This is a genomic window from uncultured Cellulomonas sp. (assembly GCF_947494015.1).
Classification (GTDB): Bacteria; Actinomycetota; Actinomycetes; order Actinomycetales; family Cellulomonadaceae; genus Pengzhenrongella.
Genome location: NZ_CANLTL010000006.1, coordinates 1 through 112,899, shown reverse-complemented (window position 1 = coordinate 112,899; position 112,899 = coordinate 1). Strand labels below are relative to the sequence as shown.

The window sequence follows — 112,899 nt, the reverse complement described above, 5'->3', positions numbered from 1 at the left end:
CGACCTGCCGGTGCGGGACGCCACCGTGCTGCGCGGGCACGCCGTGCGCGCCACCTACCTGTCGGCCGGCGCCGTGGACCTCGCGTCCGAGACCGGCGACGGGGACCTGCTCGACGCCGTCAGCCACCAGCTCGACACCACGGTGGCCCGGCGCACCTACCTCACCGGCGGGATGGGGTCACGGCACCAGGACGAGGCGTTCGGCCCGGACTACGTGCTGCCCCCCGACCGCGCCTACTCCGAGACGTGCGCCGGGATCGGGTCGGTCATGCTCAGCTGGCGGCTGCTGCTCGCCGACGGGTCGCCCGCCCGCGGTGACCTCATCGAGCGGACCCTGTACAACGTCGTCGCGACGTCGCCGTCCCCCGAGGGCACCGCGTTCTACTACACGAACACCCTGCACCAGCGGGAGCTGGCCACGGTGCCCGAGGAGGACGTGGCCAGTCCACGCGCCGCCTCGTCCCTGCGGGCGCCGTGGTTCGGCGTCTCCTGCTGCCCCACCAACGTCGCCCGCACCTTCGCGAGCCTGGCCGCCTACCTGGCCACGGTGGACGATGACGGCCTCCAGCTCCACCAGTACGCCCCGGCGGAGATCCGCACCGCCCTGCCGGACGGCCGCGCCGTCGCGGTCGACGTCGTGACGGACTACCCCCGCACGGGGGAGGTCCGCGTGCGGGTCGCCGGCGTCGACACGCACCGGTGGACGCTGACCCTGCGGGTCCCCGCCTGGGCGACCGGGGCGACCCTGGAGGTCGCCGGCGAGCGCCGGGTGGTCGAGCCCGGTGCCGTGCGGGTCACCTGCGACTTCGCGCCGGGTGACGAGGTCGTCCTGGGGCTGCCCCTCGAGCCGCGGTTCGTCCGGGCCGACCCACGGATCGACGCGGTCCGTGGCTGCGTGGCGGTCGAGCGGGGACCGGAGGTGCTGTGCGTGGAGTCCGTCGACCTGCCGGGGACGGCGCACGTCGACGTCGTGCGGATCGATCCCGGGGTGGCGCCGCAGGACCGCGGTGACCACGTCGTCGCGCGGGGCGCCCTGGTGGACCTGGCCGAGCACGCCTGGCCGTACGGGGACGGCATCGACCGGGAGGTCGCGGACCAGGGCGCCGCGGGCACCGAGATCGTGCTGCGGCCGTACCACGACTGGGCGACGCGTGGCCCGTCCACCATGCGCGTGTGGGTGCCCACCTGACGCCGTGACGACGCCCGAGCCCCGGGCGGCAGGTACCGGGCGACCGAATCGACGTCGTCGTCGACGAGGACCTCGAGGTCGTGCTCCCGGCCGACCGCCCGGTGCTCCTCGAGCAGCGCCACCGGGTCGGGGTCGTCCGGCGGGGCGAACGCCTGCGCCAGCACCTCCACGGTGCCGGTCAGGCCCGTGGGCAGCGCGCGCACCTTCGTGCCGAGCGCGCCACCGACCGGGTGACGCCGGGTGCACCGGTCGGGTGAGTAGAGCACCCGGATGGCCCCCGGCCGGGGCCGCCGCGCTCGTGCCGGTGCCCGGGGGCGTCGATGGCGAGGAGGGAGGACGTCGTCATCGAGAGGAACCACCATGCGCAGAGCCCGGATGATCGGCGCGGCGCTGCTGCTGCCGGCTCTCCTGTCCCAGGCGGGGACCACGCACGCGGCCACCGCGCCGGTCACGTCGCGGGCCGTCGTCGCGGACGGGCCGCTGCCGGCCGCGACCGGGTCAGCGGTCGCCGGCGGTGCAGCGCCCGCGGTCACGTCTCACTCGCAGCATGCCGCCGTCGTCGCGGTGGCGTGGCCGGGTGAGGTGACCATGACGGCCAGGACCACGGCCTCGACGCCGTCCGGGCAGGGCAAGGGCGGCGGGGGCGGCAAGGGCGGGACGACGGCGCCCGCGGAGCCGGTGCCCGTGCCGGTCGCGCCGCTGCCGCTCCCCGGGGAGCCTGCGCCGCCCGCGCCCGTCCCCGAGCCGCCGACCGGGAGCACCACCCCGGCGCCGGCCGCGGACGACGTCGCCCGCCGCACGGTGCCGCTGGGTGTCACGGTCCCCTGGGGACCGCTGGACGCGCAGGCACTCGCCGCCACGGCCGCGACCGTCGGCGTCGGCCCCTCGTACCTGCAGTGGTACACGGGCTGGGGCGAGGCGCCCGACGTCGCCAAGCTGCAGGCCGTCGTGGACGCCGGCGCCGTGCCGGTCGTCACCTGGGAACCGTGGGTGTGGACCGACGGCGTGACCCAGCCGCGGTTCGCGATGTCGACCGTGGTCGCCGGCGACCACGACGCCTACCTGACCGCGTGGGCCGACGCGCTCGCGGCCTGGGGCGGTCCGGTCATGCTGCGGTTCGCGCACGAGGCGAACGGGGACTGGTACCCCTGGTCGGCCGGGGTGAACGGGACCACCGCGGCGGACCACGTCGCCGCCTGGCGCCACGTGCACGACCTGTTCGCCGCCCGCGGCGCGCACGCCGTGCAGTGGGTGTGGGCGCCGAACGTGGTCTACCCGGGCTCGACGCCGCTGACCGCGCTGTACCCCGGCGGCGACTACGTCGACGTCGTCGGGGTGGACGGCTACAACTGGGGCACCTCGGTGGCCTGGGAGCGCTGGCGCACCCCGGCCGAGGTCTTCGACCCGACCCTGGCCGAGCTCCGCGCGCTCGCGCCGGGCAAGCCGCTGCTGGTGACCGAGACGGCGTCGACCGAGCTCGGCGGCGACAAGGCGGCCTGGGTGGCGGCTCTGGGCACGTGGGCGGCGGCCCAGCCCGACCTGGGCGGGGTGATCTGGTTCGACGAGAACAAGGAGACCGACTGGCGCCTCAGCAGCTCGCCGACGTCGGCCGCCGCCTTCCGGGCCGCGTTCGCCCCGGAGCGCTGACCGGTCAGATCGCGGCCAGCGCCGCCCGCACCCGCTTCTCCGACACCGGCACGGCCGTGCCCAGCCCCTGCGCGAACAGGCTCACCCGCAGCTCCTCGAGCAGCCACCGGACGTCGGCCAGCGCGGCGGTCCGGGCGGGGTCGGGCGGGCCGGCCGCGACCCGCTCCCGGGCGGCGTCGAGCAGGGTCTGCAGGTCGTGCACCTTCCAGGCGAGCTCGGCGTCGCGGTTGGGGTTGTCCGGCGCCTTGGCGAGCCGGTGCCGGGCCGCGCGCAGGTAGCGCACCAGGTTCGGCAGGCGCGTGGCGCCGGTCTCGAGCACGAAGCCGTCGTGGACGAGGTCGGCCAGCTGCTCGCGCACGTCCTGCAGCGTGTTGAGCAGGGCCAGGCTGGTGCCGGCCCGCACGTCGGCGTCGAGCTCGCGGGCGGCCCCGAGCACGGCGACGAGGTCCGTGATGATGCGGTGCACGGTGTCCTCGAGCCGCGGCCGGACCGCGTCCCGCAGCGCGCGGTAGGCGGCGGCGTCGCGGACCGGGGCGGCGTCCCCCAGGAGCTGGTCCACCGCGGCGAGCTGCACGTCGGCGACGAGCGCGTCGGTGGTGCGGTACGGGCTCGCCGCGAGGGTCAGCGCCTGGGTGCCGCTCCAGCGGGTGGTGACCCGGGACGTCGCCAGGGCGACCTCGGACGTGAGCAGCCTGCGCACCCCGCGCCGGTGCTCCGCGGCCTGCCGTCGGGCGTCGGCGAGCACCCGCAGCGCGACCGTCGGCTCGTGCCGCGGGCCGGGCTCCTCCACCAGTGCGGGATAGCCGCGGATCACCAGGCCGCCGGGTCCGGACGTCTCGACGACCTCGGGCAATTGACCGTCCGGCAGGTCGTCCGGCCACGTCCGCAGCCCGGTGCGCTCGGCGACGGGCGAGGGGAGCGCGACAACGGACGCCCCGCTGCCCGCCGTGCCGTGGTCGGCGGGCGCCCCGTCGTCGGCGGCAGGCACGGACCGGGTGGTCGAGGTCGCCCCGGTGGCCGCGGCGCCGGAGTCCATCGGGCCCGTGCGCGCCTCGCGTGCGGCGTCGCGCATCGCGTCGCGGACGGCGGAGCGCACCGCGACCCGGACGGCGTCCTGGGTGCGCGCGGCCAGCCGGCGCTGCAGCACGACGAGGTCCTTGCCCTCGTCGAGCACGACGGCGCCGCCGCCCCGCTCCTCCTCGACCCGGAAGGTCATCCGCAGGTGCGGCGGCAGGCGTTCGTCGTCCCAGGCGTCGTCGGGCACGACGACGTCGCGCAGGGCACGCACCGCGGCCGCGACGGCCTCGTGGAAGGAGCCGGCCATGTCGGCGGCGCGGACCGTGTCCGTCCACGCCGGCAGGTTCGCGTCGATCCAGGCGACCACCTCGCGGGCGACGTCCGGGGCCGGCACGAGCTGCACCCGGACCGGCTTGGGCAGGGACCGGACGAGCGCGACGACGAGCTCCTCGCGCAGACCGGGGACCATCCAGTCGAAGCCCTCGGGTCGCACCCGGTCCAGCACGACGAGCGGGACGTGCACCGTGACGCCGTCGGCGTCGGTGCCGGGCTGGAACTGGTAGGTCAGCGGCAGCTCGAGGTCGCCCTGCGGCCACACCGACGGGAAGTCGGCCTCGGAGACCTCGGCGTCGTCGGCGACGAGCATCGCGAGGGTGAACGTGAGGCTGTCCGGGTCCTGGCGGCGGGCGGACTTCCACCAGGTGTCGAAGTGGCGCGAGGAGACGACGTCGGCGGGGATGCGCTCGTCGTAGAAGGCGTACAGCGCGTCGTCGTCGACCACGAGGTCGCGGCGCCGCGCGCGGTGCTCGAGGCTCTCGGCCTGGGCCAGGAGTGCCCGGTTGTCGTGGAAGAACGCGTGGTGCGTGGTCCACTCGCCCTCGACCAAGGCGTGCCGGATGAACAGCTCGCGGGCGTGCTCGGGGTCGACCTTGGCGTACAGCACCCGGCGCTGGGCGACGATCGGCACGCCGTAGAGCAGCACCCGCTCGAACGCCATCGCCGCACCCTGCTTGGTGGACCAGGTCGGCTCGGAGTAGGTGCGCTTGACCAGGTGGGCGGCCAGGTCCTCGGCCCACTCGGGCTGGATGCGGGCGGCGTCGCGGGCCCACAGCCGCGAGGTCTCGACGAGCTCGCCGGCCATGATCCAGGCCGGCGGCTTCCGGGACAGCGGCGAGCCGGGGAAGATCGCGAACCGCGCGCCGCGGGCGCCGACGTACTCGTTGCGGCCCCCCTTGCGCGGCTTGGGCGGCGGCGCGCCCTTCCCTGCCTTCGCGGTGGCGCGGACCTCGGTGACCTCCTGCATGCCGATCTGGCTGAGCAGGCCGGACAGCACCGAGACGTGGATGCGGTCGGCGTCCCAGTCCAGCCGAAGGGAGGTGGCGTCGCCGCCGGCGTCCGAGGCGAGCGTGTCCTGCGCGGCGCCGGGGGCGGTGCGGCGCCGCGGGGGCGTCGCGGCCGGCGAGGACGACGCGGCGGAGGACGGCGTGCTCGACGACGGCGTGCTGGACGACGACGTGGACGTGCCCGGCGGGTGCCGCGGCGGCTCGACCCGGATGTCGAGCGGCTTCGCCATCTCCCGCAGCTGGGTCACCACGTCCTGCCACTCGCGCAGCCGCAGGTAGTTCAGGTGCTCGGCGCGGCACAGCCGCCGGAACGCCGACCCGGACAGCTCGCGCTGGGAGTCCTTCACGTACTGCCACAGGTTCAGGTAGGTGAGGAAGTCCGACGACGGGTCCGCGAACCGCGCGTGCAGCTGGTCGGCCTGCGGCCGCTGCTCAGCGGGTCGCTCGCGCGGGTCCTGGATGGACAGCGCCGCCGCGATCACCATCACCTCGCGCGCGACGCCGCGCCGCCCGCCCTCGACGATCATCCGGGCCAGCCGGGGGTCCATCGGCAGCTGCGCGAGCGCCCGGCCGGTGTCGGTGAGCCGCTGCGCCGGGGTGGTGCCGTCCGCGGCGGTGCCGCGGGCCTCGAGCGCACCGAGCTCGGTGAGCAGCTGGACGCCGTCGCGGATCGAGCGCACGTCCGGCGGCTCGACGAAGGGGAACCGGGCGACGTCGTCGGGCGTGGCGGCGACGCCGACGGCGACCATCTGCAGGATCACCGAGGCGAGCGAGGTGCGCAGGATCTCCGGCTCGGTGAACTCCGGCCGGGACGCGAAGTCCTCGTCCGAGTACAGCCGGATCGCGATGCCCTCGGCGACGCGGCCGCACCGCCCCGAGCGCTGGTTGGCGCTGGCCTGCGAGATCGGCTCGATCGGCAGGCGCTGCACCTTGGTGGCCTTGGAGAACCGCGAGATGCGGGCGGTCCCGGGGTCGATCACGTACCGGATCCCCGGCACGGTCAGCGAGGTCTCGGCGACGTTGGTGGCCAGCACGACCCGTCGGGTGGAGTGCCGCTCGAACACGCGGTGCTGCTCGGCGGACGACAGCCGGGCGTACAGCGGGACGATCTCGACCGCGTCCGGGTGCCGGGGGTCGGTCACGCGCGGGCCCAGCGCGCCGGTGAGGGCGTCCTCGGCGTCGCGGATCTCCCGCTCGCCGGACAGGAACACCAGGATGTCGCCGGGCCCCTCGGCGCACAGCTCGTCGACGGCGTCGGTGATCGCCGTCATGAGGTCGCGGTCCTCGCCGCGCTTGCCCGACGGGGTGGACGGCGCGCCCGCCGGCTTGCGCAGCGGGGTGCCGAGCTCGAGCTCCTCGTCGTCACCGGTGCCGACGTCGTCCGGCGACAGCGGCCGGTAGCGGATCTCGACGGGGTAGGTGCGTCCGCTGACCTCGACCACCGGGGCGGGGACGCCGTCGGGGTGCTCGGGCGTGGCCGGCCCGGCGAAGTGCCGGGCGAACCGCTCGGAGTCGATGGTCGCCGACGTGATGACGACCTTGAGGTCCGGGCGCTGCGGCAGCAGCCGGGTCAGGTAGCCGAGGATGAAGTCGATGTTGAGCGACCGCTCGTGCGCCTCGTCGATGATCAGCGTGTCGTAGCCGCGCAGCATCGGGTCGCGCTGGATCTGGGCGAGCAGGATGCCGTCGGTCATGACCCGCACGAGCGTCTCGTCGGACGACGTGTCCGTGAACCGCACCTGGTAGCCGACGATCTGGCCCAGCTCCGTGCCGACCTCCTCGGCGATCCGCTCGGCGACGGTGCGCGCGGCGATCCGGCGCGGCTGGGTGTGGCCGATCTGCCCGTCCCGGCCCCGGCCCAGGTCGAGCAGGATCTTGGGCAGCTGGGTCGTCTTCCCCGACCCGGTGGCGCCGGAGACGATGACGACCTGGTGGTCGCGGATCGCGGCGGCGATGTCGTCCCGGCGCCCGGACACGGGCAGCTCGGGCGGGTAGGTGACCGGCGGGACGACGACCCGGTGCCGGATCTCGGCCTTGCGGGCCACCCGGGCGACCTGGCGGGCGTCGGCCTCGGCGGGGTCGAGCGGGCCGCGCCCGTCCCGGGGCCCCCGGTGCTGGCCGTCGGCCTGACCCGACCCGCCGCGACGTCGACGGGGCCGGCTGCCGCGGCGAGCCCCCTGCCGCGGTGTGCCGCCGGCGTCGGGCGCCTCGGGACGGCGGTCCCGGTCGGTGGTGCTCTCGACGTCGCTCACGACGGACCATTCTCCCCGACGCGTGACGGGTGGGCGCGCGCACGGCGGTCGGCGGGTGCGCGCGCGGAGTCGTGCCGAGCGCGAGCGAGCCGTGCCGGCGCACCGGGGGGCGCCCGACGCCGCGGCGCCTCAGCGGGGTCCGTGCCCGCCGACCCGCAGCTTGGTGCACAGCCGGGCGAGCTCGGCCTGCTCGTCGTCGGTCAGCGCGCCGGTCACCCGGGTGACGATGGAGCGGGCGTGCACCCGGCCGACGGCTCGCTGCACGTGGAGCCCGCGGGGCGTCAGCGTCACCACGGTGCCGCGTCCGTCCAGGGGGTCGCGCTCGCGGGTCACCAGGTCGTCGGCCTCCATCCGCTCCACGAGCCGGCTCAGGCCCGGCTGGCTGAGCCGGGTGTTGTCGGCGAGGTCGCGCAGCCGGCTGCGCCCGTCCGTGCACCGGGTCAGCGTGTACAGGACGTCGTACTCCTGCATGGTCACCGGGGCGGCGCGGAAGTCCTCGCTGAACTCCTTCATCAGGGTCACCTGGGCGCGCAGCAGCGACTCCCAGGCGTCGACGGCGCGGTGTGCCACGGTCCCGGCTCCTCTCCCTGCCTCGCGGGGCCCGCCGCCGTCACGCGCCCTCGGGGTCCGTGACATCGGCCACCTGTGCGCCGAGCACCCGGACCAGGTCGTCGCCGTCGACGGTGGCCGCGGTGCCGTGGGCGCCCGCGCCGATGGACGCCGGACGCCCGGGCACCCGTGCGTCGGCGATCACCGGCCACGCGCGCGTCGAGCCGAACGGCGTGATCGTGCCGCGCTCGTACCCGGTGACCGACTGGGCCGTGGCGGCGTCGGGCATGGACAGGCGGCTGACGCCGAGCAGCTCGCGGAGCTTGGGCCAGGAGATGGTGCGGTCGCCGGGGACCAGCACGAGCAGGTAGTCGTCGTCCCCGCGCCGCACCACGAGGGTCTTGACGATCCCCGACGGCTCGATGCCGCGGACCTGCGCCGCCTCGGCGAGCGACCGCACCCGACCGTGCCGGGTGAGGGTGTAGGCCAGACCGGAGTGGTCCAGCGCGGCCACGGCACGACGCTCGCCCTCGGTGGTCTGCACGGCCGACGGGTTGTCGTGGCCCTCGGCGCTCGCGGGTCCGCTGGACGGGTGCTCGGTCATGGGCGTCAGCGTACGGACGCCCGTCACGTCCCGACCTCGACATGTCGCCCACGGCCTTCGCAGGTACCGTCGAGCCGCCCGGGCCCGCACAGCGGTCCTGCCCGCGGCAGCCAGCAGAACAGAGGAGCGATGGACCAGAGTGACGGGGCGGGGTCGCCTCACGGGATCACCGTCGAGCAGCGTGACGGGACCACGACGGTCATCCTGCGGGGGGAGGTCGACGCGGGCCAGCGCGAGGCGGCGAGCCAGTGCATGGTCGCGGTCCTCGAGGCCGACGGGCCGGTGGTGCTCGACACGTCGGCGGTGACGTTCATCGACTCGTCCGGTCTGGCGTTCCTCCTCCAGCTGCACGGGGTGGCGTCCGACGCCGCGCGGCCCGTCCTCCTGCGTGACCCGTCCGGCGCGGTGGTCGAGCTGCTGGCCCTGGTCGGGCTCGACACCCTCTTCCCGCGGGCGGAGCCGCAGGGCGTCTGACCGCCACGGGCGACGTCGCACGGCGACGCGCGACCACGGGGCGTCCACGGGGCGACCACGGGGCGTCCACCGGCCGACCGCCTCCCCGAGTGCGCATGTCCTCGCCTCGCGGGAGCATCGCCGCATGACCACCCCCGTACCGGTTGCCCCGCCCGAGGAGTCCACGCGGCTGCGGCGCAGCGTCACCGGCCCGCTCCTGTTCCTGTTCATCCTCGGCGACGTCCTGGGTGCCGGCGTGTACGCGCTGGTCGGGGTGATGTCCGATGCGGCCGGCGGGATGATCTGGCTGCCGCTGCTGGTGGCGCTGGGGATGGCGCTGCTGACCGCCGCCTCGTACGCCGAGCTCGTCACGAAGTACCCCCGCGCCGGCGGCTCCGCGGTGTTCGCCGAGCGCGCGTACCGCAAGCCGCTGCTGTCCTTCCTCGTGGGTTTCGCGATGCTGTCCGCCGGGGTCACCAGCGCCGCCGCGCTGTCCCTGGCGTTCGCCGGGGACTACCTCGGCCAGTTCATCGACGTCCCGCCGGTGGCTGCCGCCGTGGTGTTCCTCGCGCTCATCGGACTGCTCAACGCCCGGGGGATCAAGGAGTCGCTGCGGGCCAACATCGTGATGACGACGGTCGAGGTGTCCGGACTGCTGCTGGTCGTCGTGCTGGGTGCGGTGGTCCTGGGCCGCGGGGACGGCGACCTCGGCCGCCTGACGGAGCTGCCCGACGGCGTCGGCGTCGGCGGCGCCGTCCTGGCCGGCGCGCTGATCGCGTTCTACTCGTTCGTCGGCTTCGAGACGTCGGCGAACATCGCCGAGGAGGTCCGCGACGTGCGCCGGGTGTACCCCACGGCGCTGTTCGGGTCGCTGCTGGTCGCGGGCGTCGTCTACCTGCTCATCGCGGTGGTCGCCCCCGCCGTCGTGCCCCTGGACCAGCTCTCCGGCTCCACCGGTCCCCTCCTCGAGGTGGTCCGGGTCGCCGGGGGCGTGCCGCTGGAGCTGTTCGCGGTCGTGGCGCTCATCGCGGTGGCGAACGGTGCGCTGCTGACCATGATCATGGCGAGCCGGCTCACCTACGGCATGGCCGAGCAGGGCCTGCTGCCCGGCGGGCTCAGCCGGGTCCTGCCGGAGCGCCGGACGCCGTGGGTCGCCATCGCCGTGACCACGGCGGTCGCGATGCTCATCACGGTCACCGGGACCCTGGAGGAGCTGGCCTCCACCGTGGTCCTCCTGCTGCTGTTCGTGTTCCTCAGCACCAACGTCGCGGTGCTCGTGCTGCGCAAGGACCGGGTGGAGCACGGCCACTTCCGTGCGTGGACGCCGCTGCCGGTGCTGGCGATCGCGTCCTGCCTGGTGCTGTTCACCCAGCAGGAGGCGTCGAACTGGCTGCGGGCCGGTGTGCTGCTCGCGGTCGGTGCGGTCCTGTACGCGGTCACCCGGCTCCGCCCGGGGCGCCGGGCCGCCTGAGGTCGGCCCGCCCGGCCCGGCCCGGCCCGGCCCTGCCCTGCCCGGCCCGGCCCGCCGCGGCACGGCGGGCGGGGCGTGTCGGTGGCTCGGGTTACGGTCGCGACATGCGGCTGCTGCACACCTCCGACTGGCACCTGGGTCGCACCCTGCACGGCGTCGATCTGCTCGAGCACCAGGCCGCGTACCTCGACCACCTCGTGGACGTGGTGCGTGACCGGTCGGTCGACGCGGTGCTCGTCGCCGGTGACGTCTACGACCGCGCCGTCCCGCCCGTCGAGGCCGTCACCCTGCTGTCCGACACGCTGGCCCGGCTGGCCGAGCTGTGCACGGTCGTGGTGACGCCGGGCAACCACGACTCGGCGGCCCGCCTCGGCTTCGGCGCCGCCCTCCTGCGCGACGGCGTCCACCTGCGCACCCGCGTGGCCGACGTCGGCGCCCCCGTCCGGCTGCGCCCCCGTGCCGGGGGGGACGGCGGGAACGGCGCGGCGGCCGCGGACGTGCTCGTCTACGGACTGCCCTACCTGGACCCGGACGCGTCCCGGCGCGCGCTGTCCCCGGACGCCGAGCAGCCGCTGGCCCGCTCGCACGAGGCCGTCATGCGGGCCGCCATGGACCGCGTCCGCGCCGACGTCGCCGCGCGGCGCCGGCCGGGCTCGCCGCCGCCCCGGACGGTCGTGCTCGCCCACGCCTTCGTGCTGGGCGGTGCCGCATCGGAGTCCGAGCGCGACATCCGGGTCGGCGGCGTCGACCACGTCCCCGCGGACGTCTTCACCGGTGTCGACTACGTCGGGCTCGGCCACCTGCACGGGCCGCAGCGGGTGGCCGGCCCGCCCGGGGTGGTGCTGCGCTACTCCGGCTCCCCGCTCGCGTACTCGTTCTCCGAGCGGCACCACACCAAGTCCAGCGTCCTGGTCGACCTGGGTCCCGACGGCGTGACGGGTGAGGTCGAGCTCGTGCCGGCGCCCGTGCCGCGCCGCCTGTCGGACGTGACCGGGACGCTCGAGGAGCTCCTCGGTGCGGGCGGTGAGCCCTTCGTCGACGACTGGGTCCGGGTGGTGGTCACGGACGCCGCGCGTCCGGCCGAGCTGTTCGCCCGGGTGCGGGGGCGGTTCCGGCACGCGCTGGTCGTCCAGCACCGACCACCCGGGCTCGCCGAGCGGACCGCCGTGGCCGTCACCGCGGCTCACGACCCGCTCGAGGTCGCGGCGCAGTTCGTCGAGCACATCACCGGCGGTCCGCCGTCCGGCGACGAGGTGGGTGTGCTGCGTGCCGCGCTGGAGCACGTGACCGCGGCCGAGCGGAGCGCCTGATGCACCTGCGCACGATGACCCTGCAGGCGCTGGGACCCTTCGCCGGGACGCACACGATCGACTTCGCCGAGCTGGGTGCGTCGGGGCTGTACCTGCTCGAGGGGCCGACCGGAGCCGGCAAGTCGACCCTGATCGACGCGGTCGTGTTCGCTCTGTACGGCAAGGTGGCGGCCGCCGCGACGAGCGACGACCGGCTGCGGTCCGGCTTCGCCCGGGACGACGTCGACACGGTCGTGGACCTGGTGTTCGAGACCGGTGCCGGGGTGTACCGGGTGCGCCGCACCCCCGAGCGGCTGCGCGCGAAGAAGCGGGGCGCCGGGACCACCAGGCAGCCCGCGACCATCAAGCTGTGGCGGTTGACCGACCCGGACGATCCCGACGGCGGGGAGCTGCTGTCCACCCGGCTGGACGAGGCCGGGCCGGAGATCCAGCGCGTGATCGGGCTGGACCGGACTCAGTTCGTCCAGACGATCGTGCTCCCGCAGGGCGAGTTCGCCAGCTTCCTGCGCGCCGACCCCGAGCAGCGCCGCGGCCTGCTGCAGAAGGTCTTCGGGACCGAGGTGTACGAGCGGGTCCAGGACCGGCTGGTGGTCATGCGCCGGGAGGCGCAGGCCACGGTCGAGTCGGCGCGATCGGTCGTCGCGACGGCGGCCGCACACTTCGTCGGGGCGGCGTCGGTCACCGACGACGTCCGGTTCGCGGTCGGTCGTGCGTGGTCCGCCGCGGGTCTGCCGGAGGTCGACGCGGTCCCGGGACGGTCGGACGGCGCAGCCGGCGAGGAGACCGACCGGCTGGCCACCGCCGCCGAGCTGCGGGCGCTCGGCGACCACGCCGACCCCGACCTGCTGCCGGCCGCGCAGGCGCACGCGACGGCGCTGGCCCACGAGGCCGAGCGGGACGCCGGACGGCTCCGGGCGGCCCAGAGCGCGCTGACGTCCGCCCGGGAGGGGCTCGACGCCGAGCGTGCGCTCGCCGACTCGGTCGCGCGCCGGGACCGGCTGCGCCGGGAGCACGCCGAGCTGATCTCCGCCCGCGACGTGCAGGCCGAGGCGGTCGAGCGCCGTGACCTCGCCCGCCGAGCGGCGGTGGTGGGGTCGCTGCTCGCCGGAGCCGATGCCGCCCGGGCGGAGGCGCACGCCGCGCACGGGTCCGTCGAGCGGCTGCGCGCCGCCCACCCGGACCTGGCCGAGCTGGACGGCGAGGGCCTGGCTGCGGCGCGCGAGTCCCTCGCAGCGGAGGCGGTGCGGCTCGCCCGGCTCGGGGAGATCGAACGTGGGCTGCCCGCGCGGCGGCGGGCGCTGGCCGCACAGGAGGGCGCCCTCGCCGCCGACGTCGCCGAGCAGGCGGCCCTCACCCGGGAGCTGGGCGGGCGCCCGGCGCTGCGGACCGCCCTGGAGGAGTCCGTCGCCGACCTCGGTGCCGTCGCGGCGCAGGCCAATGCCCTGCGGGCCGAGCACGCGGCGGTGACCGGTCGGCGGGACGCGGCGGTGCGCGCCGCAGGCCTCGAGGACGAGCTGGCCACCGCCCGGACCGCGGTGACCGCCGCGGTGTCGGCGGCCCGGCGGGCGGTCGACACGGAGGCCGATCTGCGGGCCCGGCGGCTCGCCGGGATGGCCGGTGAGCTGGCCGCGTCGCTCGTCCCGGGTGACCCGTGCCCCGTGTGCGGGGGAGCCGACCACCCCCGGGTCGCCGCGCTGGCCGACGACCATCCCGATGCCGAGGCGGTCACGGCGGCCGAGCGCGCCCGCACCCGTGCCGAGACCTCGGCGGCCGACGCGGTCGCCCAGGTCACCCGGCTGTCCGAGCTGCTCGCGTCGCTGCGGGCCGTGGCCGGTGACGCCGGGCCCGACGAGCAGGACGCGCTGCTGTCCACGCTCGCGTCCCAGGTCGCGCAGTGCGACGCCGCGCAGCAGCAGCTCGTCGCCACCCGACGGCGGCTGGCGGCCCACGACGCGGAGACCGACGTGCTGCTGGACCGCGCGCGCACCCTCGACGTCGCGGTCGCGCACCGCCGGGCCACGCTCGACTCCCTGGTCACGGCCCTCGAGGCGGACGCCAAGGAGGTCGACGCGGCTCGGGCCGGCGCCGCCAGCGTGGCCGCGCGGCTGGCGGAGATCGAGGCGACGACCCGCTCGCTGACGGACCTCACGCGGGCCCAGTCCGCCGCCGTGACCGCCGACGAGGCGCTGCGCCGACGGACCGGTGAGCTCGAGCAGGGCCTGGCCGAGCACGGCTTCCCGGACGCCGACGCCGCCCGCTCGGCGCTGCTGCCGGCCGCGGACCTGCGTCGGCTCGAGGACGCGATCGGCGCCTACGCGGCGGCCCTGTCCCGGGTCGAGGCGGGGCTGGCCGAGCCGGCGGTCGCCGGGCTCGGCGAGGACGTCGTCGTCGACGTCGACGCGGCACGTCGGGCGTGCGCCGCCGCGGAGGAGCAGGCACAGGAGGCGGCCCGGCAGGCGACCCTGTCGGCGCGCTGCGCGGCCGCGGCCGCGGCGGGCGTGCGCGAGGTCGCCGCCGCGCTGACCGCGCACGGGCAGGCGCGCCGAGCCGCCGAGCCGGTCGCCCGGATGGCAGACCTCGCGTCCGCCGCGGGCGGTGACAACGCCAAGCGCCTCACCCTGGCGACGTACGTCCTGACGCGTCGATTCGAGGACGTCGTCGCGGCCGCCAACGACCGGCTCGCGGGGATGTCCGACGGGCGGTTCGAGCTGGTGCGCAGCGAGGACCGCGAGGACGTCGGCTCCCGCAAGCGGGGACTCGCGATGAAGGTCGTCGACCACCGCCTGGAGTCGGAGCGTGACCCGCGGACCCTGTCCGGCGGGGAGACCTTCTACGTCTCCCTGTGCCTGGCCTTGGGCATGGCCGACGTCGTCACCGCCGAGGCGGGCGGCATCGACCTGGGGACGCTGTTCGTCGACGAGGGGTTCGGCACGCTGGACCCCGAGACCCTCGAGGCGGTGCTCACCGAGCTCGGTCGCCTGCGGGCCGGGGGGCGCGTGGTGGGAGTCGTCTCCCACGTGGAGGCGCTCAAGCAGTCCATCGCGGACCGGATCGAGGTGCGCCGGCTGCCCGACGGCTCCAGCACGCTCACGGTGCGGGCCGGGTAGGCCCCGGCCCGCACCGTCCTCAGACCAGCCGGCGGCTGCCCGGCTGCACCACCCGCAGCCAGCGGTAGCCGTACCCCTCCATGGGCACGCGCACGGTGCCGTCGTCGTCGCACCGGACCCGCCCCTCCTGGAGCAGGTCGACGAGCTGCGTGTCGGGGCCCACGTCGTCGAGCTCCAGGGGGACGACGCACGGCTCCGACGAGAGGTTGTGCACCGCCACCAGCGAGCTGTCGTCCCAGGTGCAGCGGTGGGCGAGCACACCGTGATGCGGCTGGTCCAGCACCTCCCCGCGGGACCACCCCAGCTCCGGGCACTCGCGGTAGCGCCGCGCGAGGTGGCCGATGAAGTTCAGCAGCGAGTCGGGGTCGTTGCGCTGGCTGGCCACGTTGACGTGCTCGGGGGAGAACCCGCCGGTCACCACCGGCGCCACGAGGTCGTCGGGGTCGGCGTGCGAGAACCCCCCGTTCGCCTGGGCCGTCCACTGCATCGGGGTCCGCACCGCGAGCCGGCCGGGGATGTCGAGGTTCTCGCCCATCCCGATCTCCTCGCCGTAGAACAGCACCGGCGTGCCCGGGACGGAGAACAGCAGCGAGTACACCATGCGGATCCGGCGCGGATCCCCGTCGAGCATGGGGGGCAGGCGCCGGCGCAGGCCCCGGCCGAACAGCTGCATCGACTCCTGCGGCCCGAAGGCGTCGAAGACCTCCTGCCGCTCGGAGTCGGTGAGCTTGTCCAGGGTCAGCTCGTCGTGGTTGCGCACGAACGTGGCCCACTGCGCGTCGACGGGGATCTCGGGCCGGTCCCGCAGCGCCTGCGCCGCCGGGCGGGCGTCCTCGCGCGCCAGCGCGAGGTAGAACTGCTGCATCCCGACGAAGTCGAACATCATCGTGAGCTCGTCGCCGGCGCCGTCCCCGAAGAAGCGCATCTGCTCCTCGTAGGGGAGGTTGACCTCACCGAGCAAGATGGCGTCCCCCGACCGTCGGCCCAGGAAGGACCGCAGCGACCGCAGGAAGTCGTGCGGGTCGCCCCCCGGGTCGCCCGCCTCGCCGTCCGTCGACCCGCCGCTCGCCGCGTCGCCGCCGGCCGCGCCCTCGAGCAGGTACGGCACGGCGTCCACCCGGAAGCCCGACAGGCCCAGCTCGAGCCAGAAGCCCATCACCTTGGCGATCTCGTCGCGGACCTTGGGGTTGGCGATGTTGAGGTCCGGCTGGTGGGAGTAGAAGCGGTGCAGGTACCACTCGCCGGTGGTCTCGTCGAGCTCCCAGATGCTGTCCTCCTCGTCCGGGAACACCACCTGGTCGCTGGTGTCCGGCGGCTCGTCGGCCCGCCACACGTAGAAGTCCCGGAACGGGTTGTCCGTGGAGGACCGCGACTGCACGAACCACGGGTGCTGGTCGGAGGTGTGGTTGACCACGAGGTCCGCGATCACCCGGATCCCGCGGTCGCGGGCGGTGCGGATGAGCTCGACCAGGTCACCGTGCGACCCGAGCCGGGAGTCGACGCCGTAGAAGTCGATGATGTCGTAGCCGTCGTCGCGCTCCGCCGACGTGTAGAACGGCATCAGCCACAGGCACGTCACCCCCAGCTCGGCGAGGTGGTCCAGTCGCTGCGCGAGCCCGGGGAAGTCGCCGACGCCGTCGTCGTCCCAGTCCATGAACGTCTCGGCGTCGAGGCAGTACACGACAGCGTTCTTCCACCACAGGTCGCCGGTGTCGGTGATCTTCATCGCGCACCCGCCGTGGTGACGGTCCGCAGCTCGGGCAGCACGTGCTCGCCGAAGGCGTCCACGAACGCGTCCTGCTGCTGACCCACGTGGTGCAGGTACACCCGGTCGAACCCGACGTCGATCAGGTCGGCGAGGTACCGGGTGTGCCGGGCCAGGTCCGCGGAGACCATCACCACGCCGCGCACCATGTCCTCGGTCACGCCGTCGCCGACGACGTCGAAGTGGCCCGGGGTCGCGAGGTCCCAGCAGACCGGGGGCGGGTAGACGTTCGTGCGCCACTGGTCGTGCGCGACGGCGTACGCCTCGTCCTCGGTGGGCGCCCAGGACAGGTGGACCTGGACCGCGAGCTCCCCGCGCCCACCGGCGTCCCGGTAGGTCGCGACCATCTCGCGGAGCTTGTCCAGCGACTGGTTGGTGGTCACCAGGCCGTCCGCCCAGTCGGCGTGCGCCCGCGCGGTCGCGACCGTCACGGCGGGCCCGATCAGCAGCGGCGGCTCCTCGGGCAGCGACCACAGCCGGGCCCGGTCGACCACCACGTGGCCGCGGTGGCTGACCTCCTCCCCGGCGTGCAGCGCCCGGATGATCTCCACGCACTCGCGCAGCCGCTCGTCCCGCTCGGCCTTGGACGGCCAGCGGTCACCGGTGATGTGCTCGTTGGCGTTCTCCCCGGAGCCGAGCGCGACCCACAGCCGCCCGGGGTACATCGCGGCGAGCGTCGCGCTGGCCTGCGCCAGGACCGCTGGGTGGTACCGCTGTCCCGGTGCGCTCACGGTGCCGTAGGACAGGTCGGTGGTCGCCAGCGCCGAGCCCAGCCAGGACCAGGCGAAGCCCGAGTGGCCCTGTCGTTCGCTCCACGGGGCGATGTGGTCCGAGCACATGCCCGCGTCGAAGCCGGCGTCCTGCGCGCGTCGCACCACGCGCAGCAGCTCGGCCGGGTGGATCTGCTCATGGGAGGCGTGGATGCCGATCATGGTCATTCGACGTGTCTACCGTGACCATCGCCGATGCGCCCGGTGCAGCCGTCGACGTCGCCCGCGCCCACCTGCGCCCACCCGCGCTCGCCCGGCGCTCGCCCGGCGCTCGCCCGGCTCAGGACGCCGGGGCCGGCTCCGTCACCGCGGCCGGGGCACGCTCCGCCGGCGTCACGTCCGACGCCGCCGCGGGGGCCCGGCCGGACGCGCGCCGCCAGCCGCGGGACACCCCTACGAGCAGGACCGCGCTGGTCAGGATGCACACGGCCATCACGGTGGCCATGGCGGTGGCCGGGTCACCGCCGATCAGGCCGGTGATGGGCGCGATCGCCGCACCGGCGCCGAACTGCAGCGCACCCAGCAGCGCGGCCGCGCTGCCGGCCCGGTGCGGGTTGGCGTTCAGGGCGATCGCGGGGGCGGACGGCATCACCAGGCCGACCGTGCTGAGCGTCAGCACGAGCAGCACCAGGACCGGGACCAGTCCACCGCCGGCCAGGGTCACCGCGAGCAGCGCGAGCGACAGGACGACGCCCGCGGCGACCGCCACGGTGAGCATCTGCTCCGGGCGGAACCGCCCCACCGCCGCGCCGTACACCTGGCTCGCGATCGTGATCGCGACGGCGCCGCCCGCGAACACGTACCCGAACTGCTGGGCGTCCAGGCCGAAGCCGTCCTGGAAGACGAAGGTCGACCCGGACACGTACGTGAACAGGGCGCCCATGTAGGTCGCGGACAGCAGCGCGAGCCCGAGGAAGCCGCGGTCGGTGATGAGCTCGCGGTAGGTGCGCAGGGCGGCCGCCGTTCCGCCGGTCCGCCGGCGCTCGACCGGGAGCGTCTCGCGCAGCCGGACCGCGGCGAGCACGACGAGCAGCACGCCGGCGACGGTGAGGAAGCCGAAGATGGTGCGCCACGACCCGACCCGCAGCAGCTGGGCGCCCAGGGTCGGCGCGAGCACCGGGGCCACCCCGACGACGAGCATGAGCCGCGCCATCGCCTTGGAGACGGCGATGCCGTCGAAGCTGTCCCGCAGGATGGCCATCGACAGCACCATGCCCGCCGCGGCGCTGAACCCCTGGACCAGGCGCAGCGCGGTGAACACGGCCATGGAGTCGGCCACCATCAGTGCCGCCGACGTCACCACGTACACCGCCAGGCCGCCCAGCAGCGGACGCCGTCGGCCGAAGGTGTCCGAGAGCGACCCGATGAGCACCTGGCCGAGCGCGAGGCCGGCGAGCGAGGCGGTGAGGGTCAGCTGGACGGTGGCCGGCGTCGCGTCCAGGTCCGCCGCGATCTGCGGGAACGCCGCCAGGTAGGTGTCGAAGGTCAACGGCCCGACCGCCGTGAGCGCGGACAGCAGGAGGATGAGGCCGGCGCTGATCCGGGCGCGCGGGGCAGCGGTGGGGCGGGACCGCGAAGGCGCGGGAGCGTCAGGCATGTCGGCCGGAACGGTGCCCCGCGGCCCGCTCTTCCCGACCCGGCCACCTGTCCGCATGCTGGACCACGCGCGGGGCCGGGCGCCCGCGGCTCGGCTCACCACGACCAGCCGCGTGCCGCGAGCTCGACCTCCTCGCGGAAGCGCTCGTGACGGTCCTGCACCACCGTGGACAGCCGCCCGGGCGGCCCCTGGGTGGGCACGCCCGCCAGCCGGCACGCCTCGACGAGCATCGCGTCGTAGGCGGCCTCGGTCGCGCGCAGGTGGTGCACGCGCGCGTAGACCTCGGCGCTGCGCTCGAGCGCGCGCACCTCGTCGGCGAGGACGGCAAGTCGCATCTGGACCCGCAGCACCTCGAAAGGGTCCGGAGGCGGCGTCGGTCGCCGCAGCCGGAGAACGAGCCACCTCATCGCTGACCACCTCGTCGGCTCAGGTGCTCAGGCTAAGCCGCGCGCCTGCGCCCCGCCATGGGCCCGGCGGTACCGTTTCGGCCGCGGCGTAGAGTCCTGCCGATGGGACACCGAGCCGTCGTGGTCAGCGTGGTCGCCGTCGCGGTGCTTGCCGCGGGTGCGGTGGTCGGCGACCGGGTGGCACTGGGCGTCACCGAGCGCCGGGTCGCGGAGGCGATCGCTGACGGCGTCGAGGACGTGTCCGGGGAGCCCGACGTCGACATCGCGGGGTTCCCGTTCCTCACCCAGCTCGCCGCCGGGTCCTTCGACGACCTCACGGTGACCGCGGACGGCGCGACGCTGGACGGCGTCCCCCTCGAGGAGGTCCAGGTGCGCGCCGGCGACGTCAGCACCGCCGAGCCGTACACGGCGGGCACGGCCGAGCTCACCGGCACCCTGACCACGGCGAACCTGACCGAGCTCGTGGCCGAGTACACCGGACTGGGTGTGGTCGAGCTGGCGGTGGAGGAGGGCCTGGTCATCGCAACCACGAGCGTGCTGGGCGTGGACGTCGTCGCCGGACTCCTGCCGCGGGCGGCAGGTCGCGCGATCGAGGCCGACCTCGAGCGGCTCGACGTCGCGGGGTCGCGGGTCGAGGTGGGCGAGCTCCCCCAGCGCCTGATCGACCGGCTCGACGCCCTGAGCATCCCCGTCGACGGCCTGCCCGAGGGTGTGGAGCTGACCGACGTGACCGTCACCGCCGACGGCGTCCGGCTCGTCGCCGTCGGCACCGACGTCACCGTCCCCCAGGGCTGACGGCGCGGCGGCCGCCCGGCTCGCGCCGCCGACGGGCTCGCGCCGTGGTCCGGCTCACGCCGCCGGCTCGCGCCGTGGTCCGGTCCACAGCGGCGACCGGCTCATGGGGCCGCCGGCTCGACCACCTCGCACCGGTCCAGCTCGCGCTCCACGGCGTCCCGCTCGGCCGCCGTCACCCACAGCCCGTACGCCGCCTTCACCTCGGCCTGGCGCATCACGTACCGGCACCGGAACGGCCGGTGCGGCGGCAGCCAGGTGGCCGCGTCGCCCGCACCCTTGGCCTGGTTGAGGCCGCCGTCGACCGCGAGCAGGTTGCGCGGGTCGTTCGCGAACGCGGTCCGGGTCGCGTCGTCCCAGCCCTGCGCACCCTTCTGCCAGGCGTCCGAGAGCGCGACGACGTGGTCGATCTGCACCTCGGCGCTGGTGTCGACGCCGCGGACGAAGTCGACGGGTCGCCCGCTGTACGGGTCCTGCAGCGTCCCGGTCAGCACGACGCAGCCGCCGGTGCCGTCCTTGACGGTCCGCACCGCGAGATCACGGCCGAGCACGTCGTTGCGCGTGTCGCAGCCGTTGCGGTCCACGTCGACCCAGGCCTGGCCGAACAGGTCCCGGTCGTACCCGGTCCGCGGCGCACGGCCCTTCACCTCCAGCGACGCCAGCGCCGCGCGGGCGGACGCCAGCTCGTCAGGGGTGACGGGGTAGCGGAGTCCGGTCCCGGTCGACGTGAGCCCGGGCGCCGCGAGCAGCGCGCCGGCCGCCACGGCCACCGCGGACAGGAGGTAGACGACGAGCGGCACCAGACGCCGTCGGGCACGGCGGGGCAGGACGGACGGCATGCGCACGAGGGTGCCATCCCGCGCCCACACTCCGGCCGAAGCGCGACCCCGTCGGTGGTGCGACGCCGGTCACGCGGCCCGGGGGTCGGCCGTGGCGGCGGACCGTCAGTCCTGCTGGCCGGGCTCACCCGGGCGGGCCTCGTGCCCCCGTCGCCCGTGCGTGCGGTTGGCCTCCTTCATGGTCGACTCGTACACGTGCCGCCGGCCGCCCACGAGGCGCTCGCGGACCACGCGCTCGGACTCGCGGAACGTCGTCCAGTAGCCGTCGTCGAAGTCCTCCACCACCTGGAACGACCAGCGCCCCTCCAGCACGTTGCGGCCCACGAGCTCGGCGCGGACGGCGTCGGCGAGGTCGGCGTGCCCGGCGTCCTCGAGCTCGTCCAGGGCGTCCTGCAGCTCGTTGTCCGCCCGCCCGATGAGGCGGTGGAAGGCGTAGAGCATCCCGCGCGCGTGGTCGGCGACCTCCAGTGCCGCGGTCACCTTGCCGACCGCCCGGACCGTCGCGTCGTCGACGCCGTCGGGGGCCTGGTGCGCGGGGTCGGGCCGGTCGGGGTCGGTCGGCAGGGCGGGGGCGCCGCCCGGGACGTCGTCGGCGGTGGGCTCGGGCTGGCTCATGCGGACATCGTCCGACGGCGGACCGCCCCACGCACCCGGGACCTGCCGCCGACGGGGCGGTCGCCGGTCGACGGTCGGGGTTAGGCTGCCGCCGCGTGGCCGATCGGCTCTGCGTGACCCGACCTCTGGGGAGCAGTCATGGCTGTCCTGTCCGAGATCTTCGCGACCAAGCACAAGGGCGCGCTGGCGCGGGCCGAGGCGCTGGACGCCGGCGACGACGCCCCCGACGACGTCCCGCACCTGGAGCTGAGCGACGTCACGACGCTCGAGCTGGAGGTGCTGGGCGAGATCGCCGCCGGGACGCTGCGGTTCGGCACCGGTGACCTCGAGCTCGAGGAGGTCGACCTCGACCACGAGTCGCTGTTCGAGCTGCCGCCGTTCCTGTGCGAGGTGCTCGTCGAGCTGGGCAAGGCCGAGGACCCCGACGCGTTGTCCGAGGTGGCGGCCGCGTGGGCGGCGTCCGACGAGATGGACGTCGACGCCTCGGTGACCCAGCCCGTCGTCGCGGACCTCGTCGAGCTGGTGACCGGTGCCGCGCGCGAGGGCCTGAACGTCTACCTGTGGGTGCAGCCCGCCTGACCGGGGCTGCCGCCGCCGGACGGTCCCGCGCGCGGCGGTCCTCAGCCGCCCAGCCGGCTCAGGCTGAACGCGGCCAGGAACCCCAGCGTCGTGATGAACCCGGTCAGGATGTGGGTGCGCTCGAACGCCTCGGGGATCATCGTGTCGGCGACCATCGTCAGGATGGCGCCGGCGGCGACCGCCGTGATCACCGCGACGACGGCGGGGCTGGCGGCGCCGAGGGTCGCGTACCCCACCGCGGCGGATGCGGCGCTGGCCAGGGCGATCACCGTCCACACGCCGAAGACGTACCGAGCGCTGCGGCCGGCGCGGCGCATGCCGGCGGCGCTGGACAGCCCCTCGGGCACGTTGGAGATGACGACGGCCGCGACCACGGCGACGCTCACGCCGCCCCCGCCGAGCAGGCTGACGCCGAGGACGACCGACTCGGGCACGCCGTCGAGCAGGGCACCGATGGCGATCGCCGAGCCGCTGCCGGACTGCTCGTCCTCACCGGGCTGCTGGTCGCCCGACCGCTTGCGGTGCCGTGCGCCCCGGCGGGCCAGCGCGACGTTCGCCGCGACGTAGACCGCCGCGCCGGCGAGGAACCCGGCCACGGTGGACGCCAGGCCCCCGGTGTCCGCGGCCTCGGCGGTGAGGTCGAACGCGAGCGCGGAGATCAGCACCCCGGACCCGAACGCCATCACCGCCGCGATCACCGCCTGCGGGACGCGCACGAACCACGCGATCGCGGCGCCCACGACCAGCGCGGCCCCGCCCAGCAGTCCCCACGCCCCGGCCTCGACCCATCCCGTCACCGGGCGATGGTGGGGTCCGGTCACGGGGCCCGCAACCGCTGACGACGGGCAGCGGTGCACGCGTTCAGCGGGTCTGCGGCTGGCTGCCGGCGTCGTCCGGCCGGTCGAGCAGGCTCAGGACGAGCTGGACCGCGCCGAGCGCCGCCCCGAGGGCCACGGCCGGGCGGCGCACTCCCCGGCGGCCCAGGGCGCCGATCGCGGCAGCCTCGAGCCGGTGCGACCCGACGACCGTGAGCGTGCCGAGCCCGGCCAGCGCCGCGGCGACGGCCCAGGCGGTCGTCCGCCGCGCGAGCCGGGACCGCCCGTCGGGGGACGGCTGGTCCGCGGCGGTGTGGTCGTCGGCGGGGGCGCCGGTGTCTGCCGCGGGCGTGGCGGCGGTTGCGGGGTCGACCGTCGCGTCGTCGTGCGTGGCGTCCCCGCGCTGGCCGCCCCCGGTGACGTCGCCGTCCGGGTCGGTGCGGTCCTCGGCCATCGCGGCGCGGGCGGCCCGGAGCGCACCGATCACGCGGGGGACGACCGCCGCCAGCAGGCCGGCACGGACGAGCCGGCGCCGGGCGGGCCGGTCGTCCAGCTCGCGGGCGGCGGTCCACAGCGCGGTGAGCACGGCGTCGAAGCCGGCCCACAGCAGCGTCGCCCGGGTGGGGGCCGGCCGGTCGGGGCGAGGGCCGGCCGCGTCGTCAGGTCCCATCGCGCCACGCTAGCCGCGCCTCTCCGTGCCCCACCAGGACCGGCGCGGCCGGCGCACCGGTCAGCGCACCGGCGCCCGCACCGGTCGGCGCAGGGCGTCGGCCAGCACGTCGATCGTGCGGTCCACCTCGGGCAGCTCGGGCGTGGGCTCGCGGTTCAGGTGCCCGTGCAGCATCCCGGCGGCGAGGTAGGTCGTCGCCTCCCCGCCGCTGTCGAGGAGCTGGCGGGCGAACAGCTCGCCGGACGGTCGCAGGTCGTCGTGCTCGGCGACGACGACGAGCGCGGGCGGCAGGCCGGTCAGGTCCGCGTGCCCGGGCATCGCCTCGTGCGGCACGTCGGTGAGGCGGCCGACGTAGGTACGCACGATCGATTCCCACCGGTCGGTGAAGCGGTGCAGCACCGGGACCTCGCGCATCTGCGCCAGGACGGCGTCCGGCAGGGCGGGGGTGGGGAAGTGCAGGGCGGGATAGGCGAGCAGCATGCGCGCCGGCCGGGCGGTGCCCCGGTCCCGGGCGCGCAGGCACGCGGCCGCCGCGAGGTTGCCGCCCGCGCTCGTCCCGCCGATCGACATGCGGGTCGGGTCGATGCCGAGGTCCCCCGCCGCGGCGACCAGCCAGTCCCAGGCGGCGGCGACGTCGTCGAGCGGGACGGGGTGACGCACGCCGCCGACGGCGAGCCGGTAGCCGACGGTCAGCACCACGGCCCCGGCCCGGCGCGCGAGCTCGGCGCCGACCACGTGCGCCTCCGGGGCGTCGAGGGAGCCGCCGGCGAACCCGCCGCCGTGCAGCCACAGCACCCCGGGCCCCCGGGCGTGCGCGGTGGCCTCGGACGGTGCTGCGTCGCGCGGGCGCAGCAGCCGCGCCGCGACGGGCCCGTGCGGTCCGGGGATGGTCAGCGGCGAGACCGCGACGGTGTCCGGCACCGTGTAGGGGTGGGGGTGCGACCGGTACGCGGCGAGCCGGGCGTCCTGCTCGGGGCTGCGCGCGGCGTCGGTCGCGAGGTCGATGCCGTCGAGCATCGGGAAGCGGCGCACGAAGAACGGGTCGATGGGCATGACGTCAGCCTCCCGCAGCGCGCCGGCGCACGGGGCCCGCAGGCCCCGGCGTCGGCGCGCGGGGGCCAGGACCGGGGGTCACCCCCGCCGGGTCACCGCCTCCCGGCGGGCGGCGAGGAGGGCCGCCGCGGTCAGCACCACGGCGGAGCCGACCACCCACGCCACGTGCACGGTGGCCGGCCCGGTCGCCGCACCGGTGAACGCCTCGACGTCCTGCGCGGGGAGCAGGGCGCGGTACACGAGCTGGCCGAAGTGGTACGTCGGCAGGTAGCGCGCGAGGTCGCCCATGACGTCCGGGAGCTCGGACAGCGGGATGAAGAACCCGGAGGCGAACGCCAGCGGGAGGAACACGACGTTCGCGACCACGGCGGCCGTCCGTGGCCGGGCCAGGTAGGCGATCGCGAACCCGAGCGGCGCGAACAGCACGACGCCGGCCAGCATGAGCGCGGCGTAGGCCGCCCACTGCGGGGCGGCCAGGTGCACCCCGCCCGCGGTCGCCGCCAGCACCGCCATGGTCAGCGCGATGAGCAGGGTGTGCACGAGCGCCGCCCCGAGCTTGCCGGCCAGGTAGGCCCAGGTGGGGAACGGCGTCGCGCGCAGCGTGCGCAGCCAGCCCCGGCCGCGGTCCTTGGCGACGTCCTCCCCGAACACCACGATCGCCAGCGTGACCACTCCGTAGCAGGACAGCGACAGCAGCATCGCCAGGCCGATCCGGGTGCCCCCCGGCAGCAGGCTCGCGGCGTTGGTCAGCCCGAACATCGCGTAGAGGATCACCGGGATGACCACGGCCCCGACGGCGAACTCGGGGCTGCGCAGGCTGGCCCGCACCTCGGTGACCACCTGCAGCGCGAGCAGGCCGGTGCCGCCACCGGTGGGCCGGGCGTGCACGACGTCGTCCGGTGCGGACCTGGCCGACGGGGCGGTGGTAGGGGCCGGGACGCGGCGGTCCGGGACGGCGTGGGTGCTCATCGGACTGCTCCTTCGGGATGCGCTGCGGAGGTCTCCTCGGTGAGGGCGAGGAACACGTCCTCGAGGTCGTCCTCGCCCATGAGCTCGGCCGGCGTGCCGTCCGCGAGCAGGCGCCCCCGCGCGACGACCAGGACCCGGTCGGCCACCTGGGCGGCCTCGGTCATGTCGTGCGTCGCGAACAGGACGGTCGCCCCGTGCCCGACGGCGGCGCGGGCTTGGGCCCAGAACGAGCGGCGGGAGACGACGTCCATGGCGGCCGTCGGCTCGTCGAGCAGCAGCAGCTCCGGCTCCCCGACCAGGGCCAGGGCGAGGAGCAGCCGCTGACGCTCCCCGCCGGAGAGCGTCGTCACGGTGCGACCGGCGCGGTCGGTCAGCGCGACGCGCGCCAGGACGTCGTCCACCGGGACGGCGCGGGGGAAGGCCCGGCCGACGAGCCGGACGAGCTCGCGGACCGTCACCTGCTCCGGCAGCCCGGCGGACTGGAGCATCGCGCCGACCCGACCGCGCGCGGCCGCGGGTGGCCCGCCGAGCACCTCGACCCGTCCGGAGGTGGGACGGGCCAGGTCCAGCAGGAGCTCGAAGGTCGTCGTCTTGCCGGCTCCGTTCGGCCCGAGCAGCGCGACGATCCCGCCGCGCTCCACGGTCAGGTCCACGCCGTCCAGCGCATGGACGGAGCCGTACCTCTTGGTGACGTCGGACAACGCGATGGCGGTCATCGGATCTCCCTCTCTCGCCGTCGACGCTAGGGAGCGGCGGGCGCTCCGGGCCCGTGCCGGAGGTCATCGATCGGGACCATGACCTCCGGCACGGGTCACCGTGCCGGGGCGCTCGTAGAGTCGGTGGGTGGCCTCCCGCACGGACGACCGGCTCGCGGCCGGGACCGGCATCGCCGCGACCCTGGTGGTCGGCGTCGCCGGGCTGGTGGGGGTGTGGACCGGCGGCTCGGGCGCCGACCTGCCCGGGGTGTGGTGGACGGCCTACGTCGTCTTCGTCGCCGCCTTCCTGGCGGACTCCGACCTGGCGCCGGGCGCCGCCACCGGCGCACGACCGGCGTGGTTGCGGTCGCAGGTCCTGGTGGCGGTGGAGGTCGTCGCAGCCCTGGTGGTGTGGTTCGCCGATCCGTACGGCGGGTTCAGCGCGGTGCTGTTCGTGGTCAACGCGGCGTCCGCCGCGTTCGCGCTGTCACGCAGCGCGACCGCGGCGGTCGTCGCGCTGCAGACGCTCGCGGTGGCCGTCGGCACGGCCGTGCAGGGTCGCCCACCGCCGACGTCGTGCTGTCCACGCTGATCTACGCCTCGTTCCAGGGCTTCGCCGGGCTGGTGGTGCACTCCGCGCGGCGCGAGTCGGACAGCCGGGCGGCGCTCGCGGCTGCGCACGCGGACCTGCGCGCGGCGTCGACCCTGCTCGCCGCCTCGAGCCGGGACGCCGAGCGGCTGCGCATCTCACGCGACCTGCACGACGTCGTCGGCCACCAGCTCACGGCGCTCGCGCTCGAGCTCGAGGTCGCCGCGCACCGCGTGGACGGGGACGCCGCCGAGCACGTGGTCCGGGCCCGGGGCATCGCCAAGGACCTGCTGGCCGACGTCCGGGCGACCGTCGGCGACCTGCGCGGTCGTCCGCAGGGGCTGGAGTCGGCGCTGCGGGACGTCGTCGAGGACGTGCCCGGGCTGACCGTCGACCTCTGCGTGACCCAGAGGGTGCCGGTGAGCCAGGAGGACGCGCTCGTGGTGGTGCGGTGCGTGCAGGAGCTCGTCACGAACGCCGTCCGGCACGCCGGTGCGCGGCGGCTGGTGGTCCGGGTGGTCGGGGATGGGCACGGGGTCACGATCGAGGCGCGCGACGACGGCCACGGGGTGGACCGGCTCGTCCCGGGCAACGGGCTGACCGGCATGACCGAGCGGGTGCAGCACCGCGGTGGCGTGATCCGGTTCGACCCGGCGCCCGGTCGCGGGTTCGCCGTCACCGCGCGCATCCCGGCGCCCTGACGCCCGTGCCCCCCGTGCCGCCGATGCCGCCCGTGCCGCCGGTGACTCCCGGTCGGCCTGGCTCGCCCGGGGCGCCGGTCACGCCGGTCACCCGGGTGGCGATCGTGGACGACCAGACGCTGGTGCGCCAGGGGATCCGGAGCCTGCTGGCGCTGAGCCCCGACGTGCTGGTGGTGGCGGAGGGTGCCGACGGGGACGACGCGCTCGAGATCGTCGCGGGCACCGAGGTCGACGTGCTGCTGCTCGACCTGCGGATGCCGCGCCGTGACGGCATCGCGACCCTCGAGGCGCTCGCGGACCGCGGGCTGACGGTGCCGGTCCTGGTGCTGACCACCTTCGACGACGACGAGCTCGTGCTCCGTGCCGTCCGGGCCGGCGCCCGCGGCTACCTGCTCAAGGACGTCACGCTCGAGCAGCTGCTCGGGGCGGTCCGCACGCTGGCGTCGGGCGGCACGCTGCTGCAGCCGGCGCTCACGGACCGGCTGCTGCGTGCGGTGTCCGCGGGCCGGTCCGGGCCGGTGGAGGGCTTCGACCGGCCCGACCCGTTGACCACGCGCGAGCTCGACGTCCTGCGGCTGGTCGCCGCGGGACTGTCCAACAACGAGATCGGCTCCGCCCTGCACCTCGCTCCCGGGACGGTGAAGAACCACGTCACCGCGGTGCTGCTCAAGCTCGGGGTCCGGGACCGCACCCGCGCGGTGCTGCGGGCCCTCGACCTCGGCCTGCTGCACGGTCCACCATCGTGACGGGGTGGCGCCGGGCCGTGACGACCGGGCGGCCGTGACGGCGACGGCCCCCTGACGACGGCCCCCTGACGACGGGTCCATGAGGGCCAGTTCATGACGAGGAGGACGACGATGTCCGGTGGAGCAGCCCCTCCCACGCCTGGCGCAGGCCCGGCCGGCCCGAGTGCGGGTCCGCAGGACGACCCGGTCGCCCTCGAGCGTGCGGGCTGGCGGGCGCTGACGAGCGGCGCCGACGCGGCGACCGCGCACTACGACGCGGTCCTCGCCGACCGGGTGGTGATGCTGCTGCCGGGTGGCACGGTGCTCACCGATCGGGCGCAGGTGGTGGCCTCCATGGGCGGGCCGGCGTGGGACTGGTACGACCTCGAGGACCTCGCCGTGCTGGAGCCGGCCCCGGGGACGGCGCTGGTGCACTACGGCGGCCGAGCGCGTCGCGGCGAGCACACCTATTCCGCCCTGTTCGCCAGCCTCTACGTCCGCACCGACGACGGCTGGCGGATGGCCTCCCACCAGCAGACGCCGCGCTGAGGCCGACCGGGCGTGCCGCCGGGATCACGGCCCGGTGAGCGGGTCCTGCAGCCCGCTCGCGCGCCGCACCGGACGGGCGATCGCCGCGCGGACCGCCGCCTCGGAGCCCACCACGCGCACGTGCTCGCGGGCGCGGGTCACCGCCGTGTACAGCAGCTCCCGGGTGAGCAGCGGTGAGGACTCCGGCGGCAGGAGCACGCAGACCCGGCGGAACTGGCTGCCCTGGCCGCGGTGGACCGTCATGGCGTGCACCGGCTGCACGGCCGGGAGCCGGTGCGGCCGCACGAGGTGCGGCTCGGCAGGGTTGCCGAACGCCACCACGCTGCCGCCGGCGCCGTCCGCGACCACCACGCCGGTGTCGCCGTTGTACAGACCCGTGTCCCGGTCGTTCGCGGTGACCAGCAGCGGCAGTCCCGGTGGCCACGCCTGGTCGTCCGGCCCGCCGACCGCCTCGGACACCCACCCCCGGGCGAGCGCCGCCCAGCGTCCGACGCCGGCCGGACCGTGCCGGTGCGCCAGCAGCAGCCGATGGTCCTCGAGCGCGTGCAGCGCGCCGGCGGCGTCGCCGGCCCGGGCCGCGGCCGTGAGCCGGGTACCCGCCGCGACGACGTCCGCACGCACGCCCGCGACGTCGGCCTCGGTGAGCCGGTCCCCGGTCTGGACCAGCTCGACCGTGGCCGACCCGGCGCGCAGGACGTCCACGGCGGCGTCGGGGTCGCCGCGCCGGATCGCCTCGGCGAGCGCGCCGAGCTCCATGCCGTACCGGTACGTCTCGGTGAGCCGGACGACGCCGTTGCGCAGGGCCCGCACCGCCTCGGGGTCGTGCGGGACGTCGGCGCCGAGCACGGCGCGGAGCCGGTCGGGCAGACCGTCGGCGGCCGGGGGTCGGCGCACCAGGCCGCCGAGCACGGCCCCCGCCTCGACCGACGCGAGCTGGTCGGGGTCGCCGACCAGGACCAGCCGGGCGTCGGGGCGCAGCGCCTCGAGCAGCCGTGCCATGAGCGGCAGCGACACCATCGACGTCTCGTCGACCACGACCACGTCGTGCGGCAGCCGATGGTCGGCGTCGTGCCGGAACCTCGTGGACGACCCGGGTCGCCAGCCGAGCAGCCGGTGCAGCGTGGTCGCCGACGGTGTCCCCACGCGTCGGTGGTCGGTCGGCTCCATGGCGTCGACCACCTCGCCGACCGCCTCCTGCAGCCGGGCCGCCGCCTTGCCGGTGGGCGCGGCGAGCGCCACCCGCAGCGGCGCGTCGGTGACGTCGTGCAGCACCGCCAGCAGCCGCGCGATCGTCGTGGTCTTGCCGGTGCCGGGACCGCCGGTGAGCACGGTGACCCGGCTGAGCGCCGCGGTCGTCGCAGCCAGCCGCTGCCGGCTGCCGTCGGCGCCGGGTGCACCCGGGAAGAGGCGGCGTGCCGCCTCGGCGAGCCGGTCGGGCGGGACCGCGAGTGGCGCGGCCCGGAGCCGGCCGTCGACCTCCCGACGGACCACCTGCTCGTGGCGCCAGTAGCGGTCCAGGTACAGCCGGTCGCCCACCCATCGCGCGGGCCGGTCGTCGGGCCCGTCCATACCGACGGCGACCAGGGGGCTGGCGGCGACCGCGGCGCGCCACGCGGTGGGGGCCGGCCACGGCAGATCCTGGTCGGCGGGCCCCACCGGTCCGGACGGCGCCGTGTCCCCGGCGTCCTCGGCGTCGGCGACCGCGAGCTGCTCCACCTCGTCGAGGTCCAGGCACACCGAGCCGGCGCGGACGGCCCGCACGGTCAGGGCCACGGCGAGCAGCACGCGGTCGTCGTCCTCGCCGGTCAGGCGCCCCAGCCGCTGGGCCACGTGCACGTCGGCGGAGTCGAGCACGCCGGCCCGGTTGAAGGTCGCCAGCAGCCCGCCGGCCCGGGTCGCCAGACGGGCGTCGACCGCTCCCGGCCCCGGTGCCGTGCCGCTCACGGCGTGCCCCCGTCGATCAGCGCCGACAGCTCGACCACGAGCGCGGTCGGTGGCCGCCAGCCCAGGACCCCGCACGGCAGGCCGTCGACGACGGGGGTCGTCGGTCCGGCCATCCCGCGGACGAACAGGTACAGGCCGCCGCCCAGGTGGCGGTCCGGGTCGTACCCGGGCTGCCGCCACCGCAGGAACCGGTGCAGCGCCACGGAGTAGAGCAGGAGCTGCAGCGGGTAGTGCGCGTCGATCATGGCCGCCACCATGGCCTGCGGTCGGTAGTGCCAGGCGGTGACGGGCTCGGCGACCGGCGCCAGCCGGTTCGTCTTGTAGTCCACGACGACGTACCGGACGTCACCGTCGTGGTCGGGTCGGATCCGCAGGACGGCGTCGATCGACCCGGTGAGGTACCCGCGCAGCGGCTCGGTGGGCATGCCGGGACCGGTGAGGCGGTCGGCGTACGCCGCGAACGGGTCGTCGGCCGGGAGGTGCCGGCGCAGCAGGTCGCCGACCGCGCGCAGCGTCGCGGCGCCGGCGCGCGGCTCGTCCCCGCCCGCGAGCGGCAGCTCGAAGACGAGCTCCGCGAGCCGGTCGGCCGGTGAGATCTCGCCCAGGGTCCGCCCGTCGGCGGCCGGGCCCAGCGGCGTCGACATGACCGGCAGCAGCGCGGCGGCCAGGGCGTCGGGCTGCACACCCAGGCCCCGGGTCAGCGACGCCTCACGGCAGTGCCGCCCGAGCTCGGCAGCGAGGTCGCCCGTGCCGGTGTCGACGTGCTCGAGCACCTCGTGCACGAGCGTCCCGAACGTCGTGCCGCCGGGCAGGTCGCTCATCGGCGACGGCACCCCGCGCAGGCGTGCCTCCTGCGCCGCACCGTCCGAGGCTGCACCGTCCTCGGCGGTCCCGTACTCCGCCGCGCCGTCCGTCCCGGGCAGCGGCACGACCGACCCCGGACCGGCATCGGACCCCGGCTCGTCCCGGACCCCGGTCACCTCCGGCTCGGTGGACACCGACGCGTCGTGCGCGGCCGCGGTCAGCCCCGAGTACGACGTGCGGCGCCACGTCGGGTCGAGCCCCCGGGTCAGGCTGCCGACGGCCAGCGTCGGTCGGTCGGCCGTCGGGGGGTCCCAGTGCGCGGGCGGGACCGGTACCTCGACGACCTCGTGCCGGACCGACCCCGCGGAGCGCGCCGCGACGGCCCCCAGCGCGGTCGCCACGGCGTCGTCGTCGGGGAGCCTGACGGCGTGCGGCGGCTCCGCCCCCGGGCCGTGCCCACCGAGCAGCAGCCGGGTCAGCGGAGCGGAGGCGCTGTTGGTCGACGGCGCCCACCAGACGACGACCTGCGAGGCGGCGCGGGTCAGCGCGACGTAGGCGATGCGCAGGTCCTCGCCGAACTCCTCGGCGACGTGCCGGCTGCGGGCGTCGTCGTAGCCCGGGGACCCCGGCCCGCCCAGGTGCAGCAGCCGGGTGCCGTCGTGGTCGTGGTACCTCAGCTGGGCCGGGTTCTTGTCGACGTAGCGGTCCCACGCGAACGGCACGTGGACCACCGGGAACTCCAGGCCCTTGCTGGCGTGGACCGTGACCACCTGCACCGCGGCGGCATCGGTGTCCAGACGTCGGCTGCGTTCCTCGGCGTAGTCCGTCTCCGCCTCGGCCACGCGGGTCCGGAGCCACTCGGTCAACGCGACGGTACCCATCCGACCGGCGATCGCCGCCTCGTGCAGCGCCTGCCCGATGTGGCGCAGGTCGGTGAGCATCCGCTCACCCGTCGTCGTGCGCAGCAGCCGCTCGGTCAGCCCCTCGGCGCTCGACCGCTCCAGCAGCGCGGCGACGCCCTGCTCGTCGAGGACGTGCGCCCAGGTCCGCAGCCGGTCGGCCAGCACGTCCCGGTCGGCGTCGGAGGCCTGGGCGAGGTCCCGCGCCGTCCAGCCGACGAACACGGTGAGCGCCGCGGCGGCGACCCGGCCCGAGTGGCCAGGCTGGCTCAGGGCCGTCAGCACCGCCAGCCAGTGCCGCGCCGCGGGCGCGGTGAACACGCTGGACACCCCGGACTCGACGGCGGGCACCCCGGCGTCGGCCAGCGCGGCGCGGATGGCGGACGCGTCGGCGTTGCGGCGGGCGAGCACGGCGACGTCGCCCGGGCGCAGCGGTCGCCAGCCGTCGCCGTCGCGCAGCCGGGTCGTGCTCAGCGACGCCACGACCTGCGCCGCGACGTCCGCGTAGATCAGGTCGCGGACGGCGCCGACCTTGGGGTTGCGCACGCCCGTGACACCGAGGGAGGCCCGGGTCACCTGCCGCAGCCGCACCGGCGGCCCGCCGTCGAGCCGGCGCTCGCGGTGCTCGGCGTCCACCGGCCGCACCACGATCCGCGGGTCGCCCAGAGCCGTCGGCCCCAGCACGGCCGCGAGCCCGTCCAGCACGGCCTCGTCGCTGCGCCAGTTGCGGCCCAGCGTCTGGACGGTGTCGGCCTCGCCGAGCGCGCGCAGGTAGGTCACCACGTCCGCGCCCCGGAAGGCGTAGATGGCCTGCTTGGGGTCGCCGATGAGCACCAGGGTTCGGTGCCCGTGGAAGGCGGCGCGCAGGATCTCCCACTGGACCGGGTCGGTGTCCTGGAACTCGTCCACCATGACCACGCGGTAGCGGGACCGCACGCGCTCCACCGCGGCGGGCCCGGTCACCGGGTGCACCAGCGCGTCGCGCAGCAGGACGAGCAGGTCGTCGTAGTCGAGCACCCGCCGGGCCCGCTTGCGCCGCGCCAGCTCGGCCCGCACGGCCCCGGCCAGCCGGACCCGGTGCGAGGCCTCGGACGCCGGCTCGGCGTCCGGCGGGCGCAGCTCGGCGTCGTGGTCGGAGACCGCCGTGCGGGCGGTCCGACGGGCGTCGTCGACCGTGAGCGCCGGCCGGCTCGCCGCGTACGCGCGCACGTACAGGTCGTCGACGACCTCGTCCACGAGGTCGGCGATGTCGGGCACCAGGACCGCGTCGGCATCCACGTCACCCGCGGTACCCAGCGCCCCGAGCATCTGCTGGCAGAACCCGTGCGTGGTCGCGATCGTGGCGGCGTCGAACTGGGCCAGCGCGGTGGTCAGGCGGCGCCGGCGCCGCACGCGCTGGTCGTCGCCTCCGGCCGCGAGGTGGCGCACGAGGGCGTCGGACGACCGTGCGGCGTCGGGGTCACGCAGGGCCCGTTCGGTGGTGACCAGCCGGTCGCGGACCCGGTCACGCAGCTCCGACGTCGCCGCGCGCCCGAAGGTGACCAGCATGAGGTCGGAGAGCTCGGCGTGGCCCTCGGCGACGTACCGGGTCGCCAGCGCCGCGATGGTGAAGGTCTTGCCCGTGCCGGCGCTCGCCTCGAGCACCGTGGTGCCGGACGGCAGCGGCCCGCACACGTCGAAGACGGACGTCGCGATCGCGGCGCCGGCCGGGGCGGTGCTCACACCGTCTCCGTGGTCTCGTGGGTGACGACGGGCTGCCACAGCCGCCGTGCCAGCGCTCCGAACCGGGTGCCCTCGTCGGGCCACCAGGAGTGCTCGGTGGCGGTGGGCCGGGCACCGAGCAGGTCGTCCAGCCGCACCCGGTCACCCCACACGTACGCGTGGTGGTCGTCGAGGTGCTCGTAGGCGTCGACGAACTGACGCGCGGCACCCAGCAGCGCCTGCTCCTCGAGGTCGCCACCGGCACGGTCACGCGCGTAGGTGTAGCTCGCCGCGACCGGCAGCGGCAGCGGCTCGTCGAGGGCGGCGTCCCGCAGCGCGACCAGCCCCGCGAGCAGCACGCGCGCCTGCTCGGGCGGGGGCGCGGTCATGGTCGCGACGGTCGCCCGCGAGCTGGTCGTGGCCGACTGGCCGACGGTCACCGCACGGAAGCCCTCCGAGCCGCTGCCCGCGCTCAGCGCCAGCAGCTGCACCCAAGCCCGCAGCCGGTACCTCGGGCGCAGCCTGGAGAACACCGGCCGCAGCAGGACGTCGCCCCGCACGCCGGGGACCGACCCGTTCACCTCCCGCCCGTCGGCGAGGGTGATCGTCACGTCCACGACCCGCGCCGGCGTGCCGAGGTGGTGGCGGGCCACGTCGGCGATCGGGTCGACGTGGTGGCGCACGTCGTCCAGCACGGCGCCGCCCAGGCGACGGGGCGGCAGCTCGCCGCGGCGCAGCTCCGCCTCCCGCGCGCGGTCGGGGTCCACCCCGGCCAGCGCCGCCGTCAGCAGCCGGTCCCCGATGCCCCAGCGCGTCAGCGGGTCCACCGCGAGCGGCAACCGGTCGTCGACGTCGTCCGCCTCGGCCGGCAGCGACAGGCCGAGCCGGCGCCGCAGGAACGCGCGGACCGGGTGCTCGAGGTCCCGCACGAGGTCGTCCAGGTCCAGGTCGGCCCGCAGGTCCTGGTCCGGGGCCAGCGGGGCGTCGAGGAACGGGCCCGGTGCAGCTCGCGCCGCGCGTGCGGCGCGCGCGGCGCGGTGCGCGACGGCGTCGTAGCTGAACGGTCTCGGCGCCCCGAGCGCTCCGGGCGTGAAGTTGCGCTCGTCCACGGTCTGCAGCGGGTGACGCACCAGCACCCGGTCCCGGACCGAACCTCCACCGGGCACCTCCGCGGCGAGGTCGAGCGCGTCCAGCAGCTCACCGACCGGGACGGCCGGGGGCCGCAGCGCGCCGGTCCGCTCGTCGGCCCCCGAGTACAGGACCACCAGGTGACCGGTCGCCGCGGCGACCGCGTCGAGGAACAGCTGGCGGTCCTCGCCGCGCCGGTCCCGCTCACCCGCCAGGGGGTCGCGCAGCAGGAGGTCGTCGCCGTCGACGCGGGTGCCGCGCGGGAAGGCGCCGTCGTCCATGCCGAGCAGCACCACGACCCGGTGCGGCACCGCACGCATGGGCTCCATCGAGCACATGGTCAGCGCCCCGGTGCGGAAGCCGGCCCGGGTGGGGCGGCCCTGCAGTCGGCGGGCCAGCAGGGCGCGCACGTCCGGCAACCGCAGCGCGGGGTCGCCGGAGGCTCCCGCGGCCCGCCGGACGTCGTCGAGCACGGCGCGGGCCTCCACCGCCTGCCACAGGTCCGCGGGCGCGGTGCCACCGAGCAGGTCCAGCGCCCGGTCCAGGGTGTCGAGCCACCGTGCGGCCGGCTGGGCGCCGTCGAGCTCGGCGAGCACCTCGGCGAGCCGGTCGACCAGCTCGGCGAGGCGCCCGGCCAGCTCGACGTCGGTGCTGTCGACGTCGTCGAGCGGGAGGGCCGAGGCGACGTAGCGCTGGTCCTCGTCCGCCATCGCGGCGCCCAGCAGGATGCGGTCGAGCGCGGTCTGCCAGGTGCCCTGCGCGACGGCGCCGAGGCCGAACCGCTCGCGCCGCGCGCGGTCCTCGCCCCACCGTGCCCCGGCCTCGACCGCCCACTCGCGGATCCGGTCGACGGCCTCGTCGCCGAACCGGAAGCGGCCACGAACCGGGTCGCTGCCGGCGAGGTCGACCACGTCGGACGCGGTCACCCGGCCGTCGGCCATCTCCAGCAGGCGGCTCAGCAGCGACAGCAGCGGGTTCGTCTGGCGCAGGGACCGGTCGGCGAGCCGCACCCGTAGCCGGTGCCCCGGGTGCACGTCGTCGCCGGACGGGTCGTCGGGGACGACGCCGAACGTCGCCGCGACCAGGGGGGCGACCGCCTCGATGTCGGGCGACAGGACGATGACGTCGCGGGGCTCGAGTGACGGGTCGGCGTCGAACAGCCCGATGAGCGCCTCGCGGAGCACCTCCACCTGGCGCGAGCGACCGTGGCAGGCGTGCACCTGCACGCTGCGGTCGGCCGGGTCCAGGACGTGCGGGTCGGCGTCCGGCGTGTCGTCGCGCAGCCGGCGCTGCAGGGCGCCGAGCAGGGTGGCGGGCGGCTCGGGCGGCGCGTGGTGGGTGTCGCCCGCCGCGCCCGTCGTGCCTGCCCCGGCCGCCGCGCCCGTCGTGCCGACCGGGCTACCCGCCGTGCCGGCTGTCGCCAGCCGCAGCTCCAGCTCGGTGACGTCCCGGGCCATCGAGGCCAGCAGCGGGTGCCGGGCCACGGCGGGCAGCGCGCCGCGCCGCAGGCCGGCACCGGGGGGCGGTGCCGACCGCCGCACCGCGTCCCACAGCGCGGGGGACGGGTGCGGCAACCACAGGTGCACGTCACGGTGCCCGCCGAGCGCGACCAGCACGCGCAGCCGTGCCTCCGCGAGCCGGGTGGCGCCGAACACCGAGACGCGGTCGGGCAGGTCCACGGCGCCCGGGTCGTCGTGCAGGCGTCGGACGACCTCGTCCAGGCGCTCGGCGGGACTCGCGGTGCCGATCCTGGACCGCACCCGCCGCCACAGCTCGGCCTGCCAGGCGAGGTCCCCGGGCACCGGCCGGCCGGTGCCGTCCTCGTCGCGGCCGCCCGCCCACGCGGTGAGCAGCTCGGGGCGCTGGGTCGCGTACGAGGTGAACAGGCCGGCGAGGTGCGCGGCCGCCTGCAGGCGCCGGCCCCGGCGGACGTCGTCGGGGGCCCCGTCCACGCCCAGGTGCCGGCCCAGGGGACGGCACCACGGCTCGCCCGCGCAGGCGTCGACCACGTCGAGCAGGTGCCAGGTGAGCCGGTCACGGGACCACGGGTCGTCGTCGGCGGTGTGCCCGGTGCCGAGCGCCGCGTTGACCACGTCGTCGAGCAGGCGGCCGGGGGAGTCGAACCGGATCGCGGCCGCGATGCCGCCCTCGGGGCGCGCACCGGTCCCGGGGCCGGCACCCAGGCGGTGCGACAGCCGTTGGGCCAGCCAGCGCTCGACGCCACGGGTGGGCACCGCGACGACGTCCACCGCGAACGGGTCGGCGGGGGCGTGCGCCAGGACGTCGGCCAGCGGCGTCACCAGTGCGTCCGCACGCTCCGAACGGTGCAGCCTGAGCACGGTGCCCCCCTCCAGCGGTGTCGTCGACGCCTCGCGGGCACGCTACCTGGGGCGTCCGACATGGCCGGCCCTCGGTGACCGCAGCCCGGGTCACGCGTCGGCGCGCTCGCCCTTCGGCATGAGCAGCCCAGCGAGCACCACCGCCAGCGCCACCCCGACCACCGACACGAACACCCCCGTGACGGCGTCGCCGAACAGCTCCGGCTCCGTCATGGCCTCCGCGCCGTCGAGCCGGGCGTTGACGATCGCCCCGAGGACGGCGACCCCGACGGCGCTGCCGACCGAGCGGGCGAACATGTTCGCCCCGGTGACGATGCCGCGCTCGCCCCACCCGACGCTCGACTGCGCCGCGATGAGGCTGGGGGAGGCGACCAGACCCATGCCGAGCCCGATCGCGAAGCAGCACACCCCCACGGAGACGACCGACGGGGACCCCGAGATCAGCGCGAGCGCACCCGTGGCGACCACGACGAGGGACGCGCCGATCAGCACGGTCGAGCGGAACCCGATGCGCAGGTAGATGCGGCCGGACAACGTCGCGGCGATGGGCCAGCCGATCGTCAGCATGGCCAGCGTGAGCCCCGAGACGAGCGGCGAGACGCCGAGCAGCGCCTCGAGGAACGTCGGCACGTACGACGTCAGCCCGATGAGCACCACGCCGACGCCGATGCTGATCATCGCGGTCGCGACCAGCAGCCGGCGGCGCAGCACCCACAGCGGCAGGACCGGCTCGACCGCACGTCGCTCGACCAGCACGAACACGGTCAGCAGCGCGACGGCGGTCACCAGCGCCCCGATGCTGATCGGCGAGTCCCATGCCCACGCGGTGCCGCCCTCGAGCAGCGCCAGGATGAGCAGGCTGACCCCCACGGTGAGCAGGGACCCGCCGAGCCAGTCGATGCGGTGCTTCTCCCGCTCGACCGTCTCATGCAGGTGCTTGACCAGCAGCCATGCCGCGAGCAGGCACAGCGGGATGTTGACGAAGAAGATCCAGTTCCAGGTCAGGAACTCCGAGAAGAACCCGCCGAGGGTCGGCCCGACCACCGCGGAGATCGCCCACACGCTGGCCATGTAGCCCTGCGCCTTGGCGCGTTCGGCCACCGTGTAGATGTCCCCGGCGATGGTGATCGCCATCGGCTGCACCGCGCCGGCGCCCAGCCCCTGCACGGCGCGGAACGCGATCAGCGCCGGCATCGACCACGCGAACCCGCACAGCACCGAGCCGAGCAGGAACAGCCCGACGCCGAACAGGATCACCGGCTTGCGGCCGACGGTGTCCGCGAGCTTGGAGTAGATCGGGACCGAGACGGCCTGGGTGAGCAGGTAGATGGAGAACAGCCACGGGAAGCTCGTGAACCCGCCGAGGTCCGCGACGATCGTGGGGACCGCGGTGGCCAGGATCGTGGAGTCGATGGCGACCAGGCTGGTGGTCATCATGATCGCGATGAGGATCGGGCCACGGGTCGAGCGGAAGCCGACGCCGTCGGCTGCCGTCGTGGTGTCGGCGGTGCTCAGGGGAGTGCCTTCTCTCGGTGCTCAGGGCCGCACGGACGGGGCGTGCACGTCCGGGCCGGCGCACCACACGGTACGACGGCGTCACGATCCGCACCCCCTGAGGGTGCAAGGACGTGCCCGGTGGGGACACGTACGAGGTGGGCGCGCGCCACGGCACTCGCCGGCGGCGCCCGGCAGCAGACGGCCCACCACACGGCCCACCGGACCGGCGGACGTCCGGTGGCGAGACGAGGAGGACGCGATGCACGCGCGACGGATCCACGGCACGCAGGCCCGGCGAGGCGCCGCGGTCCAGGGTCGACGGCGGCCACGACGGCTGGGTGCGGCTTCCGCCGTGGCGGCCGCTGTGGTCCTGGCGGGGTGCGCCGACGTCGACGGGGTCGGGTCCCCGACGACGCCGGACCCGAGCGGTGACCCGGCCGGCGAGGTGGTGGCCGCCGACCTCCCGCTGCTGCAGATCGAGCGCAGCGGGGGCTTCGTCCTGATGGGCACCGACTTCGCGAGCGTCCCCGAGCTGACGGTGTACGCCGACGGCGAGGCGATCGCGCACGGGCCGCAGATCCTCATCTACCCGCCCCCGGCGCTGCCCAACCTCGTGCGGCACGACCTCTCCGACGCCGACGTCGAGGCCCTGATCGCTGCGGCCCGCGAGGCCGGTCTGCTCGACGCCGCCGGCGACTACGGGCAGCCGCCGGTCGCGGACGCCCCGACGACGTTCGTGACCCTGCGGGTCGACGGGCGCGAGTTCGTGCACTCCGCCGAGGCGCTCGGCATCGGCGACGGCGCGGCGCCGGCCGAGCCGGTGCCCGCCACGACCGAGGGCACGACCGAGGGCACCGACGAGGGCGCCGATGCGGGCACCGACGACGCCCTGCCGGACGAGCCGCGGCCCGGCGACGAGCTGCTCCCGGGCCTCACCGAGGACGAGCGGTCGGCCCGCGCCGAGCTCGCTGCCTTCATTGCACGCGCGCACGAGCTGGTCGGGACGTCCGGCGAGGGTGAGCCGTACCCCCTGGACGCCTTCGCGGTCATGGCCCGACCTGCGCCCACCCCGGAGCCCGGTGACGCCCCGCCCGAGACGCCGTCCGCCGAGGACCAGGACGCCGCCGGCACGGTGCCGGCTCCCGACGACGGGCTGCAGCGCGAGGTGCTGCCGTGGCCGCTCGACCTGCCGCTGGCCGACGCCGAGCAGTGCGTGCTCGTCGACGGCGACGACGCCGGCACCCTGCGCGAGGCGGTGGCCGGGACGAGCTCGGCGACGCTGTACGAGCAGGGCGGCGTCCGCTACGACGTGTGGCTGCGCCCCCTGCTGCCGCACGAGGACGGCTGCGACGACGTCGTGTGAGGCGCCGCCCGCGAGGCCGTCCACGCGAAGGCTCAGCACCCGGTCCCGGCTGCCGATGACAGGGACGGACTGGACGCCGGAGGGAGGCAACGCGTGGACGGCATCGCCGCGATCGAGAACCGGATCTCGATGATCCAGAGCACCCTGGCGTCGCTGCGCCCGCAGCCGGTCGCCTCGGCGGCCGTCCTGCGGTCCACCACGGCGCCGAGCACGACCTCGGCCGCCACGTCCGGGTCGCAGTTCGCCGCCGCCCTCGCCACCGAGGTGTCCCGCCCCACGTCGTCGGCTCCCGTCGGCGGGTACAGCGGCGCCCAGCTCGACAACGCGGCGGCGATCCTGGCTGCCGGCGCGCGGCTGGGGCTGTCCCTGCGCGACCAGACCATCGGCGTGATGACCGCGATGGGTGAGTCGTCGCTGAAGGTGCTCGACCACGGCGACAAGGCCGGCCCGGACAGCCGCGGCCTGTTCCAGCAGCGGGACAACGGCGCCTGGGGGACGCTCGCCCAGCGGATGGACCCGACGGCGAGCGCGACGAGCTTCTTCACCGCGCTCCAGCGGGTCGGTGACCGCGACGCCATGTCACCGACCCAGGTGGCGCACGCCGTCCAGCGCAACGCCGACCCCCACCACTACACGAGGTACTGGGACGACGCCGTCGCCGTCGTCTCCCGTCTGACCGGCGCCTCGGCGGCGCAGATCACCGGCGGCTGAGCCGCGCCCGGCGCGGCCCCACCGGCGGCGCCGCCCACAGATTCCGGTGGCCCGCGGTGAACGGATCCCGCGGGCCACTGGAAGGACCGACCGCCGCGTCCAGCGGCGTCAGTCCACCCGGATGACGACCTTGCCCTGCACGTGCCCGGTCGCGCTGAGCTCGTGCGCCGCGGCGGCGTCCTCCAGCCCGAACACCTGCGCCACCTGGACCGTCACCCGGCCCTGGTCGATGAGCTCGCCGAGCGCCGCGAGGTCGGCCGAGTCCGGTCGCACCCAGAAGTTCGTGCCACCGAGCCGGGACACCTCCGCATCGGCGACCGACCCGAGCCGCACGTCGGCCGTCCCGACCTCGGGCGTCGTCTGCGCGACGCCGCCGCCGACGAAGTCCGCGACGACCTCGACCCCCTCGGGGGCGAGCGCGCGGACGGCGTCGACCATGCCGTCGCCGTACGGGACGGGCTCGGCGCCGAGCTCGCGCACGAAGTCGTGCCGGGCCGGGGACGCGGTCCCGATGACCCGGGCCCCCCAGGCGCGGGCGATCTGGACGGCGAACGTGCCGACGCCGCCCGCCGCGTTGTGGACCAGCACCGTGTCGCCCTCACCCACGTCCAGGCGCCGCAGCGCCTGGTACGCGGTCAGCCCGGCGAGCGGCACCGCGGCGGCCTCCTCGAACGACAGCGACCGCGGCTTGGGTGCGAGCGTGCGCACCGGCGCGGCGACCAGCTCGGCCGTCGTCCCGCCGCCGACGACGTCCTTGCGGACGTACCCGTAGACCTCGTCGCCGACGGCGAGCTCGGGGGTGTCCAGCCCGACCCGCTCGACGACGCCGGCCACGTCCCAGCCGGGGACGACCGGGAAGACGGCGTCCATCAGGCCGTCGAGGTAGCCCTCGCGGACCTTCCAGTCGACCGGGTTGACGGACGTCGCGCGGACCCGGACGAGGACCGAGTCGGGGCCCACCTTGGGGTCGGGCAGCTCCATGAGCTCGAGGACGTCGGGGCCGCCGTAGCGGGAGTAGGCGATGGCTCTCATGCCGGTGGGCAACCCCAGCCGGCGTCCCGCTCTTCCCGCCGCCTCGTGCCGCCCCGCCCCGGAGCGTGCCGTGGTACGCCTGACCGATGACCATCGACGACGCGCTGGACTTCGTCCGCAGCAACGGCCACGCGGTCCTGGCCACCCGCCGCCGCACCGGCGACGCCCAGCAGTCCCCGGTCCTCGTCGTGGCCGACGACGCCGGCCGGCTGCTGATCAGCACGCGGGAGACCGCCGTCAAGACCCGCAACGTCCGGCGGCACCCGCGGGCGTCGGTGTGCGTGCTCTCCGGGCGCTTCTTCGGACCGTGGGTCCAGCTGACCGGCACCGTCGAGGTCGTGTCGCTGCCCCACGCCATGGACCTGCTCGTGGAGTACTACCGGCGAGCGGCCGGCGAGCACGACGACTGGGACGAGTACCGGGCCGCGATGCGACGTGAGCGGCGGTGCGTGCTCGTGCTGACGCCCGAGGAGGCGGGGCCGAGCGTCAGCGGCTGACCGCCGCCGTAGGCTCACCCGGTGCCGTCCTACCGCGTCCTGCTGGTGCCGGGGACGCTGCACCGCGGCACCGACCCGGCCACCGTCCTGCCGGCGGCCACCGACGCGGCGGCCGAGCACACCACCGTGGAGGCCGGCACCGTCGAGGTCGTGCGCGGTCAGCCCCGGATCACCGTCCGCTACGAGGCGCCGGACGACCTCACGGCCGCCCACGTCGGCCGGGCCGTCGTCGCGCGGGTCGGGGAGCTCGTCGTGGTCGAGACGAGCCGGGTCACCCGGCGCTGGGGCAACCGCTGGCACCCGATGCGCTGACCGCGGTGCGCTGACCGCCGAGGCGGCGGCGGCAGGGCCATCCGGGTGACGCGCACCCGCGGCGGCGGCCCGCGGGTGGACGCCGGGTGCGTGCCGGGTTTGACTCCTGCGACCCGGACAGGAGGCGCCGATGGACGACGGACCGCAGTACAGCGACCACGACGCCGCCATCTGGCACACCCGCGCGATGCTGCAGTCGCTGGCGGACGGCCGCCCCGAGACGCTCCCGCACGTGCCGACCACCTTCCCGCCCGGGCTCGGCGCCGTCGACGGCGGCGAGCGGGTCCTCGCGCGCGGCCCGTTCCAGCTGCTCACCTTCCGCCCGATCGGCGACGGCACCGTCCAGTCGGGCGGACGGGGGTTCTTCTTCGCCGCCGGCCGCGGCGGCCTGGCCGCGACCGCGGCGGTCGCCGGCTACCGGGCGCTGGCCGACCGCAACCGGCGGCAGGCCGCCGCCGAGGACGCGGTGCCACGCTGGGTCGTCGACGCGGCGGGGACCGCCTTCGTCTCCACCCACGGCGTCTACCTCGACACGGGCCACGCCCTGCTGCCGTGGGCCTGGCCGCACGTGGACAGCATGGAGCTGGCCGCTCCCGGCGCGGTGCACCTGCGGGGCCGCTCCGAGCAGGGACCGGTGAGCTGGATCATCCGGTCGGACTGGGCCGAGCTCGCCTTCGTGCTGTGGTGCCTCGCGCGGCACCCGGCCCACCCGCAGCTGGCGTCCGGCGGGTGGATCCCGGCCGGCTGGCCCGAGCGTGAGGCCCGGCGTCTCGGGGCGCCGCCCCGGCCCCGGCTCGGCCCGGGGTCGTCCGACGACGCCTGACCTCGCCCGACGACGCGCCCGCCGACGCCCCACCCCGGGCGCCGCCGCCCGGGGCAGCCGCCGCCGGCTACCGCGGGGCGACGACCGCGTGCTGGGCGGCGGAGGCGTCGTCGACGACGCCCGAGTCCAGGTCGCCCTCCTCCAGACCGGCGACGGCGAACGCCAGGACGACCCAGATGGCGATCGCGACCAGGGCGGACACCGCACCGAGCACGATGCCGGTGACCGCGAAGCCCTTGCCGGGCCGGCCCGCGGTCAGCTTGCGCAGGGCGAGGATGCCGAGGACCACGGCGACGATGCCGCCGACGATGGAGACGGCGTTGACCACCGGGACCCAGCAGACCAGCAGGGAGACGATCCCGACCACGAGCGCCGCGACCGCCAGACCGCTGGGCCGTGCCGGTGCCGGGTCCACCGGCCACCCACCGCCCTGCTGGCCGTACCCGGGGGACGCGTCCTGCGACGACCCGTACGCCGAGGACCCGTACGTCGACCCGTACGGGCTCGACCCGGACGGGGTCGCCGAGGAGTCGTCGGACGAGGGGTGCTGCGGATCGGTGTGGCTCATGGGTGACCTCCGGTCGTCGGTGCGCGCCCGCGCACGCCCCACCCTGGCGGCCGGCGGCGGCCGGGTCCAGCCGCCGCCGGTGCGCGCCGGACTACTCGGCGGCGTAGGCGATGTCCAGCTCGCCGTCGGCGTCGATGGTGAGCTGTGGTCGAGCTCGCCGCTGCGGACGGCGTCGCCGATGGCCATCACGAGGACCACCGACACGATGACGGCCACGACCACCGAGACGACCCCGAGCACGATGCCCGTGACCGCCATGCCCTTGCCGGTCACACCGGGGGCGAGCGTGCGCAGGGCGACGATGCCGAGGACGAGGGCGACGATGCCCCCGACGATCGACACGATGTCGACCACGGGGATGGAGCAGACGAGGACTGAGACGATGCCCACGACCCGATCGGATGTCACCCGAACGGTCCAACGTCACAGCGCGCTCACCGCCCCGTCAGGCCGGCCTCACAGCCCCGCGAGCCCCGCGAGGTCGCGTGCCCGGACGAGGACGGCGTCGAGCATCGCCGGGGTCAGCCGGCCCGTGAAGGTGTTCTGCTGGCTGACGTGGAAGCACCCCAGCAGCGTCAGGGTGCGCGCACCCGGACCGGTGAGCGTCACCTCGGCGCCGTGGCCGAAGCGCGGGCGCGGGCGGGGGACCACCCACCCCTGCTCGGCGAGCGTCGCGAGCAGCGCCGTCCAGCCGAACCCGCCGAGCACCACGACGACGTCCGGGTCGACCAGCTCCAGCTCGCGGCCGAGCCACGGCCCGCAGCGGCGACGCTCGTCGGGCCTGGGCAGGTTGGCCGGCGGTGCGCAGCGCACCGGCGCGGTCAGCCGCAGGCCGGTGAGGGTGAGCCCGTCGCCGGCGTGGGTCGACGTCGGCTGGGAGGCGAACCCCGTCCGGTGCAGGGACGCGAACAGGAAGTCCCCGCTGCGGTCGCCGGTGAACATCCGCCCCGTGCGGTTGGCACCGTGCGCGGCGGGCGCCAACCCGACCACGAGGATCCTCGCGCTCGCGTCGCCGAAGCCGGGCGCCGGCCGCGCCCAGTACGTCTCGTCCCGGAACGCGGCCCGCTTGACGACGGCGACCTCCTCGCGCCACGCGACCAGCCGCGGGCACGCGCAGCAGTCCACGACCAGGGCGTCGAGCTCGGCCACCGTGCCCGCGGTCCCGGCCGTGCGCGGGTAGGCGGGGTCCCGGGGGTCGGCGTCGGTCACCCCGTCATGGTGCCGCCCGCGGCCACCGGGCTGCCACGGCAGGCGCGGACGCGCGTCGCCGCCTAGCGTCGGCAGCCTGTCCCCCACCCCGCCCGACACCAGGAGACACCCGTGCCGTACGAGAAGCGTGACCTGACCGGAACCGTCGTGGCCATCACCGGCGCGAGCGCCGGGATCGGACGCTCCACCGCCCTGATGCTCGCCGAGGCGGGCGCCGACGTCGTCCTGGGTGCGCGGCGGACCGAGCGGCTGGACGAGCTCGTCGAGCAGATCGGTCCCGAGCACGCGGTCGCGGTGGCCACCGACGTGCGCGACCCGGAGCAGAACCGCGCGCTGGTGCAGGCGGCGGTCGACCGGTTCGGCAAGCTCGACACGCTCGTCGCCAACGCCGGCATCGGGATGTACGGCGGCATCGAGGACGGCAGCGACGAGGACATCGAGCGGATGCTCCAGGTGAACCTCACCGGCACCGTCTGGTCGGTGCGGGCCGCGGTGCCCGAGCTGCGGCGCGCCGGCGGCGGCGACATCATCATCGTCGCGAGCGTCGCCGGCCTGCGTGGAGACGGCAACGAGGCCGTGTACGCCTCGACGAAGTTCGGCCAGGTGGGGCTGGCCGGCGCGCTGGACCGCGAGCTGCGTGCCGACGGCATCCGGGTCACCGCGCTGTGCCCGGCGGGCGTCACCACGGAGTTCGCGATCGGCGCCGGACGCACCGAGGGCGACCCGGCGCTGGAGGAGTTCCTGCAGCCGGAGGACATCGCGTTCCAGGTGCTGACCTGCCTGCAGCAGCCGCGTCGCCTGCGCAGCACGCTGTGGAGCATCTGGAGCATGGCCCACGACCTGCCCTGACGGCGGGCGCGGGTGGCGGCGCCCGGCGCCCGGCGCCGGGCGCCCCGCCGCGGGCTCGCGCGGCCGGGGCGACGCCTGCCCTCAGCCGGCCGACAGCACGGCGACCAGGAAGTCCGACCCCTCGTCGAACGGGCGCAGGTCCCACGTGGACAGCGCGACGTCGAGCGTCAGGCCGGCCGACCGGGCGTGGGTGAAGAACGCGTCGAACCCCAGTCCGCGGCCGGCGCCGAACCCGATCACGGCCCGGCCACCGGGACGCAGGTGCGCGCGCAGCCGGCGCAGCACCTCGACCTCCGTGCCGGGTGCGAGGAAGGTCAGCACGTTGCCGGCGCAGACGACGACGTCGAACCCCTCGGCCACGTCGCGGGCCGGCAGGTCGAGCTCCGCCAGGTCGCCGACCAGCCACGTCGCGCCCGGGTGGTCCTCCTGCGCGGCGGCGACGAGCACCGGGTCGACGTCGACGCCGACGACCGTGTGCCCGCGTGCCGCGAGCTCGGCTCCCACCCGGCCCGGCCCGCAGCCGGCGTCCAGGACCCGCGACCCGCGCGGCACCATGGCGTCGACCATCCGCGCCTCACCGGCGAGGTCGGCGCCGCGGGCCGCCATCTGGCGGAACCGCTCGACGTACCAGCGGGAGTGGTCCGGGTTGGCCCGGACCTGCTCCTCCCAGCGGGTGGGCCGGCGTGCCTCGGTCACCGGGACTGCAGCGCGTCGAGCGCCACCGCCATCGCGGCGGCCACCCGGCCGTCGAGGCTCGCACCCGGGACCGTGACGACGTAGCGGTCCCGCAGCGAGCGGCGCCGCTGCGAGCTCATCACGACCGCGCCCGTGGTGGTGTCGGTGAAGTCGAAGTGGAAGACGAACGGGGACGGCAGGCTGTCGACGACCGGCAGCATCTCCCATGCCCGGCGCGCCACGGCCACCTTCGCGCTCCGCTCGCGCCCGACGGCGGTGATCCCGGCGGAGGCCAGGTTCCACGTCGAGCGGAGCAGGGACCTGCCGAAGTCCTTGCCGAACTCCCCGATCACGGTGCCGTCCGCGTCGGTGACGTCGTAGGTCGCCCCGAGGTCGATCCGCTGGCGGGCCCGGAACGAGAACACCGGCGTGCGACGGTCCTCGTCGGCGTAGAAGGTGACCTGCTCCTTGAACGCCAGCCGCTTCTGCTGGGCGACCGCGAGCACCTCGCCGACCTCGTCGTCGGGCCCGAGGGCACGGATCTCGTACCGGTTCACCATCATGGTGATCTTCTGCTCGACGGCGAAGCGGTCGATGCCGATGAGGGTCTGCGCGCGCACGGTGCTCCCTGGGTGCTGGTGCTGAGGTGACGGCCGCCCAGCGTGTCATGACGCGCCGTGACCCGCCTCGCCCGCAGGCACCGCCGGGTCTAGTGTCCTGAGTCACACAGCGGTGTCGGTACTGATGATCCACAGGGTGGTGGGCGCATGACCCGGCTCTCGAGCACCGTGACGTCACGCAGGCAGTTCCTGGCCCTCACCGCGGCCGGTTCGGCGTTCGCCCTGGCCGGCTGCGCCACCGCCCAGCCGGTCGCGTCCACGGGCCCGGCGCTGAGCGGTGCCTACAGCGGTCCGCCGGTCACCCTGGAGTACTGGAACGGGTTCACCGGCGGTGACGGTCCGGCGATGCGGCAGCTCGTGGCCGACTTCAACGCCAGCCAGGACCTGGTCACGGTCAAGATGAACGTCGTCCAGTGGGCGCAGTACTACCAGCGCGTCATCGCGGCGGTGCACGCCGGCAAGGGACCCGACGTGGGTGCGATGCACGTGGAGCAGCTCGCCACCCAGGCGGCCCGGCAGACCATCAGCCCGCTCGACGACGTGGTGACCGAGCTCGGCCTGTCCGCGAGCGAGTACCCGGCCCAGGTCTGGGACGCCGGGACCTACGACGGCCGGCGCTACGGCATCCCGCTGGACGTGCACTCCCTCGGGTCGTACGCCAACACCGCGCTGCTGGAGCAGGCCGGGATCACGGACCGCGCGTCGACCGGCGAGGAGCTCCAGCGCAACCTCTCCGCGCTGGTCGCCGCCGGTGTCGAGACGCCGTTCTGGGTGCCCAACCGCTGGCCCGCGCACCTGATCTTCCTGTCGCTGCTGTGGCAGTTCGGCGGCGAGCCGTACGCGCCGGACGGCGGCAGCGCGACCTTCGACAGCGACGCCGGCGTGCAGGCGCTGACCTGGATGACCCAGAACATCGACCAGGGGTTCAGCCCGCCGAACGTCGCGCCGGACTCCCAGTACACCGCCTTCAAGAACGGCGAGGGCGCCGTGACGTGGGACGGCATCTGGCAGATCAACGACCTGCAGGCCACGGCGCCGGACCTGCGGTGGAGCCTGGCGCCGATCCCCACGGTCGGCACGGAGCCGGCGGTGTGGGCCAACTCCCACCAGCTGGTGCTGTTCCGCAGCCGCACCCCGGACGACAACCGCCTGCTGGCCTCGAAGGCGTTCCTGCGGTACCTGACGGACAACTCGGCGGCGTGGGCTGCGGCCGGGATGATCCCGGCCCGCTCCGAGGCGCGCGAGACACCCGAGTTCCGCGCCAGCCCGCAGGCAGCGGTGGCCGACGCCATCCCGTCCATGCGGTTCCTGCCCACCGTCGCCGCCGTCGGGGAGGTCCAGGCGCAGACCCTGGAGACCGCCGTCGCCGACTCCGTGCTCGGCCGCGCCGAGCCCGCCGCCGCGCTGAGCGCGGCTGCAGAGCGTGCCACCGCCCTGATGCAGGGCAACCTGCAGAAGTTCGAGAGGTGACGTGATGTCCTCGACCGGGACAGGGCTGCGCGCCGCAGCCGCAGCAGGGGGCAAGCCCGGCACCGTGGCCGGCAAGGACGTCGCGGCCAGACCTCGCGACACGGCGTCGACCCAGGGCCGGGACACCCGTGACGGCTGGCTGTTCCTGCTGCCCTACCTCGTGCTCTTCACCGTGTTCGTCATCGTCCCGGCGGTCTTCGGGCTGTGGATCAGCCTGCACGACTACGACTACACGCTCCCCGAGAAGCCGTTCGTGGGGCTGGACAACTACACCGGGCTGCTGACCGGTGACTCGCCGTTCGCGGCTCCGTTCTGGAGCGGCATGCAGGCGACCGCGATCTTCACCCTCGCGTCCGTGCCGTTGCTCCTGGTGCTGCCGCTCGCCGTGGCGCTCGCCATGAACCTCAGGTTCCGCGGCCGCAACTTCTTCCGGGCGATGTACTTCGCGCCGTACGTGCTCGGGGTCGCCGTGGTCGCGGTCCTGTGGCGCTACCTGCTCGACACCAACATCGGTCTCGTCAACAGCTACCTGGACGCCGTCGGGCTGTCCGGTGCGATCCCGTGGCTGACCCAGCTGCCGTGGGCCTGGGTCTCGCTGGTCGGCGTGACGCTGTGGTGGACGCTCGGCTTCAACACCGTCATCTACCTCGCCGCGCTGCAGGACATCTCGCCCGAGCTGTACGAGGCGGCCAGGATGGACGGCGCCACGGCCGTGCAGCGGTTCCGCAACGTGACGCTCCCCGGGCTGCGCCCGGTGCTGCTGTTCATCACCAGCGTGACGATCATCGCGTCGGTGAACATGTTCGGTCAGTCGTACCTCATGACGCAGGGCGGGCCCGGTCAGGACACCCGCACGGCGATCTACCAGATCGCCGAGACCGGCCTGACGAGCTTCAACTCGGGCGTCGCCTCGGCGATGTCCCTCATCTTCACGGTCTTCCTGGCGGCGGTCAGCGTCGCCGTCTTCTACGTCTTCCGTGACCGCGACGCCCGCTGAGGCGCAGCGCGACGATCCGCCACCGGGACAGGAGCAGCCATGAGCACGGTCGCGGCGCCACGTACGCCACCCACCCCGCGGACGGCACAGAGCCCGGAGCCGGCGCGACGGGGGACCAGCTCCCGGCGCGTGGTGCTCTACGTGCTGCTCGTCGTCCTGACGCTGGTGTTCATCTCCCCGTTGATCTACATGCTGACGACGTCGTTCAAGACCACGGCGGGGGCCGCCGCGTCGACGCCGCAGTGGATCCCCGACGACCCCACCCTGCAGGCGTACGAGTCGATCCTGGGCACCTCCGGGACGCCCGTCGTGCGCTGGCTGGTCAACAGCCTGCTCGCCGCGACGCTCCAGACGCTCGTGATCCTGGTGACGGCCTCGATGGCCGGCTACGCGCTGGCCCGGGTGGAGTTCCGCGGCAAGAAGATCGTGTTCGGCGTCATCATCGCCACCCTGTTCATCCCGCCGGTCATCCTGCTGATCCCGAACTACCTGATCGTGGGCCGGCTGGGCTGGCTCGACACCCTGGCCGCGGTGGTGCTGCCCGGGGCGGCGGGCGCGTTCGGGGTGTTCTTCCTGCGTCAGTTCTTCCTGGGCCTGCCCAAGGAGCTCGAGGAGGCCGCCTTCATCGACGGGGCGACCCGCTGGCGCACGTTCCGCCAGATCATCCTGCCGCTGTCCCGGCCGGCCCTGGTGACGCTGGCGATGCTGTCGTTCCTGACGAACTGGAACGACTTCCTGTGGCCCGTGTACGTGCTGTTCTCGCCGGAGAACCAGACCCTGCCCGCGGGGCTGTCGACCCTGCAGAACGCGAACGCCGTCCGGTACGACCTGCTCATGGCCGGGGCCGTGATCGCCAGCGCCCCCGTGCTGCTGCTGTACGTCGCGGCCCAGCGGTACATCGTCGAGGGCGTCGGCCGGGCCGGTCTCAAGGGCTGACCCGGCGGCCGCTACCGGGTGGGCGTCACCTGGGCGCCGGTGGCCCCGCGGCTGACGCGGTAGGCCGCCACGGCCGCCGCGACGTCGTCGTCGAGCAGGTCGGAGTTGAGCGCCACGCCCGCCGCGTAGCCCTGCCCGGCGGCCACGACCACCTGGGCGGTGGGGTCCGCGACGTTGCCCGCGACCCAGACCCCGGGCACGGAGGTGCGACCGGTCGCGTCGACCTCGGGCACGTCCGTGACCGGCCCGTCCCAGAACTGCGCGCCGACGTCGCGCAGCAGCGCGTCGTGCAGCCGGGTGCCGGTCGCCGCCCCGACGAACAGCACCTCGAACCGCACCAGCGTGCCGTCGACGAGCCGGGCACCGGCGAGCCGGTCGTCCTCCACGACCAGCCGGGCCACCTCGCCGTCGACCACCCGGATGTCCCGCGCCGCGAGCTCCTCCTGCTCGCGCGGGCCGGGCGGGGCCAGCCGGTGACGCAGCAGCACCACGTCGGACGACCACTGCCGGACCACCTGGGCGTAGTGCACCGAGACGTCGCCACGGCCGAGCACCGCGACCGGGCGGTCCCGGACCTCGTACCCGTGGCAGTACGGGCAGTGCAGGACGTCGCGTCCCCACCGCTCCGCGACGCCGTCCACCGACGGCAGCGCGTCGCCGAGCCCGGTCGCCACGAGCACCCGGCGGGCGGTCAGGCGGTCGCCGTCGGCCAGGGTGGCCACCAGCACGTCGCCGTCGTGGTGCAGCCCCACCACCTCGCCGTCACGCAGCTCGACGCCGTACCGCGCGACCTCCTCCCTCCCGATGGCCAGCAGCTCGGTGGGCGGGGTGCCGTCGCGGGACAGGAAGCCCTGCATGCTGCCGGCCGCGGCGTTGCGCGGTCGTCCCAGGTCGACGACGACGACACTGCGTCGGGCCCGGCCCAGGACGAGGGCGGCGCTCAGCCCGGCCGGGCCCGCCCCGACGATCAGCACGTCCGCGGTGGTCATCCGTCCACGGTGCGGCCAACCGGTGCGCCGGACAACCGCAGGCCCACGTCGGGGCGGGGGGCGCGGCACCGGGTCGCGGCGACCTGCGTGCCCGCCGAGACATGCCGGGGGGACGCCGCTAGGGTCGGCGCGGGGCGAGGGGGCCGTCCCCGTCCGTGCCGGGCCGGGCCCGGCCGAGCCGTGACGCCGGAACGAGGACCCGATGTCGAAGACCGCGCCGACGCAGCCGTCGCCCCGCGCCCGCGAGCAGTGGTCCGGTCAGCGGGGCTTCATCCTCGCCGCGATCGGCTCCGCGGTCGGCCTGGGCAACATCTGGCGGTTCCCGGGCGTCGCGTACGAGAACGGCGGCGGCGCCTTCCTCGTCCCGTACCTGGTCGCGCTGCTCACCGCCGGCATCCCCGTGCTGCTGCTCGACTACTCGATCGGCCACCGCTTCCGCGGCTCGGCACCGGCCGCGCTGCGCCGCCTGGCGGGCCGCGGCGGGGAGACGCTGGGCTGGTTCCAGGTCGCGATCAGCTTCGCGATCATCCTGTACTACACGGTCATCATCGCCTGGTCGGCGAGCTACCTGGTGTTCTCCGTGACCCAGGCGTGGGGCGACGACACCCAGGCCTTCCTGTACGGGGAGTACCTGCAGCTGGCGGACGCCCCCGGGGTGAGCGCGGACGTGGTGCCGTCGGTCCTGATCCCCCTGCTGCTGGTCTGGGTGGTCGTGCTCGCGATCCTGGCGCTCGGCGTCCAGAAGGGCCTCGAGCGGGCGAACCTGGTGTTCCTGCCGGTGCTGGTCGTGCTGTTCGTGACCCTGGTGGTCCGGGCGCTGTTCCTCGACGGCGCGGTCGACGGCCTCAACGCGTTCTTCACCCCCGACTGGTCGGCGCTGGCCGACCCCGGCGTGTGGGTGTCCGCGTACGGGCAGATCTTCTTCTCGCTGTCCATCGCGTTCGGGATCATGATCACGTACTCGTCCTACCTGCGGCGGCGGTCCAACCTGACCTCCACCGGGCTGGTGGTCGGCTTCGCGAACTCCTCCTTCGAGATCCTCGCCGGGATCGGCGTCTTCGCCGCGCTGGGGTTCATGGCGGCGCAGAGCGGGACCACGGTCGCCGAGCTGGAGGGCATCGCCGGCGTCTCGCTCGCGTTCATCGCCTTCCCGCAGATCATCTCGATGATGCCCGGCGGCCCGATCTTCGGGGTGCTGTTCTTCGGGTCCCTGACGCTCGCGGGCCTGACGTCCCTGCTGTCGATCCTGCAGGTCGTCTCGGCGGCCTTCCAGGAGAAGTTCGGCCTGACGGCGCGCCAGGGTGCGCTGCGCATCGGCGCGGTGGCGGCGCTGCTCTCCGTCGCGCTGTTCTCCACCCGGACGGCGCTGTACGTGCTCGACACCGTGGACAAGTACGTCAACGAGGTGGGTGTGCTGACGTCGGCCGTGCTCACGGCGGTGGTCGCCACCTGGGTCGTCCGGCGGCTGCCCGAGCTGCAGGCCCACCTCAACGCCGTGTCGTCCCTGCGGGTCGGGACCTGGTGGCGGGTGCTGATCGGCCTGGTGGTCCCCGTGGTGCTGGGCTACATCCTCGTCTCCGGCGCCGTCACGCTGATCCAGGACGGCTACGAGGGCTACCCCCGGTGGTTCACCAACGGCTTCGGCTGGGGCGTGGTGGTCCTGCTGCCGATCGCCGCGGTCGCGCTGACCTCCCTGCGGTGGCGGCACGACGTGGACGGCTTCACCCCCGACACCCTGCCGGGCGTGGCCGCCCGCCGCTCACGGACGGAGGCCCGGCGATGACCCCGGTGGCCCTGCTGTTCCTGGTGATCTCGATCGTGGTCGTGTGGGGCGGTCTCGTCGCGAGCATCCTGCACCTGCGCGCCCACCCGGCCGACGACGGCGCCGACCCGGGCGTCGACGTCACCGGCGAGGCCGGCCAGCCGGGCCAGCCGGGCGTGGACGGCACCGCGACCCGTCCCTGACCGCCGGACCGGCAGCAGGACGCGCGGCTCGGCCCGGTCCAGCCCGTGCGCCCGGTCCCGGCGGGGACGACGACGCCCCCGGTCCGTGGGACCGGGGGCGTCGGGTGCTGGCTCGGCAGCGGTGGGCCGGCGGCAGGCCGGCGGCGCGGGTCAGCTCGCGGCGAGGATGTCCACCACGAAGACGAGGGTCGACCCGGCCGGGATCGCGCCCTGGTCGGTGTCGCCGTAGCCGAGGGCCGGCGGGATCACCAGGAGCACCTGGCTGCCGACCTTCTGGCCGACGAGCCCCTGGTCCCAGCCCTGGATGACCTGGCCGGCGCCGATCGTCGTCGTGAAGGGAGAGCCCTTCTCCCACGAGGAGTCGAACGGCGTGCCGTCCCAGAGCCAGCCGCTGTACTGGAAGGTGACGCTCTGGCCGGACGTGACCTCCGGACCGGTGCCCTCGATCAGCGGCTGCACGACGAGCTCCGTCGGCGGCTCGGCGTCGACGGGGTCGATGCTCGGGGCGCCGTCGTCGGCGAGGGTGACGGTCGGCAGGCCCGGAGCCGGGGTGATGGCGGTGCCCTCCGCACGCGTCGGGATGGTCTTGGCGTCGGCGACCTCGATCGCCATGATCGTCGACCCCTCGGCGCCGGGCGCCGCGAACAGCAGGCGCGCGCCGACCTTCTGGCCCATGAGCGCCTCGGTCAGCGTGCCGAACACCTGGGGGTCGCCGAGCGTGAGCTGGGCCGGGGCGGTGCCGTACGTCGAGCCGATGGTGCTGCCGTCGGTCCCCGACACCTGGACGAAGTTCATGGAGAGCATCTGGCCCTCCTCGAGCGGTGCTCCGGTGCCCTCGGTCACCACGCGGGCGACCGGAGCGCTCACCTCGAACGGCTGGTCGAAGGTGAGGGTCGGCTCGGCGCCGGCGTCGCCCTCGACGGTCACGGCCTCGAGGGCGGCGACGTCCTCCGGGGTGGGGCCCTCGGGTGCGGTGGCGGTGGTGTCGTCGCTCGCGCTCGGCGACGGCGTCGAGGTGTCACCCGCCTCCGAGCCGGCGCAGCCGGTCAGGAGCAGCAGGGACGCCACGGCGGCGGACACCGTGGCGGTAGCGAGTCGGCGCAAAGGTCTGGCCCTTCGGTCTGGGGTGGGGCCGGTCCCCGGGATGGGACGCGCGCGATCGCGGTTGCGGGTCCGGCTGTGGTTCCACGGTACGCCCCGAACCTGGACGTCCGCTGGGAGCGTCCGCTCCCGTCCGGTCGGACCCGCTCCGGTGGTGAGCCGCCTCACATGGCGGTACCACTGACCCATGAGCGACCAGACCACCCCGCAGGACCCGACGGAGCAGTACCACGACGGCGAGCACCCGGCGGAGAAGATCGCCCACCCCGGCCTGACGTCCGACATGCCGCAGGACCCGGACCACGGCGAGGAGAGCTACCGCGGGTTCGGGCGGCTGGAGGGCAAGCGTGCCCTGATCACCGGCGGCGACTCCGGCATCGGCCGCGCGGTGGCGATCGCCTTCGCCCGCGAGGGCGCCGACGTCGCGATCTCCTACCTCCCGGACGAGGAGGAGGACGCTCAGGTCACCGCGGGGTTCGTGCGGGACGCCGGACGCAAGGCCGTCACCATCCCCGGTGACATCCGCGAGGAGTCGCACTGCGTCGAGCTCGTGGAGACCACGGTGCGCGAGCTCGGCGGTCTGGACACGCTGGTGAACAACGCCGCCTACCAGATGGCGCAGCCCGACAGCCTGCTCGGCATCTCGACCGAGCAGCTGGACCGGGTGTTCAAGACGAACCTGTACGCGATGTTCTGGATCACCAAGGCGGCGCTGGCGCACCTGCAGCCGGGGTCCACCATCATCAACACGACCTCGATCCAGGCCTACGACCCCAGCCCGGCGCTGCTCGACTACGCCACCACGAAGGCGGGCATCCTCAACTTCACGCGCGGGCTGTCCCAGCAGCTCGCCGAGCAGGGTATCCGGGTCAACGCGGTGGCCCCCGGGCCGATCTGGACCCCGCTGATCCCGGCGACCATGCCCGAGTCCAAGGTCGAGTCGTTCGGCACCGACACCCCGATGGGCCGGGCCGGCCAGCCCGCCGAGCTCGCCCCGCTGTACGTGTTCTTCGCCTCGCAGGAGTCGAGCTACGTCACCGGGGACGTCCTCGGTGCCACGGGCGGCGAGCTGCTGTCCTGACCGTGCCGACACCCCCTCAGACCGCCCCGCCGGGTGGTGCCTCGGGCATCACCCGGCGGGCGCGCTTCGCCGTCGTCGGCAGCGGCTACCGGGCGCAGTTCTTCAACCGCCTCGCCCACGTGCTGCCCGACCGCTTCACCGTCACCGGCGTGGTCAGCCGCCGTGCCGAACCCGGTGGCGACGTGGAGCGCACCTGGGACGTCCCGGCGTACCGGACCGTCGCCGAGGCGCTCGCGGCCGACCGGCCGGACTTCGTCCTCGTCTCCGTCCCCTGGGACGTCGCCCCGGGGGTGATCCGCGAGCTCGTGGCGGCCGACGTGCCGGTGCTCGTCGAGACGCCGCCCGCGCCCGACGTCGCCGGGCTGCGCTCGCTGTGGGCCGACGTCGGCGCGTCCGGCCTCGTGCAGGTCGCCGAGCACAGCCCCCGGATGCCCGCGCACGCCGCCCGCATCACGCTGGCCCGTCGTGGGGTGCTGGGGGTGCCGACGTCCGTGCAGGTGTCCTCGACGCACGAGTACCACGCGGTGTCCCTGATCCGGGCGATGCTCGGTGCGGGGTTCGACCCGGTCACGGTGCACGCGCGGACGTTCTCCGCGCCGCTGGTGAGCCCGCTCAGCCGCGCCGGCTGGACCGACGACGACGAGCCGCACGCGGCCACCACGACCCTGGCCACGCTGGATCTCGGCGGCGGGCGCAGCGCGCTGTACGACTTCACCGACAACCAGTCCCGCAACCGGCTGCGGGTCAACCGCCTCGTGCTGCGCGGCAGCCACGGGGAGATGGTCGACGACCGGCTCATGCGGATGACGGGGCCCCGCACGATCGTCGAGTCGCACCTCGTGCGGCGGCAGACCGGCGTCGAGCAGGACCTGCCCGGCTTCGACCTCGAGCACCTGAGCCTGGACGGCGAGGTGCTCTACCGGAACCCGTTCGAGGGTGCCCGGCTCGGCGACGACGACATCGCCGGCGCCTCGCTGCTCGCCGGCACCGCGGCGTGGGTCGCGGGCGACGCGCCGCCGCCGTACCCGCTCGCGGAAGGCTGCCAGGACCACCTCGTCGGGCGCGCGATCGTGGAGTCCGCCCGCACCGGCGAGGTGGTGCGGACCGGGGTCGAGCCGTGGGCCGGCCCGGTGCGCTGACCGCTCGTCGCGTCGAGATGCCGCCCCGGCCGGCCGGTGGGACCGTGGCGCCATGACGCGATTCGGGTACACGTTGATGACCGAGCAGAGCAGCCCCAAGGACCTCGTGCGGTACGCGGTGGGTGCCGAGCGGCAGGGCTTCGACTTCGAGGTGTCCAGCGACCACTACTTCCCGTGGCTCGACGCCCAGGGCCATGCCGGCTACGCCTGGTCGATGCTCGGCGCCGTCGCGCACGCCACCGAGCGGGTCGAGCTCATGACGTACGTGACCTGCCCGACGGTCCGGTACCACCCGGCCGTCGTGGCGCAGAAGGCGGCCACGCTGGGTGTCCTGTCGGACAACCGCTTCATCCTCGGGCTGGGCGCGGGGGAGAACCTCAACGAGCACGTCGTCGGGGAGCGCTGGCCCGCGGTCGGTGAGCGTCACGACATGCTCGAGGAGGCGATCGAGATCCTCCGTGAGCTGCTCGCGGGCGAGCGGCTGACCTTCGACGGCAACCACTTCCGCGTGGACTCGGCGAAGATCTGGGACCTGCCGGACGAGAAGGTGCAGATCGGCGTGGCCGTCTCCGGCCCGCAGTCCATCTCCCGGTTCTCCCCGTGGGCGGACCACCTCATCGCGGTGGAGCCCGACGGCGACGCGATCGAGCACTGGGACGCCGAGCGCGCGAAGGCCGACCTGGCGCCCGGGCGCAAGATCGGGCAGATCCCGATCTCGTGGGACACCGACGCCGACGCCGCCCTGGAGCGCGCGCACGAGCAGTTCCGCTGGTTCGCCGGCGGCTGGAAGGTCAACGCCGACCTGCCGACGACCGAGGCCTTCGACGCCGCGAGCCAGTTCGTGCGGCCCGACGACGTCGCCGGGCAGATCGCGTGCGGGCCGGACCTGGACGCGATCGTGGAGACGGTCAGGCCGTACTGGGAGGCCGGCTTCACCGACATCGCGCTGGTCCAGGTCGGCGACGAGAAGCAGCAGGAGTTCCTCGACACCGCCGCCGGGCCCCTGCTGGAGCGGCTGCGCGCGGCGGCTCCCGCGAGCTGACGGTCCCCACGCCGGCTGCCCCACCGGGCAGCCGGCCGGGGTCGGCCACCGGCCGTCCCCGGCGTGCCGGCGAGGTCAGCCCTCGCCGGCGCCGTCCGTCGCCGGGCCGGACGACGACCGGTCGTCCGGTCGGTGCGCCACCTCGAACCACACCGTCTTCACGCCGTCCGGCGTGCTCGGCGGCTCGGTGCCCCACCGGGTGGCGAGGTCGTCGACGAACTTGATCCCGCGGCCGCCCGGCTCGCTCGGCTCGGGGTCCTTGAGGATCGGCAGCTCGCGAGCGCGATCCTCGACCTCGACGCGGGTCGCCTCGTCGGTCACGTCGATGCGCAGCAGCAGCGGCGGCGCGGCGTGCTCGACGGCGTTCGTCACCACCTCGCTGACCAGCAGCACGAGCAGGTCCCGGACCGCGGGCTCCACGCCCGCCGCGTCGAACTTCTCCCGTGCCCAGCGCCGTGCGGGCGCGACCGACGACAGCTCCGCGTCGATGGATCGCTGGTCCGGCATGGCAGTCCCCCTTCCGGCCCCGGGTGTCCGAGCGGCCGGATCCACCGTCCGCCATGGCGCTGGGCACGGCAACTCGCCGGACGGGTCCGTCGGCAGCGTCTGGGAGGATCGGGCCCATGCCTGACACGTCTGCGCACCGCTCCGCCCGGGTCTCACCGGGCGGTCGCCGGACCCCGAAGGACCTGCGGCGCTGGCGTCAGTACCTCGCCGACGAGCGCGCCGAGGCGGCCGTCTACCGCGACCTCGCCGGTCGCCGCACCGGTGAGGAGCGCGCCATCCTGCTCGCGCTCGCCGAGGCGGAGGGACGCCACGCCGCCCACTGGCTCGACCTGCTCGGGCCCGACGTCGGCCGTCCCCGCCGGGGTGACTGGCGCACGCGCACCCTGGCCCTGCTCGCCCGCCGGTTCGGCTCGGTCTTCGTCCTGGCCCTGGCCCAACGGGCCGAGGCGCGGTCGGACTACGCGACCGAGGCGGATGCGACGCCGACCATGGCGGCCGACGAGCGCATCCACGAGGAGGTCGTCCGAGGCCTGGCCACGCGCGGGCGCAACCGCATGTCCGGCACCTTCCGCGCAGCGGTCTTCGGGGCGAACGACGGCCTGGTGAGCAACCTCGCGCTCGTGCTGGGCATCGGCGCGAGCGGCGTGGCGCAGGCCACCGTCCTGCTCACCGGGATCGCCGGGCTGCTGGCCGGAGCGTTGTCGATGGCGGCCGGGGAGTTCGTGTCGGTGCGGTCCCAGCGCGAGCTGCTGGCCGCATCCACCCCCGACCCCCGCGCGCGCGAGGTGCTGCCGCACCTCGATGTGGACGCGAACGAGCTCGCCCTGGTCTACCGCGCCCGCGGGATGAGCCCCGACGCCGCCGCCGAGCATGCCCGCGAGGTGCTGGCCGGCCTCGACACGCCACCCGGTGCCGACGAGCGGCCGGCGACCGGCGGCACGCCACCGGCGGGGGCCGCGCCCGTCTCCGCGTCGGCGGGCGCCCCCGACGTCGACGAGCACGAGGCCGTCGGCTCCGCCCTGGGGGCTGCGGGGTCGAGCTTCTGCTTCTTCGCCTCGGGCGCCCTGGTGCCGGTGCTCCCGTACCTGCTCGGGCTCGACGGTCTCGCCGCCGTGCTGGTCGCCTGCGCCCTGGTCGGGCTCGCGCTGCTGGCCACGGGCGCGACGGTCGGCGTGCTCTCCGGCGGGCCGCCGCTGCGCCGCGCCGGCCGCCAGCTGCTGATCGGCTTCGGCGCGGCGGGCATCACGTACGTGCTCGGTCTGGCGTTCGGCACGACGCTGGCCTGAGCATGCGGGCCCCGCAGCCGCGCGGTAGACCTGAGGCATGACCTCCACCTCCGATGGCGACCGCTCGTCCGCGTCCGGCTCCGACGGCGCCGGGCCCGGCGCCGTGCTGTTCGACATCGACGGCTCGCTGGTCGACTCCAACTTCCTGCACGTGCATGCCTGGGCGCTGGCCTGCACCGCCGCCGGCCACCCGGTGGACTCCTGGCGCATCCACCGGGCCATCGGGATGGGGTCCTCGCTGCTGCTCGCCGACCTGCTCGGCGACGACGTCGACCGGATCGGCGAGGAGGTCAAGGACGGCCACAGCGAGCGGTACGCCGAGATGGCCGACCAGCTGCGCGCCTTCGACGGCGCCCGCGAGCTCGTCCGGGCGGTCTCGGACCGGGGCGCGGTCACGGTGCTGGCGACGTCGGCGGTCCCGGAGGAGCTCGAGCGGCTGCGGGCGGTCCTGGACCTGGACGAGGTGATCGACGCGATCACCGCCGCCGAGGACGTCGAGTCGGCCAAGCCGGAGCCCGAGCTCGTCCAGGTCGCGCTCGACAAGGCCGGCGTCGGCGCCGACCGGGCGGTCTTCGTCGGCGACTCCGTGTGGGACGTGCAGGCGGCCGTCCGCGCGGACGTGCCGTGCGTGGGCCTGCTGACCGGCGGCACGAGCGCCGCCGAGCTCACCGACGCGGGCGCCGTCGCGGTGTACGACGACGTCTCCCACCTGCTGCGCGAGCTCGACGACAGCCCGCTGGCGGCGACGTGGGGCGGCAAGGCTCCCAGCGCCGACCGCACCGACGACCGCGCCGCCGGGGCGGTCGGCGGCTAGCCTCGTCGCGGCGCGGGCCGGGCCCGCGGAGGACCGACGAGGAGGCGACGGATGGGATCGAAGGCGGCATTCATCGTGGGCGCGGGCGTGGGCTACGTGCTCGGCACCCGGGCGGGCCGGCAGCGGTTCGAGACCCTGCAGGGGTGGGCGGCCACGGCGTGGCGGAGCCCGCAGGTCCAGGCGGGCGTCACCGAGCTGAAGGGCAAGGCGGCCGACCTGGCACGGTCGGAGAGCGCCGCGCTCAAGGGGCGCGTCGTGGAGAGCGTGCGGACCGCCGTCGGGTCGTCCCGCGGGCTGGCGCCGTCGTCGCCGGTCGAGGCCTACCCGGTCGACCCGGGTGCGCCCGTGCCGCCGGTCGCGGCCGCGGCCGACGAGTCGCCGTCCGGCAGCGCCTGACGGTCCGCCGCGGCGTCGCCGAGCCGGCCGCTCGCGACGGCGGCGCCGCCGGTCGGGTCCGCGGGCTCGTCCGTCGCCGTGGTCGTGACGCGGCCCTGGCCGCTCGACGGCCCACCGGGGACGACGTCGACCACGGTGGGCTCGGTGGCCGGCTGCGCCTCGCGACCGGCGCTGTCCGCGCGCAGGATCCCGGCCGCCAGCAGGGTCACCAGGACGGCCGACGACGCGGCGACGACCACCACGGTGAAGCCGCCGTGCGCGCCGCTGCGGTCGACCAGCCCGCCCGCGACCGAGGAGCCGACCGACACCCCGACGCCCAGCGCGGTCGCGACCCAGGTCAGGCCCTCGGTGAGCTGCGCCGGGGTGACCAGCTGCTGCACCAGGCCGTTGCCGTTGATGAGGGCCGGCGCGATGGCGAAGCCGGTGACGAACATGACGGCGGCCAGCATCGGGATGCTCGTGACGGTCAGGAACAGCGACGCGCCGACGGCCAGCGCGACGACGCTGACGACGAACCGTCGCCACAGCGGGCTGACCCAGTGCCGGGCGCCGTACCCGAGCCCGGCGATCAGCGACCCCATCGCGAACGCGGCCAGCACGAACCCGGCCGCCCCCTTCGACCCGCGCTCCTCGGCGAACGCGACCGTCGAGACGTCCGTGGCGCCGAAGATCGCCCCGACCGCCACGAACACCAGCGCCAGGACCACCATCCCGCGCGCCCGCATCACCGCCCGACCGGGCGGGGAGTCCCCACCGTCCCGCTGCACCGGTCGGGCCGGTGGCTCGGTCGCGCGCAGCCCGAGGAACAGGTAGCCACCCACCACGGCAGCGACGATCGGCACCACGAGGCCGGCCGCCGGGGCCACGGACGTGGCCAGCACCGTGGCCAGCACCGGGCCGACCACGAACACGACCTCGTCCAGGGCGGACTCCAGCGAGTACGCGGTGTGCACCTGACGAGGATCGTCCAGCACGTACGACCAGCGGGCGCGGACCAGCGCGCCGAAAGAGCCCGCGGGGGCGCCGGCGAGCACCGCGGTGACGTACAGCCACCCCGGGTGCGCACCGCCGACGGCGACCAGGACCAGGGCGACCAGTCCCAGGGTCGCGACGGCGATGGCCGGCCGCATCACCCGGGCCTGGCCGTGGCGGTCCACCAGGCGCGCGATCCGCGGCCCGCAGACGGCGTTGGCGATGACGTAGACGGCCGAGACGCGCCCGGCCAGCGCGTAGGAGCCGGTCAACGCCGAGATCATCAGCACGATGCCGATGCCCACCATCGAGATGGGCAGGCGGGCGACGAGCCCCGTCACGGAGAAGGCCAGTGCCCCCGGTCGTGACAGGACCTCACGGTAGGGGCGCAGCACCCCAGGAGTGTCCCACCCGCGGGGCGCGGCGAAGGCGCACCCCGGGCGGGCGTCCGCCGTCCGCCGCTGCGGGTCGCGCCCACCGGGTGCAGGATCGACCCATGGACAACGTCACGGTCGTGGACCGTCCGGAGAGCTCACGGTTCGAGGCGCTCGGCGCCGACGGGGAGGTGGTCGGCTTCATCGACTACCGCCCGGCGCAGCACACCGGGGAGGACTCCTCCGCCGCCGACCTCGAGCTCGTGCACACCGAGGTCGACCCGGGCGAGGAGGGGCACGGCGTCGGCACCCAGCTGGTGCGCGAGGCCCTGGACCAGCTGCGGGCCTCGGGCCGCGGGGTGATGCCGCTGTGCGCGTTCGTCTCGGCCTTCATCAGCGACCACCCCGAGTACCAGGACCTGGTCCGCACCGAGGCCGGCCGCGGCCAGGGCGGCTGACCAACCCCACCCCCGCACTCCCGCACCCCCGCACCCACCCCGCACTCACCCCGCCGCACCCCCTCCCCGCCGAGTGCGACGTCGTGGACCGGTCGCGTCCCGCGAACGGTGGACGACGTCACACTCGACCTCTTGCCGGGGCAGCCGCCGCACCCGCCCCGGTCGCGGTCGGCGCGTGGCGAGCGGGGGCGAGGCGTCAGCCCAGGGCGTTGGCGACGACGTCCTTGGCCTCGCTCTGGACCCGCTCGAGGTGCTCGGCCGAGACGAACGACTCGGCGTAGATCTTGTAGACGTTCTCCGTGCCGGACGGGCGAGCCGCGAACCACGCGTTCTCGGTCGTCACCTTCAGCCCGCCGATCGCGGCGCCGTTGCCCGGGGCCGCCGTCAGCTTGGCGGTGATCTCCTCACCGGCCAGCTCGGTGGCGCTGACCTGCTCGGGCGAGAGCTTGCCCAGCGTGGCCTTCTCCTCGAGCGTGGCGGGTGCGTCGACCCGCGCGTACCAGGACTCGCCGAACTCCCCGACGAGCTCCGCGTGGTGCTGCGACGGCGTCCTGCCGGTCCGTGCGGTGATCTCCGAGGCGAGCAGCGCGAGCAGGATCCCGTCCTTGTCGGTGGTCCACACCGTGCCGTCGTGGCGCAGGAACGACGCCCCGGCGGACTCCTCCCCGCCGAAGCCCACCGAGCCGTCGAGCAGCCCCGGCACGAACCACTTGAAGCCCACCGGGACCTCCAGCAGCGTCCGGCCGGTCGCTGCCGCGACCCGGTCGATGAGCGCCGAGGACACGAGCGTCTTGCCGATCGCCGCGTCGGGTGACCACTGCGGGCGGGCGCCGGAGTACAGGTACCGGATCGCCACCGCGAGGTAGTGGTTCGGGTTCATCAGCCCGGCGTCCGGGGTGACGATGCCGTGCCGGTCGGAGTCCGCGTCGTTGCCGGTCGCGATGTCGTACGGCGGACGGCCGCCCGCGCCGCCGGCCATCACCCCCACCAGGGACGCCATGGCGGACGGCGAGGAGCAGTCCATCCGGATCTTGCCGTCCCAGTCCAGGGTCATGAAGGACCAGCGCGGGTCGACCTCGGCGTTGACGACGGTCAGGTCCAGCCCGTGGCGCTCGGCGATGGCCGCCCAGTACTCGACCGCGGCACCACCCAGCGGGTCGGCGCCGATCCGTACACCCGCTTCGCGGATGGCGGCGAGGTCCAGCACGTTGGGCAGGTCGTCGACGTACGCGGAGAGGAAGTCGTGCCGGCGGGTGGTGTCCGCGGCCAGCGCCGTCTCGACGCCGACCCGCGGAACGCCGCCCACCCCGGCGCGCAGCAGCTCGTTGGCGCGGGCCGCGATCCACCCCGTCGCGTCCGAGCCCGCCGGCCCGCCGTGCGGCGGGTTGTACTTGAAGCCGCCGTCGCGCGGGGGGTTGTGCGACGGCGTCACCACGATGCCGTCCGCGAGCCCCGGTCCGCTCGTGCGGACCCCCTGGGACGTGGCCGCGCCGTTGTGCAGCAGGATCGCGTGCGACACCGCCGGGGTCGGCGTCCAGGAGTCGCGCGCGTCCACGTGCACCTCCACGCCGGCCGCCGCGAGCACCTCCAGCGCGGTGCGCCACGCGGGCTCGGACAGCGCGTGCGTGTCGCGGCCGATGAACAGCGGCCCGTCGGTGCCCTGGGAGCGCCGGTACTCCACGATCGCGGCGGTCGTCGCGATGATGTGCGCCTCGTTGAACGCGCCGTCCAGGCTCGACCCGCGATGGCCGGAGGTCCCGAACACGACCTGCTGGGCGACGTCGTCCAGGTCGGGGACGCGGTCGTAGTAGGCGCTCACGACGGCATCGACGTCGATGAGGTCCTCGGGCTGGGCGGGGGTTCCGGCGCGCGGGTGCATGGCGCCGATCCTTGCACCGGGCGGCCCGGGCGGCACGGGTTCGCCCGCACTAGCCTGGCCCGATGTTCCCGCCCTCCGTGCCCTCCGTGCAGGTGACCGACCTCGACCCCGCCCAGCCCGTCCCGCCGGGCTCGGTGCTGGTGGACGTGCGCGAGCAGGACGAGTGGGACGCCGGCCACGCCCCGGACGCCGTCCACATCCCGCTCGGCGAGCTGCCGGACCGCGTCGACGAGCTCCCGGACGACCGCCGGCTGCTCGTGGTGTGCCACGCCGGCGGTCGCTCCGCGCGGGCCACGGCCTGGCTCGTGCAGGGTGGCCGGGACGCCGTCAACGTCGACGGCGGCATGGTGGACTGGTCACGCGCTGGACTGCCGGTCGTCTGACGGGCCACCGCCCACCGGCCACCGCCGGCCCGCGGGCCCGCGCCGGCACCCGGGCGGCGGCGTCGTCGTCGCCCGGTAGTCTCACGGCATGGCAAAGAAAGCGTCCATCCCGTTCGTCCTGCGCCCCTTCGAGGGCCTGCCGGGGGAGCCGGACTGGGTGGCGATGCGCGAGGTCGTCCCCGCCGCGACCGCCACGGCCCGCACCACCGCGGAGTACGGCTCGCGCGACGTCGTCGTCACAACGATCCTGCCCATGGCCTGGCCGGCGCTGCACCGGGCCGACGGCGTCGTCATGCTCGCCCTGCAGACCCGCGCCGGCTCCGGGGACGCCAGCCGCGACATCGCGGCGTCCCTCATCGAGGCGCTGGACCTCGAGCCGGGCATGCCGGTCACCACGACCGCGCTGCCGGAGCCGGGCCCCCGGCTCCAGGACGTGCTCGACCTGACGGTGCCGTTCGACGTCACGGTGCACGAGGGCTTCGACTACTGGCTCGCCGCCGACACCGAGGTGACCCCGGAGGTGCGTGCGTCCCTGGAGGAGGCCGACTCCACCATCATCCCCACCGTCAAGCTCGCCTCGGTCGACTCCGCGTACTGGTGCCGGATGGGGGACAAGGAGTTCCTGCGCTGGGCCATGCCGCACGACGAGCAGGCGATGGTCGACGCGCTCGCGCGCCTGCACGCCGCCCGCCGGTCGGCCATCGGGGACGCCCGCTTCATCGGCTACTTCCGCTCGAGCGGCGTCGTCGTGCCGGTGTGGGAGCTGCCGCCCGGGACGGGGGCCGCCGAGATCGACGGCCCCGCGGCCGAGTTCGGGGAGCGGTTCGACGCTGCCCTCGCCGACACCGCACCGCTGGACGCGGACGCCCGCCGTGCCCGGGCCGGACTGGTCTCGCGCCAGGTCACCCTCCGCTGACGTGCCCGCCTGGCCGACCGCGGACATGTCGTTAGGGTGGAACGCGTGACCTCGGAGCCCGCAGCGCAGCGCCGGAGCCCGAGCCGCGCGCGCCAGCGGGTCGCGGTCATCGTCCCCGCGAAGGACGAGTCCCGGCGGATCGCCGCGACCGTCCGGTCCGCCCGTGCGATCCCGCACGTCGACCTGGTCCTCGTGGTCGACGACGGCAGCGTCGACGACACCCAGCACGTGGCCCGGGAGGCGGGCGCCGTCGTCGTGCGGCACTCGCACAACCGCGGCAAGGCGGCCGCGATGGAGACCGGCGCCGCCGTGGTCGCCATGCGCGACGTCGCCGACCGGCCGCCCCGGCTGCTGCTGTTCATCGACGGCGACCTCGGCGACACGGCGGTCAACACCGCGCCGCTCGTCCCGCCGGTCCTCGAGGGCCACGCGGACGTCTCGATCGCGCTGCTGCCGCCCCAGCCCGGAGCCGGTGGCCGCGGCTTCGTCGTCGGTGCGGCCCGGCGCGCGATCCAGCGGGCCACCGGCTGGACGCCCACCCAGCCGCTGTCCGGCATGCGCTGCCTGACCCGCGAGGCGTTCGAGGCCGCCACGCCGCTCGCCCGGGGCTGGGGGGTGGAGACCGGGATGACGATCGACCTGCTGCGGCAGGGCTTCATCGCCGTCGAGGTCCCGTGCGAGCTGCGGCACCGACCGTCCGGCAAGGACCTCAAGGGCCAGCTCCACCGGGCCGCGCAGTACCGCGACGTCATGCTCGCGGTGAGCAGCCGCCGGGTGCGGTCCGCGGTCGGCGGCGCGCGGGAGGTCGTGCTGCCGCCGCCCAGCCCTCGCACGCACCGCTGAGCCCGAACCTCCGGCCTCGCCCCGGCACGGACGACCGCTGAGCCCGGGTCGCCGCGGGCTCTCAGCGGGTGGTCGCCCTGCGGGTGCCCGGGTCGGCATCCGGGTCCGGCTCCGGGACCGCGACCGCGGTGCTGCCCCCGGGAGCCCGACCCACGGGCCCGCCACCGGCCGGCGTGGGCTCCTGCCGTGCCGGCCGCACCGAGAGCATCCAGCCCGCGCACGCCGCCACCAGCAGCGGCACCGCGACCGCGACGCCGACGGCGGGGATCACCACCCCGGAGTCGTTGATCGCGAACCCGATCCCCAGGGTGACCGCGAGCGCGACCAGGCCCGGACGCAGCATCGGCGCGTCGGACCCCAGCCGGGCGAGCGGCGCACCGGCCGAGAGCCAGCCGAAGGGACCGCCGTCCGGCGCGGAGGCGGCGGTGCGCAGCGGCCTGCCCAGGACGAGCACCACCAGCGCGATCCCGCCGATCGCGAGCAGGGTGAGCCAGTTGCCGAACAGGATCTCCAGGTTCTGACCGGCCTTGCGCACGATCACCGGCCAGAGGCCGCCGTCGAGCACGGTCTGCACGAAGCGCCCGAGGTGCGTGCGGGCGTCCACCGGCCGCGTCCAGTCGATGACCGCGAAGCCGATCACGACGGCGGCGGCCCCGGCCAGGACCGCCAGCGCCGTGCGCCAGCTGATCCGGGTGCCGGCGGCGAGCAGCGCGAGCGCGGCGAACCCGGGGACCAGCGCGGGCGGCCCGCCGAAGTCGCTGCCCAGGCCCGGCATGCCGTCCAGCACCGTGGCCACCACGCCGATGACGGCGACCAGGGCGGCGGCGAGGCGACGTCGGCCGCGCTGCACCAGGGGGTTGGCCAGCGCGACCGCGAGCAGCACGCTGCTCGCGGCGAACAGCGCGAACGCCTGGTTGTTGAAGCCGTAGAACCGCGCGCCGACCAGTGGCTGGACGCCCATCAGGGACGAGATCTGCAGGCGGCCGCCGGCGACGACGTCCACCGTGATCACCACGGCGGTCACCGCGGCCACCACGCCGAGCGGGCCCAGCGGCCAGGTCTTCCACCGCGGCAGCAACGCCAGCCCGGTGACCACCGTGACCCAGGCGAGCACCAGGCCGGCCAGCGCGTACGACGGCGGCGTGGCGCGCCACCACGGCAGCAGGTTCGCCAGGAACGTCGCGACGGGGACGGACGCGACGGCGACCCCGGCGACGCGCAGCCCCGCCAGGACCGGCACCGGCCGCCCGCGCAGCGCGGCGGCCACGGCGCCCCCCCGCCGGCCTGGCAGCACCCGGTTGAGCCCGCTGCTCAGGCTCTCCAGGACGGCGCCGTTGAGCCCGAGCGTGACCAGGGCGTACAGCACCAGGTTCATCACGATCAGCACGGTGAAGAAGGGCGCCACGAGCGGGCGCACCGCCCAGGCGTGGCGGTCCTCGTCGACCATGGCGGCCACCCGCCGGCTCGCCGGCGCGGGCCCGTCGACCGCGGCGATGGGGGACCCGACCAGGGCGCCGGTCGGGGCCGCGTCGCGGATGCCCAGCGCGGTGAGCACCGTCGGCGTCAGGTCCGTGGTCATCACGTAGCCGGGCTGGCGGGTCGAGCGCGAGGAGAGCAGGCCGTCGGTGAACGGCTCGCCCCCGGGCACGGCGGCGGGGCCCAGCGCGCCGGCCAGCTGCAGGTGCGGGGACCGGCCGGAGTCCGCCAGCGAGGCGACCAGCACGGTCGTGGGGTGGTCGGCGTCCGCGACGGCCTCGAGCACCGCGGCGACCCGCTCGTCGACCAGCCGGACCTGCTCGGACCGGGTGGGCTCGGTGACGGCGTCCGGGGCGGCCAGCTCGCCGTCCTCGGCCGGCTCGGTCTCCGGCAGGGGCTCGGCGCCGGGGTCCGGCATGCCGTCGCCGTCGGCGTCGATGCCGGACGACGGCCGGTCGACCAGGCCCTGGCCGGGGTCGCGCACGGAACCGGCGTCCACCACGACCAGCTCGGACGTCGCCAGCGCGTCCGCGACCCGGCCGGTGAGCGCGTCCGGGTCGACCGGCACCGCCCGCACCTCCCCGGCGGGCACCCCGTCAGGTCCTGCGAGGGCGATCGCGGCACCCCCGCCGAACCCGGTCGCCGTCACCCCGCCGTCGGCCACCGCGGCGCCCAGCAGGCCCAGCCGGGCGTCGAACGCCTCCGCGTCCGCCGACTGCAGGTAGTCGGCCCAGCCCGGTGCCGGCTGTCCGGGCCCCGCCGGCCGCAGCCGACGGCACTCGTTGGCGGTCTCGCCGGGCAGGTCGGCGGCGCGGGCACCGGCGGACAGCGCGAGCCAGCCGTCGGCCGGGCATGCCGAGGACCGCACGCTGCGGGCGGCGACCGTTCCCACCGCCCCCTCGCGGGACAGCGCCCACAGCGCGGGCGTGGTGAGCGCGCCGACGTCGTCCCAGCGCAGGCCGGTCGCACCGACCACGACGACCCGCTGCTCGCCGGGCTCCGCGACCGCGGTCGCCGCCCCCGCGGTCGTCAGCAGCACCACGCACGCGAGCAGGGCGGCCAGGACCGCGGCGCACAGCGCGCGGACGGAGCTCGGTCGCAGGGGCACCGCACCACCCTACGGGCGCCCTCACGGCGCCGACGGACCGCCCACTAGGCTCGCAGCGCCCTACCGGCGACCTGCCGACGACTTGCCCGCGACGTGCCGACGAGAGGAGCGCGACCCGTGGCCGCGACCGCACCGCCCCCGCGCTACGCCTACCTGGGCCCGGCGGGGACCTTCACCGAGGCCGCCCTGCGCCAGGTCACCGGCCCGGACGAGGCGCGGTACCTGCCCCAGGTCGACGTCGTCTCCGCGCTGGAGTCGGTGCGTGCCGAGCGGGCGGACTACGCGGTCGTCCCGATCGAGAACTCGGTCGAGGGCGGCGTGACCGCGACCCTGGACACCCTGGCGACCGGGCTCGCGCTGGTGCTGCTGCGCGAGGTGCTCGTGCCCATCACCTTCGTGCTCGCCGGGCGGCCCGGGACGCGCCTGGCGGACGTGCGCCGGGTGTCGACCCACCCGCACGCGTGGGCGCAGTGCCGACGTTGGATCAACGCGCACCTGCCCGGCGCGGTGCACGTGCCGGCGACCTCGACCGCGGCGGCCGGTGCGCTGCTGGCCGACCCGGCCGCGGGCACGGCTCCGGCCGACCCGGGCTTCGACGCGGCGCTGGTCGCGCCGCTCACCGCCGAGCTGTACGGCCTGCAGGTGCTCGCCGAGCACGTCGCCGACAACGAGCGCGCGGTGACGCGGTTCGTCGTGGTGGGGCGGCCCGGCCCGGTGCCCGCACCGACCGGTTCGGACAAGACGTCGCTGGTGGTGCACCTGCCGAGCAACGACGCCGGTGCGCTGCTGGAGATGCTCGAGCAGTTCGCGGCCCGCGGCGTGAACCTGTCCCGGATCGAGTCCCGGCCGATCGGCGACCACATCGGCCGGTACTCCTTCTCCATCGACGCCGAGGGGCACGTGGCCGAGGCTCGGGTCGCGGAGGCGCTGATGGGACTGCACCGGGTCTGCCCGCACGTGCGCTTCCTCGGGTCGTACCCACGCGCCGACGGCGTCGCCACCCAGGTGCTGCCGGGCATGACCGACGCCGACTTCGCCGGCGCCCGCGACTGGGTGGACGAGCTGCGCGAGGGCCGGGCGCGCTAGCCGCCCGCTCGACCCAGCCGTACCCCCGACCCGCCAGGAGGACGCATGCCGACCCAGCCCGACCTGCTCGCGGTGGTCAACGCGGCCGCCGGGTCCGCCGGCGGGCCGCAGGTCGACGACGCCGTCGCGGCGCTGCGGGCCGCCGCCGGCCACGCCGGTGCCCGGGTGGAGCTGGTGGCGACCACCGACCTCGACCACCTCGCCGACACCCTCGCCGGGCTCGCGGGTCGGCGGCTGGTGGTCCTCGGTGGGGACGGGTCGGTGCGGGCGGCGGTCCAGACCCTGCACGACGCCGGCACACTCGGGTCGGCCGGGCCCGTCGGCATCGTCCCGCTCGGCACGGGCAACGACCTCGCCCGGTCGCTGGGCATCCCCGACGACCCGGCACGGGCGGCCGACGCCGCGCTGACCGGCACACCGCACGGGATGGCGGTGCTCGTCGGGGACGACGGCGCCGTCGCCGTCAACGCGGTGCACGTCGGGGTCGGCGCCGCGGCCGCCCGCAACGCCGCCGGCCTCAAGCCCGTCCTGCACCGGGTCGGGCTCGGCGTGCTCGCCTACCCGGCCGGAGCGGTCCTGGCCGGCCTCACCGAGCGCGGCTGGCGGCTGCGGGTCACCGTCGACGGCGAGCCGCTGCACGCCGGCGGCACGCGGCTGCTGATGGTCGCGATCGGGCTCGGGGAGACCGTGGGCGGCGGTGCCCCGCTGGTGCCGGGCGCCGACCCGCGCGACGCGGTCGCGGACGTGGTGGTCTCCGAGGCGGTCGGCCCGCTGGCGCGGCTCGGCTACGCCAAGCAGCTGACCACGGGGTCGCACGTGCGGCGTGCCGACGTGCGCACGGCCTGCGGCCGGGTGGTGCGGATCGAGGCCGCACCGGGGGAGCCGTTCCCGGCCGACGTCGACGGCGAGGTCTCCGGACCGGTCGCGGCGCAGCAGTGGAGGCTGCACCCGGCGGCGTGGTCCGCCCTGGTGCCGGCTGCGTCGTGAGCAGCCGGGAGCAGTGGTGACCGGCCGGCGCCGGCCGTGATCAGCCGCGCGCCGCGGTGCGCACGCGCAGCGCGGCCGGGGCGACCCGCGCGCTGAGCTCGAACGCCTCGCCGATGTTGTCCCCGTCCACCTGGATCTGCTCGGCACGGTCCGCGACGACGCGGACCGTGCGGGCGCGCGAGTGCTCGATCTTGCCCATCTTGCCCGGCAGCTCGGTGCGGACGCCGATGCCCTGCAGAGCCACCTCTCCCGCGAGCTGGGTCCAGCCCGCGATGCCACCCCGGGTGTCGATGGCGCCGAGGTCCAGCACGCCGTCGTCGATCTGCGCGGCCGGCAGCAGCGTGATGCCGCCGGGCAGCCGCCCGCAGTTGCCGATCAGCAGGCTGCGGACCCGCACCGGCTTGACCACGCCGTCGTCGACCGACAGCGACAGCCGCATCCGCCGGGCGTTGAGGTGCCGGATGCCGGCGAGGAAGTAGGCGAACCAGCCCACCCGCTGCTTGAGGACCTCGTCGGCGTCCCCCATCACCGCCGCGTCGAAGCCGAGCCCGGCGATGACCAGGAAGATGTGGTCGCGCGGCGGCTCCGAGGCCCCGGGGGGCGGCGGGCCGACCTGACCGCCGGATGCCTGCGGGACGTCGTCGGCGGCCTCCGCGATGTCGTCCGCGACCGTGTCCTCGTACCTCTCCACCCGCAGCCAGCCGACGTCGATGGTGCGGGCCGGACCGGTCAGCGCCAGCCGCAGCAGCTCGTCGGTGTCCGTCAGCGGCAGGTCCAGGTTGCGGGCCAGCAGGTTGCCGGTGCCGAGGGGGATCAGGCCCATGGCGACGTCGGTGCCGGCCAGCGCCTCGGCGACGGCTCGCACGGTCCCGTCGCCGCCGACCGCCACCACCGTCGTGGCGCCGCGCTCGACGGCGGCCCGCGCCTGGCCGACGCCGGGGTCGGCCTGGGTGGTCTCGAACCACATGGGCTCGGGCATGTACCGCGACGCGCACGCCCGGATCGCGGCGTCGCGCAGCTCGACCGCGCCGGGCTTGGTCGGGTTGCACACGAACGCCACCTGGGTGCCGCTCGTCGGCGACATGGGTGAGGCCAGCAGCCCGTCGGGCGCCGGCGCGACGGGGTGCGGCAGCGACGGTCGGTGCGGTCGGCGCCGGGTCCGGCGTGCGCGCAGCGCCACGCGCAGGGCGACCGAGGAGAGGAGCAGCGCGGCCACCGCGACGAGCAGGGCGACGACGCTGAGCCACTCCGACCACACCATGGCGCACACCGTACGGCGCGAGCCGACCGGGGGCCGTCCGCCCGCCGTCCCGCTGGCCGTGCCGCCCCTCGATGGCACTGGTCCCGTCCGGACGGTCCCGGTGCCGCCCCCGCGCGGCGCCCCGGACCGCCCCGCGGCCCGGCACCCGGGATGTGCGTCGTGGCCGGGTCGTTACCCTCGGGGGTGTGATCGACCTGCGCGAGCTCCGTGACCACCCCGACGTCGTCCGCGCCAGCCAGCGCGCCCGCGGCGACGACCCCGCCCTCGTGGACGCCGCCCTCGCCGCGGACACCCGGCGCCGGTCCGCGCTGACCGAGTTCGAGAGCCTGCGCGCCGAGCAGAAGACGCTCGGCAAGCAGGTCGCCGCGGCGCAGGGCGAGGAGAAGGCCGCCCTGCTGGCCCGCACCAAGCAGCTCGCCCAGGAGGTCAAGGCCCGCCAGGCCGAGGCGGACGCCGCCGCCGCGGGGCTCGAGCAGACGATGCACCGGATCGCCAACGTCGTGGCCGACGGCGTGCCCGCGGGCGGTGAGGACGACTACGTCGTGCTGCGCGAGGAGGGCCGGCGCCGCGACTTCGCGGCCGAGGGCGTCACCGTGCGCGACCACCTGGAGATCGGCGAGGCGCTCGGGGCCGTCGACACCGAGCGCGGGGCGAAGGTGTCCGGCTCGCGGTTCTACTTCCTCACCGGCATCGGCGCGCGCCTGGAGCTCGCGCTGCTCAACGCCGCAGTCGACCAGGCGGTCGCGGCCGGCTTCACCCCGATGATCACGCCGACCCTGGTCAAGCCCGAGGTCATGGCCGGCACCGGCTTCCTCGGCGCGCACGCCGACGAGATCTACCGGATCGAGTCGGACGACCTGTACCTCACCGGCACGAGCGAGGTCGCGCTCGCGGGCTACCACGCGGACGAGATCCTCGACCTGGACGCCGGCCCGCGCCGGTACGCGGGCTGGTCGGCGTGCTACCGCCGCGAGGCCGGGTCGTACGGCAAGGACACCCGCGGCATCATCCGGGTGCACCAGTTCCACAAGGTCGAGATGTTCTCCCTCTGCGCGGTCGAGCAGGCCGCGGACGAGCACCAGCGGCTGCTCGCCTGGGAGGAGCAGATGCTCGCGCGCGCCGAGCTGCCCTACCGGGTCATCGACACCGCCGCGGGGGACCTCGGGTCCAGCGCGGCCCGCAAGTTCGACTGCGAGGCGTGGCTGCCGTCCCAGCAGCGCTACCTCGAGCTGACGTCCACGTCGAACTGCACGACCTTCCAGGCCCGCCGGCTCGGCATCCGGGAGCGCACCGCGGCGGGGCAGACCCGGCCGGTCGCCACGCTCAACGGGACCCTGGCCACCACGCGGTGGATCGTGGCCATCCTGGAGAACCACCAGCAGGCCGACGGCTCGGTGCGGGTGCCCGAGGGCCTGCGCGGCTACCTCGGCGGCCTCGAGGTGCTCGAGCCGGTGGCGCGGTGAACCCCCCGCCCGCACCGGGCACCCCGGACGACGACGACCGGCTCAGCCCGGCCGGCCTGGTCGGCCACGGCCCGCTGCTGGTCGCCCTGGACATCGACGGCACCGTGATGACCTACGACGAGGTGATCAGCGACGACGTGCGTGATGCGGTCGCCGCCGTGCGGGCGTCCGGTGCGCACGTGGTCCTGGCGACGGGTCGCTCGCTGCACGCCACCGTCCCCGTGGCGCACGAGCTCGGCATCACCGCGGGGTGGGCGGTGGCGTCCAACGGCTCGGTCACCGCGCGTCTGGACCCGGCCGAGCCCGGCGGGTACCGGCTGGTCGACGTCATCACCTTCGACCCGGGCCCGGCGCTGCGGCTGCTGCACGCGTCTCTGCCCGACGCGCTGTTCGCCGTCGAGGAGGTCGGCGTCGGCTTCCGTGTGAGTGCCCCCTTCCCCGACGGCGAGCTCACCGGCGTGCACTCCGTGGTCGAGATCGACGACCTGGCCGCCCACCACGTGACCCGTCTCGTGGTGCGCAGCCCGGGGCACACGCCCGAGGAGTTCCACCGGCTCGTGCACCGGATGGGCCTGGAGGACGTGACCTACGCGATCGGGTGGACCGCCTGGATGGACGTCGCCCCGCACGGCGTCACCAAGGCCAGCGCGCTGGAGCGGGTGCGCCGCGAGCTGGACGTCCAGCCGTCCCGGACGGTCGCCGTCGGGGACGGCAGCAACGACCTGGCCATGCTCGAGTGGGCCGCGCTCGGGGTGGCGATGGGGCATGCGCCCGAGCCCGTGCGGGCGGTCGCCGACGAGGTCACCGGCACCATCGACGACGACGGCCTGCTCGACGTGCTGCACCGGCTGCTCGACTGACGTCCCAGGTCAGCGCACCGGCGGCCCGGGCGGGAGCGTGACCACATCGTTACCGGACCCGTATCCCAAAGTGTCCGTTTCGGGTTGCCCCCGCGGCCGTGCGACCGCTTGCATGGCTTTGGTGCCCGGCGTGGTGCGCGAAAGCGTGCATCCGGCGGGCTGGTTCCGGGGTGCACGCCGCCCCACGTCGACGTGGAGGAAGCCGAATGAGCAGCATCAAGAAGGGCCGCGCAGTCGCGACGGCGATCGCCGGGACGATGTCACTCGCCTTCGTCCTGACCGCCTGCACCCCACCGCCGGAGGACGACGGCGGCACGGGCGGCGGCGGTGGTGGCGGCGAGGTCGCCGAGGGCTGCGAGGACTACGAGCAGTTCATCGAGATGGGCGACCTGGACGGCACCGAGGTCTCCGTCTACACGACCATCACCGGCGACGAGGCCGAGGCGCAGGAGGCGTCGTACGCGGAGTACGAGCGGTGCACCGGGTCGACGATCGAGTACGAGGCGAACGACGAGTTCGAGGCCCAGATCGCGGTCCGGATGCAGTCCGGTGCCGCACCCGACATCGCCTACATCCCGCAGCCGGGGCTCCTGCAGCGGCTCGTGACCGACTTCCCCGGGCAGATCCAGCCCGCCTCGGACGAGGTCGCCGCCAACGTCGACGAGTTCTTCACCGACGAGTGGCGTGACTACGGCACGGTCGACGGGACGCTCTACGGCTCGCCGCTCGGCGCCAACGCCAAGTCGTTCGTCTGGTACTCGCCGTCGATGTTCGAGGAGGCCGGGTACGAGATCCCGACCACCTGGGACGAGCTGATGGCCCTGACCGAGCAGATCGCCACGGAGCACCCGGAGACCAAGCCGTGGTGCGTCGGCATCGCGTCGGGTGACGCGACCGGCTGGCCCATGACGGACTGGCTCGAGGACGTCGTCCTGCGCACCGCCGGGACGGACGTCTACGACCAGTGGTACACCCACGAGATCCCGTTCAACGACCCGGCGATCGTCTCGGCGCTCGAGACGACCGGCGAGATCGTGCGCAACCCCGACTACGTCAACGGTGGTCTGGGCGGGGTGTCCAGCATCGCGAACACCGCCTGGGACGCCGCCGGGTTCCCGATCCTGACCGGTGACTGCTGGATGCACCGCGCGGCCAACTTCTACGGGGTGAACTGGCAGCAGGCCCAGGAGGACGTGGAGATCGGTGAGGACGGTGACGTCTTCGCGTTCTACCTGCCCAGCATGTCCGAGGACGAGAAGCCGATGCTCGGCGGTGGCGAGTTCGTCGTCTCCTTCGAGGACCGTCCCGAGGTCAACGCGTTCCACGCCTTCCTGGCGAGCGACGTGTGGGCCAACGACAAGGCCGAGGTCTCCAACGCGGGCTGGGTGTCCGCCAACAGCGGCCTGGACCCGGAGCTGCTCCAGTCGCCGATCGACCGGCTCGCCAGCGAGATCCTGGCCAGCGACGAGTACACCTTCCGGTTCGACGCCTCCGACCTGATGCCCGGCCCGGTGGGTGCCGGCTCCTTCTGGGAGGGCATGACGAACTGGGTCAGCGACGAGAGCACGAGCGCCGACCAGGTGCTGACGTTCATCGAGGGCTCCTGGCCCGAGAGCTGACGCACCGGTGACGGCAGGGGCCCACGGCGACGTGGGCCCCTGCCGTCGCACCGTCCCCTGCTTGTCACCCGGTCCCGGCGGGGTGCAGCGTGGGGCCGGCACGGTCCTATCGGCGGGGGCGCCGCACCGCTGCGGCGCCGCCCGAGCTGCGGAGGCGTGAATGTTCGAGAACATCGGATTGTGGGTCAGCTACTTCTGGGACCTCACCAAGGATTTCCTGCTGGACGCCGAGACCCCAGGCCACAAGCTCGCGCTCATGGTCGTGGCCGTCCTGCTGTTCGTGATCGTGATGGGCGCCATCCTGCTCGCGGTGGACCGGCCCAAGCACGTCCCCAACTGGGTGGTGACCCTGGGCTTCGCCGGGCCGGCGGTCCTGGCGCTCGGGTTCGGCCTGGTCTACCCCGCGCTGCGCACGACGTACGAGTCGTTCTTCAACCGCAACGGCACCGAGTTCATCGGTCTGGACAACTACGTGACCGCGTTCACGCAGGAGTCCTTCCAGATCGTCCTGCGCAACACCGCGCTGTGGGTCCTGCTGGTCCCCACCCTGGCGACGTTCATCGGGCTGGTCTACGCCGTGCTGGTCGACAAGACCCGGTTCGAGAAGGCCGCCAAGGCGCTGATCTTCCTGCCGATGGCGATCTCCCTGGTCGGCGCCTCGATCATCTGGCGCTTCGTGTACGAGTTCCGTGACGCCGCCCGCCCGCAGACCGGCCTGGCGAACCAGCTGCTGGTCTGGCTCGGGCTGGAGCCCTACCAGTTCCTGATCAACCAGCCGTTGAACAACGTCTTCCTCATCGCGGTCCTGATCTGGATCCAGGCCGGGTTCGCGATGACGATCCTCTCCGCGGCGATCAAGGCCATCCCGGACGACATCGTCGAGGCCGCGACCCTCGACGGCCTCAAGGGCATGCAGATGTTCCGGTACATCACGGTGCCCAGCATCCGTCCCGCGCTCGTGGTCGTCATCACCACCATCGCGATGACGACGCTCAAGGTCTTCGACATCGTCCGGACGATGACCGGCGGAAACTTCGGCACGTCGGTGGTCGCCAACGAGTTCTACGCCCAGAGCTTCGTGCAAGGGAACGCCGGGATGGGTGCGGCGCTCGCCGTCATCCTGTTCCTCATCGTCATCCCGGTCGTCATCTACAACGTCCGTCAGCTGCGCCTCTCGGAGGAGATCCGATGACCACGAACCCGGCACCCCCGCAGGCGTTCGACAAGAAGACGCGCGGCGAGGTCGACGGCGGCGCGCCCCCCGGGATGGGCAAGGGCATCGACCAGCGGGCCGACAAGGCCCGCAAGAAGCTCAGCTCCCCGTGGGCCTCGGGCATCGCGATCGTCATCGCGATCCTGTGGACGGTCCCGACGTTCGGTCTGTTCGTCACCTCGTTCCGTCCCGTCCAGGACATCCGGGCCAACGGGTGGTGGAACTTCTTCGGCAGCCCGAGCGTGACGCTGGACAACTACCGGTCGGTGCTGTTCGAGGGCGACCAGCCGCTGGCCCAGTACGTGCTCAACTCGGTGGTCGTCACGATCCCGGCGGTCATCATCCCGATCAGCATCGCGCTGCTGGCGGCGTACGCCTTCGCGTGGATCGACTTCAAGGGTCGCAGCGTGCTGTTCGTGGCGGTCTTCGCGCTGCAGATCATCCCGATCCAGATCACGATGATCCCGCTGCTCACCCAGTACGTGCAGTGGGACCTGGCGGGGTCGTTCTGGGCGGTGTGGCTCTCGCACTCGATCTTCGCGCTGCCGCTGGCGATCTTCCTGCTGCACAACTTCATGAAGGACATCCCGCCGTCGCTGGTCGAGGCGGCCCGGGTGGACGGCGCCGGCCACGTGCAGATCTTCTTCCGCGTGCTCATGCCCCTGCTCGTCCCGGCGGTCGCGGCGTTCGCGATCTTCCAGTTCCTGTGGGTGTGGAACGACCTGCTCGTGGCCCTCGTCTTCGGCTCCCAGCAGCAGGTGTCGCCGCTGACGGTGCGTCTGGCCACCCTCGCCGGTGACCGCGGCGAGACGTGGCACCTGCTGTCCTCGGGTGCGTTCGTGGCGATGGTCGTGCCGGTCGTGGTGTTCCTGGCCCTGCAGCGGTACTTCGTCCGCGGCCTGCTCGCCGGGTCCGTCAAGGGCTGACCCGCACCGGCCGGCCGGCCGCCCGCCGGCCGCCCGCCAGCCGGCCTGCGGCGCAGGCCGGCACCCGCCGGTGCGCTACCGTCCGGGCGTCGAGGTCCACCGACCTCGGCGCCCGGACGCACGTCCGCCCGGGCCGGACGACGCCCGGGGCCGCGACGCCCCGCGGCAGGGAGAGGGGGCAGCGTGCGCAGTGGCGCCCTCGACCGGGTCCCGGCGCCGGCCCTGTTCATCGCCTCCGGCCTGACCCAGTACGTCGGCGCCGCGATCGCGGTGGGCCTGTTCGCCACGGTGGCTGCCCCGACGGTCGCGTGGCTGCGGATCGTCGTCGCGGCCGTCGTCCTGGTGCTGTGGCGCCGTCCGTGGCGCACCCGGTGGGACCGGCGCGACCTGCTGGCCGCCGCGCTGTTCGGCGCGGTGCTCGCCGCGATGAACGTCGCCTTCTACGTCGCCATCGACCACCTCCCGCTGGGCACCGCCGTCGCGATCGAGTTCATCGGGCCGGTGGCGGTCGCTGCGGTCACCGGCCGCGGCTGGCGGGAACGGGCCGGGATCGCCCTCGCGGCGGCCGGCGTGGTGCTGCTGGCCGGGGTGACGGTCCAGCAGCACGACGGGGGCGGCGGCGGGCCTGACGTGGTGGTCGGACTGATCGCCATCGGCGTCTCGGCGCTGTGCTGGGCCGGGTACATCCTGCTCGGCCGGCGGATCGCGGTCCGGGGTTCCGGGGTGAGCTCGCTGTCGCTGGCGATGGTCGCCGGGGCGGTCGTGTTCGCGCCGTTCCTCGCCCGCGACGCCGTCCCCGTGCTCGCGGACTGGCGGCTGGCCCTCGCGGTGATCGGCGTCGGCGTGCTGTCCTCCGCGGTGCCCTACGCGATCGACCAGGTGGTGCTGCGCCGCATCGGCGCCGCGGCGTTCGCGGTCCTGCTCGCGCTGCTGCCCGCCACGGCCGCGGTCGTCGGCGCGGTCGCGCTGCGGCAGTGGCCGCACGGCCTGGAGGTGGTGGGGCTGCTCGCGGTCTCGGGCGCGATCGTGCTCACCTCGGGCCGGTCGGCGCCGGCCTCCCGGGCGCCGGAGCCCGTGACCCCGGGCTGACGCCGCCGCTACAGGTACTGACCGGGGGTCGGGCGGACGTCGTCGGCGGCCCCGGCCGGCGGCATCGGTCGCAGCCCCGGCTGGCCGGCGTCGGCCCCGGGCGGCAGGGCGTGCCGCATCTGGGCGAGCTGGGCCTGGGCCTGGGTCGCCATCCGCTGGGCGACCATCGCGGTCTGGATGCCGTGGAACAGCCCCTCGAGCCAGCCGACCAGCTGCGCGTGCGCGACCCGCAGCTCGGCGTCCGACGGCGCGGTCCCCTCGCCCAGCGGCAGGGTGATCCGGCGCAGCTCCGCGACCAGCTCCGGCGACAGCCCGTCCTCGAGCTCGCGCACGGACCGGGCGTGGATCGCCGCGAGCCGCGACCGGGCCGCCTCGTCGAGCGGCGCGCTGCGGACCTCCTCGAGCAGCTGCTTGACCATCGTGCCGATGCGCATGACCTTGGTCGGCTGGTCGACCAGCGCGCGCGGGTCCTCCGGGTCCCCGTCCGCCCCGCCGTCCGACCCGCCGTCCGGCCCGCCGTCCGACCCGGTGTGCGGCTCGGCGTCCCCCTCGGGGGCACCGGCCGCCGGGCGCCCGTCGGGGCCGACGACGACGATCCGCGGCTGGGCAGGGTCCCCGGTGGCGGCGTCGTGCGCGGGGACGGGGGACCCGGACGGCGCCGGGCCCGGTGCGGCAGGGGTGGTCATGGCTCCATCATCACCACGCGCCGCGCCGCGCCGCACGTGGGCGCCGGGCCGTCGCCGGTCGGGTCAGGGCACCAGCAGCAGCTTGCCGAAGACGTCGCCGCCGTCGAGCTCGGTGTGGGCCCGCGGCGCCTCGGCGAGCGGGATGCGGGCGTGCACCACCGGCCGGACGTCGCCCCCGGCCACCAGCGGCCAGACGTGCTCGCGGACCGCGGCGACGAGGGCGGACTTCTCCGCCGTGGGGCGCGACCGCAGGGTCGTGCCCACCACGGTCGCACGCTTGGCCAGCAGCACCCCCAGGTCCAGCTCGGCCCGCCGCCCCCGCTGCATCCCGATCACGACCAGCCGTCCGCCGGTCGCCAGGGACTCGAGGTTCGCGGCGAGCGCACCGGCGCCGAGGACGTCCAGGACCACGTCCACGCCCCGCCCGTCCGTGGCGGTGCGGACGGCCGCGACCACGTCGTCGGCCCGGTGGTCGATGGCGACGTCCGCGCCGAGGTCCCGGCAGCGTGCCGCACGCTCGGGCCCGCCGGCCGTGGTCAGCACGCGCGCCCCGCGGGCGGCGGCCAGCTGGATCGCGATCGACCCGACCCCGCCGGACCCGCCGTGGATCAGCACGGTCTCGCCGGCACGCAGCCGGCCGACGTCGACCAGGTTGGACCAGGCGGTGCAGACGGCCTCCGGCAGGCCGGCGGCGTCCACGAGGTCGACGCCGTCGGGCACCGGCAGCACGTGGCCCGCGTCCACGACGACGCGCTCGGCGTACCCGCCGCCCGCCAGCAGCGCGCAGACCGCGTCCCCGACGGCCCACCGCCCGGCGCCGTCGCCGACGGCGGCGACCGTCCCGGAGACCTCGAGGCCCGGCCACGGCGGCGCGCCGGGCGGGGACGGGTAGTGGCCCTCCCGCTGCAGCAGGTCGGCGCGGTTGACCCCCGCGGCGGCGACGTCGACCAGGACCTGCCCCGGAGCCGGGACGGGGTCGGGGACCTCGGACAGGACCAGGGCGTCGGGCCCGCCGGGCTGCGGGACGGTCACGGCATGCACGACGACGACCCTAGCCACCGTGGCTGGCATGATGTCGTGCGCACCGGAGGGCTGTCTGAGCGGCCGAAAGAGACGGTCTTGAAAACCGTTGGGGCGGGACACCCCCGTCCTCGTGGGTTCGAATCCCACGCCCTCCGCCATGCCGGTCCACCGGTACAGGCCGGCTGGCGCCGGCACACGAGCGAAGGGTCCCGCGATGACCGAGCTGCCGGACGGCACGGACGCACTGCTGCTGCGCGACGTCGTCGTCGTCGACGGGACCGGTGCCCCGCCCGCGCCGGGCCGGTCGGTCGTCGTCGACGGCGGACGCATCGCCTGGATCGGGCCGACCGCCCAGGCCCCCGCGTTCGCGCCCGAGCGCATCCGCGACTGCGGCGGCCGCACCCTGCTCCCGGGCATGGTCAACGCGCACGTGCACCTCGCCAACGACGGCGCCCCCGACCTGGCCGCGCAGGTCCGCGACGACACCGTGCCGCTGGGCACCCTGCGGGCCGCGCGCAACGCACGGTTCACGGTCGAGTCCGGGGTGACGACGGTGCGCGACTGCGGCGCGCCGAGCGGGATCGCGATCGACCTGGGCCGGGCGATCGCGGACGGCCTGGTCGAGGGCCCCCGGGTGCGGGCGGCGGGCCGGGTCATCACGATGACCGGCGGGCACGGGCACTTCATGGGCAACGAGGCGGACGGGCCCGACGACGTGCGCCGCGCGACCCGCCAGGAGCTCAAGTCCGGCGCCGACTTCATCAAGGTCATGGCCACCGGTGGGGTGCTGACCTCCGGGGTCGACCCCGCGCACGCGTCGCTGACCGTCGACGAGCTGCGGGTGGTGGCCGACGTCGCGCACAGCGCCGGCAAGCGGGTGACGACGCACGCGATCGGCAACGCCGGCATCAAGAACGCCCTGCGCGCCGGGATCGACTCGATCGAGCACGGCTTCTACCTCGACGACGAGGCGCTGGACCTCGCCGTCGGGCAGGGCGCGTTCCTCGTCCCGACCCTGAGCGCGCTCGCCGGCATCCTGGACCACGCCGCCGACGTGCCGGCGTGGGTGGTGACCAAGGCGGAGCGGCAGCGGCAGGCCAGCATCGACGGGTTCACCGCGGCCGTGCGGTCGGGCCTGCGGATCGCGGCCGGCACGGACGCCGGGACGCCGTTCAACCGCCACGACGACATGGCGCACGAGCTGGAGCTCATGGTCGCCGCGGGGCTGTCCCCGATGCAGGCGATCGTGGCCGGCACCCGGCACTCCGCTGAGAACGTGGACCTGCTGCACGCCGTCGGCACGGTCGAGGTCGGCAAGCTCGCCGACCTGCTGCTCGTGGACGGCGACCCCACCCGGGACATCGGCGCGATGCGCCGGGTCGTCATGGTGCTCAAGGAGGGCGTCGTCTTCCGCGACGACCGCGGGCTGGGCGACGGCGGGCACCCCGCGGGTGGTGCGGTCGCGGACGGTGCGGTCACCGGTGCTGCGGTCGCCGGTGGTGCGGTCGCCGACGAGCCGGGCGCTCCCGTGCCGGCGCACGGCCCGGGCGGCTGCTCGCACTGACCGGCCACCGGGCCGTTCGGCCGTGACGGACGGCGTCGCTGCCCTAGCGTGAGCGCGGCGGTGAACGGAACGCCGCCGCCGTTCGTGGTCAGGTCGGGAGGTGCGGCGTGGCGGCCAGCAGAGCGGACCTGATGCGGGACCTGCACGGTGAGTGCGGGCCCGCCCTGTGGCGGTACGCCATGCGCCTGACCGGCGGCGACCGGGGGCGGGCCGAGGACGTCGTGCAGGAGACGCTGCTGCGGGCCTGGCGCTCGTCGCGCGTCCTCGAGGCCGACCGCGACGCCCGCCAGGCGTGGCTGTTCACGGTCGCCCGGAACCTGGTCATCGACGACTGGCGGTCCAGCCGCACGCGTCTGGAGGTGACCACCGGCGAGGTGCCCGACCACGGCGGCCGCGACGAGACCGACGACGCGCTGCAGACCTGGCTGGTCGCGGAGGCGCTCGCGCGACTTTCGGCGGACCATCGCAAGGTCCTCGTCGAGTGCTACTTCCTGGGCCGGTCCGTCAGCGACGCGGCGGAGCGGCTCGGGATCCCGGCCGGGACGGTCAAGTCACGGACGCACTACGCGCTGCGCGCGCTGCGGCTCGTGCTCCAGGAGATGGGGGTGGTGGGATGAGTACCTCCGACGTCGCGCCGGACCCGTTCGAGATGGACGACGCGGCCTACGTCCTGGGTGCGCTGTCGCCGCAGGAGCGCGCGCGCTACGAGGCGCACCTGCAGACCTGCGATGCGTGCACGCGCTCGGTCACCGAGCTGGCCGGCCTGCCCGGAGTGCTGCGGCGCCTTCCCGCCGACGTCGTGGAGTCCCTCGACGACGTCACCGCAGCCGACGACGACGGCGCGGACGCCGGGGCGTCCTCGGCGGTGCTGGCCCGGGTGGTCGACGCCGGTGAGCGCGAGGACCGGCGCGAGCGGCGGGTGCGGACGCTGCGCTGGGCGAGCGCGCTGACCACCGCGGCGGCCGCGCTGGTCGTGGCCGCCCTGGCGTGGTTCGGGCCGGGCGCCGGTGGCCGTGACGAGCCGCCGCCGCCCACGGCCCAGGTCGACTTCAGCGCCCTGGGGGCCACGGAGCTGTCCGCCAGCGCGAGCCTGCGCGAGGTCGCCTGGGGCACCAAGATCGAGCTGGAGTGCGCCTACCCGCCGGAGCTGGCGACCGTCGCGGACGGTGAGCAGCTGCGCTACTCGCTCGTCGTCCACGACACCGCCGGGACCAGCCAGCAGGTGGCCACCTGGAACGCCGTCGCGGGGCGTGAGCTGACGATCGACGCCGCCACCGCGGTGCGCGCCCCGGACATCGACCGGCTCGAGGTCCTCGCGGAGGACGGGACGGTCCTGCTGCGCGCGGCACGGTGAACCACGGCGCCTCCCTGCGCGTGTCCCCGGGTGAGAGCGGTCGCCGGCCGGGCGCCCGCGCGGCAGGGGAACGGGTGACGACGATGCGGATGCGGATGAGGCGCACAGCGGTGGTGGGGATCGCACTGGTCGCGCTGGCCGGGTGCAGCGGCGCCGACGACGGCGACACGGACGTCGCCCCCGGCGACGCGGTGGAGCAGCCCGACGTCTCGCCGAGCCCGCCCGAGGACGACGAGACGCCGACCGAGGAGCCGACCGAGGCCGCGGAGCCCGCCGGCGACGCCGCAACCGTCGACGCCGCGACGACGTCCCTCGGCGAGGTCCTGGTGGACGGCGACGGGATGACCCTGTACATGTTCGACCCCGACGCCGAGACGGGCGAGAGCACCTGCTACGACGACTGCGCGGTGGCATGGCCCCCGCTGCTGACCGAGGGCGAGGCGACGGTCGGCGAGGGGCTCGACGACTCCCTGCTCGGCACGGTGGAGCGGACCGACGGCACCACCCAGGTGACCTACGGGGACTGGCCGCTGTACCTCTGGCAGAACGACACGGCGCCGGGGGAGACGACGGGTCAGGCGGTCAACGACGTCTGGTGGGTCGTGGGCACCGACGGTGAGCCGATCCGCACCATGCCGTGAGGGGCCGCGCGCGGGCGACCGGGGGCGGGATGTCCGGTCAGCCCGTCACAGGTCGCGCTGCATGACGCGGAGCGAACCGCCGGGCTCGAGCTCGTACGGCTGCGTCTCGCCGGTGGGTGCAAAGCCGACCCGCTCGAAGTAGGCGGCGGCGCGCTCGTTGTCCTCGTGGACGGTGAGCCGCATCGCCGTGGCGCGAGCGGTGGTGCGGGCCCACTCGACCAGCGCCTCCATCAACCGGTCGGTCACGCCGGCCTCGCCGCCGCGGTGCTCGGGGTCGACCCACACCGCCGCGACCGTGGCGACGCCCGGCTCGGACAGGTACGCGCTCATGGTGCCGATCCACGCGCCGTCGTCGTCCACCGCGGCGACGGCGGTGCGGTCGGGCTGCGTCGCGCGGGCCACCCGTGCCACCCACCCCGCGTCCGAGGTGCCCCGCGCGTGGTCGAGCGTCTCACCGAAGGCGATCGGGGTGTCGGCCAGCATCCGCAGCCGGATCTCCCGGAACTCGACCCAGTGCTCGGGGCGGATGGTGATGACGGTGTAGGGCACGGTGACCTCCTCGCAGGCCGCACGAACATACCCGTCCGGCCCGTCGCTGGGAATGGACGGGCGGCCCATCGGGCGACCGGTGCGCGCTTTGCGAGCCGGTCCGCCGGGCGGGTAGCCTGTGCGAGCCTGGAGACGTCGCATAGCCAGGTCTAGTGCGCGACCCTGCTAAGGTCGTGAAGGGGCAACCCTTCCGTGGGTTCAAATCCCACCGTCTCCGCATCGCACGGCCCCGGCTCCTTCTGTGAGCCGGGGCCGTCGTCGTCTGTGCTCCGCGGCGCCCACTCCGCGGCGCCTGCCCCGCGGTGCTCCCGAGGGTCGCTGCGTGACCCACCCCACGGCCGTCGGCGGCCGCCCGGTTTGGGCGTGCGGCGCCGGGACGCTATCGTTGGCGGCGGCCGTGAGGCCACGCGCCCGTAGCTCAACGGATAGAGCATCTGACTACGGATCAGAAGGTTGGGGGTTCGAATCCCTTCGGGCGCACAGATCTGAGCAGGTTCGAGGCCCTGGTCGGTACCACGCCGATCGGAGCCTTCGTCGTCCTCGGGCCGGTCGGTCCGCCGTCGAGAGACAGCGGCGAACAGGTCAGGCCGCGCGCAGGTAGGACGCGAACCGGTACTGCACCCCGCTGCTCGAGACCCGCCACGCCTGGGTCACGCTCGACCACACCCGGTGCCCCAGCACCGGCGCGACGACGTCGCCGGGGACGTCGAGATCGACCTCGGTGATCTCCACCCGGTCGGCGAGTGCGAGCAGCTCGGGGTGGTCCCGGCCGGCGCCGAGCACCCAGGTTCGGCGGCCGGCCGTCGCGGTCAGGGCGGCGTCGACGTCGGCGACGACCGTGACGCCGGCGGCGGACCACGCGCGGTCGCGGGTCAGCACGATGGTGTCCGGGTCGGGCAGCGGCCGCAGCGGCCCGGGCAGGGCGTCCCACGCGGCGCGGCTCAGGAGGACCGGGCACCCGGCGGTCAGGCGCCGGACGTGCTCGACGTCCTCGGGCAGGGTCCACGGTGCGGCGCCCGTGGCGCCGCCCAGCACGCCGGCGGAGGTCTGGGACCAGATGAGGTTGAGGGTCATGCCTGCCCATCGGTGCGCGTCGCCGCCGGGTGCGGGCCGCTCCGCAGGTTCCCCCGGATGCGTGCGGACCGGGCCGCCGCACTCCGGCACCCGGGTGACGTGACCGCCGGACCGTTCAGACCGGCCCGGGATCGCCCGATGCCGAGGGTGTGAGCGCTGCCCGTCGGGAGCGCCGTCGACCAGGAGGCAGCCCCCGTGACCGCTGACCGTGCCCCGTCCCCCCGGCGTGCACGACGCCGCCTGCTGGCGGTGGCCGCGCTCGGTGCCGGCTTCCTCGCGGTCGGCACCGTGCCCGCGGTCGCGGCGCCCGCTGCCGCCGCCTCCGCGTCGGCGGAGCCGGCGCCCGCACTCGCCTCGGCGGGTGTGGCGCCGCTGACCCAGGCCGTCGCCGCGCCCGTCCCGGTCGGCGGCTCGGTCGTGCTGGTCGGCGCCGCCGGCGCGCCCGCCGACGCGGTCGACGTGCCCGGCGGGCACTTCGTGCTCGACCCGGCCAGCGGGGTCGTCACCTTCACCCCCGCGCCCGGGGTCGCCGGCGACACGGCGACGGTCGGCTACCGGCTGCGCGACCGCGACGGTGGGACGGCGAGCGGGGTCGTCACGGCGCACGTGCACGCGCCGGCCGCCCCGGCGGCGTTCGACGTCCGCTCCGTCGGGCCGCGCACGGCCCCGCAGAGCCCCGTCGTCCCGCTCGACGTGCCGCCCGGCGGTGCGGTCACGCTCCTCGACCCCCTGGGGGAGCCGGCGACGTCCCTGGTCACCGACGCGGGCACCACGACGCTCGACCCGTCCACCGGGGTGCTGACGTTCACCCCCGGGCAGGACTGGCTCGGGGACGCCCCCGCGGTGGCGGTCCGCCGGGTCGACGCCCTGGGTCGCGCCGCCGACGGCGTGTACACCGCCACGGTCGTGCCCGTCGGCGCGACGCCGTCCGCCCGGGCGACGTCGGGCGTGGGGACCGACGTGCAGGTGACGATGGTCGTCGCGCCGGTCGGCGGAGGTGTCGCCCTGATCGGCGCGGACGGTGCACCGGCCACGTCGGTCACCGTCGACGGGCAGGGCGTCTACGCCCTCGACCCGACCACCGGCACGGTGACGTTCAGCCCGGTCGCCGGCTTCCTCGGCGACGCGATGCCCGCCCTGGTGTCCGTCACCGACGCCACGGGCGAGGACCGGTGGGTGACCGTGAGCCCGACGGTCGGGCTGCCCGCGGCGCCGTTCGCGGTCGGCACGCAGACCACCGGTGCGCCCGGCCTCCACCAGGTCGTCACCGTCCCCGTGCCCGACGGCGGCCGGGTGACGCTGGTGGACGCGGGCGGCACCGAGGCGCCCACCGTGGTCGTGCCCGGCGAGGGGGTCTACGCGGTGGACGCGGTCGCGGCGGCCGTGCGGTTCGCCCCCGACGGCGGCTTCACCGGTGCGGCGACGCCCGCCACCGTCCGCGTCGTCGACGCCTACGGTCAGACGACGGACGCGACGTTCGCCCCGACTGTCGCCACCGGAAACGTCACCGGAGCTGCCACCGGCCGCGCCCCGGGGGTCGACGGCGCTCCGACCGCACCCCCCGAGGCCGTCCCCGTCCCCGAGCCGGCACCGACCCCGGCCTTGGTGCTCGAGGACGCCGGCGCAGCCGCCGACGCCGCGACCGCCGGCCTCGTCGCGGCGGCCGTCGTGGCCGGGCCCGCGCGACCCACCCCTGCGCTGCCCGTGCGGGTCTCGACGGCGTCCGTCGACGACGCGACCACGGGTCCGGTCGCCCAGGCGGCCCCGTCGGCGTCGCAGCCGGGGACCGGCTCCGCCGTGCTCACCGCGCCGCCGTCGGGCACCGCGAGGCCGTTCACGGCCGCCGCGGCGGGCGGCAGCTCGATTGGGGCGACCGCCCTGGCGCCGTCGACCACCGCTGCGCCGTCCGCGGCGCCGTCGCTGGCGCAGACCGGGTCGGAGCCGGCCGGCCTGCTGGTGTCCGCGCTCGGTCTCGCCCTGCTCGGTGCGCTGCTCGTGCGGGCGTCCCGGGCGCGGGTGTGAGGTGCCGAGCCGTCACAGCGACGCGATCGCGGCCGATGGGCCCGGCATGAGCCGAGCCGTACCCCCCGCCCTCGCGCGGCTGCGACTGGGCCACATGCTGCCCGCCGGGCGCATGCTGGCCGACGACGTGTGGCGCCGCCGCCACCGCGCCATCGTCCAGATCGCGGTGGCGCAGGCGGCCGGGATCGGCATCTTCGCGGTGGTCAGCGGTCAGGGGATGGCCGCGGCGCTGCTGTGGAGCGGCGCCATCGTCGCGCCGCTCGGCGTCGCGGTGCTGCGGCGGCAGCGGCGGACGGTGCGCGCGTTCGCGGCCAGCGTGAGCCTGTTCACCGCCTCGGTGGCTGCCGTGCACCTGTGCGGCGGGCTGACCGAGATGCACTTCCACTTCTTCGTCATGGTCGGGGTCGTGGCGCTGTACCAGGACTGGGTGCCGTTCGGCGTCGGCCTGGCGATGGTCCTGCTGCACCACGGCATCGTCGGGTCGATGCACCCGCACGCCGTCTACGGCCACGCCGCCGACCTGCACGCCCCGCTGGTGTGGGCCGCCATCCACGGCAGCTTCATCCTCGCCGCGAGCCTGGCCCATCTCGCCGCCTGGCGGCTCAACGAGCAGCAGGGGCTGCGCGACGCCCTCACCGGGCTGGCCAACCGCACGTTCCTGCGCGAGACGCTGGCGACCGCGCTGCGGCGTGGCACGCCGGTCAGCGTGCTGTTCATCGACCTCGACGACTTCAAGGACGTCAACGACTCGATGGGGCACAGCGTGGGCGACCACCTGCTGCAGGGCGTGGCGGACCGGCTGCGCGGGTGCGTGCGGGGCGTCGACCTCGTCGCGCGCCTCGGCGGCGACGAGTTCGCGCTGCTCGTGCAGGGCGAGCCGGACACCGCCCGCGCCGTCGCCCAGCGCGTGCTGCGGGCACTCGTCGACCCCGTGCACGTCGACGGACGGCTCCTGGTGGTCACGGGCAGCGTCGGCATCGCGGACCCCGGCGGCGACCCGCACGCGTCGGTGGAGTCGCTGCTGCGCAACGCCGACCTGGCGATGTACCTGGCCAAGGCGACCGGCAAGAACCAGGTCGTGGTCTACGCCGACGGCATGGACCGGGCGATCCGGGACAAGGCCGACCTCACCGCGGACCTCGGCCGGGCGCTCGCCGACGACCAGCTCGAGGTCTACTACCAGCCGACGGTCGCGCTCAGCGGGGGCAGCGCGTCGGGCTACGAGGCGCTGCTGCGCTGGCACCACCCCACCCGTGGGCCGGTGCCGCCGGACGTCTTCATCCCGCTGGCGGAGGAGGGGGGCCACATCGTGCCGATCGGCGCGTGGGTGCTGCGCACCGCGACCCGGCAGGCGGCCGACTGGTCCGAGCTGACCGGGGTGCCGGTGGACGTCGCGGTCAACCTGTCCCCGCACCAGCTGGCCGACGACGACGTCCTGACCCTGGTCGCGGACGCCCTGGCCACCAGCGGGCTGCCGGCGCGCCGGCTGACCCTGGAGATCACCGAGGGCGTCCTGGTGCGTGACGTCGACGCCGTCACCGAGCGGCTGACCCGGCTGCGTGCGCTGGGCGTCCGGATCGCCATCGACGACTTCGGCACCGGCTACTCGAGCCTGTCCTACCTGCGGCGGCTGCCGGTCGACACCGTCAAGATCGACCGGTCCTTCGTCAGCGACCTGGGCACCGGAGGCACCGCGACGACGCTGGTGTCCTCGATCATCGAGCTGGCCCGCAGCCTGCACCTCGACGTGGTCGCCGAGGGCGTGGAGACCGAGCAGCAGGCGACGATCCTGCGCGACCTGCGCTGCGCCCGGGCGCAGGGCTACCTGTACGCGCGCCCGCTGCCGGCCGCCGAGGTCGAGATGGCGACACCGGTGCCCGCGTCCACCCTGGCCGGCTGATCGGACCGGTCACCGACCATGTCCCGGGGTCGGGCGGCGGTGCCGGAGGTGGGCGCCGCAGGCGGGACGGGTCAGTCGTCGTCGTCACCGGGCGCCGGGCTCGTCGACTGGACGGTGGCGGACCACACCGCGGCCGCACCGCTGTGCCCGACGCGCACGGCTTCGACAGCGGTGCCGGTCGCCGTCGTCAGGGCCGCCGCCACGAGCGCAGCCGCGATCCAGCGGGGCGCCGTCCCCGCGTCGCGCCGTACCTCGCGGCGGGACCACCACAGCAGAGCGAGTGCGACCAGAGCGAGGCCCGCGGCCCAGGGCAGCAGTCCGTCCGCCAGATGCGCGTGCACCTCCACCAGCTCGCTCTCGCCCACCCGTCCTTCCAGTGCCTCCCCGGATTCGGTGGACAGCGGCACGAGGACCAGGCCGGCGACGGCCAGTGCCGCGGGGGCGTACGTCGCCCACCGGCGGAAGCGCGGCCAGAGGGCAGCGAGCAGGACGGCGAGCGCTGCTGCGGGAACGATGACCTCCGTCGCGTGCACGACCAGCACGTGCAGCGGCAGTCCTGCGATGGTGTCGAACATCGTCGTCCTCCTCCGTGCGGTCCGGGCTCACTCCCGGGTCGCCGCCGACTCTAGGGTGGGCTCGTCGCGGCGCCACAGCCGAAGGTCCTGCCGGGGGTGGACGTCGCCGTCGGGACCGATCCGCGCGCCCTAGCCTGCACGCGTGCCGTTCGTCGATGCCACCTCCGCCCTGGACACCGGGTCCTGGCCGCTGCTCGTGCTCGACCTCGTCGGCGTCTTCGCGTTCGCGCTGTCCGGCGGGCTCGCCGCGGTGCGCAAGAGCTTCGACGTGGTGGGCGTGCTGGTGCTGGCGGCCGCGGCGGGGCTGGGCGGCGGGATCCTGCGCGACGTGCTGATCGGGGCGGTCCCACCGGTGGGCATCTCGGACTGGCGGCTGCTGACCGCGGCGACGGTCGCCGGACTGCTGACCTTCTTCTTCCACCCGCGGGTGTCGCGGATCCAGCGGCTGGTGCTCGTGCTCGACGCCGTCGGGCTCGGCCTGTTCGCGGTGGCCGGCACGCTCAAGGCCCTCGACCTGGGCACCACCGCGCACACCGCCGTCATCGTCGGGGTGCTCACCGGTGTCGGCGGCGGTGCCATCCGGGACCTGCTGGCCGGGGAGCCGCCGCGGGTCCTGGCGCACCGCGAGCTGTACGCGATCCCGGCCGCTCTCGGCGCGGCCGTGATCGCGGCGACGTGGTCCGCCGGGGTGGCCCACCCGGCGATCACCTGGGGATGCGTGGTGCTGATCGTGGGGGTCCGGCTGCTCGCGCTGCACCGCGGCTGGCAGGCGCCGGCGCCCCGGCCGCCGCTCAGCTGACCGGCAGCTGCTGGTCGGCCCAGGTGAGCATCTCGTCGAAGTACCGCTGCCGCGGGCCCGGCGCGGACAGCGCCAGGTCGTGCACGCCGTCGGGGATCCGGACGACCGTCACGTCGCGGCCCAGGCCGGGTGCCCGCGCGACCATCTGCTCGACGTCGAGCACGGAGTCGGTCGTGGCCAGGTCCGGGTGCCAGCGGTCGAACGGCCCGCTGCGCTCGGCGCAGCACAGCAGCACGGGGCAGTCGATGTCCAGGCCGCGCGCCACCCGGGCGTGCCCGCGGCGCACGGCGCGCAGCCAGCCGGCCCGCACCGGGAAGCCCTCGTGCGGCTTCCAGGCCAGGTCGTACTCCCACGCGCCACCGGTGTCCACGTGCAGGCTCTGCCCGTAGTGCACCCCGACGGCACCGACCACCCGGTCCGGCTGCACCCGTCCCACGACGTCGACCGCCCGGGTCACCACGACGCGGTAAATCCAGTCGCGGTTCAGGTCGAACCACGGGCTGTTGAGGACGAGCGCGTCCACCGTCCCGCGGCCCCGGTGAGCGTGCGCCCACAGCGCCGCCAGCAGACCACCGGTGGAGTGCCCCAGCACCACGAGCGTGTCGTGACCGTCCTGCTCGCGGATGACGCTCGCGGCGGCGTCGAGCTCCTCGACGTACGTGCGCAGGTCGGTGACGTCGTTGGCGGTCTGCCACGGTCGCAGCGAGCGGCCGTACTTGCGCAGGTCGAGCGCGTAGAAGCTGAAGCCGTGCGCGGCCCAGGCGTCGCCGAGGTGACGTTGGAAGAAGTAGTCGACGTAGCCGTGCACGTACAGCACGGCGCCCCGCGCGGGGCGGTGCGTCGCGGCGTCGTCGTCCCGGTGGACGAGGGTCGCGACCACCTCGCCCTCGTGGTCGGGGGCGAGTCGCAGCGTCCGGGACGTCCAGCCCGGTCCGAGGACGTCGGGTGTCGCGTCGTCGGCGGGCGTCATGGACCGATCGTGCCAGCCGTACCCCCGGGGCGTCAGGACGACCGCCGGGTCCGCGTCGCGCTAAGGTTGAGCGGAACAGACTCAAGTCTCCGGATGTTGTGCTCGTCGGGGTGCCGCGCAGGCGGCCCGCGACACAGCTCGGACGCACGAGGCGGAGGACCGATGGACACCAAGCTCACCACCAAGACCCAGGAGGCCCTGGGCGACGCCATCCAGAGCGCGACGGCCGCCGGCAACCCGCAGCTGGAGCCCGTGCACCTGCTCGGCTCGCTGCTCGCCACCGAGGGCGTCGCCACCGGACTGCTCGACGCCGTCGGCGTGGACCGCACGGCGCTGGGCCGGCAGGTCCGGTCCGCGCTGGTCGCGCTGCCGTCCGCGAGCGGCTCGGCCGTCGCCCAGCCCGTGCCGTCGCGCGGTACGTCCGCCGCGCTCGACGCCGCCCGCACCGAGGCGCAGGCGCTCGGGGACGAGTACGTCTCGACCGAGCACCTGCTGCTGGGGATCGCCGCCGGGACCGGGTCCGCCGCCGATGCGCTGCGTTCGGTCGGGGCGACGCGGGACGCGCTGCTGGACGCCCTGCCGTCCGTCCGCGGCAACGCGCGGGTCACCAGCCCGAACCCCGAGGGCACGTACAAGGCCCTGGAGCAGTACGGCGTCGACCTCACCCAGGCGGCCCGCGACGGCCGCCTCGACCCGGTGATCGGCCGCGACGCGGAGATCCGCCGCGTCGTGCAGGTGCTCTCGCGCCGGACCAAGAACAACCCCGTCCTGATCGGCGAGCCCGGCGTCGGCAAGACCGCCGTCGTCGAGGGGCTCGCCCAGCGGATGGTCGCCGGCGACGTGCCCGAGTCGCTGCGGGACAAGCGCCTCATCTCCCTCGACCTGGGCGCGATGGTCGCCGGCGCGAAGTACCGCGGGGAGTTCGAGGAGCGGCTCAAGGCCGTCCTGGAGGAGATCAAGTCCTCCGAGGGCGAGGTCGTGACCTTCATCGACGAGCTGCACACCGTCGTCGGGGCAGGCGCCGCCGAGGGATCGATGGACGCGGGCAACATGCTCAAGCCGATGCTCGCCCGCGGTGAGCTGCGGCTGGTCGGTGCGACCACGCTGGACGAGTACCGGGAGCGGATCGAGAAGGACGCCGCCCTGGAGCGCCGCTTCCAGCAGGTCTACGTCGGCGAGCCCAGCGTGGAGGACACCGTCGCGATCCTGCGCGGTCTCGCTCCGCGGTACGAGGCGCACCACAAGGTGACCATCGCCGACGCGGCGCTGGTCGCGGCCGCGTCGCTGTCCGACCGGTTCATCCCGGGCCGGCAGCTGCCGGACAAGGCCATCGACCTGGTCGACGAGGCCGCGTCGCGCCTGCGCATGGAGCTGGACTCCTCGCCGGTGGAGATCGACGTCCTGCAGCGCGCGGTCACGCGGCTGGAGATGGAGGAGCAGTACCTCGCCAAGGCCGACGACGACGCCTCGCGGGACCGGCTCGAGCGGCTGCGCGCCGACCTGGCGGACCGCCGCGAGGAGCTGGGAGCGCTCATGGCCCGGTGGGAGGCGGAGCGGGCGGGCCACAACCGGGTCGGTGAGCTGCGCGCTCGGCTCGACGAGCTGCAGCGCGCGGCCGAGCGCCACCAGCGCGACGGCGACCTGGCGTCGGCGTCCCGGGTCATGTACGGCGAGATCCCGCAGGTCCAGCGCGAGCTGGCCGCCGCGGAGGCCGAGGAGCAGCGGGGGGCGATGGTGGACGCCGTCGGCCCGGCCCCGGAGCCGATGATCGCCGAGCGGGTCGGACCCGACGAGATCGCCGAGGTGGTCTCGTCCTGGACCGGCATCCCGGCCGGCCGCCTGCTCGAGGGGGAGAGCGCCAAGCTGCTGCGCATGGAGGAGGTGCTCGGCTCGCGGCTCATCGGCCAGGCGACGGCGGTGCGCGCGGTCTCCGACGCCGTGCGGCGCTCCCGGGCCGGTGTGTCCGACCCGGACCGGCCCACCGGCTCGTTCCTGTTCCTGGGCCCCACGGGCGTCGGCAAGACCGAGCTCGCCAAGGCGCTCGCGGACTTCCTGTTCGACGACGAGCGCGCCATGGTGCGCATCGACATGTCGGAGTACTCCGAGAAGCACGCCGTCGCGCGGCTGGTCGGGGCGCCCCCGGGGTACGTGGGGTACGAGGAGGGCGGTCAGCTCACCGAGGCCGTCCGGCGCCGGCCGTACTCGGTCGTCCTGCTCGACGAGGTCGAGAAGGCCCACCCGGAGGTCTTCGACATCCTGCTGCAGGTGCTCGACGACGGGCGGCTCACCGACGGCCAGGGCCGCACGGTCGACTTCCGCAACGTCATCCTCGTGCTGACGTCGAACCTCGGGTCGCAGTTCCTCGTCGACCCGATGCTCGACGACGACACCAAGCGCGAGGCCGTGATGAGTGCGGTGCGCGGGGCGTTCAAGCCCGAGTTCCTCAACCGGCTGGACGACGTCGTGCTGTTCGACGCGCTGTCGCTGCCGGAGATCGGGCGCATCGTCGAGCTCCAGGTCGGGCGGCTCAACGACCGGCTCGCCGACCGTCGCCTCTCGGTGGACGTCACTCCCGCGGCGGCCGACTGGCTCGCGATCGAGGGGTACGACCCGGCGTACGGCGCGCGGCCGCTGCGCCGGGTGGTCCAGCGCGAGATCGGCGACCGGCTCGCCCGGATGCTGCTCGCCGGCGAGGTCAACGACGGCCAGACCGTGGTCGTCGACCGCGCCGACGGCGGCGAGCGCGGCCTGGTCCTGGCCGTCCAGGAGTCCCCGGCCCCCGTCGCCGGCTGACCACCTCTTCCCGCCCGCCCGTCCACCCCGCGAGTGCGACGTCCTGGACCGTTCGGCGCCCGCCAAGGGTCCGGAACGTCGCACTCGGCGGGTGGGGCGGGCTGCGCGGGGCGGGCGGCGCGGGGCGGGACGGGACGCGACGGGTCAGGGGAGGTCGGCGGAGCCGTCGAGCAGGGAGCCCGTGACGGCCGGCCCGACCCGGGCCAGGCACAGCCCGGTGCGGTCGCCGTCGCGCCAGGAGGCCTCGGTCGGCGCCCAGGTGCGGACCTCGACCCCGGCGTCCGTCTCGGCCTGGCTCAGCTGGCAGCCCCCGGCCACGAGCCGGTGCGCACGGTCCTGCCCGGGCCAGACGGCGTCGTCGGCGAAGCGGTACTCCGAGATCACCTGGGCGCCGTGCGGCTCCCCGCACGGGACGACCTCCACCTCGCTGACGTCGCCGTCGGCGGGCAGGTCGGCCAGGCAGTGACCGGTCCGCAGCTGCCCGACCGACGCGGTCTGCGCCGCGTCGATCGTGACCGGCAGCGGACGGGACGCCGCGGCAGTCGCGACCAGCCCCGCGACCACGACCACCTGGGCGACCGTCCAGACGGCGCCGAGGACCACCCCGGCCACCGCGTAGCCGCGCCCGACCGTGGGGCCGCGCCGGATCCGGACCAGCGCGGCGATCCCGAGGCCGATGCCCACGACCCCCAGCCCGACCAGCGCCGTGACGAACGAGGCGACGGCCAGCCCCTCACGGCGGGTGCGGGGCGCCGGCCACCCCGGGGCGTAGTACGGCTCCGCCGCCGTCCAGCGGTCGTCGCTGCTCACGCCGCGTCCGCCGCGGCGTCCGCCGACCCGTCCGCCCCGGTGCGGGCCCCCGTGTCCGCCAGGTCCAGGACGACGGGCACGTGGTCCGACGGCGCCTTGCCCTTGCGCTCGACGCGCTCGATGGACACCGCGGTGGTCCGCGCCGCCACGGCCGGCGAGACGTACGCGAAGTCGATCCGCATCCCCTCGTCGCGCGGGAACCGCAGCCGCTGGTAGTCCCAATAGGTGTACCGGCGGTCCTGCGGCACGTGGACCCGCGTCACCTCGGTGTACCCCGCCGACTCGAACGCGGCGAAGGCCGCGCGCTCGGGCGGGGTGATGTGGGTCTGGTCGGCGAACACCGCCAGGTCCCACACGTCGGTGTCCCGGGGGGCCACGTTCCAGTCCCCGACCAGGGCGACGGCGGCGTCGGGGTCACCCGTCGCCGGGTCGAGCCACCCCTGGGCCTGCGTGCGCAGCGCGTCCAGCCAGGCGAGCTTGTACCGGTAGTGCGGGTCACCCACCGCGCGGCCGTGCGGCACGTACAGGCTCCACACCCGCACCCCACCGCAGGTCGCGCCGATCGCGCGCGCCTCGGGGCCCGGCGCCTCGCCGAACCCCGGCTGCGTCGGGAACCCGCGCTCGACGTCGTCCAGCCCGACCCGCGAGACCAGCGCCACGCCGTTCCACTGGCTGAACCCGAAGGTGGCGACCTCGTACCCGGCCGCCTCGAAGGCCGCCCGCGGGAACTGGTCGTCGCGGCACTTCGTCTCCTGCAGCGCCAGCACGTCGGTCCCGGTGCGCTCGAGGAAGGCGACGGCCCGGTCCACCCGGGAGCGGACGGAGTTGACGTTCCAGGTGGCCAGGCGCATGCGCGCCAGGCTAACCGCCCGCCCGTAGGGTGACCCGCATGGGTACCGCACTGATCACCGGCGCCACCGCAGGGCTCGGTCTGGAGTTCGCCTGGCAGCTGGCGACCGCGCGTCACGACCTGGTCCTGGTCGCCCGGGACACCGAGCGGCTGGAACGGGTCGCGGGCCACCTGCACGCGGCCGCGGGCGTGCACGTCGAGGTGCTCGCGGCCGACCTGTCCGACCGCGCCGACGTGGACCGGGTCGCCGACCGCCTGCGGTCCACCGAGCGGCCCGTGGGCCTGCTGGTCAACAACGCGGGGTTCGCCGTGCGGCAGCGCTTCGTCGACGGCGACCTGGACCGGGAGGAGCGCGCGTTCGACGTCATGGTGCGGGCCGTCATGGTCCTGTCGCACGCGGCCGCCGGGCCGATGACGGCGCGCGGGCGCGGGGCGATCCTCAACGTCGCGTCGGTCGCCGCGCTGACGGCGTCGGGCACGTACTCCGCGCACAAGGCGTGGGTGCGGTCCTTCACCGAGGGGCTCGCCGTGGAGCTGGCCGGCACCGGCGTCACCGCGACCGTGCTGTGCCCGGGCTTCGTGCACACCGAGTTCCACGAGCGCGCCGAGCTCGACATGGGGGCCGTGCCCGAGGCCGCCTGGCTGCGGGCCGACGACGTCGTGGCGACCGCCCTGGCGGACGTCCGGCGCGGCGCCGTCATCTCGACCCCGAGCGTGCGCTACCGGCTGGTGTCCGCACTGCTGCGCACGCTGCCGCGGTCCGCGGTGCGCGCGGTGGGCTCCCACCGGCCGGGCTCGCGCGCCCGATAGCCTCGCCCGGTGACCTCCACCGACACCCGCGCCCTGTCGCCGACGCCGCGCGAGCAGCTGCGCGACCTCATCACCGAGCTCGCCGTCGTCCGCGGACGCGTGACCCTGTCCTCCGGCGCGCAGGCCGACTACTACGTCGACCTGCGCCGGGTGACCCTGCACCACCGCGCCGCACCGCTCGTCGGGCACGTGCTGCTCGACCGGCTCGAGGAGCTCGGCCTGGGCACCGCGGAGATCGACGCCGTCGGCGGGCTCACGCTCGGCGCCGACCCGGTCGCGACCGCCCTGCTGCACGCCGCGGCGTCGCGCGGGCAGGACCTGGACGCGTTCGTCGTGCGCAAGGAGGCCAAGGCGCACGGCATGCAGCGCCGCGTCGAGGGGCCCGACATCGCCGGCCGACGCGTCGTCGTCCTCGAGGACACCAGCACGACCGGGTCCTCGCCGATCGCCGCCGTCGAGGCCGCCCGCGAGGCCGGCGCCGAGGTGGTGGCGGTCGCGGTCATCGTCGACCGTGCGACCGGCGCCCAGGAGCGGATCGAAGCGCTCGGCGTCCCGTACCACGCCCTGTTCGGGCTCCCCGACCTGGGGCTGTAGGCCTCGGACCGACGTGACCGACCGTGAGGTGCTGCCCGGCGGCAGCATGAGCGACCCCGTCCGGGTCGGTCGGACCGTGCGGCGTACCGCCGGGCCGTGGACGCCCACGGTGCACCGGCTGCTGGAGCACCTGATCGCCGCGGGCGTCGACGTCGTCCCGCGCCCGCTCGGGATCGACGACGACGGCCGGGAGGTCCTCGCCCACCTGCCGGGCGAGGTCCCGCAGTACCCCCTGCCGGGGTGGGTCTGGCACGACGACGTCCTGGTCGTCGTCGCCCGGTGCGTGGCGCGCCTGCACGCCGCGACCGCGTCCTTCCCCGCCGACGACGGCCCGTGGCAGCTCCCGACCCACGGCCCGGTCGAGGTGATCTGCCACAACGACCTCGCGCCGGACAACGTCGTGTGGGACCGCGGCGAGCTGGTCGGCGTCCTGGACTGGGACACCGCGTCCCCCGGCTCCCGGGTGTGGGACGTGGCGTACCTCGCCTACCGGTGGGTGCCGCTGGCCGACCCCCGCAACACCGACGCGCTGCCGGGCAGCCTGACCGAGCGCCGCCGGCGGCTGCGGCTGCTGCTCGGGGCGTACGCCCACCCGCTCGCCCCGGCGGCCGTGCTGGCGACCGTGGTGGAGCGGCTCAGGGACCTCGCCGCCTTCACCGAGCGGCGCGCGGACGGCCCGGGCCGTGGGCACCTTCGCGAGCACGCCGCGCTGTACCGGCGCGACGCCGTCTGGGTGACCGCGCACGCCGCCGCCCTCGCGGGCGAGCCGGGGGAGGCGGGCTGAGGTCAGCCGCCGTCGCGCACGCGGGCCACGAGGTCCGCGACGGAGTCCACGACGTGCGCCGGGCGGAACGGGAAGTGCTCGACCTGCGAGGCCCGGGTCGAGCCGGTGAGCACCAGGTAGGTCGTCAGGCCGGCCTCGATGCCGGCGACGATGTCGGTGTCCATCCGGTCGCCCACCATCGCGGTGTGCTCGGAGTGCGCGTCGATGCGGTTGAGCGCGGACCGGAACATCATCGGGTTCGGCTTGCCCACGAAGTACGGCTCACGGCCGGTCGCCCGGGTGATGAGCGCGGCCACCGCGCCGGTCGCCGGCAGGTCGCCCTCCTTGCTCGGGCCGGTCGCGTCCGGATTGGTCGCGATGAACCGCGCGCCGCCCTGGATCAGGCGGATCGCCTTGGTGATCGCCTCGAAGGAGTACGTGCGGGTCTCGCCCAGCACGACGTAGTCCGGGTCGGTGTCGGTGAGCGTGTACCCGCTCTCGTACAGCGCCGTGGTCAGGCCCGCCTCGCCGATCACGTAGGCGCTGCCGCCGGGCACCTGGTCCCGCAGGAACTGGGCGGTGGCCAGGGCGGAGGTCCAGATGGCCTCCTCGGGCACCTCCAGGCCGCTCGCGGCGAGCCGGGCCCGCAGGTCGCGCGGGGTGAAGATCGAGTTGTTCGTGAGGATGAGGAACGGCCGACCGTGGTCGCGCAGCGCCGTGATGAAGTCCGCGGCGCCGGGGATGGCCGAGCCCTCGTGGACCAGGACGCCGTCCATGTCCGACAGCCAGCACTCGATGGAGCGCGGCGCCGCGGGGGCGGGCCGGGGCGGTGCGGGCGTCCCCTGCGTGCCCAGCTCGCTCATCCGTCGACCTCCTCGGCCTCGACCCGCTCGGCTTCCAGCCGCTCCGCCTCGACCCGCTCCCGCTCGTGCGGCTCGTCGTAGCGGGGGTCGCGCCGGCGGCTGCGGGCGCGCAGCAGCTCGATCGCGACCGGCACCAGGGACAGCCCGACGATGAGGATGAGGATGATCTCGATGTTGGTGCGGACGAACTCGATCTGGCCGAGGAAGTAGCCCAGCACGGTCACGCCCACGCCCCACAGCAGCGCACCGACCACGTTGAACGACACGAACGTGCGGTAGCGCATCCTCGCGACGCCGGCCACGACCGGCGCGTACGTCCGCACGAACGGCACGAAGCGCGCGACGATGATCGTCCGCCCGCCGTACTTGTCGAAGTAGGCGTACGTCTGGTCGATGTACTCCTGCTTGAAGATGCGCGAGTCCGGCCGGTTGAACAGCCTGGGCCCGACCTTGTGCCCGATGAAGTAGGCCAGCTGGTCACCGACGAACGCCGCCGCGAAGAGTGCCAGGCACAGCACCCACAGCGGCACGGTGATCTCGTCCTGCGCGACGAGCATGCCCGCGGTGAACAGCAGCGAGTCCCCCGGCAGGAACGGGAACAGCAGCCCGGTCTCGATGAAGACGACGAGCACGATGCCGCCGAGCGCGTACGCGCCGAACTGGCTGATCAGGTGCTCGGCGTCGAGGAAGTCCGGGCCGATGGTCGCCAGCGGTCCGGCGGTGGGCAGGGCGGCCGCGAGCGCGGTCATGTCGATCACGCCCCCAGGGTACGGGGGTCGGTGTGCGGGACCTGTGCGCGCGGTCCGCAGATCCGGTGACCCTGCGCGGGTGCGGCAGGATCGCCGCGTGCCTCCCCACCCCGACGACGAGCGGACCGACCCTGACGAGTCGGCTGAGCGGACCCGGCCCGACGACCGGCCGGTGGAGGTCGGCGTGGGGCCGTGGCCCGGCGGACCGGCGGCCTGGCCGGACGACCCGCGGCTGGACCCGGTGCTGCTGGCCGAGGGCGACCGGCGCAACGTCGTGGACCGCTACCGCTACTGGACGCTCGAGGCGGTCGTCGCGGACCTCGACACCCGCAGGCACCCCTTCCACGTCGCGGTCGAGAACTGGTCGCACGACCTGAACATCGGCTCGGTCGTGCGGACCGCGAACGCGTTCGCCGCCGCCGAGGTGCACATCGTGGGCCGGCGGCGGTGGAACCGGCGCGGCGCGATGGTCACCGACCGCTACCAGCACGTGCGCCACCACCCCGACGTGGCCGCCCTCCTCGCGTGGGCCGGCGCGGCGGGGCTGCCGGTCCTCGGCGTCGACAACCTGCCGGGGTCGGTCCCGCTGGAGGGGTACCGGCTGCCGCGGGCGTGCGTGCTGCTGTTCGGCCAGGAGAGCACCGGCCTGTCCGACGCCGCCCGCGCCGCCGTGCGCGACGTCCTGCACATCGCGCAGTTCGGCTCAACCCGGTCGATCAACGCCGGTGCGGCCGCGGCGATCGCGATGCACGCCTGGGTCGTGCAGCACGCGACCCCGCCCGGCACGGGGGCGTAGCGCAGGGCCGCCGGTGGCGCCCGGGACGGACGGCCCGACCCGGCCGCGGCCATCCGTGCCAGACTTTCACCCGGACACATCCCCACTCACGTGCAGGAGAGCACTCGATGGCCATCGCCACCCCCGAGGTCTACAACGAGATGATCGACCGGGCGAAGGCGGGCCGGTTCGCGTACCCGGCCGTCAACGTCACGTCGTCGCAGACCGTCACCGCCGCGCTGCAGGGCTTCGCCGAGGCGGAGTCCGACGGCATCCTCCAGGTCTCCGTCGGCGGCGCCGAGTACGCGGCCGGCTCGACCGTCAAGGACCGCGTCTCGGGCTCGCTCGCGCTCGCCGCGTACGCGACCGAGGTCGCCAAGGGCTACGGCATCACCGTCGCCCTGCACACCGACCACTGCACCAAGAAGAACCTCGACAGCTGGGTCCGCCCGCTGCTGGCGCACGAGGCCGAGCAGGTCAAGAACGGTCAGAACCCGCTGTTCCAGTCCCACATGTTCGACGGCTCGGACATCCCGCTGGACGAGAACCTCGTCATCGCCGAGGAGCTCCTCGAGCTGTCGCAGGCGGCCCGCACGATCCTCGAGATCGAGGTCGGCGTCGTCGGCGGCGAGGAGGACGGCCACGAGGCCGCCATCAACGACAAGCTCTACACCACTGCCGAGGACGGCCTGGCGACGGTCAAGGCGCTCGGCGCCGGCGAGAAGGGTCGCTACCTGACGGCCCTGACGTTCGGCAACGTGCACGGCGTCTACAAGCCCGGTGCGGTCAAGCTGCGCCCGGCCATCCTCGCCGAGATCCAGAAGGCCGTCGGCGACGCGATCGGCAAGGAGAACCCGTTCGACCTCGTCTTCCACGGCGGGTCCGGCTCGACCGAGGCCGAGATCTCCGAGGCCGTCGACAACGGCGTCATCAAGATGAACATCGACACCGACACCCAGTACGCGTTCACGCGTCCCGTGGCCGGCCACATGTTCACCAGCTACGACGGCGTGCTGAAGATCGACGGCGAGGTCGGCAACAAGAAGGCCTACGACCCGCGCGCCTGGGGCAAGCTCGCCGAGGCCGGCATGGCCCAGCGCATCGCCGAGGCGTGCCGCCAGCTGCGGTCCGCCGGCAACCGGATGGGCTGACCGCTCCACCAGCAGTGCACGAGGCCCCGCGGCTTTCGCCGCGGGGCCTCGTGTCGTTCGGGGCGAGTGCCGGTCAGGACGTCGTGCTGGACCCGTCCGGTGCCGGGTCGAAGCCCGGGTCGCCGTCGACGACGTCGAGCAGCTCGCCGATCCGGGTGACCTCGAGCAGGAAGCGGACCGTCGGGGGGACCCGGATCAGCCGCACCCGGGACGGGCTGCGCGTGGACAGCCGGGCCAGGAACGCGACACCGGACGAGTCCATGAACGTCACGTGGTGGGCGTCGACCTCGATCGGCAGCCCGGCCGCCTCGGCCTCGGCCGTGGCCTCCTGGAGGTCCGACCCCAGGTCCGCGTCGACCTCACCGGACAGCACGATGCGGGTGCGCTCGGCGCCCACGATGACGTGCACGGAGCCCGGCTCTGCTGCTGTCGCGGCGTGCGTCCCGGTCAGCGGGACCGCCGTGTCCATCCCCGTGGGACCGTCGTCCATCGGGCTGTTACCGTCTCGCACAATGCTCCTCTTCGCAGGCCACCACGTGTGCCTCGGCAGCGCGTGAAGGCGGCGCGCTGGGGGCTCCTTCTGGAACGCTAGACGATCGGAGGCGATCGTGGTCAATTCTCTGACCCCCGACCTGCCGCCGACGTCCATGGCGCAGCTCCTGGACCGGGCGCTGCAGGCCACCGACCTGGCCGTCGTCATCACCGACGCCCGCGCCCCCGGTCAGCCGATCGTGTGGGTCAACGACGCCTTCATCGCCGCGACCGGGTACACCCGGGCCGAGGTGCTCGGCCGCAACCCGCGGATCCTGCAGGGGCCCGCCACGGACGTCGCGCACGCGCGCCGGCTCGCGCAGGCCGTCGCCGAGGAGCGCGCCGCGCGGGTCACCCTGGTCAACTACCGGCGCGACGGCGGCGCCTTCTGGAGTCAGGTCTCGATCTCGCCCGTGCGGGACGACGCCGGCCGGCTCACCCACTGGGTCGGCGTCCAGCAGGACGTCAGCGAGACCGTCGCGCGGCGCGAGGAGGGCACCCGCGCCGTGCTGGCCGAGCGTCGCCGCGGCGCCGGCCTGGGGGTGGTCGCCCGGGTCTCGGACCTGCTCGCCGACCTCGACGAGCCGCACGCCCTGCGGCACATCGCCGACCTGCTCATGCGCGACGTGGTGGCGTGGGCCGGGTTCTTCCTGGACGACAACGGGCTGCGGCCCGTCGACGGGATCGACCTGTCGACCACGCACACCGGCCGCCGGCACCGGCACGGGCCGCCGCCGCAGATGACCGTGCACCAGCAGGCGCTCGAGCTCGCCGACGCCGGCGCCGCGGTCGAGGCCCCGCCCGACCCGGTCCAGCGGCTGCTGGACGGGACGGTCGACGGGCCGGTGGAGCTGGACCTGGCCGCGGACGAGGGCGGCCCGCGCACGGCCGGAGGGTGGCTGGTCGGGTACCTGCGACGCGAGCTGGCCACCCTCCCGCACCCCCCGGGGACGGTCACGGTGCTGCCGGTGCAGGGGCGCTCGCGTGTGCTGGGCGTGCTGGTCGCCGTCCCGGCCCGGGCCGGCGACCGACCGGACGGGCCGGAGCGACGGCGCGGCGTCGAGGACGGCGCCGCGACGGTGCTCCTGCTGACCGCCCGCCGGGTGGGCATGGCGGTCGAGAACGCCCGGCTGTACGCCCGCGAGCACCGGCTCGCCGAGGCCCTCCAGCGGGCGATGCTGCCCGAGCACGTCGACGTCCCCGGCCTGGACGTGTGGAGCCACTACGCCCCCAGCTCGACCCACGCGCAGGTCGGCGGCGACTGGTACGACATCCTGCCGGTGGGTCCGGGCGTGGTCGGGATCGCGGTGGGCGACGTCGCCGGGCACGACATCGAGGCGGCGGCGGCGATGGGGCAGCTGCGCTCGGTCGTCCGCGCGTACGCCTACGAGCACCCGTCCCCGGGTGACGTCCTGACCCGGGTGGACCACCTGGTGGCGGGCCTGCGCATCCCGCGCTCGGCGAGCCTCGTGCTGACCACGCTGCGGCACGCGTCCGACGGCGCCTGGACGCTGGAGTACGCCCGTGCCGGGCACCTGCCGCCGGTGCTGGTCCGGGACGGGCAGGTGCGCCAGCTCGCGGCGGCGTCCGGTCCGCTGATCGGTTTCGGCGAGGGCGCGCGCACGGCGGCCACCGAGGAGCTGCGGGCCGGTGACCTGCTCGTGCTCTACACGGGCGGTCTCATCGAGCGCCGGGACCGCTCGCTGCGCGACGGGGTCGGCGCACTGGCCGACGCCTGCCTGCGCCTGACGGCCCACGACGCGGCCGGGGTCGGCGAGCAGCTGCTCGCGGCCCTCGCCGACGCACCCGAGGACGACGTCGCCGTCGTCGTCGTCCGCGTGCCGGTGGACCGGGAGGCCCACGGCTCTGCGGGGGCCGGGGACCCTCGCCAGCGTCGCTGGCTGCTGCCCAGCGAGCCCGGCTCCATCGCGCAGGCCCGGCACGCCGTGCTGCGCACGTGCCACACCTGGCAGATCGACGGCGCGGCCAGCGCGGAGCTCGTGGTCTCCGAGCTCATGGCCAACGCCGTCCTGCACGGCTGGGGGCACGTCGCGCTACGGCTGTACGACACCGGGGAGGGACTGCGGATCGAGGTGGAGGACGCCAACCCGGCGCCGCCGGTCGCCACCGACGGTCACTCGGGCAAGATCGGTGGGTTCGGCATGCAGATCGTCGAGCGGCTCGCGGAGTGGGGCTGGCGGCCCAGCGGCAGCGGCAAGCTCGTGTGGGCGCGGGTCCGGCCGTCGGCACTGCCGGCGCCGTCACGTCCCCCGACCTGACCGGGACGTGCTCTACCCCTCGCCGCGGTCCGTGGCGACGGGCTGCACGCCGTCGACGGGCGTGGCCGGCTCGCACCGGTGGGTCTCGTCGATCCGGAACAGGCTCAGCGCCCCGCACACCTCGAGCACGAAGAGGTCCCGCGGGTCCGGGTTGCGCAGCACCGTCGCGCCGCCCCGGCGCCGCGAGGAGTCGGCCAGGGAGATGAGGAACGCCGCGCCGGTGGAGTCCATGAAGGTCACCCGGCACATGTCGATCACCAGCAGCTGGCGCCGCAGGCCCGTCACGCGGGCGGCGATCTCGGGGAACTGGTCCCGCTCGACGAGGTCGAGGTCGCCGGCGATGACCAGTGTCGTGGTCGACGGGGACGTGGCGATCTCGATCACGGCAAGGCTCCGAGCATCCAGGCGGCGCACCCGTGCGCGCCGCGCGCGCCCCGGCCGGGGCGAGGGGCGCAGCCGGCGGAGCGGGTCGACTGTAACCACGGGGCCGCGGGGACCGCTCGGTGAGGTCCGGACGGGCGGTGCGCGGGTGACGGCGTGCGCACCGCATGCGCCCCGGCCCCACAATGGCCGCATGAGCCACGACCACCCCAACCTCCTGGGCACGCCCGCGACCCTGCTCCCGGCCGACGGTGCCGACGCGCAGGCCCGCGCGGTGCTGGCCGACGGCGCCGACGTCCGCGACGCGGTCCGCGCCGCCCCCGCGTCGTCGTACGTGTGGGCGCTGCTGGCCGAGCGCGCGCTCGCCGGGCACGACGCGCACCCGGCCGACCCCGTCGCGGCGTACGCCTTCGCGCGCACCGGCTACCACCGCGGCCTGGACGCGCTGCGGCGTGCCGGGTGGCGGGGGCAGGGGCCCGTCCCGGCGTCCCACGAGCCCAACCAGGGCTTCCTGCGGGCTCTGCTCGCGCTCGCCGACGCCGCCGACGCCATCGGCGAGGGGGACGAGGCCGAGCGGTGCCGGACGTTCCTCACCGACTCCGGGACCAGCGCCGACGAGGTCCGCGCCCTGCGCTGAGCCGGGCGGCTCGACCGCCGGTCAAGCCCGATCCATGGCACCCCCATGGGCGTGCCACCGGCGGGCCTCGGGTAGCCTTTCGGCGGTACCGGGTCGCTGCCGCCCGGGGCCGCGGGTGCGCCGTCGGCGATCGGGCCGGGCGCCCACCTCCGCCGTCGGGCAGCCGTGAGAGTGGTGATGAGATGCCAGCCGTCGTGGTCGTCGGGGCCCAGTGGGGCGACGAGGGCAAGGGCAAGGCGACCGACCAGCTCGGGTCACGCGTCGACTACGTCGTGAAGTACAACGGCGGCAACAACGCCGGGCACACGGTGGTCGTGGGCGGGGAGAAGTACGCCCTGCACCTGCTGCCGTCCGGGATCCTGTCCCCGGGGGTCGTGCCGGTGATCGGCAACGGCGTCGTGGTCGACCTCGCGGTGCTGTTCTCCGAGCTCGACGCGCTCATCGCGCGCGGCGTGGACGTCGGCCGGCTGATGGTCTCCGGCAACGCGCACCTCATCGCGCCGTACAACCGGACGCTGGACAAGGTCACCGAGCGGTTCCTCGGCAAGCGCCGGATCGGCACCACCGGCCGCGGCATCGGCCCGACGTACGCGGACAAGATCAACCGCGTCGGCGTGCGCGTGCAGGACCTGTTCGACGAGAACATCCTGCGCCAGAAGGTCGAGGGCGCCCTCGACCAGAAGAACCACCTGCTGGTCAAGGTGTACAACCGTCGCGCCATCACCGTCGACGAGACCGTCGACGAGCTGCTGGAGTTCGCCGAGCGCCTGCGGCCGATGGTCGCCGACACCTCGCTCGAGCTGAACCGGGCGCTCGACGCCGGCCGCACCGTCCTGTTCGAGGGCGGCCAGGCGACCATGCTCGACGTCGACCACGGCACCTACCCGTTCGTCACGTCGTCGAACGCGACCGCCGGCGGGGTGTGCACGGGCTCGGGGATCGGGCCGACCCGGATCGACCGGGTGGTGGGCGTCATCAAGGCGTACACGACGCGGGTGGGCGAGGGCCCGTTCCCGACCGAGCTGCTCGACGACATGGGCGAGCACCTGCGTGCCACCGGCGGGGAGTACGGCGTGACCACCGGTCGGCCGCGTCGGTGCGGTTGGTACGACGCCGTCATCGCGCGGTACTCCGGCCGCGTCAACGGGCTGACCGACCTCGTGCTCACCAAGCTGGACGTGCTGACCGGCCTGGAGAAGGTGCCGGTCTGCGTCGCCTACGACGTCGGCGGCGTCCGGCACGACGAGATGCCGCAGGACCAGAGCGACTTCCACCACGCCACGCCGGTGCTCGAGGAGCTCGACGGCTGGAGCGAGGACATCTCGGGCTGCCGCACCTTCGAGGACCTGCCCAAGAACGCCCAGCGGTACGTGCTCGCGCTGGAGGAGATGTCCGGCACGCGGATCTCCGCGGTCGGCGTCGGACCGGACCGCGAGGCGACGATCGCGCGGCACGACCTGCTGGCGTGAGCGGTCGGCACGCCGCTCCGGACCGGTCCGAGCCGCCCGACGGGGTGCCGGACCGGCCGCTGGACGGGGTGCCGGGTCCGCAGGGCCGGGCTGGTCGGCCCGGCGGCGGGCCGTCCTGCGACGCCGGTGCCCCGGTCGCCGGCGGGCCGGCTGCGCAGTGGCGGCCCGCGCGGCTGCCGGGCGGCCGGGTGCTCACCGTCGGCGACGTCCGGCTGCGCCCGCTGGTCGCCGACGACGCCCCGGCCCTGTTCGCCGCGCTCGACGAGCCGCGCGTGTGGGCGGCGGGCTACGCCGGGGGACGCCGCCCGCTGACCGCCGGGGACATGACCGGGTTCGTCGACCGGCTGCTCACCCGGCCGGACCACGCCGCGTTCGCGGTCGAGGTGCTGCCCGACGGCGACCCGGCCGAGGCGTGGCTGGTCGGCACCAGCAGCCTCGGGGACGCGCGCCCGGCCGAGGGCCGGGTGTACCTGGGCTGGACGGCGTACTCGCCTGCGGTCTGGGGCACGCGCGTCAACCCGGCCGCCAAGCTCGCGCTGCTCGGGCACGCGTTCGACGACTGCGGCTTCCACCGGGTCAAGATCCAGACCGATGTCCGCAACGAGCGGTCCCAGGCCGCGATCGCGCGGCTGGGCGCGACCCGTGAGGGCGTGCTGCGCGGGCACCAGCCGCGTGCGGACGGCAGCTGGCGGGACACGGTCGTGTTCTCGATCCTCGTCGACGAGTGGCCCGCGGTGCGTGCGGGCCTCGAGGAGCGGCTGCGCACCGGACGCTGACGGCCGGCCGCTGCCGGGCGGCCGCGCACCACCGGCACCCTGTCCGCAGCCCGCTCGCCGGGATCGCCGGGATCGCCGGGATCGCCCGGATCGCCCGGCTCGGCCGGGTGCGGCCGGCTCAGACCAGGGTGAGCACCCCGAGCACGCCGACGGCGAGCGCCAGCGCCAGCGAGACGGCGATCAGCACCGCGTGCACCGTGCGGAACGTGGTCGCCCGACCGGCCGCGTCCCGCGAACGCGGGTCACGCGCGATCCGCTGCCAGAACCGTGGCCAGATCAGCAGGTTCCACCCGGCGGTGAGGACGAGGACCAGGGACCAGGCGAGGGGCAGCTCCACGCGGCCAGTATCCCCGAGCCGGCCGGTCGCTGCGGCGTCCCCGTGGACGCCCCGGTCGCCGGAGCCGGCGCGCACTACGCTGACGAGCCGTGAGGATCCTCGTCATCGGAACCGGCGCCCGTGAGCACGCCCTCGTCCGCGCGCTGGCCACCGGGTCCGACGGCCCGCACGAGCTGCACGCGGCGCCCGGCAACCCCGGCATCGCCGCCCACGCGACCCTGCACCCGGTCACGGCGACCGACGGCGCCGCCGTCGCGGCCCTGGCGACCGAGCTCGGCGCGGACCTCGTCGTCGTCGGCCCCGAGGCGCCATTGGTCGCCGGCGTCGCCGACGCCGTCCGGGACGCCGGCATCGCGTGCTTCGGCCCGGGCGCCGAGGCCGCGGCGCTCGAGGGGTCCAAGGCCTTCGCCAAGGAGGTCATGGCCGCCGCGGGGGTGCCGACCGCGATGGCGCACGTGTGCACGACGGCGCAGGAGGTCGAGGCAGCGCTCGACGCGTTCGGCGCCCCGCACGTGGTCAAGGACGACGGCCTGGCCGCGGGCAAGGGCGTGGTGGTCACGTCCGACCGGGACGAGGCGCTCGCCCACGCGCTCGCGTGCCTGCGGTCCCGCAGCGACGCCGGGTCCGTCGGCGACGCCGGGCGCCCCGATGGCGGCGGGCCGGAGCCGACCGTGGTCGTCGAGGAGTACCTCGACGGCCCGGAGGTGTCCCTGTTCTGCCTGACCGACGGTGCGTCCGTCGTCCCGCTCGCTCCGGCGCAGGACGCCAAGCGCGCCCTGGACGGCGACCAGGGGCCCAACACCGGGGGCATGGGCGCGTACAGCCCGTTGCCGTGGGCGCCGCCCGGCCTGGTCGAGGAGGTCGTGACCCGCATCGCGCAGCCGACGGTCGACGAGATGGCGCGACGCGGGACCCCGTTCGCGGGCGTCCTCTACGTCGGGCTGGCCCTGACGTCTCGCGGGACCCGGGTGGTCGAGTTCAACGCACGGTTCGGGGACCCCGAGACGCAGGTCGTGCTGGCACGGCTGGCCACCCCGCTGGCCGGGGTGCTGCACGCCGCCGCCACGGGCCGGCTCGCCGACCTGCCGCCGCTGCGCTGGCGGGACGAGGCCGCCGTCACCGTGGTGGTCGCCGCGCACGGGTACCCCGGGGACGTCCGCAGCGGTGACCCGGTCGGCGGGATCGAGGCCGCCCAGGCCACCGGCGCCCAGGTGCTGCACGCCGGCACCCGGACGTCCGACGACGGCGCGCTGGTCGCCTCGGGGGGCCGGGTGCTGTCGGTCGTGGGCACCGGCCCGGACCTGGCCGCCGCCCGCGACGCCGCCTACGCGGGCGTCGACGCCGTCACCCTGCCGGGCTCCCACCACCGCCGCGACATCGCGCTCGCCGCGGCCTCCGGGCAGGTCGCACCGTGACCCCCACGCAGCCCGACCCGCAGTCGAGCCCGCGGCCCGACCCTCGTCCCGGCGACCCGCCCGTGCTGGCCGGGTGGCGGCACCACTACGCGGGCAAGGTCCGCGACCTGTACCTGCCCGAGCGTCCGCACCCGGACGGCGACGTCGTCCTGGTCGTGGCCAGCGACCGGGTCAGCGCGTACGACCACGTGCTCCCCACGCCGGTCCCCGGCAAGGGCGTGGTGCTCACCCAGCTGAGCCTGTGGTGGTTCGAGCAGCTCGCCGACCTGGTGCCGCATCACGTCGTCACCGCGTCGGCAGGTCCGCACGGCGTCCCCGACGAGGTCGCCGGACGCGCGATGGTGTGCCGGCGGCTGGACATGGTGCCGGTGGAGTGCGTGGCACGCGGGTACCTCACCGGCTCGGGCCTCGCGGAGTACCAGGCCTCCGGTCAGGTGTGCGGCGTCCGCCTCGGTCCCGGGCTGGTCGACGGCTCGCGCCTGCCCACGCCCATCTTCACGCCGGCCACCAAGGCCGACGTCGGGGAGCATGACGAGAACGTGTCCCTCGACGTCGTCGCCGCCCAGGTCGGCGGCCCGACCGCGCACCGGCTGCGGGACCTCACCCTCGCGATCTACGCGCGCGCCGAGGCGATCGCCGGTGAGCGCGGCGTGGTGCTCGCCGACACCAAGCTCGAGTTCGGTCGGCTCCCCGGCAGCGACGCGCTGGTCCTGGGTGACGAGGTGCTGACCCCCGACTCGTCGCGGTTCTGGCCCGCCGACGGGTGGCAGCCCGGGCGCGCGCAGCCGAGCTTCGACAAGCAGTACGTGCGGGACTGGCTGACGTCGGCGGAGTCCGGCTGGGACCGCACGTCCGACACGCCCCCGCCCCCGCTTCCCGACGACGTCGTGCGCCGCACGACGGACCGCTACCTGGAGGCGTACGAGCGGCTGACCGGTCGTCCGCTCGCCTGACCCGCCACCCGCTCGCCTGACCCGCCACCCGCTCGCCTGACCCGCCACCCGCTCGCCTGACCCGCCACCTGCTCGCCTGACCCGCCACCTGCTCGCCTGACCCGCCACCTGCTCGCCTGACCCGCCA

The 112,899-nt window shown here is 75.3% G+C and carries 103 protein-coding genes and 3 tRNA genes (1 of these 106 only partly in view); 63 read left to right on the top strand and 43 right to left on the bottom strand.

Annotated elements, in window-relative coordinates:
• Together Q0840_RS08705 and Q0840_RS08700 are read left to right on the top strand one after the other, a co-directional pair.
• Positions 1-1,189: the 3' portion of a glycoside hydrolase family 127 protein gene (locus Q0840_RS08705; protein ID WP_298458827.1), read on the top strand. 851 nt of this gene lie to the left of the window's left edge; 1,189 of the gene's 2,040 nt are visible here — the last part of the coding sequence; its start codon lies beyond the left edge, outside the window; its stop codon occupies positions 1,187-1,189.
• Between the two features lie 360 nt (positions 1,190-1,549).
• Positions 1,550-2,836 carry a glycoside hydrolase family 26 protein gene (locus tag Q0840_RS08700; RefSeq protein WP_298458824.1) on the top strand — a complete coding sequence of 429 codons (1,287 nt, stop codon included), beginning with the start codon at positions 1,550-1,552 and terminating at the stop codon, positions 2,834-2,836.
• Between the two features lie 4 nt (positions 2,837-2,840).
• On the opposite strand, the gene hrpA is transcribed toward Q0840_RS08700, so the two are convergent.
• From hrpA to Q0840_RS08685, 3 genes are all read right to left on the bottom strand, one after another.
• Complete coding sequence (gene hrpA / locus Q0840_RS08695) at positions 2,841-7,448, bottom strand: ATP-dependent RNA helicase HrpA (RefSeq protein ID WP_298458821.1); 4,608 nt, start codon at positions 7,446-7,448, stop codon at positions 2,841-2,843.
• A gap of 129 nt (positions 7,449-7,577) precedes the next feature.
• Positions 7,578-8,018 carry a MarR family winged helix-turn-helix transcriptional regulator gene (locus tag Q0840_RS08690; RefSeq protein WP_298458818.1) on the bottom strand — a complete coding sequence of 147 codons (441 nt, stop codon included), beginning with the start codon at positions 8,016-8,018 and terminating at the stop codon, positions 7,578-7,580.
• Between the two features lie 40 nt (positions 8,019-8,058).
• A complete protein-coding gene (locus tag Q0840_RS08685; protein ID WP_298458815.1) occupies positions 8,059-8,601 on the bottom strand; it encodes an aminoacyl-tRNA deacylase in 543 nt (180 codons plus the stop codon).
• Between the two features lie 129 nt (positions 8,602-8,730).
• Here Q0840_RS08685 and Q0840_RS08680 point away from each other — a divergent pair, with 129 nt between their 5' ends.
• From Q0840_RS08680 to Q0840_RS08665, 4 genes are all read left to right on the top strand, one after another.
• Complete coding sequence (locus tag Q0840_RS08680) at positions 8,731-9,075, top strand: STAS domain-containing protein (protein WP_298458814.1); 345 nt, start codon at positions 8,731-8,733, stop codon at positions 9,073-9,075.
• A 124-nt stretch (positions 9,076-9,199) separates the two neighbouring features.
• Positions 9,200-10,525 carry an APC family permease gene (locus Q0840_RS08675; RefSeq protein WP_298458812.1) on the top strand — a complete coding sequence of 442 codons (1,326 nt, stop codon included), beginning with the start codon at positions 9,200-9,202 and terminating at the stop codon, positions 10,523-10,525.
• A gap of 104 nt (positions 10,526-10,629) precedes the next feature.
• On the top strand, positions 10,630-11,835 hold the full coding sequence (locus Q0840_RS08670) for an exonuclease SbcCD subunit D (RefSeq protein ID WP_298458810.1): 1,206 nt from the start codon (positions 10,630-10,632) through the stop codon (positions 11,833-11,835).
• On the top strand, positions 11,835-14,942 hold the full coding sequence (locus Q0840_RS08665) for an SMC family ATPase (RefSeq protein WP_298458806.1): 3,108 nt from the start codon (positions 11,835-11,837) through the stop codon (positions 14,940-14,942). The genes Q0840_RS08670 and Q0840_RS08665 overlap by 1 nt, the downstream gene beginning before the upstream one ends.
• 19 nt (positions 14,943-14,961) lie before the next feature.
• Here Q0840_RS08665 and Q0840_RS08660 read toward each other — a convergent pair whose 3' ends face one another.
• From Q0840_RS08660 to Q0840_RS08645, 4 genes are all read right to left on the bottom strand, one after another.
• On the bottom strand, positions 14,962-16,668 hold the full coding sequence (locus tag Q0840_RS08660) for an alpha-amylase family protein (RefSeq protein ID WP_298458803.1): 1,707 nt from the start codon (positions 16,666-16,668) through the stop codon (positions 14,962-14,964).
• Positions 16,665-17,645, bottom strand: a complete 981-nt coding sequence (locus Q0840_RS08655) for a TIGR03885 family FMN-dependent LLM class oxidoreductase (protein WP_298458802.1) — start codon at positions 17,643-17,645, stop codon at positions 16,665-16,667. Before Q0840_RS08655 ends, Q0840_RS08660 begins: the two co-directional genes overlap by 4 nt.
• Before the next feature lie 112 nt (positions 17,646-17,757).
• The gene (locus tag Q0840_RS08650; RefSeq protein WP_298458798.1) at positions 17,758-19,074 is read right to left on the bottom strand and encodes a multidrug effflux MFS transporter; all 1,317 of its coding nucleotides are present in this window, start codon (positions 19,072-19,074) and stop codon (positions 17,758-17,760) included.
• A gap of 95 nt (positions 19,075-19,169) precedes the next feature.
• Positions 19,170-19,481, bottom strand: a complete 312-nt coding sequence (locus Q0840_RS08645; RefSeq protein ID WP_298458796.1) for a hypothetical protein — start codon at positions 19,479-19,481, stop codon at positions 19,170-19,172.
• Between the two features lie 102 nt (positions 19,482-19,583).
• Here Q0840_RS08645 and Q0840_RS08640 point away from each other — a divergent pair, with 102 nt between their 5' ends.
• Entirely contained in the window at positions 19,584-20,276 is a 693-nt protein-coding gene (locus Q0840_RS08640; protein ID WP_298458794.1) for a DUF2993 domain-containing protein, read from the top strand.
• Between the two features lie 101 nt (positions 20,277-20,377).
• Here the strand turns inward: Q0840_RS08640 and Q0840_RS08635 are convergent, their stop codons facing one another.
• A complete protein-coding gene (locus tag Q0840_RS08635) occupies positions 20,378-21,112 on the bottom strand; it encodes an HNH endonuclease family protein (protein ID WP_298458791.1) in 735 nt (244 codons plus the stop codon).
• Between the two features lie 105 nt (positions 21,113-21,217).
• A complete protein-coding gene (locus Q0840_RS08630; RefSeq protein WP_298458790.1) occupies positions 21,218-21,727 on the bottom strand; it encodes a hypothetical protein in 510 nt (169 codons plus the stop codon).
• Between the two features lie 138 nt (positions 21,728-21,865).
• On the opposite strand from Q0840_RS08630, the gene Q0840_RS08625 reads away from it, so the two are divergent.
• Positions 21,866-22,306 (top strand): hypothetical protein, encoded by a 441-nt coding sequence (locus Q0840_RS08625; protein WP_298458788.1) that lies wholly within the window; start codon positions 21,866-21,868, stop codon positions 22,304-22,306.
• 41 nt (positions 22,307-22,347) lie between these two features.
• Here the strand turns inward: Q0840_RS08625 and Q0840_RS08620 are convergent, their stop codons facing one another.
• From Q0840_RS08620 to Q0840_RS08600, 5 genes are all read right to left on the bottom strand, one after another.
• The gene (locus Q0840_RS08620; RefSeq protein ID WP_298458786.1) at positions 22,348-23,103 is read right to left on the bottom strand and encodes a ZIP family metal transporter; all 756 of its coding nucleotides are present in this window, start codon (positions 23,101-23,103) and stop codon (positions 22,348-22,350) included.
• A 64-nt stretch (positions 23,104-23,167) separates the two neighbouring features.
• The gene (locus tag Q0840_RS08615) at positions 23,168-23,791 is read right to left on the bottom strand and encodes a hypothetical protein (protein WP_298458784.1); all 624 of its coding nucleotides are present in this window, start codon (positions 23,789-23,791) and stop codon (positions 23,168-23,170) included.
• 60 nt (positions 23,792-23,851) lie between these two features.
• On the bottom strand, positions 23,852-24,844 hold the full coding sequence (locus Q0840_RS08610) for an alpha/beta hydrolase (protein WP_298458781.1): 993 nt from the start codon (positions 24,842-24,844) through the stop codon (positions 23,852-23,854).
• Between the two features lie 78 nt (positions 24,845-24,922).
• Positions 24,923-25,813, bottom strand: coding sequence for an ABC transporter permease (locus Q0840_RS08605; protein WP_298458779.1), 891 nt, complete (start codon positions 25,811-25,813; stop codon positions 24,923-24,925).
• Positions 25,810-26,529, bottom strand: a complete 720-nt coding sequence (locus Q0840_RS08600) for an ABC transporter ATP-binding protein (RefSeq protein WP_298458776.1) — start codon at positions 26,527-26,529, stop codon at positions 25,810-25,812. The genes Q0840_RS08605 and Q0840_RS08600 overlap by 4 nt, the downstream gene beginning before the upstream one ends.
• A gap of 127 nt (positions 26,530-26,656) precedes the next feature.
• On the opposite strand from Q0840_RS08600, the gene Q0840_RS08595 reads away from it, so the two are divergent.
• From Q0840_RS08595 to Q0840_RS08580, 4 genes are all read left to right on the top strand, one after another.
• Positions 26,657-27,100 (top strand): hypothetical protein, encoded by a 444-nt coding sequence (locus Q0840_RS08595; protein ID WP_298458772.1) that lies wholly within the window; start codon positions 26,657-26,659, stop codon positions 27,098-27,100.
• The gene (locus Q0840_RS08590) at positions 27,085-27,798 is read left to right on the top strand and encodes a sensor histidine kinase (RefSeq protein WP_298458769.1); all 714 of its coding nucleotides are present in this window, start codon (positions 27,085-27,087) and stop codon (positions 27,796-27,798) included. Before Q0840_RS08595 ends, Q0840_RS08590 begins: the two co-directional genes overlap by 16 nt.
• Before the next feature lie 104 nt (positions 27,799-27,902).
• Positions 27,903-28,544 carry a response regulator transcription factor gene (locus tag Q0840_RS08585; RefSeq protein WP_298458767.1) on the top strand — a complete coding sequence of 214 codons (642 nt, stop codon included), beginning with the start codon at positions 27,903-27,905 and terminating at the stop codon, positions 28,542-28,544.
• 111 nt (positions 28,545-28,655) lie between these two features.
• Positions 28,656-29,072, top strand: coding sequence for a nuclear transport factor 2 family protein (locus Q0840_RS08580; protein ID WP_298458765.1), 417 nt, complete (start codon positions 28,656-28,658; stop codon positions 29,070-29,072).
• Between the two features lie 24 nt (positions 29,073-29,096).
• Here the strand turns inward: Q0840_RS08580 and recD are convergent, their stop codons facing one another.
• The 4 genes from recD to Q0840_RS08560 form a co-directional block, all read right to left on the bottom strand.
• Positions 29,097-31,016, bottom strand: a complete 1,920-nt coding sequence (recD, locus tag Q0840_RS08575; RefSeq protein ID WP_298458762.1) for an exodeoxyribonuclease V subunit alpha — start codon at positions 31,014-31,016, stop codon at positions 29,097-29,099.
• Positions 31,013-34,441: a UvrD-helicase domain-containing protein gene (locus Q0840_RS08570; protein WP_298458760.1), complete on the bottom strand. Its 3,429-nt coding sequence runs from the start codon at positions 34,439-34,441 to the stop codon at positions 31,013-31,015. Before Q0840_RS08570 ends, recD begins: the two co-directional genes overlap by 4 nt.
• Positions 34,438-37,887, bottom strand: coding sequence for an exodeoxyribonuclease V subunit gamma (gene recC, locus Q0840_RS08565; protein WP_298458757.1), 3,450 nt, complete (start codon positions 37,885-37,887; stop codon positions 34,438-34,440). The genes Q0840_RS08570 and recC overlap by 4 nt, the downstream gene beginning before the upstream one ends.
• Positions 37,888-37,977: 90 nt before the next feature.
• Positions 37,978-39,402, bottom strand: coding sequence for an MFS transporter (locus tag Q0840_RS08560; RefSeq protein WP_298459076.1), 1,425 nt, complete (start codon positions 39,400-39,402; stop codon positions 37,978-37,980).
• A 241-nt stretch (positions 39,403-39,643) separates the two neighbouring features.
• On the opposite strand from Q0840_RS08560, the gene Q0840_RS08555 reads away from it, so the two are divergent.
• Together Q0840_RS08555 and Q0840_RS19075 are read left to right on the top strand one after the other, a co-directional pair.
• Positions 39,644-40,747, top strand: coding sequence for a hypothetical protein (locus tag Q0840_RS08555; RefSeq protein WP_298458755.1), 1,104 nt, complete (start codon positions 39,644-39,646; stop codon positions 40,745-40,747).
• A gap of 93 nt (positions 40,748-40,840) precedes the next feature.
• Complete coding sequence (locus tag Q0840_RS19075) at positions 40,841-41,458, top strand: hypothetical protein (RefSeq protein ID WP_367183090.1); 618 nt, start codon at positions 40,841-40,843, stop codon at positions 41,456-41,458.
• 108 nt (positions 41,459-41,566) lie between these two features.
• Here the strand turns inward: Q0840_RS19075 and Q0840_RS08545 are convergent, their stop codons facing one another.
• Entirely contained in the window at positions 41,567-42,490 is a 924-nt protein-coding gene (locus Q0840_RS08545; RefSeq protein WP_298458753.1) for an NADP-dependent oxidoreductase, read from the bottom strand.
• An 86-nt stretch (positions 42,491-42,576) separates the two neighbouring features.
• Between Q0840_RS08545 and Q0840_RS08540 the strand changes: the two genes are divergently transcribed.
• The 3 genes from Q0840_RS08540 (at position 42,577) to Q0840_RS08530 (ending at position 44,122) form a co-directional block, all read left to right on the top strand.
• Positions 42,577-42,987 carry a PPOX class F420-dependent oxidoreductase gene (locus Q0840_RS08540; RefSeq protein ID WP_298458751.1) on the top strand — a complete coding sequence of 137 codons (411 nt, stop codon included), beginning with the start codon at positions 42,577-42,579 and terminating at the stop codon, positions 42,985-42,987.
• Positions 42,988-43,008: 21 nt separating this feature from the next.
• On the top strand, positions 43,009-43,299 hold the full coding sequence (locus Q0840_RS08535) for a hypothetical protein (RefSeq protein ID WP_298458748.1): 291 nt from the start codon (positions 43,009-43,011) through the stop codon (positions 43,297-43,299).
• A 130-nt stretch (positions 43,300-43,429) separates the two neighbouring features.
• On the top strand, positions 43,430-44,122 hold the full coding sequence (locus Q0840_RS08530) for a hypothetical protein (protein WP_298458746.1): 693 nt from the start codon (positions 43,430-43,432) through the stop codon (positions 44,120-44,122).
• Positions 44,123-44,189: 67 nt separating this feature from the next.
• Here the strand turns inward: Q0840_RS08530 and Q0840_RS08525 are convergent, their stop codons facing one another.
• Together Q0840_RS08525 and Q0840_RS08520 are read right to left on the bottom strand one after the other, a co-directional pair.
• Positions 44,190-45,080: a DUF4190 domain-containing protein gene (locus Q0840_RS08525; protein ID WP_298458743.1), complete on the bottom strand. Its 891-nt coding sequence runs from the start codon at positions 45,078-45,080 to the stop codon at positions 44,190-44,192.
• Positions 45,081-45,146: 66 nt separating this feature from the next.
• Complete coding sequence (locus tag Q0840_RS08520; protein ID WP_298458741.1) at positions 45,147-45,899, bottom strand: uracil-DNA glycosylase; 753 nt, start codon at positions 45,897-45,899, stop codon at positions 45,147-45,149.
• 111 nt (positions 45,900-46,010) lie between these two features.
• Between Q0840_RS08520 and Q0840_RS08515 the strand changes: the two genes are divergently transcribed.
• A complete protein-coding gene (locus Q0840_RS08515) occupies positions 46,011-46,748 on the top strand; it encodes an SDR family oxidoreductase (RefSeq protein ID WP_298458736.1) in 738 nt (245 codons plus the stop codon).
• 81 nt (positions 46,749-46,829) lie between these two features.
• Here Q0840_RS08515 and Q0840_RS08510 read toward each other — a convergent pair whose 3' ends face one another.
• On the bottom strand, positions 46,830-47,444 hold the full coding sequence (locus Q0840_RS08510) for a bifunctional 2-polyprenyl-6-hydroxyphenol methylase/3-demethylubiquinol 3-O-methyltransferase UbiG (RefSeq protein ID WP_298458733.1): 615 nt from the start codon (positions 47,442-47,444) through the stop codon (positions 46,830-46,832).
• Positions 47,441-48,043: a hypothetical protein gene (locus Q0840_RS08505; RefSeq protein ID WP_298458730.1), complete on the bottom strand. Its 603-nt coding sequence runs from the start codon at positions 48,041-48,043 to the stop codon at positions 47,441-47,443. The genes Q0840_RS08510 and Q0840_RS08505 overlap by 4 nt, the downstream gene beginning before the upstream one ends.
• A 147-nt stretch (positions 48,044-48,190) precedes the next feature.
• Between Q0840_RS08505 and Q0840_RS08500 the strand changes: the two genes are divergently transcribed.
• Genes Q0840_RS08500 through Q0840_RS08490 form a run of 3 tightly spaced genes read left to right on the top strand, consistent with a single transcriptional unit; the run spans position 48,191 to position 51,446 of the window.
• On the top strand, positions 48,191-49,513 hold the full coding sequence (locus Q0840_RS08500) for an extracellular solute-binding protein (protein ID WP_298458729.1): 1,323 nt from the start codon (positions 48,191-48,193) through the stop codon (positions 49,511-49,513).
• Between the two features lie 4 nt (positions 49,514-49,517).
• The gene (locus tag Q0840_RS08495; RefSeq protein WP_298458727.1) at positions 49,518-50,510 is read left to right on the top strand and encodes a carbohydrate ABC transporter permease; all 993 of its coding nucleotides are present in this window, start codon (positions 49,518-49,520) and stop codon (positions 50,508-50,510) included.
• 39 nt (positions 50,511-50,549) lie between these two features.
• A complete protein-coding gene (locus Q0840_RS08490; RefSeq protein ID WP_298458725.1) occupies positions 50,550-51,446 on the top strand; it encodes a carbohydrate ABC transporter permease in 897 nt (298 codons plus the stop codon).
• 11 nt (positions 51,447-51,457) lie between these two features.
• On the opposite strand, the gene Q0840_RS08485 is transcribed toward Q0840_RS08490, so the two are convergent.
• Positions 51,458-52,435 carry an NAD(P)/FAD-dependent oxidoreductase gene (locus tag Q0840_RS08485; protein ID WP_298458722.1) on the bottom strand — a complete coding sequence of 326 codons (978 nt, stop codon included), beginning with the start codon at positions 52,433-52,435 and terminating at the stop codon, positions 51,458-51,460.
• Positions 52,436-52,637: 202 nt separating this feature from the next.
• Between Q0840_RS08485 and Q0840_RS08480 the strand changes: the two genes are divergently transcribed.
• Entirely contained in the window at positions 52,638-54,218 is a 1,581-nt protein-coding gene (locus Q0840_RS08480; RefSeq protein WP_298458719.1) for a sodium-dependent transporter, read from the top strand.
• Positions 54,215-54,400, top strand: coding sequence for a methionine/alanine import family NSS transporter small subunit (locus Q0840_RS08475; protein ID WP_298458717.1), 186 nt, complete (start codon positions 54,215-54,217; stop codon positions 54,398-54,400). The genes Q0840_RS08480 and Q0840_RS08475 overlap by 4 nt, the downstream gene beginning before the upstream one ends.
• 150 nt (positions 54,401-54,550) lie before the next feature.
• On the opposite strand, the gene Q0840_RS08470 is transcribed toward Q0840_RS08475, so the two are convergent.
• On the bottom strand, positions 54,551-55,480 hold the full coding sequence (locus Q0840_RS08470; RefSeq protein ID WP_298458714.1) for an FKBP-type peptidyl-prolyl cis-trans isomerase: 930 nt from the start codon (positions 55,478-55,480) through the stop codon (positions 54,551-54,553).
• A gap of 208 nt (positions 55,481-55,688) precedes the next feature.
• Between Q0840_RS08470 and Q0840_RS08465 the strand changes: the two genes are divergently transcribed.
• The 3 genes from Q0840_RS08465 to Q0840_RS08455 are packed head-to-tail and all read left to right on the top strand — an operon-like array spanning position 55,689 to position 58,763.
• Positions 55,689-56,582 carry an SDR family oxidoreductase gene (locus tag Q0840_RS08465; RefSeq protein ID WP_298458711.1) on the top strand — a complete coding sequence of 298 codons (894 nt, stop codon included), beginning with the start codon at positions 55,689-55,691 and terminating at the stop codon, positions 56,580-56,582.
• Between the two features lie 2 nt (positions 56,583-56,584).
• Positions 56,585-57,721 (top strand): Gfo/Idh/MocA family protein, encoded by a 1,137-nt coding sequence (locus Q0840_RS08460; protein ID WP_298458707.1) that lies wholly within the window; start codon positions 56,585-56,587, stop codon positions 57,719-57,721.
• A gap of 52 nt (positions 57,722-57,773) precedes the next feature.
• On the top strand, positions 57,774-58,763 hold the full coding sequence (locus Q0840_RS08455; RefSeq protein ID WP_298458704.1) for a TIGR03557 family F420-dependent LLM class oxidoreductase: 990 nt from the start codon (positions 57,774-57,776) through the stop codon (positions 58,761-58,763).
• Between the two features lie 75 nt (positions 58,764-58,838).
• Here Q0840_RS08455 and Q0840_RS08450 read toward each other — a convergent pair whose 3' ends face one another.
• Positions 58,839-59,270 (bottom strand): ATP-binding protein, encoded by a 432-nt coding sequence (locus Q0840_RS08450; protein WP_298458701.1) that lies wholly within the window; start codon positions 59,268-59,270, stop codon positions 58,839-58,841.
• A gap of 116 nt (positions 59,271-59,386) precedes the next feature.
• On the opposite strand from Q0840_RS08450, the gene Q0840_RS08445 reads away from it, so the two are divergent.
• Genes Q0840_RS08445 through Q0840_RS08435 form a run of 3 tightly spaced genes read left to right on the top strand, consistent with a single transcriptional unit; the run spans position 59,387 to position 61,766 of the window.
• Entirely contained in the window at positions 59,387-60,556 is a 1,170-nt protein-coding gene (locus Q0840_RS08445) for a VIT1/CCC1 transporter family protein (RefSeq protein WP_298458698.1), read from the top strand.
• A 37-nt stretch (positions 60,557-60,593) separates the two neighbouring features.
• Entirely contained in the window at positions 60,594-61,370 is a 777-nt protein-coding gene (locus Q0840_RS08440; RefSeq protein ID WP_298458696.1) for an HAD family hydrolase, read from the top strand.
• Positions 61,371-61,421: 51 nt separating this feature from the next.
• Complete coding sequence (locus Q0840_RS08435) at positions 61,422-61,766, top strand: YtxH domain-containing protein (protein WP_298458693.1); 345 nt, start codon at positions 61,422-61,424, stop codon at positions 61,764-61,766.
• Here Q0840_RS08435 and Q0840_RS08430 read toward each other — a convergent pair.
• The gene (locus Q0840_RS08430; RefSeq protein ID WP_298458690.1) at positions 61,691-63,133 is read right to left on the bottom strand and encodes an MFS transporter; all 1,443 of its coding nucleotides are present in this window, start codon (positions 63,131-63,133) and stop codon (positions 61,691-61,693) included. The two genes, Q0840_RS08435 and Q0840_RS08430, sit on opposite strands and share 76 nt — an antisense overlap.
• Before the next feature lie 101 nt (positions 63,134-63,234).
• On the opposite strand from Q0840_RS08430, the gene Q0840_RS08425 reads away from it, so the two are divergent.
• Positions 63,235-63,570 carry a GNAT family N-acetyltransferase gene (locus Q0840_RS08425; protein ID WP_298458687.1) on the top strand — a complete coding sequence of 112 codons (336 nt, stop codon included), beginning with the start codon at positions 63,235-63,237 and terminating at the stop codon, positions 63,568-63,570.
• 196 nt (positions 63,571-63,766) lie between these two features.
• On the opposite strand, the gene pgm is transcribed toward Q0840_RS08425, so the two are convergent.
• The gene (gene pgm / locus Q0840_RS08420; RefSeq protein WP_298458684.1) at positions 63,767-65,449 is read right to left on the bottom strand and encodes a phosphoglucomutase (alpha-D-glucose-1,6-bisphosphate-dependent); all 1,683 of its coding nucleotides are present in this window, start codon (positions 65,447-65,449) and stop codon (positions 63,767-63,769) included.
• 62 nt (positions 65,450-65,511) lie between these two features.
• On the opposite strand from pgm, the gene Q0840_RS08415 reads away from it, so the two are divergent.
• From Q0840_RS08415 to Q0840_RS08405, 3 genes are all read left to right on the top strand, one after another.
• On the top strand, positions 65,512-65,832 hold the full coding sequence (locus Q0840_RS08415) for a rhodanese-like domain-containing protein (RefSeq protein WP_298458681.1): 321 nt from the start codon (positions 65,512-65,514) through the stop codon (positions 65,830-65,832).
• An 88-nt stretch (positions 65,833-65,920) separates the two neighbouring features.
• Entirely contained in the window at positions 65,921-66,748 is an 828-nt protein-coding gene (locus tag Q0840_RS08410; RefSeq protein WP_298458676.1) for a DUF5926 family protein, read from the top strand.
• 45 nt (positions 66,749-66,793) lie between these two features.
• The gene (locus tag Q0840_RS08405; RefSeq protein ID WP_298458674.1) at positions 66,794-67,591 is read left to right on the top strand and encodes a glycosyltransferase family 2 protein; all 798 of its coding nucleotides are present in this window, start codon (positions 66,794-66,796) and stop codon (positions 67,589-67,591) included.
• Between the two features lie 61 nt (positions 67,592-67,652).
• Here Q0840_RS08405 and Q0840_RS08400 read toward each other — a convergent pair whose 3' ends face one another.
• Positions 67,653-70,175, bottom strand: a complete 2,523-nt coding sequence (locus tag Q0840_RS08400; protein WP_298458672.1) for a hypothetical protein — start codon at positions 70,173-70,175, stop codon at positions 67,653-67,655.
• Between the two features lie 117 nt (positions 70,176-70,292).
• Between Q0840_RS08400 and pheA the strand changes: the two genes are divergently transcribed.
• Both pheA and Q0840_RS08390 read left to right on the top strand, forming a co-directional pair.
• Positions 70,293-71,261 carry a prephenate dehydratase gene (gene pheA, locus Q0840_RS08395; RefSeq protein ID WP_298458670.1) on the top strand — a complete coding sequence of 323 codons (969 nt, stop codon included), beginning with the start codon at positions 70,293-70,295 and terminating at the stop codon, positions 71,259-71,261.
• Positions 71,262-71,306: 45 nt separating this feature from the next.
• Positions 71,307-72,248, top strand: coding sequence for a diacylglycerol kinase family protein (locus Q0840_RS08390; protein ID WP_298458667.1), 942 nt, complete (start codon positions 71,307-71,309; stop codon positions 72,246-72,248).
• 40 nt (positions 72,249-72,288) lie between these two features.
• Here the strand turns inward: Q0840_RS08390 and Q0840_RS08385 are convergent, their stop codons facing one another.
• Positions 72,289-73,509, bottom strand: a complete 1,221-nt coding sequence (locus Q0840_RS08385; RefSeq protein ID WP_298458664.1) for a diacylglycerol kinase family protein — start codon at positions 73,507-73,509, stop codon at positions 72,289-72,291.
• Positions 73,510-73,694: 185 nt separating this feature from the next.
• Here Q0840_RS08385 and serS point away from each other — a divergent pair, with 185 nt between their 5' ends.
• The 6 genes from serS (at position 73,695) to Q0840_RS08355 (ending at position 80,679) form a co-directional block, all read left to right on the top strand.
• Entirely contained in the window at positions 73,695-74,972 is a 1,278-nt protein-coding gene (gene serS / locus Q0840_RS08380; protein WP_298458662.1) for a serine--tRNA ligase, read from the top strand.
• A complete protein-coding gene (locus tag Q0840_RS08375; protein WP_367183089.1) occupies positions 74,969-75,832 on the top strand; it encodes an HAD family hydrolase in 864 nt (287 codons plus the stop codon). Before serS ends, Q0840_RS08375 begins: the two co-directional genes overlap by 4 nt.
• A 206-nt stretch (positions 75,833-76,038) precedes the next feature.
• Positions 76,039-77,451, top strand: a complete 1,413-nt coding sequence (locus Q0840_RS08370; RefSeq protein WP_298458659.1) for an ABC transporter substrate-binding protein — start codon at positions 76,039-76,041, stop codon at positions 77,449-77,451.
• Positions 77,452-77,611: 160 nt separating this feature from the next.
• Positions 77,612-78,643 carry a carbohydrate ABC transporter permease gene (locus Q0840_RS08365; protein ID WP_298458655.1) on the top strand — a complete coding sequence of 344 codons (1,032 nt, stop codon included), beginning with the start codon at positions 77,612-77,614 and terminating at the stop codon, positions 78,641-78,643.
• Between the two features lie 74 nt (positions 78,644-78,717).
• Complete coding sequence (locus Q0840_RS08360; RefSeq protein ID WP_298459073.1) at positions 78,718-79,590, top strand: carbohydrate ABC transporter permease; 873 nt, start codon at positions 78,718-78,720, stop codon at positions 79,588-79,590.
• A 183-nt stretch (positions 79,591-79,773) separates the two neighbouring features.
• Positions 79,774-80,679: a DMT family transporter gene (locus Q0840_RS08355; RefSeq protein ID WP_298458622.1), complete on the top strand. Its 906-nt coding sequence runs from the start codon at positions 79,774-79,776 to the stop codon at positions 80,677-80,679.
• Positions 80,680-80,687: 8 nt separating this feature from the next.
• Here the strand turns inward: Q0840_RS08355 and Q0840_RS08350 are convergent, their stop codons facing one another.
• Both Q0840_RS08350 and Q0840_RS08345 read right to left on the bottom strand, forming a co-directional pair.
• Entirely contained in the window at positions 80,688-81,365 is a 678-nt protein-coding gene (locus Q0840_RS08350) for a bacterial proteasome activator family protein (protein WP_298458620.1), read from the bottom strand.
• Between the two features lie 63 nt (positions 81,366-81,428).
• On the bottom strand, positions 81,429-82,406 hold the full coding sequence (locus Q0840_RS08345; protein ID WP_298458619.1) for an NAD(P)H-quinone oxidoreductase: 978 nt from the start codon (positions 82,404-82,406) through the stop codon (positions 81,429-81,431).
• Positions 82,407-82,451: 45 nt separating this feature from the next.
• Between Q0840_RS08345 and Q0840_RS08340 the strand changes: the two genes are divergently transcribed.
• The 5 genes from Q0840_RS08340 to Q0840_RS08320 all read left to right on the top strand — a co-directional run bounded on the left by Q0840_RS08340 (position 82,452) and on the right by Q0840_RS08320 (position 85,947).
• Positions 82,452-82,546, top strand: a tRNA-Ser gene (locus Q0840_RS08340).
• 56 nt (positions 82,547-82,602) lie between these two features.
• Positions 82,603-83,952, top strand: a complete 1,350-nt coding sequence (locus Q0840_RS08335; RefSeq protein WP_298458617.1) for an amidohydrolase family protein — start codon at positions 82,603-82,605, stop codon at positions 83,950-83,952.
• A 107-nt stretch (positions 83,953-84,059) separates the two neighbouring features.
• Positions 84,060-84,569, top strand: coding sequence for a sigma-70 family RNA polymerase sigma factor (locus Q0840_RS08330; protein WP_298458615.1), 510 nt, complete (start codon positions 84,060-84,062; stop codon positions 84,567-84,569).
• Positions 84,566-85,306, top strand: coding sequence for an anti-sigma factor (locus tag Q0840_RS08325; protein ID WP_298458612.1), 741 nt, complete (start codon positions 84,566-84,568; stop codon positions 85,304-85,306). The genes Q0840_RS08330 and Q0840_RS08325 overlap by 4 nt, the downstream gene beginning before the upstream one ends.
• A 95-nt stretch (positions 85,307-85,401) precedes the next feature.
• Positions 85,402-85,947, top strand: a complete 546-nt coding sequence (locus Q0840_RS08320) for a hypothetical protein (RefSeq protein WP_298458609.1) — start codon at positions 85,402-85,404, stop codon at positions 85,945-85,947.
• A 45-nt stretch (positions 85,948-85,992) separates the two neighbouring features.
• Here Q0840_RS08320 and Q0840_RS08315 read toward each other — a convergent pair whose 3' ends face one another.
• Positions 85,993-86,496 carry an N-acetyltransferase gene (locus Q0840_RS08315; RefSeq protein WP_298458606.1) on the bottom strand — a complete coding sequence of 168 codons (504 nt, stop codon included), beginning with the start codon at positions 86,494-86,496 and terminating at the stop codon, positions 85,993-85,995.
• Positions 86,497-86,624: 128 nt separating this feature from the next.
• Here Q0840_RS08315 and Q0840_RS08310 point away from each other — a divergent pair.
• Together Q0840_RS08310 and Q0840_RS08305 are read left to right on the top strand one after the other, a co-directional pair.
• A tRNA-Ser gene (locus Q0840_RS08310) sits at positions 86,625-86,713 on the top strand.
• 190 nt (positions 86,714-86,903) lie between these two features.
• Positions 86,904-86,976 (top strand) — tRNA-Arg (locus Q0840_RS08305).
• Positions 86,977-87,078: 102 nt separating this feature from the next.
• Here Q0840_RS08305 and Q0840_RS08300 read toward each other — a convergent pair.
• Positions 87,079-87,570: a dihydrofolate reductase gene (locus Q0840_RS08300; RefSeq protein WP_298458604.1), complete on the bottom strand. Its 492-nt coding sequence runs from the start codon at positions 87,568-87,570 to the stop codon at positions 87,079-87,081.
• A gap of 195 nt (positions 87,571-87,765) precedes the next feature.
• On the opposite strand from Q0840_RS08300, the gene Q0840_RS08295 reads away from it, so the two are divergent.
• Together Q0840_RS08295 and Q0840_RS08290 are read left to right on the top strand one after the other, a co-directional pair.
• A complete protein-coding gene (locus tag Q0840_RS08295) occupies positions 87,766-89,592 on the top strand; it encodes a hypothetical protein (protein ID WP_298458601.1) in 1,827 nt (608 codons plus the stop codon).
• A gap of 46 nt (positions 89,593-89,638) precedes the next feature.
• Positions 89,639-91,492, top strand: coding sequence for a bifunctional diguanylate cyclase/phosphodiesterase (locus Q0840_RS08290; RefSeq protein WP_298458599.1), 1,854 nt, complete (start codon positions 89,639-89,641; stop codon positions 91,490-91,492).
• A 71-nt stretch (positions 91,493-91,563) separates the two neighbouring features.
• Here the strand turns inward: Q0840_RS08290 and Q0840_RS08285 are convergent, their stop codons facing one another.
• A complete protein-coding gene (locus Q0840_RS08285) occupies positions 91,564-92,067 on the bottom strand; it encodes a DUF2231 domain-containing protein (RefSeq protein WP_298458596.1) in 504 nt (167 codons plus the stop codon).
• Between the two features lie 142 nt (positions 92,068-92,209).
• On the opposite strand from Q0840_RS08285, the gene Q0840_RS08280 reads away from it, so the two are divergent.
• Positions 92,210-92,866 (top strand): trimeric intracellular cation channel family protein, encoded by a 657-nt coding sequence (locus Q0840_RS08280; RefSeq protein ID WP_298458594.1) that lies wholly within the window; start codon positions 92,210-92,212, stop codon positions 92,864-92,866.
• Here Q0840_RS08280 and Q0840_RS08275 read toward each other — a convergent pair.
• Complete coding sequence (locus tag Q0840_RS08275; RefSeq protein WP_298458591.1) at positions 92,859-93,836, bottom strand: alpha/beta hydrolase; 978 nt, start codon at positions 93,834-93,836, stop codon at positions 92,859-92,861. The two genes, Q0840_RS08280 and Q0840_RS08275, sit on opposite strands and share 8 nt — an antisense overlap.
• A gap of 162 nt (positions 93,837-93,998) precedes the next feature.
• Here Q0840_RS08275 and clpB point away from each other — a divergent pair, with 162 nt between their 5' ends.
• On the top strand, positions 93,999-96,629 hold the full coding sequence (gene clpB / locus Q0840_RS08270) for an ATP-dependent chaperone ClpB (RefSeq protein ID WP_298458588.1): 2,631 nt from the start codon (positions 93,999-94,001) through the stop codon (positions 96,627-96,629).
• 144 nt (positions 96,630-96,773) lie between these two features.
• Here clpB and Q0840_RS08265 read toward each other — a convergent pair whose 3' ends face one another.
• Entirely contained in the window at positions 96,774-97,439 is a 666-nt protein-coding gene (locus Q0840_RS08265) for a DUF4190 domain-containing protein (RefSeq protein WP_298458585.1), read from the bottom strand.
• Positions 97,436-98,290 carry an exodeoxyribonuclease III gene (locus Q0840_RS08260; RefSeq protein WP_298458582.1) on the bottom strand — a complete coding sequence of 285 codons (855 nt, stop codon included), beginning with the start codon at positions 98,288-98,290 and terminating at the stop codon, positions 97,436-97,438. Before Q0840_RS08260 ends, Q0840_RS08265 begins: the two co-directional genes overlap by 4 nt.
• 38 nt (positions 98,291-98,328) lie before the next feature.
• Here Q0840_RS08260 and Q0840_RS08255 point away from each other — a divergent pair, with 38 nt between their 5' ends.
• From Q0840_RS08255 to Q0840_RS08245, 3 genes are read left to right on the top strand one after another with little or no spacing between them, the layout of a single operon-like run.
• Positions 98,329-99,099, top strand: a complete 771-nt coding sequence (locus Q0840_RS08255) for an SDR family oxidoreductase (protein WP_298458580.1) — start codon at positions 98,329-98,331, stop codon at positions 99,097-99,099.
• 9 nt (positions 99,100-99,108) lie between these two features.
• Positions 99,109-99,693, top strand: coding sequence for an orotate phosphoribosyltransferase (gene pyrE, locus Q0840_RS08250; RefSeq protein ID WP_298458576.1), 585 nt, complete (start codon positions 99,109-99,111; stop codon positions 99,691-99,693).
• Positions 99,694-99,706: 13 nt separating this feature from the next.
• Complete coding sequence (locus Q0840_RS08245) at positions 99,707-100,477, top strand: phosphotransferase (protein WP_298458573.1); 771 nt, start codon at positions 99,707-99,709, stop codon at positions 100,475-100,477.
• A 2-nt stretch (positions 100,478-100,479) separates the two neighbouring features.
• Here the strand turns inward: Q0840_RS08245 and Q0840_RS08240 are convergent, their stop codons facing one another.
• Both Q0840_RS08240 and Q0840_RS08235 read right to left on the bottom strand, forming a co-directional pair.
• On the bottom strand, positions 100,480-101,232 hold the full coding sequence (locus tag Q0840_RS08240; protein WP_298459071.1) for an HAD-IIA family hydrolase: 753 nt from the start codon (positions 101,230-101,232) through the stop codon (positions 100,480-100,482).
• 83 nt (positions 101,233-101,315) lie between these two features.
• Positions 101,316-102,068 carry a DedA family protein gene (locus Q0840_RS08235; RefSeq protein WP_298459070.1) on the bottom strand — a complete coding sequence of 251 codons (753 nt, stop codon included), beginning with the start codon at positions 102,066-102,068 and terminating at the stop codon, positions 101,316-101,318.
• 172 nt (positions 102,069-102,240) lie between these two features.
• On the opposite strand from Q0840_RS08235, the gene Q0840_RS08230 reads away from it, so the two are divergent.
• Together Q0840_RS08230 and fbaA are read left to right on the top strand one after the other, a co-directional pair.
• Positions 102,241-102,864, top strand: coding sequence for a TrmH family RNA methyltransferase (locus Q0840_RS08230; protein WP_298459068.1), 624 nt, complete (start codon positions 102,241-102,243; stop codon positions 102,862-102,864).
• 107 nt (positions 102,865-102,971) lie between these two features.
• Positions 102,972-103,994, top strand: coding sequence for a class II fructose-bisphosphate aldolase (gene fbaA, locus Q0840_RS08225; protein ID WP_298458570.1), 1,023 nt, complete (start codon positions 102,972-102,974; stop codon positions 103,992-103,994).
• A 73-nt stretch (positions 103,995-104,067) separates the two neighbouring features.
• Here the strand turns inward: fbaA and Q0840_RS08220 are convergent, their stop codons facing one another.
• On the bottom strand, positions 104,068-104,463 hold the full coding sequence (locus Q0840_RS08220) for an STAS domain-containing protein (protein WP_298459066.1): 396 nt from the start codon (positions 104,461-104,463) through the stop codon (positions 104,068-104,070).
• A gap of 139 nt (positions 104,464-104,602) precedes the next feature.
• On the opposite strand from Q0840_RS08220, the gene Q0840_RS08215 reads away from it, so the two are divergent.
• Positions 104,603-106,804 carry a SpoIIE family protein phosphatase gene (locus Q0840_RS08215; RefSeq protein ID WP_298458567.1) on the top strand — a complete coding sequence of 734 codons (2,202 nt, stop codon included), beginning with the start codon at positions 104,603-104,605 and terminating at the stop codon, positions 106,802-106,804.
• A gap of 12 nt (positions 106,805-106,816) precedes the next feature.
• Here the strand turns inward: Q0840_RS08215 and Q0840_RS08210 are convergent, their stop codons facing one another.
• A complete protein-coding gene (locus tag Q0840_RS08210; RefSeq protein ID WP_298458564.1) occupies positions 106,817-107,188 on the bottom strand; it encodes an STAS domain-containing protein in 372 nt (123 codons plus the stop codon).
• Between the two features lie 190 nt (positions 107,189-107,378).
• Here Q0840_RS08210 and Q0840_RS08205 point away from each other — a divergent pair, with 190 nt between their 5' ends.
• The 3 genes from Q0840_RS08205 to Q0840_RS08195 all read left to right on the top strand — a co-directional run bounded on the left by Q0840_RS08205 (position 107,379) and on the right by Q0840_RS08195 (position 110,067).
• A complete protein-coding gene (locus Q0840_RS08205; RefSeq protein WP_298458562.1) occupies positions 107,379-107,822 on the top strand; it encodes a DUF3151 domain-containing protein in 444 nt (147 codons plus the stop codon).
• Between the two features lie 182 nt (positions 107,823-108,004).
• Positions 108,005-109,291 (top strand): adenylosuccinate synthase, encoded by a 1,287-nt coding sequence (locus Q0840_RS08200; protein WP_298458559.1) that lies wholly within the window; start codon positions 108,005-108,007, stop codon positions 109,289-109,291.
• Entirely contained in the window at positions 109,288-110,067 is a 780-nt protein-coding gene (locus Q0840_RS08195; protein ID WP_298458558.1) for a GNAT family N-acetyltransferase, read from the top strand. Before Q0840_RS08200 ends, Q0840_RS08195 begins: the two co-directional genes overlap by 4 nt.
• A 118-nt stretch (positions 110,068-110,185) precedes the next feature.
• Here Q0840_RS08195 and Q0840_RS08190 read toward each other — a convergent pair whose 3' ends face one another.
• Positions 110,186-110,404: an SCO4848 family membrane protein gene (locus Q0840_RS08190; protein ID WP_298458555.1), complete on the bottom strand. Its 219-nt coding sequence runs from the start codon at positions 110,402-110,404 to the stop codon at positions 110,186-110,188.
• Positions 110,405-110,493: 89 nt separating this feature from the next.
• Between Q0840_RS08190 and purD the strand changes: the two genes are divergently transcribed.
• Both purD and Q0840_RS08180 read left to right on the top strand, forming a co-directional pair.
• Positions 110,494-111,819 carry a phosphoribosylamine--glycine ligase gene (purD, locus tag Q0840_RS08185; RefSeq protein ID WP_298458552.1) on the top strand — a complete coding sequence of 442 codons (1,326 nt, stop codon included), beginning with the start codon at positions 110,494-110,496 and terminating at the stop codon, positions 111,817-111,819.
• Positions 111,820-111,881: 62 nt separating this feature from the next.
• Positions 111,882-112,772 carry a phosphoribosylaminoimidazolesuccinocarboxamide synthase gene (locus Q0840_RS08180; protein ID WP_298459065.1) on the top strand — a complete coding sequence of 297 codons (891 nt, stop codon included), beginning with the start codon at positions 111,882-111,884 and terminating at the stop codon, positions 112,770-112,772.
• Positions 112,773-112,899: the final 127 nt, after the last annotated feature.

Excerpts from the sequence above, each read along its gene's own strand:
- Q0840_RS08700 (WP_298458824.1), top strand. The coding sequence starts at position 1,550 with ATGCGCAGAGCCCGGATGATCGGCGCGGCGCTGCTGCTGCCGGCTCTC.
- Q0840_RS08685 (WP_298458815.1), bottom strand. The coding sequence starts at position 8,601 with ATGACCGAGCACCCGTCCAGCGGACCCGCGAGCGCCGAGGGCCACGAC.
- Q0840_RS08680 (WP_298458814.1), top strand. The coding sequence starts at position 8,731 with ATGGACCAGAGTGACGGGGCGGGGTCGCCTCACGGGATCACCGTCGAG.
- Q0840_RS08675 (WP_298458812.1), top strand. The coding sequence starts at position 9,200 with ATGACCACCCCCGTACCGGTTGCCCCGCCCGAGGAGTCCACGCGGCTG.
- Q0840_RS08670 (WP_298458810.1), top strand. The coding sequence starts at position 10,630 with ATGCGGCTGCTGCACACCTCCGACTGGCACCTGGGTCGCACCCTGCAC.
- Q0840_RS08665 (WP_298458806.1), top strand. The coding sequence starts at position 11,835 with ATGCACCTGCGCACGATGACCCTGCAGGCGCTGGGACCCTTCGCCGGG.
- Q0840_RS08660 (WP_298458803.1), bottom strand. The coding sequence starts at position 16,668 with ATGAAGATCACCGACACCGGCGACCTGTGGTGGAAGAACGCTGTCGTG.
- Q0840_RS08655 (WP_298458802.1), bottom strand. The coding sequence starts at position 17,645 with ATGACCATGATCGGCATCCACGCCTCCCATGAGCAGATCCACCCGGCC.
- Q0840_RS08650 (WP_298458798.1), bottom strand. The coding sequence starts at position 19,074 with ATGCCTGACGCTCCCGCGCCTTCGCGGTCCCGCCCCACCGCTGCCCCG.
- Q0840_RS08645 (WP_298458796.1), bottom strand. The coding sequence starts at position 19,481 with ATGAGGTGGCTCGTTCTCCGGCTGCGGCGACCGACGCCGCCTCCGGAC.
- Q0840_RS08640 (WP_298458794.1), top strand. The coding sequence starts at position 19,584 with ATGGGACACCGAGCCGTCGTGGTCAGCGTGGTCGCCGTCGCGGTGCTT.
- Q0840_RS08635 (WP_298458791.1), bottom strand. The coding sequence starts at position 21,112 with ATGCCGTCCGTCCTGCCCCGCCGTGCCCGACGGCGTCTGGTGCCGCTC.
- Q0840_RS08630 (WP_298458790.1), bottom strand. The coding sequence starts at position 21,727 with ATGAGCCAGCCCGAGCCCACCGCCGACGACGTCCCGGGCGGCGCCCCC.
- Q0840_RS08625 (WP_298458788.1), top strand. The coding sequence starts at position 21,866 with ATGGCTGTCCTGTCCGAGATCTTCGCGACCAAGCACAAGGGCGCGCTG.
- Q0840_RS08615 (WP_298458784.1), bottom strand. The coding sequence starts at position 23,791 with ATGGGACCTGACGACGCGGCCGGCCCTCGCCCCGACCGGCCGGCCCCC.
- Q0840_RS08610 (WP_298458781.1), bottom strand. The coding sequence starts at position 24,844 with ATGCCCATCGACCCGTTCTTCGTGCGCCGCTTCCCGATGCTCGACGGC.
- Q0840_RS08605 (WP_298458779.1), bottom strand. The coding sequence starts at position 25,813 with ATGAGCACCCACGCCGTCCCGGACCGCCGCGTCCCGGCCCCTACCACC.
- Q0840_RS08600 (WP_298458776.1), bottom strand. The coding sequence starts at position 26,529 with ATGACCGCCATCGCGTTGTCCGACGTCACCAAGAGGTACGGCTCCGTC.
- Q0840_RS08580 (WP_298458765.1), top strand. The coding sequence starts at position 28,656 with ATGTCCGGTGGAGCAGCCCCTCCCACGCCTGGCGCAGGCCCGGCCGGC.
- Q0840_RS08555 (WP_298458755.1), top strand. The coding sequence starts at position 39,644 with ATGCACGCGCGACGGATCCACGGCACGCAGGCCCGGCGAGGCGCCGCG.
- Q0840_RS08545 (WP_298458753.1), bottom strand. The coding sequence starts at position 42,490 with ATGAGAGCCATCGCCTACTCCCGCTACGGCGGCCCCGACGTCCTCGAG.
- Q0840_RS08540 (WP_298458751.1), top strand. The coding sequence starts at position 42,577 with ATGACCATCGACGACGCGCTGGACTTCGTCCGCAGCAACGGCCACGCG.
- Q0840_RS08530 (WP_298458746.1), top strand. The coding sequence starts at position 43,430 with ATGGACGACGGACCGCAGTACAGCGACCACGACGCCGCCATCTGGCAC.
- Q0840_RS08500 (WP_298458729.1), top strand. The coding sequence starts at position 48,191 with ATGACCCGGCTCTCGAGCACCGTGACGTCACGCAGGCAGTTCCTGGCC.
- Q0840_RS08495 (WP_298458727.1), top strand. The coding sequence starts at position 49,518 with ATGTCCTCGACCGGGACAGGGCTGCGCGCCGCAGCCGCAGCAGGGGGC.
- Q0840_RS08490 (WP_298458725.1), top strand. The coding sequence starts at position 50,550 with ATGAGCACGGTCGCGGCGCCACGTACGCCACCCACCCCGCGGACGGCA.
- Q0840_RS08485 (WP_298458722.1), bottom strand. The coding sequence starts at position 52,435 with ATGACCACCGCGGACGTGCTGATCGTCGGGGCGGGCCCGGCCGGGCTG.
- Q0840_RS08480 (WP_298458719.1), top strand. The coding sequence starts at position 52,638 with ATGTCGAAGACCGCGCCGACGCAGCCGTCGCCCCGCGCCCGCGAGCAG.
- Q0840_RS08475 (WP_298458717.1), top strand. The coding sequence starts at position 54,215 with ATGACCCCGGTGGCCCTGCTGTTCCTGGTGATCTCGATCGTGGTCGTG.
- Q0840_RS08465 (WP_298458711.1), top strand. The coding sequence starts at position 55,689 with ATGAGCGACCAGACCACCCCGCAGGACCCGACGGAGCAGTACCACGAC.
- Q0840_RS08455 (WP_298458704.1), top strand. The coding sequence starts at position 57,774 with ATGACGCGATTCGGGTACACGTTGATGACCGAGCAGAGCAGCCCCAAG.
- Q0840_RS08450 (WP_298458701.1), bottom strand. The coding sequence starts at position 59,270 with ATGCCGGACCAGCGATCCATCGACGCGGAGCTGTCGTCGGTCGCGCCC.
- Q0840_RS08445 (WP_298458698.1), top strand. The coding sequence starts at position 59,387 with ATGCCTGACACGTCTGCGCACCGCTCCGCCCGGGTCTCACCGGGCGGT.
- Q0840_RS08440 (WP_298458696.1), top strand. The coding sequence starts at position 60,594 with ATGACCTCCACCTCCGATGGCGACCGCTCGTCCGCGTCCGGCTCCGAC.
- Q0840_RS08435 (WP_298458693.1), top strand. The coding sequence starts at position 61,422 with ATGGGATCGAAGGCGGCATTCATCGTGGGCGCGGGCGTGGGCTACGTG.
- Q0840_RS08425 (WP_298458687.1), top strand. The coding sequence starts at position 63,235 with ATGGACAACGTCACGGTCGTGGACCGTCCGGAGAGCTCACGGTTCGAG.
- pgm (WP_298458684.1), bottom strand. The coding sequence starts at position 65,449 with ATGCACCCGCGCGCCGGAACCCCCGCCCAGCCCGAGGACCTCATCGAC.
- Q0840_RS08415 (WP_298458681.1), top strand. The coding sequence starts at position 65,512 with ATGTTCCCGCCCTCCGTGCCCTCCGTGCAGGTGACCGACCTCGACCCC.
- Q0840_RS08410 (WP_298458676.1), top strand. The coding sequence starts at position 65,921 with ATGGCAAAGAAAGCGTCCATCCCGTTCGTCCTGCGCCCCTTCGAGGGC.
- Q0840_RS08390 (WP_298458667.1), top strand. The coding sequence starts at position 71,307 with ATGCCGACCCAGCCCGACCTGCTCGCGGTGGTCAACGCGGCCGCCGGG.
- Q0840_RS08385 (WP_298458664.1), bottom strand. The coding sequence starts at position 73,509 with ATGGTGTGGTCGGAGTGGCTCAGCGTCGTCGCCCTGCTCGTCGCGGTG.
- Q0840_RS08370 (WP_298458659.1), top strand. The coding sequence starts at position 76,039 with ATGAGCAGCATCAAGAAGGGCCGCGCAGTCGCGACGGCGATCGCCGGG.
- Q0840_RS08365 (WP_298458655.1), top strand. The coding sequence starts at position 77,612 with ATGTTCGAGAACATCGGATTGTGGGTCAGCTACTTCTGGGACCTCACC.
- Q0840_RS08360 (WP_298459073.1), top strand. The coding sequence starts at position 78,718 with ATGGGCAAGGGCATCGACCAGCGGGCCGACAAGGCCCGCAAGAAGCTC.
- Q0840_RS08350 (WP_298458620.1), bottom strand. The coding sequence starts at position 81,365 with ATGACCACCCCTGCCGCACCGGGCCCGGCGCCGTCCGGGTCCCCCGTC.
- Q0840_RS08335 (WP_298458617.1), top strand. The coding sequence starts at position 82,603 with ATGACCGAGCTGCCGGACGGCACGGACGCACTGCTGCTGCGCGACGTC.
- Q0840_RS08325 (WP_298458612.1), top strand. The coding sequence starts at position 84,566 with ATGAGTACCTCCGACGTCGCGCCGGACCCGTTCGAGATGGACGACGCG.
- Q0840_RS08320 (WP_298458609.1), top strand. The coding sequence starts at position 85,402 with ATGAGGCGCACAGCGGTGGTGGGGATCGCACTGGTCGCGCTGGCCGGG.
- Q0840_RS08300 (WP_298458604.1), bottom strand. The coding sequence starts at position 87,570 with ATGACCCTCAACCTCATCTGGTCCCAGACCTCCGCCGGCGTGCTGGGC.
- Q0840_RS08290 (WP_298458599.1), top strand. The coding sequence starts at position 89,639 with ATGAGCCGAGCCGTACCCCCCGCCCTCGCGCGGCTGCGACTGGGCCAC.
- Q0840_RS08285 (WP_298458596.1), bottom strand. The coding sequence starts at position 92,067 with ATGTTCGACACCATCGCAGGACTGCCGCTGCACGTGCTGGTCGTGCAC.
- Q0840_RS08275 (WP_298458591.1), bottom strand. The coding sequence starts at position 93,836 with ATGACGCCCGCCGACGACGCGACACCCGACGTCCTCGGACCGGGCTGG.
- clpB (WP_298458588.1), top strand. The coding sequence starts at position 93,999 with ATGGACACCAAGCTCACCACCAAGACCCAGGAGGCCCTGGGCGACGCC.
- Q0840_RS08260 (WP_298458582.1), bottom strand. The coding sequence starts at position 98,290 with ATGCGCCTGGCCACCTGGAACGTCAACTCCGTCCGCTCCCGGGTGGAC.
- Q0840_RS08255 (WP_298458580.1), top strand. The coding sequence starts at position 98,329 with ATGGGTACCGCACTGATCACCGGCGCCACCGCAGGGCTCGGTCTGGAG.
- Q0840_RS08240 (WP_298459071.1), bottom strand. The coding sequence starts at position 101,232 with ATGGACGGCGTCCTGGTCCACGAGGGCTCGGCCATCCCCGGCGCCGCG.
- Q0840_RS08235 (WP_298459070.1), bottom strand. The coding sequence starts at position 102,068 with ATGACCGCGCTCGCGGCCGCCCTGCCCACCGCCGGACCGCTGGCGACC.
- fbaA (WP_298458570.1), top strand. The coding sequence starts at position 102,972 with ATGGCCATCGCCACCCCCGAGGTCTACAACGAGATGATCGACCGGGCG.
- Q0840_RS08220 (WP_298459066.1), bottom strand. The coding sequence starts at position 104,463 with ATGGACACGGCGGTCCCGCTGACCGGGACGCACGCCGCGACAGCAGCA.
- Q0840_RS08205 (WP_298458562.1), top strand. The coding sequence starts at position 107,379 with ATGAGCCACGACCACCCCAACCTCCTGGGCACGCCCGCGACCCTGCTC.
- Q0840_RS08200 (WP_298458559.1), top strand. The coding sequence starts at position 108,005 with ATGCCAGCCGTCGTGGTCGTCGGGGCCCAGTGGGGCGACGAGGGCAAG.